The following is a 115,343-nucleotide window of genomic DNA, read 5'->3' as shown; positions in this document are numbered from 1 at the left end:
CGTGACCTTGCGAGCAACTGAACGGGAAGATCTCAAACGCTTGCATGAACTAGAGCGCAATGTTGAACTGGTGCTCCATGCCGCAGCTAGCTGGGAGCCAATGTCTTTTGCCCACTTTGAAAAGCAGTTCGAGCGTTGGCTCGAAAAAGGCAATGGTTGGATGGTGATTGAAGCCGATGGCGTGGTGATTGGTTCGATTGGCTTGCTCAACCCGAACCGCCATCATCAAAGCAGCGAATTTGGTGTTTTTATTTATGACCCTGACTACGTTGGCAAAGGCTATGGCAGCGATGCAATTCAAGTATTTTTGGATTGGACGTTTCGCATCCAAAATTATCGCCGCATCTGGCTCACTGTTGCTTCGAATAATCCACGTGCAATCGCTGCTTATAAAAAATGTGGTTTTCGCTACGAAAGTGCGTTGCGCGAACATCTGTATAGCGATGGTCAGTATGTCGATCTGATTCATATGGGCATGTTGCGCTCGGAATGGGAAGCCAAGGATGAAGGATGAAGGATGAGGAATGAAGGCTCTAGGCTTTTGGCTTTTGGCTTTTGGAAACATAATCCAAATAATCTGTGGCTAAAGGAATGATCATTCGTGCAATTCGTGCAATTCGTGGCTAAAAAACTATAGCCTTCGCGCTCTTCGCGCTCTTCGCGGTTACAACGCAAGCGGCATCCCAAATTGTCCGATAGCCAAAAGCCCATAGCCTAATAGCGCTTCGTATCCTTCGCGCTCTTCGCGGTTGCCTTGCTAGCCACAAAAGTTAACACAACGCTGCTAATTATGATCTTGCAATGCAACAATCGCTCGCGTACCATACGTCATAGCAGTATCAGCAACCAATCAACTCCAGCACAATTGCAATAAAACTCGGAATTGGATTTGCCGAAAGGATCGGGCTATGGAATGTTTTGAGTGTGGTCAACCAGTTAATCTCAGTTTGCGCTATTGTTTACATTGTGGCGTAGACCTTGAGGCAATGTATGCGGCTCCACCAACCATGCCGATGGATCGCCTGCCCCCAATGCCGTTGTTTATGCAAGCAGCGCCTCAGCCAGTGGTTGCGGCTGCGGCCCGGTTTGAGCCAATCAGCCAGCCGCAAATCAACTTCCAATTACCAGTGATTGAGCAACTGCGCGCCAATATCAAAGACCCCAATTTCCTGATGCAAGCAATTTATTTTGTGTTTATTGGCTTCTGGAGCAGCCAAATGTGGTTGGCGGCAACCTGGATTTGTGCCTTGTTTGGATTAAATATTAGCCAACCAATGCTCAACTATTTGCCAACAATTACCTTTTTGAGCATACCCCATACCGACGGGCTGATTACCAGCCTGCGCAAGGAATTGCCACGTGGGCTATGTTTGCTGTATGGCATTTGCGTTGGCTGGTATCTCAGCATGCTGTGGATGCAGCTGATCTGGCTAGCAACCGTGAGTGTGGTTGGCTTGCCATTGGCCCAAAAAATGGGGCGCGTATTGCCCAGTGTGATGTGGCTCAAGCCCTTGCCGAAGCTAGACTAAGCGATTCGAACGCCAGATTGTATTGACGACTTCAAGCACGCTGCGCTCACGCGGAAAACTGATCTGCTCTAGGGCATCGGGCAATAAAAACCACTTGGCATCGTCGATTTCTGAAAGTTGCGGTTTAAGATAGCCGCCTGTACAGCGAAACAGAAAAAACTCAACCCATTTATGCACAAAATGGCTCTCAACCCGAAACCAATATTGAATTGCCGAAAGCGAGCAGACAATTTCGCCTCGTAAGCCAGTTTCTTCGTTGATTTCACGGCGGGCTGCTTGGGCAAAGGTCTCGCGGCCTTCACGATGGCCTTTTGGCAACCCCCAGCGTGTGCTGTTGTGCGTCGCAATCAGTACAACCTCTGGCACATCATCCATCCAGCGATAGCAAACACCACCGGCTGAATAAGCAATACGACTTTTGCGACTCTGGCTCATTCATGCCTCCATCAGGTATCACGATGCGAGCCGCCCAAGGGCCGCCCGCATCATTAATTCAACACTCCTACGAATGCTGAACAAGTATTCGATTATGCTTGCTTCATCATATCACGAGACAGCGTGATCCTCGGCAAGCAGCATCAAATTGCTTGGGATACCCAATCCCTAGCGCGCAGAACGCCGTTTGAAGAAATAGGCCAAACCTGCGAGGGCTAAGGCTGCCAATGCGCTTTTTTTATGTCGTACCATAATCGTTACTCCTTATAATCAAATAAAATCCTACAACCATATAAGCAGGATATATGCCATGTTTTTGTTACAATAGACAGCAGTCTTTGTTACTGGGAGAACAACCATGGCCCGTGATCGTTTGTTAGCTGGGGGCGCAATTTGGACGCTCGACCCAACAGTGGGCGTGGCCGAGGCCATTGCTTTGCGCGATGGCAAGGTCGTGGCGGTTGGCACTAACGCCGAGGTTCGGGCTGCTCTTCACGCCGATTATGAGTATATCGATTTGGCTGGGCGCAGCGTTATTCCTGGCATTTGCGATGCCCATATTCACTTACTTTGGAGCGCCCTGCTGGCCGATCAAATCGATTTGCAAGAAGTAGCCTCGTTTGATCAAGCGCTTGAGATTATTCGCCAGCACGCCGAACGCTTGCCCGCCGACGCATGGGTGCTTGGCTCTGGCTGGGATCATAGCTTGTGGCAGCGCGATTGGCCAACCGCCAGCGAGCTTGATCAGGTGACTGGTGGTCGTCCAGCCTTTATTACGCGTAAGGATTTGCACTCGGCGTGGGTCAATAACGCAGCCCTTAATCGCGCCAACATCAGCAAATTCAGCAGCGACCCCGATGGCGGCAGCATTGGCCGCGATGCTGCTGGCGAGCCAAATGGCATGCTGTTTGAAAATGGGCAATTGGCGGTCAAGGCTTGCATTCCCGAGCCAAGCGCTGCCCAAAAAGAGACCAGCATTCAAGCCTTCATCAAACGTATGCACCAACGCGGCATCACTAGTATCCATGTGCCCGAAGGCCCAGATTGTTTTGCGGCGGTGCAAACCCTGTATGGTCGCGGCACGCTCGAAATGCGAATTTTGCACCATTTGCGCATGGATTTGCTTGAGCATGCGGTTGCGATGGGGCTTAAATCAGGCTTGGGCGATGCTTGGTTGCGTTTTGGCAATTTGAAAATATTTAGTGATGGCTCGCTTGGCTCAGCCACCGCGCATATGCTTGAGCCATTTGATAATTTACCAGCTAATGCCCCACATCCGTATGGCATTCCGATGCACGATCGCGAGGAGCTTTTTGCCACGATCGATCGGGCGATTGCCAATGATATTAGCGTGATTGTGCATGCCATCGGCGATGCTGCCAACCGCACGGTGCTCGATGCCATTGAGGCGGCGCTCAAAGCCAATCCTGAAAGCTTGCAAACCAGCCTTGGCAAGGGTGCATTTGCAGCGCGCATTCCCAATCGGATTGAACATGCCCAATTATTACACCCCACTGATATTCGGCGCTTTGGCCAACTAGGAGTGGTTGCTTCGATGCAGCCAATTCATGCAACCAGCGATATTAGCGTGGCTGATCGTTATTGGGGCCAGCGTTCACAATCGGCCTACGCTTGGCGCAGTTTGCAGGCCAGCGGAGCAATTTTGGCCTTTGGCTCCGATGCGCCGGTCGAATCCTGGGACCCATGGGCTGGAATCCATGCCGCCGTTACCCGCCAACGACCCGATGGCTCGCCGGATGGTGGTTGGTATCCTGAACAACGCCTGAGCCTCGAAGAAGCCTTGTGGGCGTATACGGTTGGCCCAGCAATTACCTCTGGCGAGCAAGCGTTCAAGGGCAGTTTGAGTGTTGGCAAGCTTGCCGATTTGCTGATTCTTGAAGAGGATTTAGCCCAAGTTGCACCCCAGCAATTGGCCAAGGTTCAGGTTGCCCAGACGATTATTGAGGGACAAACTGTATGGGAAGGTTAATCATCGTATTTGGCTTGCTAATAAGTTTGGTTGGATGTGCCGAACAAAACGTTAACCCAACGACGGTGAGTTTTGCCACTATCGCGCCAACTGCGCCAACTAGCCAAGGTACTAATGTTGCGATAGCAACTATAGCGCCAACCAGTGAACCAACGGCGACCGCGCCAGTTTCGTTTACATTTAGCAGCTATCGCGATCCACGCGGCGTTTTTGCGATTGATGTGCCAAGCAATTGGCGTACTGAAGCGCTTAAAAGTGGCATTGGCATTAGCAGTTTTGCCTACAATGCTAGTGTTGTAGTGACGATCTCGTTTAGTTGGCAAGCCACGCAGCTTGATTCAACCAAAGCTGCCGAGATTGTCGAAACGGTTAAAGCGCAGACCTTTGCAACCTATCTCACCCGCGATGTGCAATTGGATAGCACGAGCGAAGGTGCAAATTACCGTTTAGAAGGCACGGCAACCTTAAACACCCAGCCAATGTATGTACGCTTTGAACTGAGCCAAACCGCAGGCGGCAGCATTATGTTGCAATCGTGGCTTGTGCCGCAAGCTTTATGGCCCGAGGTCGAAACAACATTTTACAACCCAATGCAACAAAGTTTGAGCATCGATGATGAAGCTGCCGCCGCGTTGGCGCAAGAATAAGGGATTGCGATGAGCAAAATCTGGACAATTGCCCGCCATGAATATTTGACCCATCTGCGCCGACGCGGTTTTTTGATCTCGACCTTTGGTATGCCAATTATGTTGGTGCTCCTGTTTGTGGTGGTGGTGGTGGTGTTACTGCTCTCTTCGCAAGTCAAAGCAATTGGCTATGTCGACCAAAGCGGCTTGACCGCAGGCTTAAAGCCAGAAATTGCTTGGCGCAGCAATTTGGGCGATGTGCAAATTCGCCAATATGCCAGCTTAGATGAAGCCAAAACCGCGCTCCAAGCAGAATCGATTGATGCTGCCTTCGTGGTGCCAAGCGATTTTCTGGCCAAAGGCACGATTGAGGGTTATGCGCTCGAAGCCTTACCGCAACTCGCCGAAAGCCAGTTTAGCGCTTTTCTCAAGGCTGTGTTGGCAGCCCAATTGCGCGAAGAGCCAGATGTGGTGTTTCAGCCAATTCGCAAGCTCGATAGCATTGTGCTCGATGCACCACCAGCAGAGGCGCGCCGTTCTGGCTTATCGATTGCCGTGCCAATTTTCTTTGGAATTTTGCTGCTTGGCTCGACCTTCGGCAGTGGCTCATACCTGATGATGGCCTTGATCGAAGAAAAAGAGCAGCGGATTATGGAAATTCTGGCTAGTTCACTCTCGACCTACCAAATTATGACTGGCAAGATTTTGGGTTTGGGAGCATTGGCGCTGACTCAATTAAGCATCTGGGCCAGCGGTGGCTTGGTCTTATTGGGCTTTGCCGCCGCCCAATTCGATCTGATTGGCGAGCAGGGCATTAGCATCGGCGTAATCGTGCTGGCGTTTATGCTGTTTTTTCCAAGCTACTTTATTATTGCTGCCACGCTGAGCGCAATCGGTGCCGCAGTTACCAGCGCGCAGCAAGGCCAGCAACTAACCGGAATTGTGACGCTCTTGTGTACAATGCCTTTGTGGTTTATCGCGGTGCTGAGCAATAATCCGAATGGCGGTTTGGCGCTGGGCTTTAATATCTTTCCCTATACCGCGCCGATTACCCTGCTACAACGGGTGATGAGCGGCAGCGTGCCAGTTTGGCAGCAAATTGCGACCGTGCTTTGGTTGTGGCTGATGGCGGCGCTCATCACCCGTTTTGCTGGGCGCGTCGTGCGCATTGGCTTGTTGCGCTATCGCCAAAGTTTGCGCATCCGCGACCTCTTTCAGTTGGGCAAGCTTTAAAGTTTGGCGGCAATTTGCAAAGCGGCATAGGGCGTTGGCGCAGTTCGCACCAGCCCCAAATCGATGCGTTGGCGCACGAGCGTTGTCGCCAAATCAGCACTAATGCCACTGAGAATTACCGAACTGCCCAATAAGCGAATGGCGCTGGCCAAACGCAGCAATTGTTGGGCAGTTTGTTCATTGACCTCGCTTAGGCTGGTAATATCCAAAATAATCGCCTTAGCACGGCCTTGATTGACTGCCGCCAAAATCCGCTCAGTCAATTGGGCCGCCCGTTGCGCGTCAACATAGCCAATGATTGGCGCAAGCAATACATGCTCGGCCACCTCAACAATGGGGGTTTCGAGCGCAGCAACGGTTGCCAACAAGCGTTGTTGCTCAGCCGATTGCGCCTCTAAACGATTGGCTCGTTCCTCTGCTTCGTGGGCATAGCGTTGGGCCGAGCCATGTTCAGTTTGGGCCAAGGCCAAGGCTTCGGTGTTGGCACGCTGGGTTTGCTCCAAAATCAAGCGCCCAAGCCACAAACAGCCAGCGATAAAAGCATAGCAAATTGCATAATCAACTTTAAGATAGGGCGTGTCGCTATCGGCCCGAACCCATGTGACCAGCATTGCCGCCAGCGCCGTCAGAATCGTCGTGCGCGAATCGGTGATCACAAAGGCAATGGCCATCGGCGCAAGCAACACTGGTGAGAAATAAATATCCTTGGCAGGATCAATCAGCAATAAAACCGTTATCGCGGTTGCCACTACGAGGCTGGCATGGGCTACCCAAGGCCAATTGCGCCACGCCCCATAGGCCAAACCCAAGGTTACGATTGGCAAGATCCCTAAGCCAATTAATACTTCAGGCTCACCACCATTAAAGAGTAAATAGGCAAAGCCCAGCATGCTCATGAGCGCTTCAAAGAGCAGCAGGGTTAAGAGTGCAAAACGTTGACTAAGCCGCATGATGGATGGTTCCTTTATTGTGTGTTAGGCCTCGTCTATTTTAGCAGGATTAGGCATATTCTCAGGGTGATTTTTCGACCCCCACAAGGTGAACATTGATTTACATTAGAGCTAGATTAAGCAGGGACAAGCAGCCACAGCAAAATCATCGCGCCAAGATGAACATTATTCTACCTGCTGGCTTGGATAGGCTGTGAGCCACACATCAGCGCCATACTGCTCGCTGGAGCTGAATTGCCACAACTGGGCCTCATTCATGCGCGCAATCCCCACCCCGCCAACTGGGCTTGGCGCAACGCCGCCAATAATTTTGGGCGCAATCACAACTTGCAATTTCTGCACTGCCTGCATCGCTAAAAACGCGGCAATCGTTTCGCCACCGCCCTCAACCAACAACGAACTAATATCGCGCTGACCTAGCTCACGCAACAACGCTGGAATGGAAACCCGTCCTTCAGCATTGCTTGGCAACTCCAGAATTTCGGCGTTGTTGATGCTAGCCCGCCATTCGGCACTCGCAGCGGCGGTTGTAGCGATAATAGTCGTGCTCGGAACTGGATCTGCCAACATCGCAGCGCTCGCAGGCATGCGGCCTCGCGCATCGAGCACAATCCGCAGCGGGTGTTGCACTGGTCGCCAATGCTGGGACAAGCGCGTCGTCAGCAGCGGATCGTCCGCAAGTACCGTGTTGATGCCAACTAAAATCGCATCAGTTTGGTCACGCAAGCGATGCACGTTTTGGCGTGAGGCTGGGCCGCTAATCCAACGCGCATCGCCAGTGCGGGTGGCAATTTTGCCATCAAGGCTCATGGCATATTTAACCGTTACAAACGGCTGTTTGTTCACAATCCAATGCCGAAAGGCTTCGGTTTGGGCAATGGCCGCCGCTTCAGCAGCTTGATCAAAATGCACCAGAATGCCCGCCCCTTGCAACACGCTTGCTGCATCGTGCTCAAAACGCGGGTTGGGATCACGCGCGGCAATCACGACCTCACGAATACCAGCGGCGATAATCGCATCGGTGCAGGGCGGCGTGCGGCCCCAAATCGTACAAGGCTCAAGCGTCACGTACAGCGTTGCGCCATGCGCTTGTTCGCCAGCCTCGCGCAAGGCCATAACTTCAGCATGAGCTTGGCCTGGCGGTTGAGTATGGCCACGCCCAACAATCTGCCCTGCCTGGACAACCACCGCGCCCACCGCCGGATTGGGACTCGTGCGACCCAGCGCCAAATTGGCTTGTTCCAACGCTGCTTGCATAAAATTCTGATCCATCAGCATACTCATTTCAATCAGCAATTCAGCCGTATAATACAGGCGGTTTTGTGATTGCACCAACTTAGCAGCATGAGACCGATTTCAAACATTGCACGAATTCATGGGCAAAGGAGACCAGATGACCACTGTTGAAAAGCAATTTCCTAGCGATTTTCTTTGGGGCACTGCGACCTCAGCATATCAAATTGAAGGGGCCGTACACGAAGATGGCCGTGGCGAATCAATTTGGGATAGATTTAGCCATACGCCAGGCAAAACCAAGTTTGGCCAAACTGGCGATATTGCCTGCGATCACTACCATCGCTACCCAGAAGATTTGGATTTGATGCGCGAACTTGGGCTAGCCAGTTATCGTTTCTCGATTGCATGGCCCCGCATTTTTCCCGAGGGCAAGGGCAAAATCAACCAAGCAGGGCTGGATTTTTACAAACGCATTATCGAAGGCCTGCACCAACGCCAGCTTACGCCCATGGCCACGCTCTACCACTGGGATTTGCCCCAAGCCCTGCAAGATGCTGGCGGCTGGATGAATCGCGATACAGCCTTGCGCTTTGCAGAATATGCTGAAGCCATGTATCGTCAATTAGGTGCGAGCGTGCCGTTCTGGATTACCCACAACGAGCCGTGGGTTGCGGCCTTTGTTGGCCATTTGCAAGGCCGCCATGCGCCTGGAATCAAAGATTTACCCAGCGCTGTCAAAGCCTCGCATCATCTGCTTTATTCGCATGGCTTGGCAACCCAATTATTCCGCGACCACAAAGTAGCAGGCCAAATTGGCATCACGCTTAATTTGACCCCTGCCTACCCAACCCACGACACGCCAGAAGATCATGCCGCTGCATGGCGCAACGATGGCTATGGCAATCGCTGGTTCCTCGACCCCATTTTCCGTGGCAGCTACCCCGCCGATATTGTCGAATGGTTCGCTCAACACCATCGGCTTGAAATGGATTATGTGCAGGCTGGCGATTTGGCCGTCATCCAACAGCCAATTGATTTCTTGGGCATTAACTATTACTTCCCGAATCGGATTTCGGCTGCTGACGAGCGCAAATTTTTGGCGCTTACCAATAGCCCATCAATTGGCGAAACCAGTTTTCGCGGCTGGGAAGTTGTGCCCGCAGCCTTTGCCGATTTGCTCAAGCGAGTGCAGCGCGATTATGGCGATACGCCGATTTATATTACCGAAAATGGCAGCGCCTTCGCCGACCTCAAACGCGCCGAGGATGGCTCGGTTAATGATGGCGATCGGCTCAGTTATTTGCACACCCACTTGGAAGCTGTGGCCGATGCAATCGAGGCAGGCGTGCCCGTCAAAGGCTACTATGCTTGGTCGATGCTCGACAACTACGAGTGGGCCGAGGGCTACGACGAGCGCTTTGGCATTATCGAAGTCGATTTTGCCACCCAAAAACGCACGCCAAAACGCACGGCCCGCTGGTATCAACAAATTGTGGCCAACAATGGCTTGCCTAGCTTGCCAAGTGAATTAGAAGCGCTCGCCAATCGCTATCGCAATTGCCCAATTGGCCCACAGGAATAAGTTTGAGAAGATGCCCTCACCCCAGCCTTACAAGGGTAGGTTTTGCGCGATTGGTCGGCGGTGAAGTGTTCCCTCACCCCCAACCCCCTCTCCCACTGAACGCGGGCGAGGGGGAGCCGATCGTTTTTTACCAAGAAATTGGGAGAGAACCACGCTGTTAAAGCCCCTCGCCTGCGGGCGGGAGATGGGTTGGGGTGAGGGCATCTTAATACCCAAAATCAGCCACTATCAAGCGCAGCAAACCTCAACATTGATTGCTAGAAAGCCAAAAATCAATAGCCTAGCTATATTGCTAGCTAGGCTATTTACTGCTACACTAGACCAATCTTTTGGCTCAAGTACACGCTGGGAATTCTTCAAAAAAACACCACTGGTTGCAAGCCTCAGGCTGGGTCGCCGACGGCAAAGGCAGCGGATGGTGTTTGGTGAATCAGCCATGTGCTGTTGGCCATGGCTTGATGGATAGGAAACACTATGCGAGCACGTGTTCGTCGTCGAGTTACGTGGATCATTACGCTCTCTGCATTGCTGCCATTGCTTAGTGTTTGGGTATTGGTGTTGGTAATTAGCTATCGCGCCGAGCAACAATCGGCTGAGCGCCAACAAATTGCCTTAACTGATTTGGCTGCCGAAGATTTCCGCCGCTTTTTATTCAACACCACGATTGAACTCCAAGATATTGCCGAAAATATCGCCCGCGAATCCGATCCGCAAACAATCAATGCCCAACAACTTGCCACCATTGCCCTGTTTCGCTCAAGTTTTGTTGAAGTCGCAATTTATAGCGCCGATGGGCAACGCCAGATTGCTAGCTCGCGGTTTGGCGACCCAACCTTGCCAAGCTCACTCAATGGCTCGCAGCTCTTGGCCGATCTCAGCACGCGGCGGGTATCGTTCGCCGATCCAACAGCCTTCATTGGCACAATTGATCGGAAATTAGCGCCGCAGGAAGTGCCACGGTTTCGGGTCGCAACCCAATTGCTTAGCTCAAGCAATCAAGTGTTATTTTTGGTTGCCGATGTTAGCATGCAACGCATCTGGACAAGCACAACCCGCATTGAAACTGCTGCCGACATGCGGGTTTTAATTTTGACCGAGCAGGGAAATTTAATCAGTGCTGCCAAAATTGAAGCCTTAGCCGAACATCCGACCATGCGCGACCTGCCGCTCTTAAATCAAGCAACCGCAGTTGCAACCTATCAAAGCGTTTTTGGCGAAGAAGTGCTTGGCGTGCGCACCACAATCGAGCCTGTCGATTGGATTTTGGTGGTTGAACGGCCCTTAGATGTGATTTATGCCAATGTTGGCAGGCTGGCAGTAAGTTTATTAATTGTGATCTTCATTGCAGCGCCGATTGTCATTGCGGTTGGCTGGTATGTTGGCAAACGGATTGCTGGCCCAATTCAGAAACTCTACGCTGGCGTAACTGGATTTAGCCAAGATCCCACCACGTTTGAGCCAGTCGTGCTCGATACTCGTGATGAACTGGCCAGCCTTGCAGGAGCGTTCAATACGATGGCCAGCGGCTTAAACGCCTCGCAAACACGCTTGGCCAACCTCAACGAGGAGCTTGAAGCCCAAGTTGTTAGCCGCACCAGCGAATTGCACACAGCCTTGGCCGAAGTTCAGGCCCAAAATCAAGCCCAAGAACGCTTGCTCGATACGGTGCGCCGTTTGAGCATGCCCAGCATCCCCATTACCAAACATATGGTTGTGATGCCCTTGGTTGGCGAATTTAGCGCCGATCGCGCTGGCGATATTAGCAGCACTCTGCTGATGGCAATTGAACAAGAACGCGCCAAAGTTGTGATTCTCGATATTACTGGCGTTCCCGTCGTCGATAACCTTGTGGCACGCGCAATTCTTGAGGCCGCCCAAGCGGCGCGCTTATTGGGAGCGCAAGTGATTTTGGCTGGCATTCGCCCAGATATGGCCGAAACCTTGGTTAATTTGCAGATCGATCTGCGCACAATCGAAAGCGCGGCAACTTTGGAGCAAGCCTTCAAACGTGGTATGCACTACTTGCAGATCAATCGACTGGCCTAAAACCACAAACGGCTCAATTGAGCCGTCTGTAGAAGAGAAAGAGTGTGTGTGAGGAGGAAGGATTTGAATGTAGTATCCAACCGCCAACTTACGAGCATACTAACGATCACGCTCGTTGCTACTCCTATTCTTTGGTTAGGCCATGGTTAATACGGTGCAGAGCAATGATCAATTCTTCGCCTTTAAAATAATGATGTGCCAAATCTTGCTTGAGCCAAAAGCCTATAGCCTGTAGCCAGCTCCTATGTTCTTTGTTCTATGCTTTATGTTCTTCAAACTGAATAATTGGCTCATTGGTGTTAGTTGCAAAGTGCAGCAAACTTACCGCTTCGTGCTCCAACGCTTGGCGCTCGGCCTTGGCAATTGGCTCGAACAGCTGCAAGTGCAGGCTTGATTCTGGCTGCTTTAGTTTCCACATGCCAACCACAAACCCATCAACCAAAATCGCCCCGGGAATAAGGCCATTGCTGGTAAAAAGGCGTTGGCGATAGGCTTCGCTCAAAATTCTAGTTCGATCAGCGTGTGCTAGCAAAATATTATCAAATTCGGCCAGTAGCCTTGGTGGCGCTGGCGTTGCTGGGTCTGGGCGGGGCGCAGCAGCCAAATCATACAATTCACGGCCTTGCTCATCGCAGAAACAGATTAATTCTGCTTGCAGTTGCTTGAAAACCACGCCCAAACGGGTCAACCCCGACCATGCTTGCATATCGTTGATGCTGGCAGGCCCAAATGCCGCCAAGTAGCGCCGCACCAATTGGGCCAAATCTGGCTCGCTTGCTAAAGGCTGGCCCAACCAATGCTCAGCGGTGGTATGCGCCGCTGGCCCGCTCGTTGCCCATAAACCACGCGGTGGCACTTGCACCAACGCCAACCATGTGCGCAACGCTTGAGCCAATGCCGCCGCTGGATAATCGGGCCAACGCTCGTGCAGCAACCCACCAAGCGCCTGAAAGGTTTGCGGCTGAACTTCAACCAAATGCCGTCCATACTCCATCAGGGCTGCTTGGTCGATGCCAGGCAGTTGCTTGCCAAAATTGGATTGAAAGCCGCGCTCCAAAACTGGTTGCAACAATGGCCGCAAATTAAGGCAATCACTGGCACTCACCAAATGAATTGTCGAACGCAGCAGCGCAATCCGCACAACCTGGCGCTGTTCAAACAGGCTTGATAATTGCTGCTGATCAAAGCCATGCAAGCGTGACCACAAGCCAAAATAGGGTGGATTCGGGGCTTGGGCTTGCATTCCAACAAGCTGATCAATCAAGCCCAACACTGAACCACGCACCCGCTCTAACAAATGTTGGCGCGCCAATAAGGCCCGATTCAAGGCGCGTTGACTCAAAATCTGATGCTGCAATCGCTTGGCCATTACTACTCCTATTCCCCATACACGCTATTTCAGTAGTCTATCAGAAGCCGTTCACAGTTTGATCATTCAAGCGCTGGAATAATTTTACTAGGCTATACAGCGATCCAAATTAATCATCAAGGAAATAATTTTTATGCAACGATCGATGTTAATTATCATTATGGCAATAGTATTAACTGGATGTGCCAATAATCAAGTTCAACTAACCGCAACCGTACTTCCAACCGCAACAATTCCCCAACCTACTCCCACCAGCGTTAGCAGCCCAAATGCTGAAAGCATAAGCAACGTGATCGTCAATATCACGAATGCAGATCGCACAGCGCTAGAGCTGCATGCAATTGACAGTACAGGCCAAGCCAGTTTAAAACTTAGCCTAGCCTGCGCTAAAAATTCGTGCGAACAAACCACCATACATCCTATTCCCAATCAGCCAGCACTTACATTGGTCGTTGGCGATAGTGGCTCGGGCGGCGAACTCTACCAGCTTGATTATACAAACTGGCAAGCAACCAAACTTGCCGCCCAAGTCGATCAGCAGAGCATTGCAATTACACCAGATGGCAGCAAAATAGCCTTTGTCCGCCTACGCACCGATACCACGGCCCCAGTCGCTTTAGGCTCGATTTGGGTGTACGATTTCGCTGCTCAAAGCACAGGCCAAATCAGCGAATGGAGCGCATTTTATACTGATTTGATCTGGCTTGATAACCAACAACTCCTTTTTAGTAAAGCCAATGTTGGCACGCCGCCCACAGATTGGCATACCTGGTTGCTCGATCTCAACGATCGTGAGCAGCCTCAAGAACTGAGTGCAGGCCGCATCCAGGCAATCGTTGGCGAGCAACAACTCTTTATTGAGCATGAACAAACCAGAACCGCCGATCTCAATCCATTAATTCAGCTTGAGCGCTACGATCTTGAGCAGGGCGTTAGCACGCCAATCAGCGCTTGGTACGATCGTTATAGCCAAACGCTCAACATCAAAGCAGCGCCCAATCAACAAAAAGCTGCGCTGGTTGCTGGCGGCGAGCCAGAAATGCTTGGCATGACCACGCCGCCCCAACTAGGCGTTGAACTCCAAATCCTCCAAGCTGATGGCACAACCAGTCAAACCCTGTTTGTGAACTGCACTGAATGTTATCCAACTTGGAGCAGCAAGAGCCAAACAATCCTTTTCTCTGATGCAAATAGCCAGCAATTTGTGCTGGTCGATGCTGCAACTGGAACAATCAGCTATAAAACCTTGACTGCAGCATTCAATCCACACCCCAGCACAATGTTAATCATCGATAAGTGATCGATTTAATGCTGATTAATTGAGCTTGAAACGCCATGCAACTAAAATTAAAATAGATTCAAAACTCCAATATGCGATCCCAAAGTTGAGCAAGGCCTTGTTTGGTTACCGCAGAACAGAGATAGATTTTGGAAACCGAATCTGTGGGAATGTATTCCAAAAGTGGATTATACGAGCCTAAATCAATTTTATTCAGCACAAAAACCCATGGAATCTGGCTCCAGCGTGAGCCAACAGCCAAGGCATGGCGCGTATAGAGATTCCAAAAATGCTGTTGGCGCTCGCACTCAGCTTGCACAGCACCCAAGCCATAGGTGGCCCCAAAATTGGGTTCAATCGCGCCAATCACATAGACAATCGCATGGACATTGCGCATCAGCCATGGCAATAAGTTGTTGGCAGCCAAAACGCTCCCTGAAGCAGCCATCAATGTTCGGACTGAATCAGCATCACGGCTCGTCATCCAAACCAGCCGCTCAGTCACTGAGCTTTTTGCATAAAACTCATCAGTAGCGCTGTGCTCACAGAAAGCGCTCAGCAGCGTTGTTTTCCCAACCATAGGCGCACCACAAACGGCAATTCGGCGGCGAATCATATCTTGCTCCCAATCGATGACCACTGTCATCAAGCTGTCATCTGCAAGGCTCGTCATGGCGAGGACTGGCTGCTAAGCTAGCTAGTAGCAAAAGCAAATCTAATTCTCGCCATTCAAGGAGCAGCCCATGAAATTTATCAATATCAAAAATCATGAAGATGTCAGCGATTTTGCCGATACCGCTGTCGAATGTAAACACTGCAAACATCAAATGCGCATCTCTGGCCCGCTGCCCAAAAATGCCAAATGCAGCGCCTGTGGCTCCACCAACCTCGTGCGCAAAGCCAAATAAACAGCCACTACCGCTTGAATGACACGCTATGATTATTGCAAGTATAGCGTGTTTTGATTTAATTGAATTATGCCACCGTTGAGAAAGGAGTTTCACTTGCAACTATCAATTCCAGAATCAGATGCTGAGGCCTTTTGGGCCTATCTTGGGCTTGGGGTTTTGACCGCAATTCAACGCCAAGCGCTTGACCCAGAGCTTGGAATTTGGACGTTGGCGCTACCCAAGATTCTAGAGCGGCTGCCTCAACAATCGGAACTGGCAACGATCATCAGCGAGGTTTTTGTTCAGGCCGATGAACTACAGTTATTGTCAACCCTCAATCCTACTGCCTATCAAAGCGTGTTGCAGCAAATGATCAATCAACTGAACCATGTGTTGAGCACAAGCAAAGACGCATCGTGGACTACGTGGCAGATCGATAAAGCATAACCACTGTCATCAAGCTGTCATCTATAAGGCTCGTCATGGCGGGGGCTGGCTGCTAAGCTCGTTAGTAGCAAAAGCAATCAAATTCTCGCCAACAAGGGAGCCAGCATATGAAATTCATTACGATCAAAAATCACGAAGATGTCAGCGATTTTGCCGATACCGCTGTCGAATGTAAACACTGCAAACATCAAATGCGCATCTCTGGCCCGCTGCCCAAGAACGCCAAATGCAACGCCTGTGGCTCGACCAACCTCGTGCGCAAAGCCAAATAAACAGCCAATCCCGCTTGCAATCCACGCTATGATCTGTGCAATCATAGCGTGTTTGGTTTTAGGAGGCTTGCTCGATGTCGCTTGCTGCGTATCCGCTGATGGCGATTCATGGCTTTAAATGGCCAAAACGCCCAACCGCCCAAGCAACGGGCTATCTGCTTGGCGCTGATCAATTTGGCCATTGGCTGGGCATTGCCGCAGGCAGCGCTTGGCAACATAGCAATGGTCAACAAGGCATGTTTGAACAAGCGTTTGTTAAATTAATTCCCCCAAATGCCTATTGGTCGGCATGTTTTAATCTCAGTGATAAGCTGATCGATGTTGATATTGTGCTGCCAAATCAGTGGCATGATCAACTGGTTGAGGAAATCGATTTAGAAATTGATCTGCTGAAAATGGCCGATGGCAGCATCGAAATTCGTGATCAGGCAAAATTTGCTGCGGTTTGTCAACGCTGGCCAATACCTGCCGCTATAATTGAACAAGTGCATACAACAACTGCGCAAATCTATCAGCAACTCCAAGCCCAAGTCGAGCCATTTAAGCACGTTGGAGCGCGGCGTTTAGCCCAATTTTTGCAGCACGTTGCAGCTGAAAAATAAACGCTCGTTCAAAAATTCTAACACTTTCATGGCTAGACAAGGGTGATTGAATACCGTATAATGGCTAACACGTTCACGTGAGCAATCGCGTGGGCGTTTCTTTTGACTGAGAGTCCTCTCGGTTTTTTTTCATTCCATAATCGAGGCAAGTACTATGACCGATAAGCCGTTTTATCTGACTAAAGAGGGTCGCGCAAAACTGGAAGCGGAAATTGAGGAACTCGAAACGACTGGCCGTATGGAAGTTGCCGAGCGGATTCGTCAAGCCAAAGAACTCGGCGATATTTCCGAAAGCGGCGAGTACGAAGATGCCAAAAACAAACAGGCTTTCCTCGAAGGGCGCATCCGCGAAATTCGCAACATCTTAAACAACGCCCAGATGATTGAAGAAGATGGTGATAATCGCGAAGTACGGCTCGGATCATCGGTCACTATTCGCTATGAAGACGGCGAAGAAGAAGAATGGATGATTGTTGGTGCCGCTGAAGCCAGCCCCCGCGATGGTAAAATCTCCAATGAATCGCCAATTGGCAGCGCTTTGATGGGTAAACGCGCGCGCCAAAAGGCCACTGCTAACACCCCCAGCGGTGTGATGAAAATGACCGTTGTCAAAATTCGCTAGCACATCCCCCACTCAATTCAGTGTGTGAACAGCCGAAGGCGCACTGGAGAGTGCGCCTTTCGGATTAATCGCCGTGTTCTCGGCTATAATAGCCGACAGGATTCAAGCAGTAGGCCTTGCAGCCCAGCCATTTTTGTGAACATTCCAACGGGCTGAGCTGACGCGCTTTACGCTACTATTGAGATTAGGCATGGAATTAAACGATTTACAACAGACACGGTATGGTAAATTGCAAGCGCTGCAAGCTGCTGGCATCGATCCATATCCCGCTCGCGTGCCCCAACGCACTCATACCTTAACTGCCTTGCGCGAGCAGTTCGACGCACTCGCCGAGGCTGGCACCAGCGTCACCATCATGGGGCGGCTGCGCCAACGGCGGGTAATGGGCAAATCGGCCTTTGCCCACTTAAACGATGATCATGGCGCGTTCCAAGTGTTTCTCAGCAAAGCCGATGTTGGCGATGAGCCATTCAAGCACTTTGTTGATCTGACTGACCTTGGCGATATTATTGCCGTAACTGGCACGCTCTTCACCACCAAAATGGGCGAGCCAAGCGTGCATGTCACCAACTGGACGATGCTGAGCAAAGCAATCACGCCGCCACCAGATAAGCGTGAAGGCCAATTTAGCGACCAAGAAGCCCGTCAACGCCAGCGTTATGTTGACTTAGCAGCCAACCCTGAGGTGCGCGAAACCTTCCGCATTCGGGCACGCTTGATCACGGCCATGCGCCAGTATCTCGATCAACGCGGCTTTTTAGAAGTTGAAACGCCAGTTTTGCAGGCGATTTATGGTGGCGCTGCGGCTCGCCCCTTCACCACCCATCACAATCAGTTGCACCAAGATTTGTATATGCGGATCGCCACTGAATTGTATTTGAAGCGCTTGATTGTGGGCGGCTTCGATGGCGTGTATGAAATTGGCAAAAACTTCCGCAACGAAGGCGTTGATCGCACCCACAACCCAGAATTTACCATGCTTGAGGTCTATCAAGCCTACGGCGATTACGAATCGATCATGGAATTGACCGAGGGCATGGTTCGCTTTGCTGCTGAGCAAATTTTCAACAGCACCAGCATCGAATATCAAGGCCAGCAAATTGAGCTTGGTGGCTCATGGCAACGCATCACCATGCGCGATGCAATTTTCAATAAAACTGGGGTTGATATTCGCGAGTGCCGCGAATTTGATACACTATGGGAAGCGATTCGCGAAGCTGGCCTGAAAATTGAGCGCAAGCCAACGTGGGCCAAGCAAGTTGATGAGTTATTTAGTGAATTTGTTGAGCCAGAATTGATTCAGCCAACTTTTATCACCGAATACCCACAGCCGCTTTCGCCCTTGGCCAAGCGCAAAGCCGATGATCCACAGTTTGTCGAGCGCTTTGAGCTGTTTATGCTTGGCGCTGAAATTGCCAATGCCTTTAGCGAATTAAACGATCCCTTCGATCAAGAGCAACGCTTCTTGGAGCAAGGCCGCGATTATGCTGCTGGCGACGACGAAGCGATGCAAATGGACGAAGATTTCCTTGAGGCGCTGCGAGTTGGCATGCCGCCAACTGGTGGCTTGGGCATTGGGATCGATCGGCTGTGTCTGTTGTTTACCAATCAAACAACCATCCGCGAAGTCATTTTCTTCCCGCACTTGCGCAAGCAGGGCGAAGAGTAACAACGAGGGGTCAGGGGTCAGGGTATAGGGTTCAGCAGCCACGAATAAAAAATTTGTCGCAACAACAAATTAGATAATCGCTAAACTGAATCCTCATCCCTAGCCCCCTCTCCCAACAACCAAATAACAAAGGACTTAACCTATGCCACGTTCATTAGTTATCGAGCGGGAAAATCTGCCGACCGTGGTGCAAGGCTGGCTCGATGCCATCGGCCTTGAACATCACGATACCGTTGAATTGGTTTTTACTGAAGGCGAATTGGTGTTGCGTCGCCCACTCAGCCCCGAATTACGGGCTTGGGCCAAGGGCGTTGTCGATGCCTACGATCGCGAGTTTCAATCGTTAATTGGCTTATAACCTCAGCAAACTACAGCGTTGTGGCTTGCTTACTCAGCAATGAAGTGGCATATGCAGTATTTAAAACGCGAAGATATTTTGGATATTCACGGCTATTTGGTCGAACGCTTTGGTGGTCGGCTGGGCTTAAACAGCCTTGATCGGCTGATTGGCCTCGTGGTAAGCCAAACCCAAACCTGTTTTGGCGAGGAATTGTACCCCGATTTACCAGCCAAAATAGCAGCCTTGAGTTACACATTAATTAAAAATCGCCCATTTCGCTCGGGCAATAGCGCAACCGCCTTATTGGTGAGCTTGCGTTTAGCCCAAATCAACGATCAAACCATTGACGATATTGAAGGCTTGAGCCATGAATTGGCTGCTGCCGCGCGTTCAGAACGCAGCCAAGAGCAGCTGCTACAATGGTTCAACGATCATCTCATTCCTGGTAGGTTGAGCACCCAACCACGCTAGGGGAACGCAGTTTTTTTTGCCGAGGAGCCACGTTTTTTTGCATAGAGCTTCACCCACGTTCGCTGCCACGCTCTATGTGCTCACCACGGTTGTGCTCGCATTTGGCTTTTTTTGGATAAGGAGCTTTTGTGGAACGACGCACAGTGCTGATCACAGGGGCTGCTGGTCGCTGGGGACGGCGATTAGCCCGCCAACTGGCTAAATTTCCAATTGTGCGCGTAATTGGGCTGGATATTGCGCCACCAGAACGCCCAATCGATGGCGTTGAATATATCCAGGCCGATCTACGTAACCCATTGCTGGTCGAATTGCTCCGCACGGAGAAGGTCGAAGGCATTTTACACATGGTCTTTACGTCTGGCTTATCCGGCGGTCACGGCCTGCTTTCGCCAGAAGATGCCTTTCAAACCAATGTGATGGGCGCAATGGAAGTGTTGGCGGCGGCAAACGCTGCTGAAGTCAAACAAGTAGTTATCAAAAGCACAACCATGGTGTATGGCGCGCACGTCGATAACCCCTTGTATTTGCACGAAAACGCGCCATTACGCGGCACCGATGGCAAGCCCTTGTTGCGCCATCGCTACGAAATCGAGCGCTTTATTGCCGATTTCCGTCGCAACCACGCCATGAATATTGCGGTATTGCGTTTCCCTGGCATCGTCGGAGCCAGCGGCGCATCGTCGACCATGCGCTACCTTGGTCAGCCAACGCCGCCAACCTTACTGGGCTTCGATCCTTTGATGCAAATTGTCCACGAAGCAGATGTAATTGGCTCTCTGTTGCATGCCTTGGTTTCTGAGGCCAACGGGGTTTTCAATGTAGCAGCCGATGGCGTGATGCCACTCAGCCAAATGATTCGGCGAGTTGGCCGCCAACCATTGCCAATTTTCCACCCCTTTGCCTATGCAGCCGAGCGTTTTAGCCTCGTGCGCAACAATCGGCTAGCCAACAAAATTATGCCGTTTGAATTAGATTATTTGCGCTTTCCATGGATTGCGGATACGACGGCTATGCGCGGCGAATTAAATTATGAGCCACGCCATACCGCCGAGGAAGCCCTCGAAGCCTTCCGTAGCTCGCTGCGCTTGCAAAGCTATAGCGATTTGCTGCCCAAACGCAAAGCCTATGATGGAATCCAAGCCTTTTTGAATCGTCGCAGTCAGGAGGATGAAGCATGAGCGATCAACCAAAGAAACGTGGCCGTCGCGCTGCTGGCGCTGCTGACGAAACCGAACAGCAAATTCCAATTGTCGAGGCCAAAGCAGCTGAGCCAGCCATCGAAGCAGCAGTTGCCGATGAGCACGACGTTGCAGCAGAAGCGCCAATTGAAGTGATCAATCTTGATGGTGATTTGCGGCGTACCAGCCAAACCCGCATCGATTCGTTGCTCTCGGCCTTGGAATCGGAAATTCGGGCCATGCCACCCTCGGAAGATGAACGCGAGAGTGCAATCGCCGAAGTCATTCACTTAATTCGCGAATCGCTGACCCGTTGGCCCAAAAAAGTCATCGAAATGGCGGTCAACACGCTCAAAGCCAATATCAACAGCGATTATCTTGATGCCGATTTCTGGAAAGGCATTGGCTTGGTGCTGCGCTACCAGCTTGATGCCAACGCCGATATGGTCAAGCGGCGCTGGCGTGGCGATTACGCGGTCGATGAATTTGGGCTAGATTATGAATTGCTTGATTTGGCCAAACCACTTTTGTTGTTTATGTACAAGAAATATTGGCGCGTCGAAGCAGTTGGCCTCGAAAACGTGCCCGATTCTGGCCGCGCCTTGTTGGTCTGCAACCACTCTGGCGTGCTGCCATGGGATGGCGCGATGGTCGGCGCTGCGTTAAATTTCGAGCATGAAGCTGGCCGCGTGTTGCGCAATTTGCACCTCAGCTGGTTCTCGTCGCTGCCATTTATCTCGCCATTGCTCAGCCGTTTGGGCCAAGTGCAAGCCTTGCCAGCCAATGCAGAAGCGCTGCTAGAGCGCGATGAGTTAGTTGGGGTTTTCCCCGAAGGCTTGAAGGGCGTTGGCAAATTGTATAAAGATCGCTATCGCTTGGCGCGATTTGGGCGCGGCGGCTTTGTTAAAGTCGCGGTCAAAACTGGCGCGCCGATCATTCCGGTTTCGATCATCGGCGGCGAGGAAATTCACCCGCACTTGCATAATGCCAAGGGGTTTGCCAAACTCTTGGGCTTTCCCTACTTCCCAATCACGCCAACCTTCCCATGGTTCGGGCCATTGGGCCTGATTCCGCTACCCACAAAATGGACGATCGTCTTTGGAGAGCCAATCGATACCGAGCAATATGGCGCGAAGGGCGCAGAAGATCCATTATTGATCTCGCAATTGACCGAGCAAGTACGCACCACCATTCAAAACACCTTGCTCGATAAACTCAAAGATCGCTCGAATATTTTTGTTTAATTCCGTCACCCCCTCTCCCACGAAAACGCGGGCGAGGGGGAGCACCCGTTTTACCGACGCATTGTGCGAGAACCACAACATGAATGCCCCTCGCACGCGCCACGGGAGAGGGATTGGGGTGAGGGGATCTGAAATTCCTCACGATCAAGTTACTCATTCCAATGATTGAAGCCAAAGCCCTGCTTTAGACCTAAACAATCAACACCCATGTTGCATACAATTGATCATGGCAAACCTTGTTTGGAGCAAATAACCATGGATCAAGCAGATCAACCAGCGCTTGTTTTTGAGCGCCCACTCTTGCGTAAGCTATTTCGCAAAGCAGAAAATTACGAATTACCACTCGATATTACGCTCTCGCAGCATGGTTTTTACCACTGGCTGGCTGAGCGTACCAACCGAATTTATTTCGTGTGGCACGATGGCAGCCAAGCGCGGGGAATCGTGTTCAACATGTCGGCCCACGCCGGCAAGCCATTTCGCCAACGCCAATGCGATTTATGCGCCCAGTTTGTTGAAGTTGGCGATATGATTTCGGTGCGCAGCCTGCGCGGTCGCCAAGATGGCGAATATCAAGCCACCTACAGCTATATTTGCGCCGATCTGGAAGAATGTCGGGGTTTTGCGATTCCAGCGAATCAGCTGAGCCATTTTATCAACAAACATCGGCCCAAAGCCTAGCGCTCGTGCATAAATTTACGCACCATGGCACTAATCAAGGGAATCACTTGATGCCCAAAAGTCGCTGGGGCTTGGGTTCGCGCTCGCGTTTTCCACTCTTGGGCCGCCCCATACAACGCCCAACTCACCAAGGCTGCGCTCAGTTCGAGCGGCTGATAGCGCAGCACTTGGGCGGGAATATGCTTGCCAAACCAGCCTTGAATGTGCTTGCAAACTTGAGCCTTAATCTGAACCTCAATCACTGCCTCGAAGGTCGAAAAGGTATCTTGGCACTCAGAGCCATTAAACATCGTCAACTGATCAGTAATCGCCAAAAATAGGCGCTCCAAATAGACTTCTGGGTCATCAAGTGGCCCGACAACCCAGCGTTGCAGGGTATCGGCAAACGAAATCGCCATCATTGCATCTAAAATCGCATGTTTATCAGGAAAGTGGGCATAAAACGTTGCCCGATTAACGCCAGCCTGACGCGCAAGATCGCGCACAGTAATTTCATCGAACGATTTTTGCTGCATCAGTTGATTAAACGCATCGATTAAGCGTTGGCGCGTGCGAGTTATGCGGGGGTCGATTGAAACATTTACTGGTATCAAAACGCTTCCAATTTTGCAACTAAACAACACTTGTAGCTTTTTGTTGGTTGACGCAGGATTTTTAGCCATCTATCATACACATGTTGTTTAGATAGTTCATGCGTGCAATCAGCGTCAGTGCTCAAAGCCAATTGGGATAGTAGCACGGCCATGGTTCGCAAGCAAGCAACCTCTAAGCATAAATCATTATGTAAATCTCAGAAGGAGTGTTCAATGACCACACCACGGATCGCGATCATCATTAGCAGTACCCGCCAAGCTCGCTTGGGCGAAAAAGTTGCTCAATGGGTGTTGGAGCATTCCAAAGAACACACAGATTTAGCGTTTGAACTGGTTGATTTGCGCGAAGTGAATTTGCCATTTTTCGATGAAGTTGCCTCAAACGCTTGGGCACCTTCAACCAGCGAAGCCGCCCAAGCATGGCAAAAAACCGTCGCGAGCTTTGATGGCTTTATTTTCGTGACCGCCGAATATAACCACAGCATCACCGCTGCCTTGAAAAACGCCCTCGACTATGCCTCGCCTGAATGGAATAAAAAACCTGCTGCTGCCGTCGGCTACGGCGGAGTTGGCGGCGCGCGCGCCGTCGAGCACCTGCGCGGAATCGCAGTTGAGTTGCAAATGGCTCCAACCCGCACCGCAGTCCACATTGGCGGAGCCGATTTCTTTGGAATTTGGCAACAAGGCGTGGAATTAAACGACCTTCCCCACCTCTTGCCAACCCTCAACACCTTGTTTGAAGAATTAGCTTGGTGGACAAAGGCGCTCAAAACCGCCCGCGAACAAGCTTAATTAATTGATTCTTGTGCTGGCAAGCCTTAATATGCTTGCCAGCGCATACTTGAGAAAAGAATTCGCTCATGGCAACAAGCACAATTGGGTTGCTTTGGACTGAACCATACCCACAGGTCATCCACGTTGGCCTTACAACCCTCAATTGGACGCTACACTGGTTTTCGAAGATAGCTGCAATTCAATCATACTGCACACAAACTCCACCACAGATCCTCATTGCAAAACGCACACTTCTCACAGCTCATGATGGATTTCAATGGGCAGTTGAAAGTCGAAAGCATCTACAATTAGGCAAAATTCCCATTCTCGTAGGAGCGATTGATCCCGTCGGGCATCCCTATCAAACGAGTGCGGATCAAGCGTATCAGCTGGGAATTAATGGCTGTTTCGGGATTGTCTTTGCACTCGAAGGAATTGACATTATGCTCAGAAGGCTGCTTACTAATCCAAAGCACGTTGGATTAAGCGATCAATAATTCTGCCGCAGCTACATCAAAAAATGCTTAGCCTCAAGTTAATTCGTAAAATTTCATTAATAATTCTAAAGAAATTAAGTATATTTTAATAAACATGCCATGCTAGGATAACCCCAAGCGCGCGTGTGGAATTGTTTGTTGTTCAACTTCGTTGCACCTTGGGATCGATTCCAAAGCACACAACGCTCATTGTTATTCAATTGCTGGGGTTAGGAGTAATCGATGCTGCGTAGTTCAAGGCGGGCATGGCGCTTATTGATGGTTTTGGTGTTGCTTGGGCTTGGTTGGGTGCAGACCCAAAAGCCGGTTCAAGCACAGGCAATTAACGCATGTTCAGTAAGTTATACAATTGTTGGCCAGTGGCAGGGCGGCTTTCAGGGCGATATTGTCATTCGCAACACGGGCACCAGCCCAATCAACAATTGGTCGATAACTTGGAATTTCAATAATCAAGTTATTTCGCAATTATGGGGTGGCACTCATAGCCAAACTGGCAACGCTGTTAGCGTGAGCAATCAGGCTTGGAATAGCACAATCGCCAGCAATGCCAGCGTTCAGCTTGGCTTTATTGCAAGCTGGGCCAATAGCAATCCAATTCCAAGCAATTTTCAACTCAACGGTATCGCTTGTAATGCTGGCATCAGCCCAACGGCGACCAGCGTTGTGCCGACCGCAACTCGCACGCCTGCACCAACCGCGACCAGCGTTGTGCCGACCGCAACTCGCACGCCTGCACCAACTGCAACTAGCGTTGTGCCAACCGCAACCCGCACACCTGCACCAACTGGCTGGAATCCACCGAGCAACTTGGTCACGCCATTGAACGAAGTTTGGCAGCACGTCGAATCGACCTATGGCAATTTGTATGGCTTTCGCAATTATGGCTGGGATCAAGTGATTGCCGGCAATGGCTCAATTAATTATTGTGTGCGCTGGGATTCGGATGCACCAGTTTCCGCTGCCTTGCGCGACCAAATTCACGCCGCGCTGGCGCGCCAGTTCAAAAAATGGATGGATGCGATGCTTGATAACAGCCAAGGTACGAATGGCTGGCCGTATACCAATGTCAATGTAAAAGTCGTCGGCTGGGCCGTGCGCGATCGCAGCACCCTGCAATGGAGCGACAATTCAGTTGATATTTATGTCAACAATATTGCAGAGAATGCGCCGCAATGTGCACCGCCGTGTGGCCGTTTCTTCAACCAAGATGGCGATTATTCCGACTGTCCTGGCGGCATCGATCATCACTATGATATGTCGCTGTGGCTGACCAAGGGCATGGGCGGCGGCGCTGGTGGCGATTGGGGTCAGCGCGTCGGCAGCGAATATTTTGTCAATGCGCTCAATAGCGAGAACATTCACATCTTTCTCCACGAAGTTGGCCATACCTTTGGGCTTGATGATTTTTACGATTGGAACCCAACCGGAGTTAACGGTTTTTTGATGAAAGCTGGTAGCGCCAGCCAAATCACCGAGTTTGATAAATGGATGTTGCGCGACTTCTGGCGACATCTCAAGAGTCGTTACGGCTACTAAACCACCCCAAAAGCTAACAACAGCGACCAGCACAATGCTGGTCGTTTGTGTTTTAGGGCTTGACAAGCTGTACATACTGTATATACTGTGTATATGAACATACACAGTGATTTAATTATTTCACGGGCTGATGGTCGTCCGATGTATTTGCAAATTATCGAGCAAATCAAACAACGGATTGCGCTTGGCGATTGGCCAGCGGGCAGCGAAATTCCTTCAATTCGGCAACTCGCGATTGATCTACGGATTAGTGTAATTACGGTCAAACGCGCCTATTTTGAGCTAGAGCACGAGGGAATTATCGTAACCCAGCATGGCAAAGGCTCGTTTGTTGCCACCAATACTCAGCTTAGTCGCCAAGTATGGGAGGATGAATTGAATTCGTATCTTGAACAAGTAGCACGTTTAGCAGCATTATTGGGCTTATCGAATGAGCAATTAATTCAACGCTTGCATGCTGCGGCCTCGCACCAACAACAGGAGCTTTTATGAACAATCATGCCGTTGAATTACGCAATGTTGGCAAAGATTATAAATATTTCCGCCTAAACGATATTTCGTTGAACTTGCCAACTGGCAGCATTACCGGATTTATCGGCGTTAACGGAGCTGGCAAATCGACGACGATTCGCATTTTATTGGGCTTGGTGCATCAAGATCGTGGCTCGGTGCAGGTATTGGGCCAGACGATGCCTGATCAACAGGTGCTCGCCAAGCGTGAGATTGGCTATGTTTCCGAGGATATGCGGCTCTATCCCAAGGCAAATTTGGCGTGGCATATGCAGTTTATTCAATCAATTTATCCGAATTGGGATCAAGCCTATGCTGAGCAATTGCTCAAGCGCTTCGACCTACGAGCCGAACAAAAGATCAAGGGTTTATCGCATGGCCAACGGGTAAAAGCCACGTTGCTGTTGGCACTAGCCCATCGCCCAAAGCTGTTGGTGCTCGATGAACCGACGACCGGGCTTGATCCGGTGGCGCGCCAAGAGGTGCTAAGCGCATTAATGGAAGTGCTGGCTGATGAACAACGCACAATCTTATTCTCGTCGCACAATACCTTGGATGTTGAGCAAATTTCTGATCAAGTGGCTTTTATTGACCAAGGCTCAATTATCGAAGCCACATCCAAAGAAGATTTGCTTGATCTATGGCGACGTTTGCGAGTACGGATTGCACCAGGCCAAACCTTGACCGAATTGCCGCATATCATTCAGCAACAAGGCAATGGTCAATTACAAAGCCTAATTACTAATCGTTATAGCCCAGATTTGCACCAAATCTATCAACAAGCAGGCCTAGAAATCCAGGCAGTTGAACACTTGACCTTAGAAGAAATTTTTGTCGCTTCGATTCAAGCTCGGCGTGAAGGAAAAACTTTATGAATTCGATGATTAAACAACTTATTCGCAAAGATTGGCAAATTAATCGCACGATGATGGCTATTTATATTGGAGCAATGCTGATTGCCAACGTGATGCTCCTTGCTGATCCCGATAATATCGTTTTTGGCATGGGCGTAATTCTGATTTTGACTATTTTATTTATCTTATGTATTCATCTGACAACCAGCAATGTAATTAGCGAATATAGCCAAAAAACCTTGACTTTTATTATGAGTTTACCAGTTTCGGCCCGCCATTATGCAATTGCCAAACTTGCGGCCAATCTTTCGATGTTTTGTGTGCCTTGGCTGATGGCATTATTGAGTAGTTGGCTGATTATTCTGACCAGCGACAGCCTACCAAATGGATTGACTGCTTTAGTAACCTTGGGATTAGTTGAAATTTTATTGAGCTATTGCCTGATTATGATGTTGGGGATTGTGACTGAATCGCAGCATGGCGCAATTGGCGCGATGGCGATTTCAAATTTGGGCTTTCAAGGATTTATATGGGGCATACTCAAAATTCCGGCAATTGCTCAGCACCGTGATAGCAACCAACTGGCCTGGAATAGCACCGAATTGAGCATTTTGGCAATTCAATTGGTGGTGATTATTGGTTTATTAGGCACAACGCTCTTGATTCAACAGCGCAAGACCAATTTTATCTAAATTAGCGCGAGCGTTCCAAGGTGGCGTAGGCCACGCCGCTCTGCAAATTGCCGCGCACAATCAAATCGTTGAGATTCACGCCCAAGCCTACCAAGGTTTGGGCAACTTCTGGTCGAATGCCAGTTAAAATCACTTGGCCGCCCAGCAAGCGCACCGATTGCGCCGCTTGAATTAGCACATGCGCAACTTGGGTATCGACAATTGGCACGCCAGTAATATCCAAAATTGCAAAGCGCGTGTTCATCGTGCTAATACCATGGAGCAAAGTTTCCAGCATCTGCTGCGCCCGCCGCGTATCAACCGCCCCGATCAGCGGCATAATCACCACACTATCGGTAATTGGAATTAATGGCGTTGAAATATCGGCCAAAGCTTCCTGTTGGCTATGAATGACTGCCTGCTGCTCAAGCATCTGGCGTTGCGCTTCGAGCACCTGTTTTTGCTCGGTAATATCGGCAACTTTGATGCACAAGAGATCGCTGCTCAGCGGAATCGCCGTTAATTGCGCAATGCGTTGACCAACCTCTGGCAGATTCATCACCAACTCATTCAGATGCATGGTTTCGCCAGAATTTAAGGCTTGGTGATAGCGATTTAAGATTGCCAGCGGAATATCGGGGAAAATATCGTTGAGCAATTTGCCAATGTGCAAGCGCAGATCAATGGTGGCATTTGGCATCAGACCATTCGAAAAGATCAAGCGAAACGAGGTAGGATCATTCACATCTTCACGTTGTAACAAATCGATGCCAATTGGCAAATGCTTAACCACATTTTCAAATAAGGCAGCTTGCTGTTGGGCGTGGGCCAATTGGGCTTGTAATTCGGCAATTTCGGCCTTGAGTGCGGCGATCTCTGCTGCTGAATTGCTCATGTCAACGCTCCCTGATGGCGAATAAGGGTCCAACACTTACGACGATGCAGCGAAGAAAGGTCAGCCAAACGCGAAATCATTCAGATCTGAGGCAAATTGAATGCGAGGCTTGGGCTTAAGCATAGCATAATTTTGGCCAAAATCAGCGATAATGCAGTTAATCTGAAATTGATTATTCCAAGCACCAACCAAAGCGTGCATCACTGGGAGTATTGGCATGAAACGGGGAATTCTCTACGCAGCCGGGGCTTATGCATGTTGGGGATTCTTCCCGCTCTACTGGAAAATGCTGAGCAGTGTTCCAGCCTTGGAGATTTTGGCTCATCGCATGGCATGGTCGTTGATTTTTGTCGGCTTTTTGGTGCTGATTCGCGGCCAAATGGGCCAGTTTTTGCAGGTCTTGCGCAATCGGCGCACGGTGTTGATCTATGCGACCAGCGCGTTTTTGCTGGGCATCAACTGGTATGTTTATATTTGGGCGGTCAATGCCAACCATGTCGTCGAAAGTAGCCTTGGCTATTTTATTAATCCGTTGGTCAATGTTGGCTTAGGCATGCTCTTTTTGGGCGAACGGGTGCGACGCTGGCAGGGGATTGCGATCGGCTTGGCAACGATCGGTGTTATCTATCTGAGCGTGGCCTTGGGTGTGTTGCCATGGATCGCCTTGGCATTAGCTTTTACCTTTGGTTTTTATGGCCTGATTCGCAAAACCGCTGCCTTGGATTCGCTGCAGGGCCTCGCTTTGGAAACAGTGGTCTTTTTTGGGCCGGCAGCGGGCTATTTGCTGTGGCTAGAAACGCAAGGCAAGGCAGCATTTGGCCATCAATCGTGGACGGTAACGCTATTGTTGGCTGGGGCAGGCATTGTTACGGCGATTCCATTGCTGCTTTTTGCAGCGGGCGCACGCCAAATTCCAATGACAACGCTTGGATTATTGCAATATATCAACCCGACGATGCAATTTAGCCTCGGAGTGTTGCTCTATCACGAGCCAATTTCTGGCGCAAAGCTGATTGGATTTGCAATTATCTGGATTGCCTTAGCATTGTATAGCCTTGAAAGTTATCTCCATCGCGGCCAGCCAACCAAGCTTGCTGCTACACAAGGAAGTTAATTAATCTAACAATGGTTTCAGATCCCCTCACCCCCAACCCCTCTCCCACTGAACGCGGGCGAGGGGAGCACCCGTTTTTACCGATGAATTACGCAAGAACCACGACATTAAAACCCCTCATCTATCGGATGGAAGCCGGTTTGGGGTGAGCGGATCAATCTGTGATTAAGGCAATAAACCATTATACTTAACTTCGCGCTCTTCGCGCTCTTCGCGGTTCCGTTGCGTTAATCCTAGCGACTAGCCCTCGCTTCGTGCTCTTCGTGCTCTTCGTGGATCATACATGGTTGTTGAAATCTACTGCTTAACCTATACTGAATTAAGGGATCGAATTAGTGTGAGGTCTACCAGATGAGTGTTGATGCTGCTTTGGCATGGGTTGACGATCGCCACGATCAGCTGTTGGCTCGATTTAACGAATTGCTACGGATTCCCTCGGTGAGTACCGACCCTGCATTTGCTGCCGATGTGCAACGCTGTGCCGATTGGCTGGTTGGCGATTTACAACGGATTGGCTTTGCCAATTGTCAGGCAATTGCAACTGCAGGACATCCAGTGGTGTATGGCGAATGGCTCAAAGCTGGGCCAAATGCGCCAACGATTTTGGTCTATGCCCATTATGATGTTCAACCAGTCGAGCCACTTGAATTATGGGAAACCCCGCCGTTCGAGCCACGATTACAGGATGGCAAGTTGTATGCGCGTGGCTCAATCGACGATAAATGTGGTGCGTTTGCCAATTTAATCGCCTTTGAAGCGCTGCTTGAAACCACTGGCACACTGCCGGTCAATATCAAAGTGGTTTTCGAGGGCGAAGAAGAAACTGGGTCGCCAGCAATGGAGCCATTTGTGCGTGAGCATAAAGAGCTGTTGGCAGCAGATTTGATGCTGATTTGCGATGGCGGCTCGGAGCCAGACCAACCCTTGATGTTCTATACAGCCCGCGGCATTATCGGGGCCGAAGTGAAGGTAACGGGGCCAAGCCATGATTTACATTCTGGCTTAGTTGGCGGGGCAGTGCAAAACCCAATTCATGTAGTGGGCACAATTATCGCTGCCCTCCACGACCAAACTGGGCGGATTCAAATTCCTGGCTTCTATGCTGATGTGCAAACGCCATCGAAGACCGAACAAGGCTTGATGGCGGCGCAAGAGCAAGAATTTTTCGAAATGCTCAAGAGTCAAACAGGCCGCGAGAAGTTTTGGGCCAACGACCTTGGTTCATTAGTTGCACGCACCACGGCCTTGCCAACCTGCGATGTCAACGGCGTTTGGGGCGGCTATCAAGGGGCTGGCAGCAAAACGATCATCCCTGCCGAGGCTGGCTTCAAAGTAACCATGCGCCTCGTCGCCGACCAAGATCCGCATGCAATTCTTGAGGCATTTAGCCAGTTTGCCCAGAGCTTTGCCAGCGAAACCGCCGAAGTGGTTGTGACCAAAGGTCCAACCAGCTATCCAGTCAATTTGCTCTACGATGGGCCAGTGATTGAAGCCTTGCAAGCAGCGTTTGAGGCAACCTGGGGCAAGCCTGCGACCCTCTATCGCCAAGGCGGATCGGTGCCAATTATGGGCATGTTCCAGCGCGAACTTGGCATGAATTTGGCGACGCTAGGCTTTGGCACAGGCGAAAATGGCCATGCGCCCAACGAATACCTGTTGGTTGATGAATTTTTCCGTGGCGTTGCCACCGCGATTCATTTCTACACCAATATGGGCCAGCAATCCGCTTGATGATTAAAAACGAGCGAACGCTCTTTAGCTCAATGCTCTGGGCAAAGAGTGTTCGCTGCTACAACCGACGCATGACGCTTAAATTCGGGCGCTGAGGCAATTCAACCGCCCAATTAGCTGCTCAGTTTTCCGCTTGCGAGCGAGCGCAACGACTGACGGTGGTAGACGAAACATGTGATTGCAAAGGCCAATTCGATCAGCGCGCCTGCGCTCACAGCAATCGTCGCGGCGGCTGATAGAAACACCAAGCCAATCGCGGCGGCGGCAAGGGCAAGCCCTAAAATCCAGTAGAGCCGCATGCCATACAGCGTAGCAAATATAAGATAGCGACCGCCAATGACAATTAACATGACACCAAAGAACCAAGCTGGATTTTCCCGCCCAAGGCCATAGGCAAGCGGCATGCAGAAAATCAGCCAGAATGTGCTCGCCCCTGCCAGCTGGCCAAGCGGATTGCCTTTGGTATGCGTGCCGCGCACGCCAAGGATTTTACAAATTACGATCGAGACGGGGAAGATGAGCATCCCACCCAGCAGCAGCACCACAATTGCGCGGTTTGGCGAGCCAGCCAACGCAACACCTGCCGCAACCGACCATGCCAGCGCCGATGCCAAGATTCCAGTAGCCCCGCTGTAGTAGCCCTCACGCATATCGGCTTGGGCGGCGGAAATTGACCAATCCATAGACCAGACCTCCTTGAACACAGCTACGTCCTACCATTCCAGATCTTCGCCACTTTAGCGTTCTCTCAGACAGAGCAGAATAGCATACATCAGCTTATTCCACTGAAAAACCAAAGATGGATTGAACTTTGAAGCGATTGAAGAGTGAAATACGAGGAATAGGCAACACGATTATCTATCATTGCTTCAGATTCAATGCCACTTGATCAATATTTCAGCTGGATGCTCAAGATTAAGCTGGTTGATTATTGCGCGAGCGCTGCCAACGCCGCCAACCCCAATCGCCAAATAAAACCAACAGCAACGATACACCCATCAATGGCATAAAAATGCTCAAGACCACAATTACGGCAACCATCCATTTTGGCACGACTTGCTCGTTAACGCGGCCAGGCATGCCCAATTTGCTCTTGGGTCTGCGCCACCACCACAAGAGCACACCCGAAATACTCAGGCCAATCAAGATCAAACAGGTCAATACGGCAATAATTTTGGTTGGCCAGCCAATAGCCCAAAGCCTATAGCCATCGGTTCTCTGCGCCTCTGCGTTAAATTCCGCAAAGTCAATTTTAGCCACGAATTGCACGAATTCCACGAAGGGCTAGAGGCTTTAGGCTATTGACTTTTGACATCTGACATCATCCTTCATCCCTCATCCTTCATCCTTGCCTTTTGACTTTTATGTGTCGATTTCTGATAATAGCGCCACAGCTAGCATGTCAAGGAGGACAGGATGCTTCACGGGAAAGTTGCAATTGTCACTGGCGGAGCGATTGGCATCGGGGCGGCCACAGCCAAAATTCTCGCAGCTCAAGGCGCAACCGTTGTGATTGGCGATATTAATCAGCAAGCAGCATTACAAACTACCGAACAGATTCGCAGCGCAGATGGTCACGCTCTTTTTCAGCCTTGCGATGTGCGCAACGAGGCCGATATTCAAGCCTTAGTGCAATTTGCCCTCGAGCAAGGTGGCTTGGATATTATGATCAACAATGCAGGCATTGGCGGCCAACCAGCGCCGTTGCACCTAACCGAAAATCATAATTGGCAACGCGTGCTCGACATCGATTTGACCGGAGTATTTTGGGGCCAAAAATATGCCAGCCAAGCCATGCTTGCAACTGGCAAAGGCGGCGCGATTGTCAATGTGGCCTCGATTGCAGGCGTTGGCGGCTCGCCCAATTTGGGGCCATATGGCGTGGCCAAAGCTGGCGTGATTCAGATGAGCAAAACTGGCGCAATTGAGCTAGCATCCGCAGGCATTCGGATTAACGCTGTTTGCCCAGGCTGGACCGAAACAGCAATTTTAGAGGGCTTCGAGCCAAGCGCCCACGAACGAATGATTCGCTCGATTCCGCTCAAACGTATGGGCACACCCCAAGAAATTGCCGAATTGATCGTCTTTTTGGCCTCGCCTGCGGCTAGTTTTATCACCGGAGCCGAATATATCATCGATGGTGGCATAACCAGCATGTAGCTTGTTTAGAGCGAAAGAGGTCACTGTGACCGAATATACGATTGAGCATCAGCTTGAAGCTGGCATCGAGCGCATCATCTACACTCCCCAGCAACAACGCCAGCAAACGCCAATTTTGCTAGGCCACGGCATGTGGCATGGAGCGTGGTGCTGGCAACCTTGGCAAGAATTATTGGCCGAATGGGGCTGGCAGAGCATCGCATTCAGCCTGCCAGGCCATGGCAAATCACCAGCCCAGCGCCCATATCGGTTGAATACGCTTGGTTATTATTACCGCACGCTCAAAGCCGAAATTGAGCGCTTGCCAACCAAGCCAATCTACATGGGCCACAGTATGGGTGGCGCGCTGGGCCAGTGGCATCTTGCCAAAGGCGACGCTGATTTGCCAGCAATGGTGTTGGTAGCGCCATGGCTGAGCCATAGTATGCGCCCAGTTTTCCGTAATGCCCAAAAACTTGATCCTTGGGGCGTATTGCTGTCGTGGCTTTCGTTCTCTGCAACGCCAACCATTCGCACGCCCAAACGCGCAGCTTTTTGGTTCCTCAGCGAAAACGCAATTATCAAGCCTAAACAACTCCACCGCCAGCTCGTTCCAGAATCGGCCCTAGTGTTGTTGCAATATCGTTGGCCACTCTGGCGACCAGCCAAAAAGGTCAAAACGCCGCTCTTATGGCTAGCTGCCGAAAACGATCGCTGTATTCCCGAGGTCTATTCGCGGCCTGCGGCAGCCCATTACAACGCCGAATATTGGGTTATTCCCAAGGCCAATCACGATTTAATGTTCGAGGAGTCGTATCGTGAAACTGCCGAGTTAATCAATAATTGGTTGCAATCAATCGTCACAGGGAATCAGCATGATCACAATTCAAGCTTACAATTTCAAGCAAGCGCAAGCGAAGCTTAGCGAATTATGTCAATTATTAATTGATAGCGTTGCTCAAGGCGCGTCAATTGGCTTTTTGCCGCCGCTCAACCCTACCGATGCAACCAGCTATTGGCAAGCGATCATCAGCGATCTTCAGGCCGAGCAGCGGGTATTGTTGGTAGCGTTGGATGCAGATCATATTGTCGGCAGCGTCCAGCTTGATCTACCCAACAAAGCCAACGCCAGCCATCGCGCCGAAGTCCAAAAATTATTAGTGCATTCGCAATTTCAACGCCGTGGCATCGCCCAACAATTAATGCACGAACTTGAGGCGGTTGCCCAAACCCATGGCCGTTGGTTGTTGGTGCTCGATACGCGCCAAGGCGATAAGGCTGAGTCGCTGTATCGCAAATTGGGCTATCACGAAGCTGGGGTTATTCCCAATTTTGCCCGGAGCGCCGATGGCGAAACCCATGCAACCGTGTTGTTTTATCGCGAATTAGCCCATTAATTGAAAAAAATGCATACCCAAGCCCCTCACTCACGACGCAGGCGAGGGGCTTTATTCACGCATTAAGTATGATCGATAGCATCAAAAGAAGGCTATTCAGTCGGCATAAAGCTCGCTCCAGCGCCACGCAGATCGACGGTTATAACAGTAAAATGAGCAGCGAGGCGCTCAACCCAGCCCGCGTTGTGCCAAAGCATGCGATCTTGGCCAAAGCCATGCAGCAAAAGCAACGGCGAGCCAGTACCCTGTCGATCAAAAACTAGCGTTCCCCCATCGGAGGTTGCACATGTAAAAATAGGCATTGAAATTCAACACTCCTCATTCAACAAGCCAATTGTTTAGGTTGATAAACCATGTAGGCTTTTATAATCAGGCGCTATCATACAAACGAACGTGCATTGGCAGCAAGTGCGAATTTGATGCAGCAGAATTGGCCAGAATCTTCTATAATGAAATCACGCGCTTGCTTCATTCTCGCCACACTACCACGCAGATTCATTTAATCATCGTTCTTGTAGGTGTGAAGGAGTTTCTATGCGACGAAGCGTTTGCTATCAATTAATAGTGCTGTTGTTAGGATTAAGTGCATGTGGCACAACGCCTGCCCAACACCCCACAACCACCAGTCTTCCCGCTGAAACTCCCGCCATTCTCGCCGCCGCAGTTACCCCCGAAGCCCGCGATTATCCTTTATTGAGCGCCTACCAGCAAGCTATCGATGCTGCATTGAGTGCCAAACCGCCAGTTTTGACCCTCGCTAGCCTTGATTCGCAGCAAGCAATGGCCCAAATTGTGGCGCTCAACGAACCAAAGCTCCAAAGTCAATTTGTTGAGCAGAATGGTATTCCATTTCGCAATGAGGTTTTTGGGGTTGTGCCTGTACGCGAGAGCGACATCATCGAGGCAACTGCTCAATGCTTGCAGGTCAGCTGCTATCGCGTCGAGATCTACAATTTTGCGCTTAACCTGACGTTGGCAATTACCGTCGATATTTCCAATCAAAAAGTAATTGTCGTCGAGCGCCTCGCCAATAGCCAGCCTGATATTCCTGAACACTTGACGGCGGTGGCACGTGAAATTGCCAGTAACGCCACCGAAGTTGAGCAGGTGCTTGGCTACAAACCAAGCTCCGATCAAGCAGTGATGGCCAATACCAAAACGTCGTTGAACGCCACCCGCTGCGAGCGCTCGCTGCATTTATGCGTTGCGCCAACCTTTGTCGAAGGCGAACGCGCATTGTGGGCGATTGTCGATCTGACCGATACCCGCTTGGTGGGCGTGCGCTGGACCAATGTTGGGGCAACTGGCCCGGCAGTGACCGAAAAAGGCATGCAAAACGAGGCCGTACTAAAATATTGCGATCATACAACCAGTTTGGAGCGTGATGGCTGGGCCTTTGATTATATGCTCACCTCATCCGATGGCCTGCGCATTTCCGAGGTAAGTTATCAAGGTAAGCCCTTGTTCAAAAGTGCTAAATTGGTCGATTGGCATGTGAGCTATAGCGAACGCGATGGTTTTGGCTATAGCGATGCAGTTGGCTGCCCCTATTTTTCCCAAGCAGCAGTCATCGCCGTCGAGCCACCAATGATCGGCGAGTTGATCGAGAATGATCAAGTGGTTGGTTTTCAATTGGTGCAGGAATTTTGGTCGGAGCTTTGGCCTGAGCCATGCAATTATTATTACGAGCAAGCGTTTCAATTCTATTTTGATGGGCGCTTTCGGCCAGCAATCGCCAGCGTTGGCCGTGGTTGCGGCGATGATGGCACCTATCGACCAGTCACGCGCATTAGTTTGGCCGATACTGGCACAATCAGCGCCTGGGATGGCACACAATGGCAAACCTGGGAAACAGAACAATGGCAGGACGCAGCTACGCGCCAAATCCACCCCGACGGCGCAGAATATCGGCTCGATTTTGCCAATGGCGGCAGTTACACCATTGCCACCGGACGCGGCCAATTTGCTGATGGCGGGCGTGGCGATCAAGCCTTTCTTTATGCAACGCTCGATCATCCTGAACGCGACGAAGGCGAAAGCGATATGGTGACGATTGGGCCATGCTGCAATAATGACGCAAACCAAGGCCCCGAGCAATTTATCGACAATCCAGCGGAAAGCATTAGCAACCAAAACATCGTGTTATGGTATGTGGCTCAACTTAAAAACGACGATACGCCAGGCAGCCAATATTGTTGGGCCGAATCGGTGTTGCGGCGCGGAGTCTATGTGCCCGAAGAATATCCTTGTTGGTCGGGGCCGCTTTTTCGGCCAGAGCGAGGCAAATAAATGAGTCGTCGTAAAAAACGCCCGCAATCAGCCCAGCCCGCCATAAAAGCAGCAAAGTTACCAGTTAAGCCCAATCAGGCCAACAATCGGCGTTCATTGTTGGCCTTGGGCAGTGTTTTGGCGGTGTTCGCTGTACTTGGATTGGGAGTGTGGTGGCTTAATCGTAGTTCAGCAACTGCCAGCAATTTTGCCCAAGGCGAAGTAACCTCGTGCAAGCAAATTCCGCCGTTTGCCCAAGCCCAAGGCTTTGGGGTCAATGCAGTGCTCGATACCCAAGCCCGCCGCGTGCGTGGCATGGTGATGTACGATTTGACCAGCGAAGGCCAAGAAGCCAGCCAACCAGCGCCCTATCAACACCCTTCTTGGGCGCAGGCTGGCTATCTTAGCTCGCCAATTTTGGATCGCGACGGCGCGATTTATGTTGGTGCAGTGCCCTGGGTCAGCATTTTGTATAATCCACCAGCGGCGGCCAATAAGCTCTATCGGATTGATCCACGCACTGCCGAATTGAGCGAATTGCTCGATTTACCAACCGCTGCACCCGCCAACAATACCAATCCCTATGGCATTTTGGCGCTTAATTACGATTGCAACACTCATAGTTTGTATGTTTCATCGGTGTTTGGCTCAACCAAGCAGCAACAATTTGGTCGCATCTTTCGCGTTGATTTAGCCAGTAAAAAAGCCAGCATCGTGCTCGATGGCGTTGATAGCTTTGGGCTTGGGGTGTATAACGGCAGTAGTGGTAAGCGCTTATATTATGCTTTAGCACGCCAGCCCCAAATCTATTCAATTGCGCTGGATGCCCAAGGCAATCCAACTGGCCAGCCGCGCCAAGAAATTGATTTTAGCGGCCAAGGCTACCATGGCGATGAACGTGGGCGGCGCATTACCTTTGGCGATGCGACCATGCAAGTGCGAATTGTCCAATTCGATTACACCCTGACTGCGGTTACTAACCCCAATGAAAGCACTTTGAGCTATCGTTACAACCCTGAAACCGATAGTTGGCAGGCAGCAGAATAACCATGCAGGCTATACGACCGTAGTTCGCAGGTCGCGTTGAGCAAAACCAAAATCCCATAGCCGAATCAACCTAAAGTACCGTTTAAAGTGATGCACAAAAGCGCAAAATAGAGTGTAGTGTGTGGAGCACTATTCACGTGCAGCTAGCACCTATTCTGCGGCGGAGGCAGCACATGCATACGATCATTTTGACTGGTGATGGCGAAGCGAGCATTCAATGCTTAAAAACCATTAGCAGCAGCTATACATTAAAACCACTCAGCCCAACCACTGGTGCTGTGCATATTGGTGAATATCGATTAACCACCACCACCAGCATTCGTTTGCTGGCGATTCCCAAAAGCACCTACGAGGAATTGGGCAGCGGCTTGATGGAGCGGGCGCTGGCCACAATTACCTTTGTCGATGGCTGCCAACCCTCGGTTGATAGCGGCTATTTTATCAACGAGCTTGAAGAGCAGGCTTTTCGCTTGGGCAAGCCGTTAATTATTGCTGCAACTCGTGGCCAAGCCCCAAATGCGCTGAGCAGCGAAGCCATGCGCGAAGCCTTGGGCACATCGAGCTATGCCAGCGTTGCCAGCTGCGAAATGCAACAAATTAGCACGTTGTATCGCTTGGTCGCCAACGCAATTAAGCTCGCGCCAGCAACCGCCCAACGCCATGCCCATTTGCAACAAATTCTCAATAGCTTAGTTAATGTTTCGCACTATCGCTTGCGCGGCATTGCGCTTGCAAATCACGAAGGGCTAACATCAGCACTTAGTTTTACCAAATCCAGTAGCCATCAACGAATTAGTGGCTTATCAAAAGCCTTGTTAGATGTCTATCGCCAAATGGGCTACGCCTGCGAATTAGGCTGGGCGAGTGCCTTAATTCTCCATGCCGATGAAGGCACGCTAATTGTCGAAACCCTCGGCGATTATTTGGTTACCATGCTGTGCGATGATGATTTAGGTGATATTGAAGCCCTACGCCGTGATCTCAGCGCCGCCTTGCAACCCCAAGCAAGTGAAGCCCAACTCCACGCCGCCTAAAAAACCAACGGGCTACCAAGTTTTTGGTAGCCCGTTGATTAATTAAATTGGTTACTCGGCCATAAATTGGCGCGGACGGTCGGGATAATCAGCGCCAACTGCATCAACCCCCAAGCTCAAAATATGCTTATAATCTTGTTCGGGGCCGCCCCACGGGCTAACGAACAAATCGGCAGCATGGCAAGCATCAACTTCCTCACGGGTCAGCATCGCCCAATATGGCATCACCAAATCGGCATTGACCAATTTTGCCATTGCTGGCGCATCGGGCACGCGCGAGGCGTAAATTACACCGGTAGCCACATCGGGAGCAATGGCTTTGAGCTGGCCCAACACAATATGATCAAACGAAATTGCCATCACTTGATCGCGCACATTCAACTCGTCGAGCAAGCGCACCAAGGCCACTTCAATATCTGGGTAGAAAATTGGGCCATTTTTTAATTCGATTACCACTTTGGTGCGATCTTTGGCCCAGGTCAACACCTCGCGCAAGGTTGGCACGCGGCAATCGCTGAACGACGGATCAAACCACGAGCCAGCATCAAGCGCCTGAATTTCAGCAGCAGTGTGCTGACACACCAAACCAGAGCCGTTGGTCGTGCGGTTGAGCGTTGGATCGTGAATAACCATCAACTCGCCATCTTTGCTCAAATTCACATCTAATTCGATTGCATCAGCACGCAAGGCCAAGCCGCGCTGAAATGCAGCCATGGTATTTTCAGGCGCATAGCCCGCAGCTCCCCGATGCCCAATCACAAATGGCCCTTTGCGTGCGCCAAATGGCTGTAACACAGTGACCTCCTTCACAAAAGCGTTTGGTTTGTGCCATTGTGCAACGCCTCAGCATGACTGTCAATCTAGGGCTTGGGAGCGAGGGGTCAGGGGTCAGCGACAAGGGGCCAGCGATAAGAAAAAAGGGGAAATAGAAATGCAACATTAATCCACAACATACATATTAGGGGGTACAGGGGATTAAAGCCCCCCGTGTCTCACGCCTTGAGGCGGGACGGAAGGGTGGTGATTATTAATAATAGTTAACAATCTATCCTTGTAAGGATTGGCGATAGCCAATTTTATCGTGCGAAGTTCACTAAACAGCAACATTGATAATATTAAATTTTTTAACTTGCAATTAAAATATTTTAATATATACTTATGCTCATTCAAACATCGAATGGCACCCCACTTCCAATCTCGGTTCTCATTAGCCCAACCTACCTAGGAGGATCAGCAATGCGTCTATCTGTTCGGCGGTACACACGGGTCGCGGTAGTCTTGAGCGTTTTAGGCTTAAGCTTGGCCCAGGGTGATGTTAGCTTGGCCAAGAAAGAAGTCGAAGTTGCGGTCGATCCGCATACGATTGTGGCCAGTGATGGGCAGCCGGTAGAAGTCAACACCAAAGGCATTGTCTACGATGAATTTGGTGCCTACATTGCAGGCAGCGATGGAACTGGTGTGCTAGCCGAAAGTGATCGGGCCGAGGATATTGATCCTAATGCCTTGCCAGCAACCCAAAGTGGCAGCCAAGAAGGCACCAACTCAGTTATTGGGGCTGATAATCGGGTGCGAATTACCGCAACCACCTCAGATCCCTATCGCCGAATTGGCCAAATTACCTTCAGCAGTGGTGGTGGCAACTATATTTGTACTGGTTGGTTGATCAGCGCCAATACGGTGGCAACTGCTGGCCACTGTCTCTGGAGCAACAACGCTTGGGTGACCAATGTTAAGTTCTACCCAGGCCGCAATGGCACGTCAAACCCCTATGGTGGCTGTAACGCAACCAAATTGTTCACGGTTTCGCAATGGCAAACCAGTGGTAGCGCCAACTACGATTATGGTGCATTCAAAATCAATTGTAGCGTTGGCAGCCAAACTGGTTGGTTCGGCTTGCGTGCCCCAAGCAGCACTGGCTTAGTTGGCCAAGCGACCAACATTGCTGGCTACCCAGGCGATAAAGCCTCAGGCACGATGTGGTTCCACGCCGATACCGTGCGCAGCTACACCAGCCTACGCCTCTCGTATGCCAACGATACCTATGGCGGCCAAAGTGGCTCACCAATTTGGAACAGCAGCGGTAGCTGCAGCAACTGTTCAATTGGCGTACACACCAACGGCGGCAGTACCACCAACTCAGGTACACGGATTACCTCAACCGTCTTGAGCAACTTCAACACCTGGATCAATACCGCGCCATAAGCTGTTGTTGGAACCACCAAAAACGCCTTTGATCATTTGATCAAGGGCGTTTTATATTTATCTCCCGTACTCTTCTACCAATCCTCCCCCTTACAAGTAACCATGAGGAAGTAGCCCATTTAGCCTAGATAGTATTCAATCATTCGTAAGCATCGATCTAGGGTTATTGGCTTACCAAAAGATCGCCACTGCTATGGTCAAACAAGCGAATTGTCCTTATTCAATGTTTCGTTGCTTGGGTCATGCCGATTTCACGATTCGCGATCAGTGAATAGGTCAGCCCTTTGATGTGGGAGTAGCTTGTATGACGTGGTTCATTCGAAGCCTAATAATTCTGCTGATCGCTCTCGTGACTCTACCAACTCAACCTTCGCATGCTGCGGATGTTGGGCCATTGGCATTAACCCCAACCGAGCCACCGACTCCAACCAATACACCCTTACCGACGAATACTCCTGAACCAATCATCCCAACTAATACACCCTTACCAACGAATACTCCTGAACCAATCATTCCAACCAATACACCCCTACCAACGAATACTCCTGAACCACGGGTCACCGTTGAGCCAACCAGTATTGCTCAACCAACTGGGGTAGCACCAACTCAAGCCCCAAGCATTGAGCCAACCGCCACACCAATTATCTCGGTGCCAGGCATCACGGCAACGGCAACCCCTGAGCAAAGTATTCCTAGCCCAACTCCTAGCCCATCGCCAAGCCCTGAACAACCACGTGCAACGCCTATGCCAAGTGCTACCGTTATGCCGCAGCCCACGGCCAAGCCAGCAGCACCACCAGCAGGCAACCAACCGTCATTGCCACGCACGAGCAGCGCAGATACAGCTGGCTTGTGGTTTATTGGCTTATTGGGTTTACTAGTCGCTCTGATCGGTTTTGGCATTCAACGACGCGCCGTTTAGGGTTAACCAACGAGGTTTAAACGTATGAAGCAAACATCCTCTCGTTATTCATTCAGCACACTGGTTGTGTGTTGCACCTTATTGGTAGCATTCGCAATCACGTTGTTGCCAAGTGCTGGCTCGGTCGCCTATGCTGCTGCCACGATCAGCGGTCGTGCCTATCGCGATTACAACGCCAATGGCGTAATCGATAGCTTAGAGCCAGGCATTAGCGGCGTAACCGTCACGCTCTACAATGCTAGCAATATCATCGTTGGCACAACGACGACCAACGCAACTGGTAATTACTCCCTAACCGACAGCGATCCAATCTATACTGGCCCATATCGGGTTGAGTTTAGCAATGCTCCAGCAACGGTCAAATCTGGCCCAATGGGCAGCAATTCAGGCTCAACCGTGTTGTTTGTTGCAGGCAGCACTGCTTCCGCCAACATGGGCTTTAACAACCCAGCGAACTACTGCCAAGATAACCCCACCTTGGTAACCAACTGTTTTAGCATGGGCCGCCAAGATCAAGCGCCCTCATCAACCTTTCACTCGATTGTAAGTTTCCCCTACACCGCTGGGAACACTGGCAATAGCCCAGCCCCAGGGGTTGATAGCCCAGCCCCAACCGATTTGGCCTTCGGCGCTGAAACTGGTCCAACCTTTGGTTTAGCTTGGCAACGCTCATCACGCAGTTTGTTTGCCAGCGCCGTTATGAAACGCCACGTTGGCTTCGGGCCAAGCGGCACAGGCGCAATTTATCGCATTACCCCAAGTCCACGCACAGTTAGTTTGTTTCTGGATTTGAATACCATGTTTGGGGCTGGTACTGCTGGGGTCGATCCGCACCCTAACGGCACCGATCTGGTCCACGATTCAGCAGCATGGGATCCAGTAGGCAAAATTGCCCTCGGCGATATGGATATTTCCGAGGATCAAACCACGCTTTGGACAATCAACTTAGCTGATCGTCAACTGTATGAAATTCCAATTGGCCTAACTCCAACCGCGCCCAGCGCCGCTGCGATTGGTCGCTTTGCCGTGCCCGATCCAACCGATTGTGCCGCCAATGATCATCGGCCTTATGCCGTGGCCGTCAACGAAGGCCTCGTTTATATTGGGATGGTTTGTTCGGCCCAATCAACGGCTAGCGCCACCAATCTGCGAGCGTATGTCTATCAATTTAATCCAAGCACCGATAGTTTTAGCCAAGTTTTGAACTTCCCATTGAATCACACTCGTGGTTGTGCGGTTGTGCCTGGTTGTGCTAGCGCCAACTGGAACCCATGGCGCACCAACTTTACCGTCACCAATACCAACTTTGGCGGCGAGTATGTGCAACCACAACCAATGTTGACCGACATCGAATTTGATAACGGCAACATGATTTTAGGTTTACGCGACCGATTTAGCGATCAAATGGGCTATAACCAAAATAACACCACTGTTGGCGATTCCACGCTCTACGTTGGCGACTCAGCTGGCGATATTTTGCGAGCCTGTAGCAATGGCAGCGGCTGGACGCTCGAAAGTAATGGGACTTGTGGTAGCATCAGTACCGCTGGCGCTGGCACGAATGAAGGCCCAGGCGGCGGCGAATATTACTTCCGCGATAATTACCCAGAGCACGCCGAAGTCTCGCTCGGTGGCTTGTTGCAAATCCCAGGCAAGCCTGATATTGTCCAAACGATCTATGACCCAATTTTCGATTCAGCCCAATATTTCGATGGCGGGATTTTGTGGCTCAACAACAGCACTGGCGCTCGAACTCGGGCTTATCGGATTTACGATAGCAATGTCCAACCTAACACGCTGGCTAAAGCTGGTGGTTTAGGCGACCTCGAAGCCTTGTGCGATGCCGCACCAATTGAAATTGGTAATCGGATTTGGAACGATACCGATAGCGATGGGATTCAGGATGCAGGTGAGGCTGCGCTAGCGAACGTAGCTGTGCGCTTGTATGCGCCTAATGGCACAACCTTGTTAGGCAGCGCCACAACTGATGCCAATGGCAACTATCGTTTCTCATCGTTGGCTGGCACGAGCACAGCCAGCACCATTTTCAACATCGCTGGCTTACAACCAAACCAAACTGGCTACTCAATTCGGGTTGCTTCAGTTCAAGCAGCACTAACCAACAAGGTTTTGACGGCGGCAAATAGCAATAGTGGCACGAATAGCGATGTTCGCGACTCCGATGCAACGATCACTGGCGCTGATGCAGTTATTACCTTCAACACTGGAGTTGCTGGCGATAACAACCACAGCTATGACATCGGTTTTACCACCTATAGCCTCGGCAACCGCGTTTGGTACGATACCAACAATAACGGCACATTCAATGCTGGTGAGCAAGGCATTAGTGGTGTTAGCATAAGCCTCTTTGCTGATAGCGATGCCAACGGGATTCCCGATAGCGGCACGGCCTTGAGCACTCAAACCACCACCAGCGCTGGCTGCTATCGCTTCGATGGCCTGGCTCCCGAAAGCTACGTTGTTCGAATCAATCCTAGCAACTTTACGCTTGGCAATCCACTCGCTGGCTATCGTAGCAGTACAGTTACGTCCGGTAGTGCCAATAATGATCTCGATAACGATGATAATGGCATCGAAGGCCCAACCCTCGCGACTGATGGGGTTTTGAGCCATGTGATTACGCTTGGCGGCAATGAACCAACCAATGAAACCGATTTGTGTAGCACTGATCCTGCTGAACCAGCCACTGGCACGAATCTTTCGGTTGATTTTGGATTCTTCAAGCTGAGCGTCGGCAATCGCATTTGGGAAGATGCTAATAATAATGGGTTGTTGGATGTTGGCGAATCGGGCATCGATGGGGTAAATGTTGCCCTCTACAATTCATCAAATGCCTTGATTGCGAGCACCAGCACGACTGGCGGTGGTAATTATAGTTTTGCTGGCTTGTTGCCTGGCGATTATTACATCGAGGTCACACCACCAGCCAACTATATTTCCAGCACTGGCACTTCTGGTAGTGCAACTGGCACCTATGAGCCAGCACCCGATCCCGACAACAATATTAATAATGATGATAATGGCTCAACCAGCGGCGCAATCGTCAGCACGGCCCAATTAACATTAACTCCAGGCAATGCTGGTGCGCAAAGCGCGACGATTGTCAATAATGCCAATGGTTCAACCGACGATACCACTTTAGATATTGGTTTATTCCAACCATTGGCGGTCGGTAACTACGTTTGGAACGATGCGAATAACAACGGTGTGTTCAATGCTGGCGAAACTGGCATCAGCGGCGTAGCCGTCACGCTCTATCGCGCTGGCTCAAGCACGGTTCTCAGCACAACCACCACAAATGCAACGGGCTACTATCACTTTGCCATGCTTGGCGCTGGCGATTATGAAGTTGAACTGGATGCCAGCAACTTCTCAGGCGCAGGCGCGTTGGTTGGCTATACCAGCAGCACGGGCACGGCAGGCAGCCCAACCGGAGCCTACGAAGCAGCACCCGATCCCGATAACAACATTGATAGCGACGATAACGGCTCGATTGTTGGTACGCTAGGCACCACTGGCGTGATCAAGAGCGCCGCGATCACGCTTGCCGCAGCCAGCGAACCAACTGGCGAAACCAACGGCAGCGGCGATGCAACCGTTGATGCCAACAGTAACTTGACGGTTGACTTTGGGGTCTATCAACCACTTAGCCTTGGCAACCGCATTTGGAACGATGCCAATAACGATGGCATGCGCAACAACGGCGAAACCGGCATTGCCAATGTGACCGTCGATCTCTACATGGATCGCAACAGCAGCGGCGCGATCGATGCCGCCGATGCCCCAACGGTCGCCAGCGTCCAAACTAATGTGAGCGGCTACTATTTGTTCAACAATGTATTAGCTGGTGACTACTGTGTTGCCATCCCAAGCAGCAACTTCACCGGTGCTGGGGTCTTGGTTGGCTTCAGCAGCAGCACGGGCGCAGCTGCCGCAACGGGAGCCTTCGAGCCAGGCCTCGATCCTGCTAGCGACAACGCCGACGATAACGATAACGGCTCGGTTGTTGGTGCACTTGGCACAACGGGCAGCGTTCAAAGTGCCTGTTTCAGCCTCGCCGCAGGCGCAGAACCAACCAGCGAAGCTGATAGCAATGGCACGGGCGGTTCAACCGATGCTAACAGCAACTTAACGGTTGACTTCGGCTTCTATCAATTACTCAGCCTTGGCGATTTGGTCTGGGATGATGCCAACAACGATGGCTTGTTCAATAACGGCGAAACGGGCATCGCTGGCGTAAATGTCGATCTCTACGCTGATGATGGCGATGGCAGCTTCGATGCTGGCGATAGCTTCATCCGCCAAACCACCACGATCGCTGGCGGCTTATACAACTTCGATCAACTCTTGCCAGGTGAATATTTGGTCGTGCTGCCTGCTGGCAATTTCACCACAGGCAACGTGCTTGAAAATCATGTTAGTTCAACGGGTGGCGGCAGCGAACCTGCGAGCGACCCCGATAACAACATCAACAACGATGATAATGGTACGACTATTGGAACCCTCGGCACAACTGGGGTTATCGCGAGCCAAGCAATCACCCTGAATGCTGGCAGCGAGCCAACCAACGACGGCGACACCGATCCAAATACCAACCTAAGCCTTGATTTAGGGGTCTTCCCATTAGGCAGCATTGGCAATTTGGTCTGGTACGATACCAACAATAACGGCATCTTCGATAACGCTGAGCAAGGGCTGAGCAATATCACCGTAACTTTAGCAACTCCAGGTGCTGATAACCTACCATGTACCGCCGATGATGTCGTGATTGGTAACCAAACCACTCCAGCTTCAGGCGCTTACAATTTTGCAGGCTTGATGCCAGGCAATTATGTCATCTCATTCAGTGGTTTGCCCGCAGGCTATGTCTTCACCCAACCAAACGTTGGTGGCGACGACACGATCGATAGCGATGCAAATGCCACAGGCTGTGCTGGCATCATCGCCTTGGGCGTTGGCGAAAACGACGATTCAGTTGATGCCGGCGCGTATCAACCATTAGCGGTTGGTAACTACGTTTGGAACGATGCCAACAACAATGGGGTTTTCAACGCTGGCGAAACTGGAATTAGCGGCGTAACCGTCAACCTGTACCGCGAGGGTTCAAGCACAGTTCTGGCGACCACCACCACCAACGCCACAGGCTACTATCACTTTGCAGTGCTCAGCGCAGGCAATTATGTGATTGAGCTTGATGCCAGCAACTTCTCAGGTGCAGGCGCGTTGGTCGGCTACACCAGCAGCACGGGCACAGCAGGCAGCCCAACCGGAGCCTACGAAGTTGCTCCCGATCCCGATAACAACATTGATAACGACGACAACGGCACAATCGTTGGCACACTGGGCACAACGGGCGTAATTCAAACCGCCAGCGTAACCTTGGCCGACAATAGCGAACCAACCGGCGAAACCAACGGCAGCAGTGATACCACGCCCGATAGTTTCAGCAACTTGACGGTTGACTTTGGGGTCTTCCAACCGCTCAGCCTTGGCAACCGCATTTGGAACGATGCCAACAACGATGGCTTGCGCAACAACGGCGAAACCGGCATTGCCAATGTGACCGTTGAACTTTACATGGATCGCAACAGCAGCGGCGCGATCGATGCCGCCGATACGCCAACGGTCGCCAGCGTCCAAACCAATGCCAGTGGCTACTATTTGTTCAACAATGTATTAGCTGGTGACTATTGTGTTGCCATTCCAAGCAGCAACTTCACGGGCGCTGGGGTCTTGGTTGGTTTCAGCAGCAGCACGGGCGCAATCGGTGCAACGGGAACCTTCGAGCCAGGCCTCGATCCTGATAGCGACAACGCCGACGATAACGATAACGGCTCGGTTGTTGGTGCACTTGGTACAACGGGTAGCGTTCAAAGCGCATGTTTCAGCCTCGCCGCACGCGCAGAGCCAACCAGCGAAGCTGATAGCAATGGCACGGGCGGCTCGATCGATGCCAACAGCAACTTAACGGTTGACTTCGGCTTCTATCAATTACTCAGCCTTGGCGATTTGGTCTGGGATGATGCCAACAACGATGGCTTGGTCTCAAGTGGCGAAAACGGCATCGCTGGTGTAACTGTGGCCTTGTACGCTGATGATGGCGACGGCAGTTTCGATGCTGGTGATAGCTTCATTCGCCAAACCACCACGATCGCTGGCGGCTTATACAACTTCGATCAACTCTTGCCAGGCAACTATATTGTAGTCTTGCCAGCGGGCAACTTTACAACTGGCAATATTTTGCAAGGTTGGGCTAGCTCAACGGGTGGTAGCAGCGAACCTGCCAGCGCCCCCGATAACAACATCAACAACGATGATAATGGCACAACGATTGGCACCCTTAGCACAACTGGGGTTATCGCGAGCCAAGCAATCAGTTTGAATGCTGGCAGCGAGCCAACCAACGACGGCGACACCGACCCAAATACCAATCGTTCGCTCGACTTTGGGGTCTTTACCTTGGGTGGCTTGGGCAATTATGTCTGGTTCGATACCAACGGCAACGGCATCCAAGATGGCACTGAAAACGGCGTTGGCGGCGTAACCGTAACGCTCTACACGCCTGGCCCCGATAACCAACCATGTACCGCCGATGATGTCATGATCGGCAGTCAAATCACCAGCGGCACTGGCAACTACAGCTTTGGCGATTTGCAACCAGGCAGCTACTTGGTCAAGTTCAGCGACTTGCCAGCAGGCCATGTCTTCACTCAACCAAATCTTGGCGGTAACCCGGCAAACGACAGTGATGCCAACCAAATTACTGGCTGTAGCGGCTTGGTCACAATCAATGTTGGCAGCTACAACGACACGATCGATGCAGGGATCTATCAACTGGCAGGCTTAGGCAACTATGTCTGGCACGATCTCAACGTTAATGGAATTCAAGATGGCGGCGAACAGGGCATTGCTAATGTGACGGTGCGCTTGTACATCGACAACAACACCGATGGCACACCTGATGGCACAGCAATTAGCAGCACCTTCACCGGAGCCGTGGGCGATTACTTCTTTGGTCAATTGCCACCAAACTCCTATTTGGTTGAATTTGTCGCCCCAAGCGGCTACTTCTTCACCCAACAAGGCGCAGGCAGCGATCCAACCATTGATAGCGACGCTGACACCACCACTGGTCAAGCAGCAACCGTCACGCTTGCTAGCGGCGATTCCAACCCGAATATCGATGCAGGTTTGTATCAATTGGCCAGCTTGGGCGATACCATTTGGTACGATACCAATATCAACGGCATCCAAGATAGCGGCGAAACTGGCGTGAACGGCTTGACGGTCAACTTGCTCAATAGCAGCAATGTGGTAATCGACACAACCACCACGGTCAATGGCAGCTATCAATTTACTGGATTGATGCCAGGCGTTGGCTATTATGTCGAGTTCACCAAGCCCGCTAATTACAACTTCAGCCAAGCCAATGTTGGCGCAAACGATGCGATCGATAGCGATGCCAACCCAGCCAACGGCCTGAGCACATTAATTACCTTAACTTCGGCTGAGAACAACCCAACCATCGACGCAGGTATCTATGAATTAGCCAGCGTTGGCAACTTGGTTTGGGAAGATCAAGACGGCGACGGCATTCAAGATGGTACAGAGCCAGGCGTTGGCGGTGTAATTATCCGCATCTACGACAATAGCAACGCCTTGGTTGATACCCAAACGACCGATCCAACTGGGGTTTACAGCTTCACTAGCTTAATTCCAGCGAGCTACACAATCGAATTCCAACAACCAGTTGGCATGGAATTTACCACACCAAACGTTGGCGGCGACGACACCGTTGATAGCGATGTTGATGTTGGAACTGGCTTAACTCCCGCCATCGACTTGGCCGCTGGCGAAAACGACATGAGCTGGGATGCTGGGGTTTACACACCAGTCAGCGTAGGTGACTTGGTTTGGAACGACATCAACAACAATGGCATCGTTGACGGCAGTGAAGCTGGCATGGAAAATGTGGCGGTTACTATCTATCGCGATACCAATGCCAACAATCAACCAGACACTGGTGAAATGGTTGCAAATACCCTCACCGATGCGAACGGCAACTATCTGTTTACTGGTGCGCTACCTGGTGATTACATCGTAGTATTGCCAAGCAGCAACTTTGCTCTAGGCGGAGTACTCGAAAATTATGTCAGCAGCACTGGCAACTTTGGCGCGCAACCAACGCCATTCGAGCCAGCCAGCGACCCCGATAACGACATTAACGACGATGACAACGGAACTACCTTTGCCGGCGGCATCAAGAGCTTAGTCGTCACGGTTTTGGCCAATAGCGAGCCAACCAACGACGGCGATAGCAGCGCCAACAGCAACTTGAGCATCGACTTTGGGGTATTTATGCCAGCCAGCCTTGGGAGCATCGTTTGGTACGATACCGATGCTAACGGCCAATATACCCCAGGCGATAGCGGCGTACCGGGCGTGATCGTCACGCTCTATGACATCAACGGTACGGCAATCATCAGCACGACCACCGATGCCAATGGCGGCTATCAATTCAACAACTTGCCACCAGGCAGCTATATCGTTGGCTTCGACAACTTGCCTCCAGGCTTCGTCTTTACCCACGATGATATGGGTAACGATGCCAGCGACAGCGATGTTGACCCTAACACAGGCACGACTGGCGTGATTGTCTTGGCTCCAGGCGATAACAATGGTTCAGTCTATGCTGGCGTAACCACACCCAACGCCATCGAGTTGGCTGATTTCAGCGCAATCCGTGAAGCTGGCAAGGTGGTCGTTCAATGGACAACCGTCAGCGAATCCAAGACCTTGGGCTTCCATCTGTATCGTAGCAGCGACCGCAATCGGGCCAATGCTACCCGTGTTACCAGCAGCATGATTGCCGCCCAAGGCCGCAGCGGTGGCGCAAGCTATCGCTGGATCGACAGCAATGTTGACGACAGCAGCACCTACTACTATTGGTTGGTTGAAACCGAACTCGATGGCAGCACCAACGAGTATGGCCCAGCCAATACCAATAGCACCCAAGCCAATACATATCAAATCTTCTTACCAATGACCACGCGGTAATCACGTCGGTAAGGGCTGGCTGGAATAATTCCAGTCAGCCCTTTGCGTTTGTTGTGTAGTTGAGGATCGGATTATGTGGCGTTACCTTGCACTTGTTTGTTTGCTCGGAGCATATGTCTTTATCCAACCGCCAGCGAGTGTAGCGCAACAATCGGCGCTCCAGACGCGGGCAACGCTCCAACAAACCCCAAATGGCATTACGGTCGAATGGCAAACCGCCAAGGAATTGCGGCCTTTTGCTATTTTAGTGGCCGATGATTGGCAATTGCAGCCAACCCTGCAAGCACTCAGCCTCGATCAACAACCGATCAACAAGCTTGCAGCAGTGCCAGCACCAATCAATGTGCTGCGCGAAGGCCGTTTTCGCGGCCAACGAATCGTCGTTTTGCAGCCGCAAACCACCATCAACCAGCAACGCATTAGCAAGGCAAAGCTGCATATTGCCAATGCCCAATTGTTTGATCAGCCAAATCGTTTAATCGACCAACCGTTTCAGCTCAATCAAACTTTGCCAAGCCCGCAAACTGGCCAAGGCTGGCGCGTTACCGTCAACCAAGCAGGGATGCAGCAATTAACGGGGGCAAGCTTGGCCCAAGCAGGCATTAACCTTGCCAGCCTCGCACCCTATAGCCTTCAGCTGTGGTATAAAAACCAGCAACTTGCAATCGAAGAACGGGGCACGCTCGACGGCAGCTTTGATCAAAACGATGCAATTTGGTTCTATCTGCCCAGCGTTGGCGATCGCTGGAACACTACCAGCAGTCTCTGGCTTAAGATTGGGGCGGCCAACAGTAGCCCCAAAATCGGGTCGCTCACGCTTGATCCAACTGGCTTGCCAACCAGCACCCAAGCCTATCAAACCAGCCTCTGGTATAACCCGCAAATCTACGATTCATTGCAGGCTGGCACTGATGGCGACCATTGGTTTAGCGCCGATCTCAAGGCTGGGCCAGAATTAAACCCAACAACCCAACAGCTTTGGCTCACCAGCACCTTGCCACTGGCAACAGGCCCAAGCACCGTTACATTAAATGGCATTGTTTACACCAACAATCCAACCAGCATCGCCATCACCAGCAGCCAGCGAATTAACCTTGGCTTGAATAGCGGTGTTTTCACCAAATCGGCCCAGCTTGCGCCAAGCCAACATCTGCAAATCGCAATTGCCAACACCCAACAAATCAGCGGAATTTCGCTTGATCGGCTGGTTTGGCAGCGGCCTGTTGTGCTAAATGCAAACGCTCAAACAATCCAATGGCAAGCAGTCCGTAAAGCTAATTATTCGATTATTAATCGCCCAAACCAAGCAGTGAGTTACAACGTAACCCAGCCTTGGCAGCCGCAGCGCATGCAATTTAACAATAATTTGCTGGCAGCTGAACCAGGCACTTATCTGCTGGTCAATCCGGCCAGCCTGCCCGAGCCAAGCATCGCAGCGAGTGCGCATGTCAATTGGCAAAACCCAGCAAAAACCATTTATCTTGCGACCAAACAATGGCATAGCCTGCTGCAACCATTGATCGCGCGGCGTGAGCAGCAAGGTTTGCAGCCATTGCTCGTTGATGTCCAAGCAATTTATGATCGTTGGAGCAGCGGCAATGTTGATCCGTTGGCGATTCGCAATTTTATGCGTTACCTCGCTAATACTTGGCCGCAAGCACCTCAATCGTTGGTTTTAGTTGGTGATGGCACGATTGATCCACGCAATTATTTAGGTCGCAATAATCCAAATATAATTCCACCATTGCCCGTTAATAGCGACCCTTGGCTTGGCGAAGTTGCCTGCGACACCTGTTTTGTGCAACTTGATGGCGATCAGCCGCTGGCCGATCCGCTGCCTGATCTGCAAATTGGGCGTTTGCCAGCTAAAACTGATGCCGAATTGACCAATCTGATCAATAAAATCGGCAATTATGAAAGCGCTCCAGCAGATGTGCGCTGGCGTTCGCGCCAAATCTACGTTGCTGATAACTACAAAACTGCCAGCGGCCAAGCAGATTATGCAGGCGATTTTGCCGCGCTCAGCGACGCAATGATTGGCTATCAACCAAATAAGCTAGAAATTCAGCGCGTTTATTATGACCCGTGGCGCAAAACCAGCAACGGCTTGCCGCAAACCGATCCATGGCGGATTGCCAGCGCTGATCAAGCACGCCAACAAACCTTTGATCAATTGAATCAAGGGGCGGCAGTCGTAACCTACGTTGGGCATAGCCATCAATATCAATGGGCAATTACCGATTTGAGCAATAGCCAACCCTATCTTTTGAGTTTATACGATAGTGATCGGCTGCAAAATAGCCCAGCCTTGCCGATGATCTTGGAGATGACCTGTTTGACCAGTGCCTTTCAAACCATTGCTTGGAGTGGCACCAGCCTTGATGAACGCTTGGTTTTACAACCTAATGGTGGAGCAATTGCTACCTGGGGGTCGGCGGGCTTAGGCGTAGCCTATGGCCATGATCTATTGAATGAGGGCTGGTGGCAACGCATGTGGAGCAACCCACGCCAAACCCACATTGGTACGGGAGTCCTAGCGGGGCTTGTGCATTTGTTCAGCAATGGTGGCTGTTGCCAAGATAGCCTGCAAAGTTCGATTCTCTTGGGCGATCCCAACATACTATTACAACATCAGCAACGTGAAACGAGCTATCTCCCAGCGGTTATAAAATAATCATATAGGTATAGAACTAGCTTCATCTAGGACTATCGGGCTACGCTGTTGTCGTCACCTATTCCAAGAAATATGGCTACAGCATAGCGCATATATGCACACGAATGATTCAGCGGTTAAATCAGCTAAAACCCCTATTCTAGTATTAGTATGCTCCAACCAAGGATGAGCCAAATACCTAGGTGGGGGATATTTTGCGCGTGGGCGTATCCCTCATTTATCAAAGCCATGACCTAAATCAAGATAGTACCTTTATGCTAGCTTTTTGGTGGAGTAAACAATGATAGCTACTACTATAATGCAAATGCATTTATTCAACACTTGATACTTAATTCTTGACTAACATTCATGTACGTTCTTCGGAAAGGCATCGTTGACGATGTTTTGCGACATAGAACTCTTTGGCTATGTGGCAAACATTTTTACTTCACCCAGCCATGCTGAGGAACTAGGAGCACCAGATGGTCGTTTTGATCACCGAGAGTAATGAACTTCGCCAACGGTTTATCGACCGTTTTGAAGTTTTGGCAATGCCATTAATGGTGACTACACCACGCATGATCAATGCATGCTTTCAACAATTTGTTCCCGAGCGTATTTTTGTCGATGCAAGCATTTGCACGCCAAACTTAATTCGTTGGCTTGATCAATGCGACGATGCAGAAATTATTCTGATCGCCAACTCGCGCGGCTCAATTCGCCATGCACCGCGGGGGGCAATTATGTATATTCATCCTTCGTTAGAGCCAGAAGATATTATGCCGCTCTTGCCATTGCGCCAAGATGCCAATAGTGCCGCCTAACAGGTAGTTTCGCTCACCTCAGCCCTTCGTCTAGCACAGACGAGGGGCTTTTTATTGAATCCTTCAGCCTACACGCTTGCCGATGCGCTTTGTCTAAGCTGATTCAGGTGAAAAGTACAGAGGAACTGGGGTATTGTGCTTGGCAAAAGTATACAGTTTCTGCAATAATACAGCTCATGGTAGATTGTTCTTGGTTGCGAATTGTGAGGAAGCCCTATGTCGGTCTTGCAGGAATCATCTCCGTTGGTGATCGATCATCTCTATCTATGGGTTTCCAAGGGTGGCACAGCCATGGAGGCGCTGCGAACGATTGGATTAATTCCCAAAACGACAATTGGGATTCACGAGGGCGAGGGCACTGCTTCACATGTCATCCACTTCGACAACATGTACCTCGAACTCTTGTGGATTGAGGACTAAGCAGAGCTTGATGCAGCATTGGCAACCCAACCAGATGTAATTCCAATTGGCGACACATGGCGCACAACAGGCCACTGTCCATTTGGAGTCGGGCTGCATTATGGCACTCCTGATACAGCGCCCATGAGCTTTGAGACGCGGCGACATACTGCACAATGGATGCCTGATGATTCGTTTCTTGAACTGTTTCACCAACCATCCTTATATGTGCCACCCTGCTCGATTCTGCATGGGTCGCTGGCTTATTGGGAAAGTCGCTTTGAGCATCCGCATGGGCACCCCTTGGGCGTGCAGCAACTCACAGATTTCCAGATCACCGTGACCTCGTTCGACGCAGTTCCTGCTACGCATCCACTTCTGAGCCTTTTGCCCTTGAAACTTGGAGATTTTCCCTTGTTGTAACTCAGCTTTGATGCTCAGCGCCAAGGAAAAGTTTTTGACATGCGACCATTGCTGCCGCTTCGGCTCTATTGCTAACCAGCGACAGATTAGCCTGCTAATATGGTAGGGCTTATTATTTCAAAGATCTATCAAGCTGAGTCTCAAGGGCCATGATTAAGGATGTGTTCGTGTCGCCATGTGATCCAGCGCTGACAGGTATCTGCCACCTCAGGGAAGCGTTGGGCAATGCCTTCCAGCACTCGAAACATTTCATTGGCATCGCGAAAGGGAAAGGTATCTTGGGCAAGGGCAATCTGAATGCGGCGCAGATTAGTGCCTTCGCGCAACCAGCCCTCAGTTGTGCGCAACAATGCAGAGCCTTCATCACTCGTCCACCAACTCAGAGCCTCAAATAATACCCCAACTATTTCCCATGGCCATGTATCATCAATCGCTGCATCGAGGCGCTCAGCCAACTGCTCCTCCCCAGCATCTTCTAAAAGACGACCAAGCCACATCCCAATCTCACCAATATCACCATTGGGATATTCTTTCTGAATTGCCTGCAACGTTTGCGCAAGAATCTCCTGATTCATCAATCACCTCGGTGGCAGCCAAAGCCGCTGTTCATCATCGCTCAATATGAGCTCATAATACGCCATGGCTGGTTGTTTCAACAAGTGGCAGAACCGAGTGCGCAATGCGAGATAAAGAACCCGATCGCCCGATACCAGCACGCTCAGCAAGGGCGTATAAAGGCGCATCGATTGATATGCTGCTGGCCAAAATTGACATGCCGCATAGATAGTATATACTTAAACTATATTTAGGAAGGACGGCGCTATGCCACCTCGTTTGAGTCAGGAAGTACGCACATGGCTGCATCTCCATCGTGTGATGGCTGCGATCAGCCAGCGCCTAACCGCCCAGCTTGCCAACTATAACCTCACCTCAGCCCAATTTGATGTGTTGGCCCAGCTGTACCGCACGCCTGGTCTTGTTCAGCAAGCGCTCGCTGATCGCTTGTTGGTGAGCAAAGGCAACATTGTTGGCCTGCTTAATCGTATGGAACAGGCTGGCCTCGTTACGCGCCAACCCCACCCCGAGGATGGCCGTGCCCATCTCGTCAGCCTAACACCTCATGGTACGACGCTGGCGACGCAGGTTGTTCCTGAGCATGAGGCGTTGATTGTCGAATGCTTGGCAGTGCTCTCGCCAGAGGATGGCAACAGCTTGCATGATCTGCTGCGCCGATTCAATCATGCTCTCCGACCAGCCTAATTTTTTATGCAACGAATAACCGAGTAACACGCTGATCGCATTTTTGAATGAGCATAAGCATCATGAATAACTCCATTAATCAGCAACCACTATCAGAACCCTCGGCCACGATTAAGACCGAGATTGTTGTGATTGGCGCTGGCCAAGCTGGCCTCTCGTCAGCCTATCAGCTTAAACGGCGCGGCTTGGCACCCCATCGTGGCTTTGTGGTGCTCGATCAAGCACCAGCGCCCGGTGGTGCATGGCAAGATCGCTGGGAATCCTTGACCTTGAGTACTGTCAACCGGATTCACGACTTACCGGGGATGCGCTTTTCCGAGGTGGTTGATCCAAACAGCTCCGAGGTAACAGCGCGCGTAGCCGTGCCCGAGTATTTCGCCGCCTACGAGCAAAGGTTCCAACTCCCAGTCTATCGACCCGTCCATGTCACGCTGGTTTGTGCACGTGGCGAACGCTTCCGCGTTGAAACAGATCGCGGGATCTGGTCGGCACGGGGGCTGATCAACGCCACAGGCACATGGGAACAACCCTTCATCCCAGAGTATCCTGGCGCTGAACGTTTCCAAGGCCGCCAACTCCATACCCGCGATTACCAAAATGCTGAGGAGTTTAGCGGCCAGCATGTGCTTGTCGTTGGCGGCGGCATCTCGGCGATCCAGTTGCTTAACGAGATTTCGCGGGTTACAACAACGACATGGGTCACACGCCGACCACCAGAATTCTTTGCTGGCCCATTTACCGAGGAACGTGGCCGAGCGGCGGTAGCAATGGTTGAAGATCGGGTGCGGCGTGGCTTGCCACCCACATCGGTGGTTTCGGTCACAGGGCTGGCGCTTACTCCAACGATTGAGGCAATGCAAGCTCGTGGCGTGCTCAAGCGCCTACCCATGTTTGCCGAAATCGAAGCAGATGGCGTGCGCTGGGCGGATGGGAGCTATCAGCAGGTCGATATTATCTTGTGGTGCACTGGCTTTCGCAATGCCCTCGACCATCTCGCGCCACTCATGCTGCGTGAGCCGAGCGGCGGCATTACCATGACTGGACGGCTGGCAACCCAGGTCGCAAGCAATCCCAGCGTGCATCTGGTTGGTTACGGCCCTTCCGCCTCGACCATTGGCGCAAATCGCGCTGGTGCGGCTGCTGCAAGCGAGCTGATGGCAGTGCTTGGTTTGCCCTAAAATTGACCGAGCGTTTTTAATGAATACTACATGATTGCGAATTTCAGTTAAATGGTTTATACTTAAACTAAATATACGATATGAAGGCGAGGAAGGAACGATTAGCGGGAAACAACATGCATCCTAAGCGCAATGCAGCACATTTTTTTACGCTAATAGTTTATGTATAAACCAAATTAATGGCGTAGCTGGGTGCTAGCTCAGCCACTAAAAATACACGAATCGACGAATAATGCGGGTAAGTTGGGCGCACCGCAGCGTGCCCAGACCAATTTCAAGAGGCTTTTTTATGACTGATATTATTTTTGGCTTGGACACCTTCGGCGATGTGCCGACCGACGACTCTGGGACTCGCGTTTCTTATGCTCAGGCGATTCGCCAAGTCGTCGACGAGGCCGTGCTTGCAGACCAAATCGGGGTCGATGTGATTGCCCTCGGCGAACACCACCGCGAGGAATATGCAATCTCAACGCCCGAGACAGTGTTGGCAGGAATCGCCACGCGAACCAACCGCATTAAACTCGCCTCAGGCGTAACCGTCCTGAGTTCCGACGACCCAGTGCGGGTCTTTCAGCGCTTTGCAACCGTGGATGCGCTTTCGAACGGGCGGGCTGAAGTTATCCTCGGACGCGGATCGTTCACCGAATCATTCCCTTTGTTTGGCTACGATTTGCGTAACTACAACGTGTTGTTTGAGGAAAAGATTGCACTCTTTGCAGCATTACTTGATGAGCAGCCCGTTACTTGGAGCGGCACGACGCGTGCTTCGCTAGTCAACGCTGATGTGTTCCCCAAAACCGAGTCGGGAAACCTGCGAACGTGGGTCGGTGTTGGTGGCACTCCCGAGTCGATCGTGCGCACGGCCCACTATGGGTTTCCGCTGATGCTGGCGATCATTGGTGGTGCACCTGAGCGGTTTGCGCCCTACATGGAGTTGTATCGACGCTCTGCTGCCGAGTTCGGCACCACAGCCCATCCGATTGGCATCCACTCGCCAGGCTTTATTGCTGATACTGACGAAGAAGCATGGGAAGCCTACTGGCCGCACGCCCGCGTCATGCGCGATCGAATTGGCGCAGATCGGGGCTGGCCACCATCAAGCAGAGCCGAGTATGAGCGCGAACGCGATACTGGCTCGCTCTACATCGGCTCGCCAGAAACCGTGGCCCGCAAGATAGCGCGCACGATTTCATCGCTCGGCGTTGGCCGTTTCGATCTTATCTACACCTCTGGAACTCAAACAATGAGTTCACGCATGCGTGCCGTCGAGTTGTATGGAACTAAGGTGATCCCGATGGTTCGGGAGCTACTCGCTGGCTAAATTGAGAGTTGCTTAAGCCAGCAGTACATCCTGGCGACGCGGAGTGCCGTTTATGCTTAAGCTAAATTGCCTCCGCGTTTGCTCAAGCACATAATCCGCAACCCCAAATCTGTGCGCTGAGCTTCGATAATCAAATGTCTAGGCTGCTAGATGCACGATTAATCGAGATGTGGTTCGATGCGCTGAGCGATCGCAAGCGACCACTCAACAAACTTGACCGCCTGAACGCTATCGATCGCAAGCCACCAACTTGCGTTAAGGCAAGCATAAGCATACGTCCATCTGAGAATGCGCGCTCGATCAAGTTTAAGCAGATCTGCAAGGATGGTGGCGGTACTGAGCAGCCGCTGATCGTTATGGACGAGCTGAGGAATTACCGGATTACACAGGGTATTGGCGCACTCATAGGCTCGGTCTCCCACAAGGCCCTTCGGATCAAAAGCAAGCCAGCCACGGGCTGAATGGCGAATATTGCGGTGATGAATATCGCCGTGGAGAATCCGTTGCTCACGCGATTCAGCAAATAACTGGGTCGCCCGTGCATCTCCACGCACATAAATCGATGCGATTCCAGCTAAATCGTCGCTCTTTGCTTGGCGAAATAATGCCGCAAACCAGCGATCTAGCGCCATTAATCCGCTCGGCGGGCTGGTCTGCGGAACTGAATGTAAGCGCGTAATGACATCGGCAACAATACATGTGGCTTCTGCATCTGCCCCCGCTTCGACCAACGTGACAAGCTCATCTCCCGCCGCATATTCGAGTAATTGGGCATGCGTATCAGCCTGAAGCAGCTGCACAGCGCCGTTTCCTTGAAACAAGTGCAGCGCCAAGGCACCACGCTGTTCCTCAGTTTCTTGCGCATTCAGCAGTTTAAGCACACACGTCTGACCAGCATACATCACGGTATAGAGGGTGCTGGTTACGGTGCGCTCAAGCAGCTGCGGGTTCGAAAGATGCCATGCCTGTAAATACATAGCTAAGCGCTGTGAATCATCCATGCCAGCAAGTATAACAGACACATGAAAAGCCCAACGATTGTGCATTATCCTTGTAATGGCCAACGCCAGTGGTTCAATTGGCCCTACACGCCATGCTACGATTGTAGTGCTCTTGCCAGTTTGCCAAGATCTTAATCTAGAATTTATTGAGGTCACATGCACTGGATTCTATCGCGATTAAAGAAAAATTAATTGTTTTCTCTACGATCTTCATACCTCTATTTTGATGACTGGCGGGCTATTGACGGGCTGGATTAAGCAGTGCATAGTGTTTCCAACATCTGATCAGTCAGATGATCGATCGCTGGCTCAGCCGTTTCGCTGCCTTGAGCCAAAATATCGCGCAAAGCCGCACGCGCTCGATGTAACCGCACTTTCAATGCCGAGGGTGTTATCTGCAATAATTTGGCTGCTTCCTCGGTGCTGTAATGCTCAATATCACGGGCAATCAAGGCCATTCGTAAGCTTTGGGGCAATTGCTCAATCGCGTTGCGTAATTCAGCACTCAGCTCACGATCCAAAACCCACAATTCAGGCCGTGGGCTGGCACTCTCCAAATCAAACTGCTCGTCGATTGATACGGTTTGTGCGCGCTTACGCCGCAACCGCATAAAACAGCTATTGACTACAATCCGTTGGAGCCACGCACCCAACGCACCATCACCACGATATTGCTCGATTTTACGGCACGCTTCAATAAAGCTCTCTTGAATCACATCTTCGGCTTCATCGGCATCACCCACCATACGGAGGGCCACATGATACAAACGTGAAGCATAACGTTTTAGCAGACAAGTACAAGCCATGCGCTCACGCCGCCGCAAGGCCTGAATCAACTCTGATTCCTCTTGATAGTAGGTGGCATCAATTTCCCATGGCTTTTGCATCGCACTTCCTTAACTGCAAACCAATCCATGTAACCATTGTACAAGCAAACGCATCAAGAATATGTAACAGCAAAATGGAGGGCTGTCTATGTTTTTCCAACGCTTATATCACGATGGATTGGCTCAAGCCAGTTATTTGGTTGGTTGCCAAAAAACCGGCGAAGGTTTAGTTATTGATCCGCATCGTGATAGTACCGTCTATTTGAATGCTGCCAAAGCTGCTGGCCTGCGGATTAGCGCAATCACTGAAACCCATATTCACGCCGATTTTGTCTCAGGCAGCCGCGAGTTAGCGCAGATTACAGGCGCAAAACTATACCTTTCGGCGGCAGGCCCAGCAGCTTGGCACTATGCTTTTGCCAACAACGACCCCAATGTGCAATTGATCAACGATGGCACCAGCTGGATGGTTGGCAATTTGAAGATCGAGGTCTTGCACACACCTGGGCATACCCCAGAACATGTGATATTTATGCTCACCGACACGCCTGCTGGCGATCAACCAATGGGTATTTTCACAGGCGACTTATTGTTTGTTGGCGATGTTGGCCGCCCTGATTTGCTCGAAAAAGCCGCTGGCGTGCAAGGCACAAGCCAAGCTGCGGCCCAAGATTTGTTCACGTCATTGCAACGAATTAAACAGTTGCCCGATTTTCTGCAAGTTTGGCCAGGCCATGGTTCGGGCAGCGCTTGTGGCAAAGCACTGGGAGCCGTGCCCCAAAGCACCTTGGGCTACGAAAAGCAGGTTAATTGGGCTTTCAAACAGCAGAACGAGGCTGATTTTGTGGCAACAGTGCTTGATGGCCAGCCAACGCCACCGCCCTATTTCGCCGCGATGAAACGCATCAACCACGATGGCCCTGAGCCACGCCCGCAACATTTGCCAGCCCTCAGCCTTGTCGACATTAAGCTCGCTAATCGCTTGGTTATCGATTTACGCTCGGCCAATGATTTTGCCCAAGCCAGCATTCCAGGTGCGCTCAGCCTCAGCAGCGGCGCGATGCTCAATCGCTGGGCTGGTTGGTTTATCCCAGTTGAGAGTAAGGTTGTGTTAATTGGCACGGAAGCAGAAGCGAAAACTGCCCAAACCGAGCTAAGCATGATCGGCATCGACCAGATTGAGGGCTTTATCACGCCCGATATGCTAGCCGAATGGCTCAAAACTAATCCCAGCCAGAACTATCAACGCCGACCAGCAGCCAGCTTGGTCGATCAGCTTGATCAGGCGTTTGTGCTCGATGTGCGCACGCCAGAGGAATATGCTAACGGTCATGGAGCCAAGGCGGTCAACATTCCATTAAATGAATTGCCCAAGCGCATGGCCGAAATTCCCAATGATCAACCATTGATTGTGCATTGTCAGGCGGGTGGGCGTTCGCCAATCGCGATGAGTTTGCTCAAACCCCATTTCAGCCAGCCAATGCTTGAGCTGAGCGATGGCTGGAATGGTTGGTATGAATTACAACAGGAGCGTCACGTATGATCAACGAATTAAGTGTTCAAGAACTGCAAGTGTGGGCCAATCAACAAACGATCTTCTTGATCGATGTGCGCGAGCCAGCTGAATATGCCACGGGTCATATCAAAGGCAGCAATTTGATGCCGCTGAGCCAACTCAACAATTATCGCAACCAAATCCCGCATGATCTGCCAATCGTCGTCGTTTGTCGCTCAGGCCAACGCAGCAGCATGGCCGCCCAATGGCTGGCAAGCAATGGCTGGAGCACCATCTACAACACCCATGGCGGCATGCTGGCGTGGAGCAAAGCTGGCTTACCAGAAGAACGCTCGTAGAAGGATAGCAACCAGCTCATGAATATAAGTTTGATAGGGCTAGCACTGTTGGTCGGTGCTAGCATTGGCCTCACCTTGGGAATGTTGGGCGGCGGCGGCTCGATTCTGACCGTGCCAGCCTTGGTTTATGTGCTTGGGCTAAGCGCTCACGACGCAACCACCAGTTCATTGGTGATTGTTGGCTTGAACGCCGCCTTTGGGGCATGGCTGAATTGTCGGCGCGGCCCGTGTATGTTGCGCCATGCCTTTGTATTTGGCGGCATCGGCTTGGGCGCAGCCTTTTTGGGCGCACGCGTTTCGCAATACATTCCAGAGGTTTGGCTATTGACAATGTTTGGCAGCCTGATGCTGATCATCGGCAGTATGATGTTGCGCCCCAAAGTTCAAGCCAAAACCGACGAACAAGCGATCGCATGGCCAGCAGTCGTGATGGGCGGGCTAGGGGTTGGCTTTTTGACCGGATTCTTGGGCGTTGGCGGCGGATTTTTGATTGTGCCAGCCTTGGTGTTGTTGCTGCATATGCCAATGCGCACCGCCATTAGCTCATCGCTGATTGTGATTGCATTAAATAGTAGCGCTGGCATTTTGGGCCATTTGCAGGGCAGCCATTTCGATTGGACGCTGATTGGCTTGATTATCAGCGGCGGCGTGATTGGCAACTTGCTCGGCACTCGCTTCGCCCAAAAAGTTCAAGTTCAAACCTTACAACGCAGCTTTGCCTTCTTCGTGATTGCCCTTGGCATCTTCCTCGTGATTAAAAACTTCCCCTTGGCTTAATTGTAGTGGCGCTGTTGTTGCGGCAGGAGCGCCATTTGCCAACCAATTCCACAGTATCGAGAAGCCTATGCTATAATCGGCAGGGTTGATGGTTCGTGATCTGTGTGAGGCATTGAGTTTGAGCTACGTTTTACCGCTTGGCCCGTTTCACCCCGACTGGCAAACCCCGATGCGCATGGTCTTACGGGTTGAGGGCGAACAGATTGCTGATGTTGAATTTCGCGATGGCTACACCAATCGCGGCATTAGCGAGCGTTTGACGCGCACCACCATTCCTCAGGGATTGCACCTTGTGAGCCATATTTGTGCCGCCGATAGCCATGCCCACTCGTTGGGATTTTGCTTGGCACTCGAACAATTACTTAAAATTAACGCTTCTGAACGGGCTGCTGCGTTACGCCTGCTGGCTTGCGAAGTCGAACGCGCCACCGTCCATCTTAGCACCATGAAAGATGTGCTGACGATTTTGGGCTTGCAGCGCGATGCTGAGCATGTGCAAAAACTGCATCATGGCTTATTTGAAGTTATGCAGCATTTATGTGGCAGTAGCACGCCGCCCAACTATATTGTGCCAGGCGGCGTGCGCCAAGATCTCAGCAGCACCGAACAAGAATCGATGGCGCTGCAATTTCGTCGCCTCGAACGCTTAATGTATCGCTTCGTTGATCGCTTTATCGATCATCGCGGGGTTTTGCGTCGCTGCGTGGGGATTGGCGTGCTGAGCCGCGAGGCAGCCGAACAATTTGGTGTGCGCGGCCCAATGGCGCGGGCAGCTGGCATTGGATTTGATGCCCGAATTGATCGCGCTTACGGTGCGTATGCCCAATTTCCACCAAGCCGCGTCACCCAAGAGCGCGGCGATGTCTATGCGCGCTTGGTCATTTTTGCGCTTGAAGCCTTTGAAAGCCTCAAATTGGCAATTCGGGTGCTCGCCAATTTGCCCAGCGGCGATTGGGCTGGCAACGCGCCCGATAGCGTGCCGCAAGGCAGCGTCACGGCGAATGTTGAATCAGCTCGGGGCACGCTACGCTATAGCATTCAAAGCAATGGAGTCAAATTAACCAGCGTCAAGATCGATGCACCACGTCAATTCGATCGTTTGATTGCACGGACAATTTTGGCTGGAATGAATATCGACGACGCACCCTTAATTATCGCCTCGGCTAGTGCTTGCACTGCCTGTAGCGAAGAATAACGCATGAACGGACAAACACTACTCACCCTTGCGCCCTTTGGGCTGTTGATGATCATCGCTTTGGTCAGTTGGTTGACTGGCCAGCGTTTGCGCACGCGCTTGTTGGGCTTAATCGCCAGCGGCTTGGCGCTTGGAGCACTGGCTATCATTTGGTGGCTTGCTCAAGGCGATTTGCCGCGTGATGTTGGCCAACGGGCTTGGCTTACCAGCTATGGAGTTGGCCCCAACCCACTGATGCGCTCGCTGCTGACCTTGCACCTTGATGGCTTGAGTTTGCTCTTTGCAGGCATCACCTTGTTGCTCACCAGCATTGGCTTTGCCCACTTGGCGCTAGCGCTTGGGCGAGGCTTGGTTGGCTATGGGCGGCTCTGGTCGGGCATTGCGATTATGGTCTTTGGCAGTTTGCTGGGCATTTTGGCTGGCGATTTGCTGCTGCTAGCGTTTGGCTGGGGGCTGGCCTTATTGGGCAGCACCCTTGCACGCCAAGTTGTTGGCAGCGACGATCAGCGCACGCCCTCGGCCTTGGGCATGAGCGGCATCAGCGGCTTTGCAATTTTGGTGGCAATTCTCAGTCAATCAGTACGGCCAGAAGATGTGCTTGATGGCTCGTTTGTGATGGCCGATATTGGGGTTGGTCAATATTTACGCACTTGGTTGCCGCTGGCAGTTGGGGTTGGCATTGCGCTTGGCTTCCCGCCATTTGGCCGCGTGCTCAGCGACGACGAAGATACAACGCCAGCCTTGCATGGCTTAATCATCAGTGCTGGCGTGCCTGTGCTAGCGGTCTATACCTTCTTGCGCTTCTTTGGGCTGAATCTTGGCACCTGGCCAGAAACCTGGTTTATGGGCTTAAGCTACGTTGGCGCGTTGGCCAGTATTGTCGGGGCGGCCTATGCGTTGCGCGCAACCCGCTTTGGCCCGTTGGTTGGTTGGCAGGCAGTGGCCCAATGGGGCAATGTGGCTATGGCCTTGGGTCGCTACAAGCCAAATCTGCCACTCGGCGGCGAACACAATACTGCTGTTGTGATGGCAACGCTGACGATTACCGTCACAACCTTGGTTGCAACCATGCTTGGAGCAATGGCCCTCGGCACCTTGGAACGCCGCAGCGGCAGCGACTTGATCGCCAAACAACCGGCGCTAGGCGCACCATTGCGGGCTGCTGGCTTGGCCTATGCCTTGGCTACCGCAGCGGCAGTTGGCTTACCTGCATTGCCTAGCTTTTGGGCGCGCCGTTGGCTCATGGATTACACTGGCGCTGGCGGTTGGAGCATGGGTGTCTTTTTCGTCAGCAGTGGCTTGCTTTTGCTCTCGTTTATTGGCTCGAATGCACTGTTTTGGCGGGTCGATCCCCAGCGCCCAGTTACTCCAGTCGATGCAGGCCGTGCGAACGATGGACTCTTGCTTGGGCTGAGTTTGCCCTTGATTGGCTTGAGTTTGGCTCCTGAAATCTTGGTTTGGGTGTTGCAACCAGCCCTGCGTACTTTGCAAGCAGTTCCCAGCCCAATGGAAGATCTTGGCAGCATGAGTATTGGCTTGCGGGTAAGCTTAGCGCTTGGTTTTATCATTCTGCTCTTCGGTTGTTTTCGCAGCCATCGCCAAGCAATGATGCCGTGGACTGGCGGCGAACAGCCGGATCGTGATGATGGCACGGCGCATTTGCCAGCAGCCAGCAGCCGTATGCTTAGCGGCCTTGCCTTGCTCGGCAATCCACGTCCAGCCTTGCGCCAAAGTCATGGCATCTTGCAAGGCCTCAGCAGCCGCGTCGCCTGGGTTTTGCAACTCTTTAGCGGGCGCTACTATCTGACCGGCATCCTAATCGCAGCGATTACGATTGTTTTGTTATTAATTCAATAGAGGAAGCTCACTCGGCTTGATCCGGCGAGCATAAACAGCCTATGACAATCACCATCTGGATTTTAATGACGTTGCTGGTGGCCAGCGGCGCAGTCATCGCGATTATGCGTGATTGGCGTTTTAGCCTGATTGCGGTTTTGGTTAACTATATTGCCCAAGGGCTGTTTATTGCCCAACAGCAATTTATTGTGCCAGATTTGGTGATTGCTGGACGGCAGTTTAGCTCACTGGTCTTTATTAAGTTGATTACCGGCGTGGGCGTGGCGATTATTCTGGGCATTACGGCGCTGACCTTCTCGCGCGAGTATGGCCTTGAAGATCTCGATGAATTTTCGTTGGCTGAGCTACGCCGCGCCGCCCGGGTTGCCCAACGCGCCAGCACCCAAGAAAATCGCAAATTTGGCGATTATATTGTGCCAATTTGGGCCACACTCTTGGTTGGCTTGGCCAGCTTTTTCTTGCCCCGCGTCTTGCCATTGGCAGTCGAAATGTATCCCGATCAGCTTGGCTTGGCGCGTGCAATCGATTTTATCTGGTATTGGCAGGTGTTTATTGGCTTGATTAGCCTCGTGCTAGCCACCGATATTTTGAAGCTTGGGCTAGGCTTATTGCTCTGTCTAAGCGGCTTAGACTTGCTCTACACCACCTTGGCCAATCGAATTAACATTTTGGCCTTAGGAACCTTGAGTTTGGTTACCTTGCTCTTGGCTTTGGCCATCGCCTACCTCAGCGGTTTGCTCTATGGCCGCTTTAAAACCTTGAATCTGAGTGAAACGGAGCGCCTGAAATGACCTTCTTGCTGATGTTTTGCTTGCCATTGGTCATGGCGGTGGTCTGTTTTGCCCTGCGCCAACAACAAGGCTTGGTGCAAATTTTAGCGATTGGCACGACCATTTTGCTTGGCTGGGTCATTTGGCAAGTGCCTGTTGATCAGCCGATTAGCATCGTTGGCGTAAGCATGACGGTGCGAGCAATTAATCGCTTATTTTTGCTTGCCGTCGCTGGCAGTTTTTGTATAACCTTTATTGTGGCGACGCGAGTGGCGCACGGCGAAAATTTCGTGGTGATTGGCTTGATTATTTTTAGTTTGATCAATGCTGCATTAACGATTGATGTTCAATCGCCATTCTTAATTACGCTTTTGCTGCTGGCCACGGGCTTGGCAATTATTCTGGCTCAAGTCGATTTGCCAATTGGCACAACAACCTTGCTGCGCGGTCGGGCAATTGGCAGTGGTTTGCGCTACTTGGTGATGATGCTGCTGGCTGGCGTGTTGTTGGCTTTGTGTTTTGTGCTGGCCGACCTCGAAAATACCCCCGATCGCCTAAGCACAACCTCATTAGCCCGGCCATTGTTGGCCTTGTTGGTTGTCGGCATCAGCTTGCGCTTGGCAATTATTCCATTTCACAGTTGGCTGCCCGATTTGCTCGAAGATTCGCCACCCTTGGTCGGCATTCTGATTGGCATGATCAATTTGGCGGCGCTGCTGTTTTTGGTTTCGGCGTTCCAATTTTTGCTCGCGCCTGGCTTGTTGACGCTTGATCCTGGGCGCTTGCGCTTAGTGCGTTTTGTGGCGCTTGGTTCGGCAATCGGCGGCAGTTTGCTGGCGATCCACGAACGGCCATCATTACGCCGCTTCTTGGCAATGTTGTTAATTTCCGATAGCGGTATGATGCTGTTTGGCGTGGTTTCTTCGACCACTGGCTTAACTGGCGCGCTCTTCCAAGCCTTCAATCAATTGGTCTTGAGCGTGGTATTGTGGACAGCAGTGGCCTTGCTAGAGCGGCCCGAACCAACGCGGGCAGCTGCTGGCGATGGCTGGTTGCGGCGACGACCTTGGGCCAGTGGCGTTTTTATCTGTGGAGTTTTGGCCTTGCTCGGCATTCCGCCATTCAATGGCTTTGCCAGCAGAACCTTGCTCTACCAAGGTGCTGCTGAAGAGGGCCGCGGCTATCTTGTGGCGTTGCTGATTGCCACGATGTTAGGCGCATATGCCTTTGCCTTGGTTTTGCGCGACCACTTCTTAGGTCGTGCCCCAGCAGCGTTGCCCGAAGAAGATTTAACCGATTTTCGCGGCTTGGGCTTACCGCCACCGCCACCACAGCGCACCGAACCCTTGGGCGCAACCACCGTTGCCGTGGCCTTGCTTGGCATTTGTTTGCTGATTGGCTTGTATCCGCCGCTAGTGCTTGACCCAATTATTGAAGCAGTACGCGGCCTGACTTTTGTGCAATTCCTTTAATCGCAAGGACTGAGCATGAGCGAGCAATGGCGTTGTTTTATTGCCCTCGATCTGCCCGCCGATTGCCATGCTCAATTATTGGCGATCCAAGCAGAGTTACGCCGTCTGAAGCTGCCAATTCGCTGGAGCAAGCCCGAAAACCTGCATCTCACCTTGCAATTTTTGGGCAATGTCGCGGTCGAGCGCTTGCCAAGCTTGCAACAAAGCCTAAGCACAGCGCTCACAACCCAACCTGCCCCAATCCTCAGTTGCAATACGTGGGGCTATTTTCCAAATGCCAGCCAGCCACGCGTCGTTTGGGCTGGCTTTGAACAATGGCCCGCGCAGCTGCTTCAACTGCAACAAGCAATTGTTGCGTGCAGCAGCCAGATTGGGATTGTCGCCGAAGATCGACCATGGCATCCGCATATTACCTTGGGCTACGTCAGCGATCGATTAACCAAGCAGCAGCTTGAAGCGCTGACGCGCCAACTCCAAGCAAGCCAATGGCCAGCCCATCCAGCGCCCTATTCCACATGCCAGCTTATTCGAAGCATTACCCAACCCCAAGGTAGCCGCTATCAAGCCCTTGAGACATGGAGCATCGATCATGCGTGATTATCGTTCAATACTTACCCTAACCAATATTATTATCGGATTATGTTTAATATTAACGGGCTTTGTATGGGGATTCACCCCTGATATATCTGATTATGCAAGTTTTTACACCGCAGGCGAAATTGTTAAAACCGATCAGGCCGATTTACTCTATGATATGAAAACCCAAACCGATGTGCAGCAGCCATATCGCGGGTTTGAACCAGGTGATGTCAGCAATTTACTTATTTATGTCAACCCGCCACATACAGCAATCTTCATGATTCCATTAACGTGGCTGCCCTATACCGTATCGTTTTTCGTGTGGTATGCGATTAATCTCTGCCTTTTAGCCTCTATTCTTTGGCTCGTCTTTCAAGACCTTGGTAACACTGAATCGGCGAATAAATGGCTGGCAATTAGTGCAATTTTTGGCTTCCATACGATTTCAACTGTTCTTTTCTTAGGCACATTTTCGTTCTTAATGCTCTTGGCGACCTATCAAGTTTATCGTTCAACTCAACGCGAACAATGGTTTAAGGCAGCATGTTGGTTGTTTATAGCGACCTTCAAATTTCAATTTGTCCTTTTCATTGGCTTGTGGTTGGTGCTCCAACGCTATTGGCGCGCCTTACTCTGGTTTGCGCTGATTTGTGCCAGCTTTATTGGCCTAAGCAGTCTGATCTGGGGCTGGGATATGTGGCCCAACTATTTAGATATTGGCAGCAAGACCTTAAATTTCTTCGACCAAAATGGGCTTAAACCAAGTAAAACCCTTACCTTGCGCGGCACCTTAACCTTGTGGTTTGGCAACGAAAACAAACAATTGATCAACACGATCTCACAAATTGGGCTTGGTTTAGCCGCAATCAGCTATACATGGTTCGTGTGGCGCTCGCCCAAACATCCCCAACAACAAGCGTGGAATTATAGTTTGGCCGTAACCTGTGGCGCATTGTTTTCCTTGCATATGTATGTTCACGATACAATGCTCTATGTCACACCAGTGCTGTTACTGTTCCAACTCTATCAACAACGCCAACAACCAACGTGGCTGCCAAAATATTGTTTAGCGCTGCCATGGCTTAGCTTTATGGGTACGATATTACTTGAAGGCGAATTGGGCATTCGTTTACCAACCCTCGTTGCTATTAGCTTGTTAATTGTCAGCATCCGTTTGCGCCCACAGTATCAGGCGATCAAGCTTGAACCAGCAAGCATAACCTAGCATTTAACCAAGCTTGCTTGCTGATGGGTAAGCATCACCATCAGCAAGCAACAGCTATTCGACCGTAATCAGGCTTTCGATTTCCGCAAAGGTGCTAGCCCCAATCCCTTTGACCTCTTGAATGGCCTCAATCGTGGCAAACGCGCCATGCTCCTCGCGATAGGCCACAATCCGTTCGGCAATCGCTTGGCCAATTTTGGGCAAGCTTTCTAATTCAGCAGCGCTTGCCGTGTTGATATTGATTAATGTTGGTTGACGAGGGACGCTAGTTGGCACTTGCACGGGCACTGCCGCTTGGGGCACAGGCGTTGGCTCGCTGGTCGGCGCAGGCGTTTCGCCAACAATTGGCACATGCACATGCTGAGCATCCTGCAAATAGGCCGCTAAATTCAGCGCCTGTGAATCAGCATCGGGCTGCAAGCCACCAGCCGCCTGCACCAAATCATCAAGCCGCGCGCCAAGCGGCAACTCATAAACCCCAGGCTTAGCCACCGCGCCACTAATATATGCTCCCAACATGCCAACCGTAGGCGTTGCTTCGGCGACAGCCATAGTTGGAGTTAATGCCAAAGTCGGCGTAATTGGCTCAAGCGTTGGCGCTTCAGTTGGCGCGCTAGTCGGCCATAAACTCAAGGCCTCCTCGCCCTCCGAGCCAGCGCTGGCGGTTGATTGCCAAAGATTCCAGCCCAAAAAGCCAGCCACGCCAATTCCCAGTAGCCATTGCCAACGAATTTTTTGTAACATCGGCGCACCTCCCAAGCACAATTAAAAGTCTGGTATCTTTAGAGCCACAGATTGGCATTTTTTGGCATGAAGGAAGCCCAATTGAAGCAAATTCGTGATCTTTTGCCCCATTTCTGCTCAATTCCGCATGGGATTTTGCAGATGGGCACGCCCAACGAGCAACTCAGCGATTTAGCGCGACGTTTCGGTGGCACGCGCGAATCGTATGCGGAAGAAGCCCCGCAACATCCAGTTGAAATTGCCGCCTTTGCGCTGGCCCAAGTGCCAGTTACCAATGAACTATATGCGCAGTGGATCAAGCATTCAGGCCAGCGTGCGCCGATTGTCTGGCATGGCTCGCAACCGCCAGCAGAGCTTGCCGCCTATCCAGTAGTCGATGTAACATGGGATGAAGCGGTAGCCTTTTGTGGCTGGCTGAGCGGCGAAGTCGGCCTAGCCTTGCGCTTGCCGAGCGAAGCAGAGTGGGAGCGAGCGGCGCGTGGCGATGATACGCGCATCTATCCGTGGGGCGATGATTTTGACCCGACACTGATGAATATTAAAGAAAGCATGCGCGGTGGCTTAGCACCGGTTGGCAGTTATCCACAGGCAGCAAGTCCATTTGGGGTTTACGATTTAGCGGGCAATATTTGGGAATGGACAAACTCGCTGCAAAAATCGTATCCCTATGTTGCTGATGATGGTCGCGAAGCGCTGCAAGCTGCTCCAGAAGCTGATCGGCGGCGGATTATGCGCGGTGGCTGCTGGGGCAATCCTGGCCATTTTGCCCGCAATACCTGCCGTTTTCGCTTGCCACCTGAACGCTCGACCCATTTATTAGGCTTTCGGCTGGCCTACAACTTGCCCAAGAGTGATTAATCGCTGACTGCATAATCAAGCTAATTCAATCGAAAAAAAAGCCAAAAGCGTGGTATAATCGCAGGCTATTCACGGGAAGCTAATTCGACATTTCAGCTACTTTATCCAGCAGGCGTAGCCTTCCTAGCGCATCGGAGGATGGTATGTCACGGGAACATTACGAGCAGCAACTTCGGTCACTGAATGATGATCTCTTACGCATGGGAGCGTTGGTCGAAACCGCCATTGGCCAATCGATTCAGGCCTTAACCAACCATGACGAGGCCATGGCCCAGGATGTTATTCGCAACGATGATTTAATTGACAAAGCCCAATATGCTTTGGAAGAAAAAGCCCTCTTGCTGTTTGCAACCCAACAACCATTAGTCGCGCGTGATTTACGCTTAGTGAGTGCGATTATTACGATTGCGAGTGAGCTTGAGCGCGTTGGCGATTATGCTGAAGGGATTGCCAAAATTGCGATTCGGCAAGGCCAAACACCAGCGCTCAAACCGCAAGCTGAAGTGCCATCGATGACCAGCAAAGCGCAAACGATGCTGCGCACCGCATTGGAATGCTATACGCGGATTGACGTTAAGCTGGCCAAAACCCTCAGCGCTGCTGATGACGAAATCGACAACCAAACCGATCGCGTTCAACGCGAAATTCTCGAAGTTATGATTGCTGATGCCAGCACTGTTGAACAAGCAACCCGTTTATTGTATGTTGTGCATAATCTCGAACGCATCGCCGACCGTGCCACCAATATCGGTGAACGGGTTGTCTTTATGGCAACAGGGCAAATGGCCGACCTGAATGAACAACGGGCGTAATTGAAGAACAGGTTGGCAAATTCTCTGTTGGAGGTTTTCAATGGGCGTGTCTTACCGTCAAGTTTTTGATGAACAACTCACCGAGTTGCACGATGGGGTTTTTCGCGTTGGCACCATGGTTGAAGCAGCTTTATCTGAAGCGCTTCAATCGATCAAACTTTACGATCAAGCGGCGGTGCGCAAGGTTGTGCAAAACGACCAAACAATCAATCACGAGGTTCAGCGGTTGCATGATCAAGCCCTGTTGATCATCGCAACTCAACAGCCATTAGCCCGTGATTTGCGCTTGGTGAGTGTGGTTCTCAGCCTTCTGCCAGAGCTAGAACGCATGGGTGATTATGCGGCGACGATCTGTAAATTGCAGGAACGAATTGCTGCCACCCCCAATTTTGTGAGCGTCGCCGAAATGCCGCAGCCAATTCCGCGCTTAATTAGCGAATTGAGCCAGCGAACCAGCGAAATTTTGCATGCAGGCCTCGAAGCGTTGCGCAAAAACGATCGCAGCTTTGCCGACCGCGTAACGACGCTCGACGATGTGATCGATCAATTGTATCGTGAGATGTTCGAAGCCACGGTTAACATTTCAACTAGCAGCCCTGAGCTAGCTGCCGCAGCAATTCACCTGCTGACCTTGGCGCATAACCTCGAACGGCTCGGCGATCGGGTTACCAACTTGGCTGAACAGATCGAATATCTGATTACGGGCAAGGTTGTGGCGCTTAATCACTAAGCTGGAACCTTGGGGCGCTAACAGCGTAGTATCCTCGGATTGCATTTGCTTGGCATTGGAGGATGTATGATTTGGACGTTATTGGCGTGGCTCGGCTTTTTGGCATTGCTCGGATTCGGCTGGGTTGCAGTGGCAACCTTGCGCGGTGCGATTCAAGGCCGGGCAAGTATGCTCTGGCTGCTTGGCATTTGGACTGGGCTTTCAGCGCTGGGCGCGTTGCTCGTTTGGCGGGCGGCGCTGCTTGAAACTTGGTCGATTAGCTTGTGGCTTGGCTTAGCCTTGGCCGCAATCGCCCCCATTGCCTGGGTTTTGGGCAATGTTGGCAAACGCTTGCAAGCCCACGGAATCAAATTGGGCAATTTGCTCAAATTCCGCTAGCATCACAGCCATGGCTATGGCATAATAAAGCGCCACAGTTGGCGCAGCGAGTCTCCAACAGGAGGCTCGTTTTTTTGTTTAGGCTGAGGTAGGTACTATGATCGATCTTGAATATGTTCCAATGGAGACGCTTGAAGCTGGCTTAGACCATATTCGCCAAGCGCCCAAGAATCAAGGGGTTTTGCAATTAATCGTTCGTCGACCTGCCAGCGAGCAACGCGAAGTGCTCGATCAAGGCCAGCTCGATTTGGTCGAAGGCTTAGTTGGCGACAATTGGAAAACTCGCGGCAGTTCGCGCACCGAAGATGGTAGCTCGCACCCCGATATGCAGCTGAATATTATCAATGTGCGCTCGATTGGCCTGCTCTCGCCAGATCAAGAGCGTTGGCAATTGGCTGGCGATCAATTATTTATTGATCTTGATTTGAGCGACGAGAATTTGCCAGCAGGCACGCGCTTGGCAATTGGCGATGCAATTATCGAGGTAACCGATCAACCGCATAATGGTTGCAAAAAATTTGCTCAACGCTATGGCCAAGATGCAATCAAGTTTGTCAATTCGGCGGTCGGCAAGGAATTACACTTGCGCGGCATCAACGCCCGCGTTGTCCAGCCAGGCACAATTCGCCAAGGGGATATTGTTAGCAAAATCTAACCCCCATGGCAAGCAGGAATATAGGACTATGGGTGTGAGCAATCGTTAGGTTCTCGGTAAGCTAAGAAGGCGATACTATACACAAATCCTTCCTCCTCACACACACTCTTCTCTTCTTCAAGCGGCCCAACTGGGCCGTTTGGAGTTTTAGGGCTTTTAGATCAGCGCATTATTTGGGTATTGTGGTGGTTGAGCATTCACTTGCTTTGGATTCTCCAAGCAAGAGCACATACCATGTGCGATGGACTTGTTTCGATTCGGCTGGAATACCACGACTGTTATTGGGATCAGTAGCAATGATCCTCAGGGTCAGTGCCTCTTTAGACCACATAATTTCATGAGCATACGCGATGTCTTGCGTCCATCCTTGTTGCTGAAGATAGTCGCTGTAGGTCTGGAAGACGCTGCTTGTATTCTGCATACTGCCCATCACGACGCGGACAACCCCATAATATGGGCTTTCTTGATAATTTTCACCACTAGTTGCCTCATAACTCAAGCGAACCGTATCAGCTGGCAAAAAGGCAATTTCCGCACGTTGTTCGATCTCGTTCAGGGGATAACATGCAGCCGAGGGTGCGGCAGTGCCACAGGCAGCAAGCACGAGCATTAAACCTAATACCATGAATACTGTTGCGATGCGTAAATAATTCATCTTCTCTCCCTAGCAATAATTAGCAGCCAAATTATACTTAATTTGCTATACTTGTGCAATCAACTTCAACAAAGGAGAGCAATGATGCGCTATGCAATTGTGATTGAACAAGGCCCAAACAATTGTTCAGGCTATATTCTCGATGTTTTAGGCTGTGTTGCCACTGGTGAAACGCCAGAAGAAGTTAAACAACTCTTGCAAGAAGCGATCGTTATGCATTTGGAAGGCGAAGAGATTCCACCTTCAACCACCTTAGTTGATTATATTGAATTTGAGCCAGAAGCTTCATGATTAAAATAAAGTACTCTTAGTAGGCCTAAGCTACCAAGAGTACTTTAAAGCGGCAACCATAGTCACAAGATTTGGTTAATCTTCATGGTTCGCCACCCTTCCGTCCCTCCGCCGGAGGGAAACACAGGGGGCTTTAATCCCCCTGTACCCCCTAAACTTCAATTTATGGAAACAGAGATGATCGAACAAACCATCATTAAATACAGATTTTAATCTTTGTTGGGCAAAAAGCGGAACATGCCTGCGCCACAGACTTCGCAGGTTCCGCGCAAGGCACGGCGGCCATTTTCGGTCAACTCTTCATGGGCATCGATCATTGGCTGCTTGGCGCGACATGAGACGCAGTAGCTGCGCAACTCATCCTCATCGTCATCATCCTCGGCTGGGGCTTCAGCTTCAGCGACTGGCTCAGTGGTTTCAACACTAGCTGCATCATTGCCGCCAACCTCGCGTTCCAACAATGGCGCTTCATCAGCAACTGGCTCTGGCTCGATGGTAACCGGATCAGCTTCGATTTCAGGAGCGCTGGTCGCAATTTCCGTGGTTAAAATATCAGTTGGCAAGACGATCCGCGGCGGATCGGATGGTGGCGGCGGTGGCGGTGGCAAGATTGGAGCCGAATCGATTGGTTGCAGCTTGCGCCGCACAATCACCACCACAGCGGCCAAACCCAACAACAACGACACCCACAACCGGCGCTTGCTTTTTGGTTGGTTTCCCATTTATACCTCGCTTTGTGGTGCTGAGCTAACAACTGAGCGGCGCAAACCACGCAGCGTTGCTAAATTGCGAATATCTGCGCTTTCATCTGGTTCTTTCGGGGTCTCTAAGGCCATCGGAATCGTTTGAAAGCGAGGATCGTTCATAATTAACTCGAAACCGCTCAAGCCCACAAATCCCTCACCAATATGGGTATGACGGTCAACTCGGCTGCCAAGATCGTTCTTGGAATCGTTGAGATGGAAGGCACGCAAGCGATCGATGCCGATTAAACGATCAAAATGCTCAAACGTGCGTTGGTAGCCTTCGGCAGTGCGAAAATCGTAGCCAGCAGCCAAACCATGACAGGTATCAAAGCAAATTCCAAGCCGTGGATGACCGTCACAAAGCTCGATCAAGCGGGCGAGATGCTCAAAGCTATGGCCTAAAGCCGTGCCTTGGCCAGCGGTAATCTCAAGCAAAATCTCGGTTTCGCCAGTATTTTCGGCTAATAAGCGGCGCAATGCAGCGCCAACTCGCTCCAAGCCTGCGTCCTCGCCTGAGCCAACATGCGCGCCAGGGTGAGTGACCAACGCGCCAACCCCCAACTGCTGACAACGTTCAAGCTCAACCCGAAACGCTGCGATCGATTTTTCCCATAAGCTATCATCGGGACTGCCCAAATTGATCAAGTATGAATCGTGGGCAATCAAGGGTGGCGTGCCAGCATCACGGTGCGCCGCCTGAAAATTAGCACAATCAGCGGTACTTAATGGCTTGGCATTCCATTGGCGTTGGCTTTTGGTAAAAATTTGAATCACATGACAGGTTGTGGCATGCGCGCGCTCAAAGGCTGTGTGCAAACCACCAACGGTTGAAACATGCGCTCCTAAATTGGGCATGGGGTTTCTCGCTCCAAACAAGTGTCGCCTGCAATTATAGCACTTTCAGTCCATTGTTGAGATTAGGAGTTGGCAGCAATTATTTATTCTTCAAAGCAGACTATAATTTAAAATAGACATTTATCAAAACAGAATGAATGATCACCACCCTTCCGTCCCGCCGCCGGAGGGAGACGCAGGGGGTTTTCAGCCCCCTGCACCCCCAAATGTTTCTCCGTGGAATATTCTTCCGCTGCCTGCACGCCAAAATGTGTACTCTCTATGCTTCGTGCTCTTCGTGTCCTTCGTGGATCAATCTTTATAATGCAGAGGCGCAGAGAAACCATGGCTATTGACTGTAGGCTATTGGCTATGGGAAGAATAATCAAAACAATCTGTGCTAATCTGTGGCCAAAAACCTACCCTTCGTGCTCTTCACGTTCTTTGTGGTTACAGTTGCTCAATCTCTAATCCCTGAACCCTAGCCCCTGATCTCTCACCCCTTCGCGCTCTTCGCGGTTACAGTTTCCCGATCCCCAGCCGACCAGTGGTATACTGCCAGACGTTCGAATGAGCCAACGAGGAATGTGTGGTGGGATTTTTGCGTCGTTCAAGCAAATGGCTCTGGCTAAGCTGTGGCCTGTTGCTATTAATTTTTGTGAGTTATGGATTGCGCTCTAGCGGCACCTACAGCGACGATTCGATTCAGCATTTGTTAATTGCCCGCTGGAGCCTCAAACACCCTGAGTTATTGTTCGATGTTTGGGGGCGGCCAGGTTTTACCATCCCCTATGCTTTGATCAGCCAGTTTAGCTTGACCGCAGTGCACATGCAAAGCGCAATTTTGGCGGCGCTAATTTGTGGTTTAGCAGCATATTTGGCGGCAGAATTTGCGGTTGAGTGGTATTGGTTGGCAGCAATCTTCACCGGCATTCAGCCAGAATTTGCTCGCCTCAGCTTTGCAGCATTAACTGAATTGCCCTGCGCAGCTTACTTAGCAGCGGCCTTGCTAGCCCAGCGCCGCCAACGCTGGAATTTAATGGCCTTGTTTGCAGGCTTGATTCCGCTGGCTCGTTATGAAACGCTGCCACTATTAATCTTTTTCGCCTTCAGCCTGGTCAAAGAGCGGCGCTACTGGCAGCTTGGCCTGATGGCATTGCCAATGTTGATTTGGAATGGTTTTTGGGCGCTACGGCTCAACGATTGGACCAACCTGCTGTTTCCGCTTGATCGGGTGTTGTTTGAAAAAGGCGGCAGCGTGGCGTTTTATGGCACTGGCCCATGGTGGCATTACATCACGCGCTTGCCAGTCGCCTTTGGCAGCGTGCCGTTTGCGCTGGCGGTCTATGGTTTTTTGCGCCTGCGCTGGAACACCCTGCACTCGTGGACGGTTGGCTATATCGCAATTTTGGCACTCAGCTATTGGAAAATTCCTGCGACCCAAATTGCTGGCTACGATCGCCACTTAGCTATTTTAGCGCCGATTATTGGCACATTTAGCGCCTATGGACTGCATGCATTACGTCAACCTATAACCATCAATTGGCGACGTTGGGCGATGCGCGGAGCCTTGGGTTTGGTTATCATTGGCCTGCTCGGCATGGCCTGGATTCGCTGGCGAACTCGGGGAATTGTGCTCTACGATGCGTTGCTCAGCATTGGTTTGGTGGCGTTGCTGATGCTGCCAACCCTCAAAACGCTGTGGTATCAGCGCTTGGTTGGCGCAAGCATAATCATCGGGCTATTGGGGCTATTCATTCGGGTGCAGCCCTTTATCATGCAGGATAGCGACCAGCAAGTGCTCAACAGCACTGCTTGGTTTAAGCAAAGCGAGTATCGCCAGCAGCTGGTTTTAGCGGCGATTCCATGGTTTGCCTATGGCACAGGCATCGATCCCTATGATCCAACCAAGTATCAGCAGATTACGCCCAGTGCAGTTGAGCAAGCCCCAGTTGGCAGCATTGTGGTTTGGGATTCGCGCTTTTCGTGGACGCTGCAATGGCAAACGCCCCGCAGTTTGTTGGAAAACCCCACCCAGTTTCGTTTACTCAAGCAGTATCATGGGGTCAACAGCAATGGCAACCCCTTCGAGCTAGCAATTTATCAAAAATTACTTAATTAGGAGCATTTATGGCCCTTAGTGCAACCATTTATACGATTAATGTTGATTTGGCGAATGTTGACCGCAACGTCTACGAGCAATTAGAGCTGCGCGTCGCTCGCCAGCCATCTGAATCAGCAGAATATATGTTGATGCGGATTTTGGCTTATTGTTTGGAATACACTGATGGCATTGCCTTTACCCAAGGCGTGGCTGCTGGCGACGAACCCGCTGTTTGGATTCGCGATTTGACCGGACAAGTGACTGGCTGGTTTGAAGTTGGCGCACCAGATGCCGAGCGTTTACATCGCGGCAGCAAACGCGCTGGGCGCGCGGCGGTCTACACCCATCGCGATGTTGCCCAAGTGCTGGGCAATTTCAGCGGCAAAAGCATCTATCAAGCAGAGCAAATTCCGGTCTATGCCTTTGATCGGCGTTTTATTGAAAACGTTGCCAATTTGATCGAACGCCGCTGCGATTTAGGCATTTCAGTGACTGAACAACAAATTTATGTGGAAATTGCAGGCCAAAGCCTGAATAGCCAAATTGAAGAACATCGGATTAATAACTAGCAACGATAATTATAAGTATAGGGCTTGAAGCAGCCAGAAACCTTTGTTATACTCGGCAGAAGCGTAGCCTTGCTCAATCGCCAGTAGCGGCAAAATCAAGCTTGCATACGCTTATTCGCCTATGGTATATTGAGGGCTAGCATCGTCATTGCGAGCGACGTGAGGTTTCCAAATGTCCAATCCACAATACATGGCCCCTAGTGGCGATGAAGAACGGGTGATTGAACTCCACTTGCCAAGTCGGCTGGGGTACGAGAAAGTCGCCATGGATACCGCCAGTGCAATGGCGAAACGGATGGGCTTCTCTCATGATCGCGTTGATTCGCTGCGCACTGCCGTCAGCGAAGCAGTAACGAATGCAATTGAACATGGCAATCAACACGATTCAGCAATGAAAGTCGTGGTGGTCTTTACTGGCAGCGATGACGGGTTGATTGTTGATGTGGCCGATCAAGGGCGTAAAATCCTCGATCAAACCATCACTGAGCGTACACCCGACATTCACCAGGTATTGCATAGCGACGATAAAGGTGGTTGGGGAATCTGGTTAATTAAAGAACTGATGGATGAAGTCCAGTTTTCGGTCGCACCATCAGGCGGCAATAAATTACGGATGGTTATCCACCTAGATCGTTGAGTTGAAGAACATGGCGCAAACCCAAGCCTCCATCGAACTGATATTTCCCAGCCAGCTTGGCTATGAAAAAATCGCCCGTGAAGCAATTGGTACGCTCGCACGGAATATGGGGTTTGACCCAACGCGCGTTGAGGATTTACGCACGGCGCTCAGCGAGGCCTGTATCAATGCCATCGAACATGGCAATCAGCGCCAAACCCAACGCCGCATCCATATCACCTGCACGATTTCACGCAATCGGCTGGTGTTGGTTATTAGCGATGAAGGTCTTCGTTTTCACCCCTCCCAAGAGATCGAAACAGCAACCATCGAGCAAAAACTTGCTGGGCTGGCATCGGCGCGAGGGATGGGCTTAATGCTCATTGAACAACTTGTTGATGAGTGCGGCTTTCTACCGTCACGGCCTGGACAAGGCAATCGTTTTCGATTAGCGATGTATAATCCACCACGACGGCATGGATCAGCCACAGCCTAGCGCGATCCTTGGTCAAGGAGTTTTGGACCTATGATTGATGATGAATTGAAAGTTACCACCCGTCAACGTGACGGGATTTGGATTATTGATCTCGAAGGCGATGTAACCACATTTGCCGAAGAGGCCATTACGGGTGCATACGAAGGCGTTAGCAAAGATGGCGCTAAGTATATTATTATCAACTCGCGCCAAAGCGATTATATCAACAGCGCGGGGATTGCTATTTTAATTGGGGTGGTCACTGAGGTCAATCGCCAAGCCCAAAAGCTGGCAATTAGCGGCCTTAGCCCACACTTCCAAAAGATTTTCCGTATGGTCGGCCTCGCCCAATATGCCGATATCTTCGCCACCGAAGAAGAGGCTATCGCCGCGATGCAACGCCATCAAAAAGCCGCTAGCGAACCAACCAAGCAATAATTCAGATGCTTAAACAAACAGCGCCGTTGGAGCAATTCCAACGGCGCTGTTTGGGTTTAATGAACCAAAACTTCAACATCTGATGGGATTAAATTTTCCATCACTGCTGATTCTGGCACGCTGACTGGCGCTTCGCTCGGCTCTTTGCGCAAGGCTAGCTCAATCACTTGGCCAACATGCTCAACGCCGTGGAATTCCATTTCGGCCAACACTTCTGCTGGAATTTCATCCAAATCAGCGACATTGCGTTGTGGCAAAATGATGGTGCGAATGCCTGCGCGATGGGCTGCCAACACTTTTTCGCGCACGCCGCCGATTGGCAGCACTTTGCCGCGCAAGGTAATTTCACCAGTCATCGCCACATCGTCGCGCAGGGCGCGGCCTGTCAGCAACGAAACCAAGGCCGTGGCCATGGCAATCCCTGCCGATGGACCATCTTTTGGTTGCGCGCCCGCTGGCACGTGCACATGCAAATCGAAATGCTGAGCAAAATGGGGGTCGATGCCATAGCTTTCGCCTTCAGCCCGCACCCAACTTAATGCTGCTCGCGCCGATTCCTTCATCACATCGCCCAACTGGCCGCTCAGGGCAAAGTTGCCGCGTCCGGTCATTTTGGTGGCCTCGATAAAGATAATATCGCCGCCAACCGGAGTCCAAACCAAGCCTGTCACAATCCCAGGCCGATCGGTGCGCTCGTGAATTTCCGAGAAGTAGCGTTGCTTGCCCAAATATTCACGGGTTTTGGCTGGGTCAACCACAATTGGCGTGGCCGAACCAAGCGCAACTTGACGCGCTGCTTTGCGCATCACCGTGCCAATGTGTTGCTCCAAATTACGCACGCCAGCTTCGCGGGTATATTCTTCAATCGCTACCAACAAGGCATCTGGCTGAATTTCAACTTCGCTTTGTTCAAGGCTATGTTGCTCGCGTTGCTCTGGCACCAAATAGCGCTGGGCAATTTCGTACTTTTCACGAGTGGTATAGCTGCCAAGCTGAATAATTTCCAAGCGATCGCGCAATGGCCCAGGAATGGTTTGCAAGGTATTGGCGGTTGCAATAAACATCACTGGCGACAAATCCCAAGCCACATCCAAATAGTGGTCGCGGAAATTGGCGTTTTGAGCTGGATCAAGCACCTCGAGCATGGCCGAGGTTGGATCGCCACGATGATCTGAGCTGAGCTTATCCATTTCGTCGAGCAGCACAACCGGATTGTTGACTCCGCTGCGGCGAATTGCTTGGATTAAGCTACCGGGCATTGCGCCGATGTAGGTACGGCGATGGCCGCGAATTTCGGCCTCGTCGTGCACGCCGCCCAACGACAAACGCACAAACTCGCGATTCATAGCTTTGGCAATCGAACGGCCAAGGCTGGTTTTGCCAACGCCTGGAGGGCCAACAAAACACAGAATTGCGCCACGGCCTGGATCGCGCTCTGGCGAACGCTTGCGGCGCAGCTCGCGTACCGCCAAATAATCCAAAATCCGCTCTTTGATTTCAGCCAAGCCATAATGGTCGGCATCAAGAATTTCGGCAGCTTGCGCGACATCAATCGTGTCGTCGCTACGTTTTTGCCATGGCAAAGCAATCAAGGTTTCCAAATAACTGCGAATAACGCTATATTCGGCAGCAGCAGCAGGCATTTGGCGCAGCCGATCAAGCTCGCGCATGGCTTGCTCGTGGGCTTCGGCGCTCATGCCAGCAGCTTCGATTTGCTCGGCCAAGCGATCAACTTCCACTTCTTGTTCGTTGGTTTCGCCCAGCTCTTTGCGAATTGCTTTGAGCTGTTCGCGCAACACATATTCGCGCTGCGATTTGCCAAGCTCATCTTGCACCTGCGATTGAATTTGCTGACCAATTTGCAACACATTCAGCTCGCGGGTCAGCACTTCGTTTAATTTGAGCAATTTTTGCTTGATGCTTGGCTCGCTCAAGACCGCTTGGCGATCGGTCACGCTCATGCGGGCATACGAAGCCACCAAGTAGGCTAAACGGCGTGGATCTTCTTCGCTCAGCACCGAATTCAACAACTCGGTGGGAAATTGTGGAATCAAGGGCGCAATTTGGCTGGCAATCGTGCCAATCGAGCGCATCAAGGCAATAACTTCAAGCTCTTCGCTCTCAATAATTTGGTCGGGCACAACCCGAATTTTGGCACGGTAATATGGCTCGGTTTGAATAATTTCAACAATCTCAATCCGCTCAAGCACTTGCATCGCCACGCGCAAGGTGCCGTCGGGCAATTTCATCAATTTATGCACAACCGCAGCGCTGCCAAGTTGATAAAAATCTTCAGGCGTAACTGGGTTGGGTCGTTCTTCTTCGTTTTTCAGCGCCACCAAGCCAACAATTCGCTGCCCAGCCATCAAATCGTCGATCAGACGGATCGACTCTGGCTGACCAACGGCCAATGGCACGATGGTTTGAGGATAAGCAACCGTTCCCAATAATGGCAAAATCGCGATTTCATCTGGAATCGTGGTCGTTCGTTCAAAATCTGACATACAAAAACCCCTTTTTAGCACCAATGCGAGTTAGACGTTGGTTTGTTCAATCGTGATCCGCCGTGGTTCGGCTTGGGCTGGATTGCGCTTGGGCAACGTGATAATCAACATGCCATCGTCGTAGCGAGCGCTAATTGCGGCCTCGTCGATTGGAGCGCGCAGCGCGAACTCTAGCTCAAAATGGCCATAATTTATGCCCAATTCGTGGATGTGAACACCTTGGCTTGGGCAATGCTCCTCGCGTTGGCCGCTGACATACAACACGCCATCGTGAAGCGTTACTTCAATTGCAGCGTCGCGCATACCTGCCAACTCAACCTTAATCACAAATTGCTCGGCGTACTCATGGACATCTGCTTGCGGTCGCCAGATCAGCGCGCGGGCACTGCTGGTTCGCGGCCATGGGGTTTGCCAATCGCGTTCAAAGGCGCTCCGTTGGGTGTGGAGGCGCGGCAATTGGCGAACCACAAGAAACTTAGCCATCGATTTGGACCTCCACTACAAAAAAGAACTGCTAGAAAAAGCATAGCACTGCTCCATTAACACAGTAGTGACGCTGCGTTGGCAAAGTGTTAATCTTGTAATCTCATGCTGAAGGTCTATAATTTAAGCAGCGGCATCCCTTCAGCAAACCCAAAGACAGGACGTTTCCATGACTTGGCAGGTTGATTTCACTCCATCCGACCACACATTGCACGCCTTACTAGGCCAAAATCGACTTGAATCAGCCTATGCATTAGGAGATTTGCAACCACCATTTCGCGAACGCTCGCAATTTAGCCTTGCACAAAACGGCGCACAATGGGCAATTTTGCTGTGGTATCGCACCAGCACCTTTACCGCATTAATTCCCTATGGCGATGCCCAAGGCATTAACGCAATCTTGGCCGCCAAAAACGAGTGGCCAAAAGCCTGTATTGTGGCGAATATGAATGAATACTATCGCCAAGTGTTAGGCCAACGCTACCGGTTCAGTAACGAGCAAGCGATCATTCGGATTGCGATTGAGGCTGGCCAGCTCAGCGATCTGCCGAATGGCACGCAGCTTGAGCAACTCGAAGATCAGCATATTGGCGAATTATCGGCGTTCTACACCATGAACGATGTGCCAACGTTTAGCCCTGATCAGTTGCATAACGGCTTATACTATGGCGTGCGTCGCCATGGAGCCTTGGTTGCAGTCGGTGGAACGCACTTGGTCAATAGCCGCGATCATTTGGCGACAATTGGCAACGTCTACACCGACCCAGCCTTGCGTGGCAATGGCTATGTACGCACGATCATTGCCCATCTGACCCAAAGTTTGTTTGATCAAGGCTGTACCAATATCATTCACGATGTCAAAAGCAACGATTTTGCAACCCGCCAAATCTATGAGCCGCTTGGCTATCAGCAAGTTGGCAGTTTTTGGGAGGCAACCGCACGGTTACGATGAAACGAGAAGAACGCAAACTCATCGCCCAACGCACGCTCGATTGTTTGAGCGCGGGCGGCTATTTCAATCAGGCCGATCAATGGGTCAGTATTGCTGAAGCGCAACATACCGCTGAACAAGCAAGCAGCATTATTTGGCCTGATACGGCCTTGGCGGCAGCCCGCAGCGCCAACCAACAACCAAGCATCAAGGTCTATGCAGCCACAACCTTGGAGGCTGCCCAACGTGCTGCTCAAACAGGCCAACGGGTGGGAATTTTAAATTTTGCCTCGGCCAAAAATCCAGGCGGTGGTTTTTTAGGTGGCAGCCAAGCCCAAGAGGAAAGTATCGCCCGTTCGTCGGGGTTGTATCCTTGTTTAACCAAGTGTAGTGAGTTTTACCGTTACCATAAACAGCAAAACGATTTGCTCTATTCCGATGCCCTGATTTGGTCGCCACAGGTTCCGGTGGTCTGCGACGACGCTGGTAATTGGCTTGATCAACCATATTTGGTCGATGTGATTACCATGGCGGCGGTGAATGCTGGGGCCATTCGCCAAAACCGCACCGGCCAAAGCGCTGCGGTTGAGCCTGTTATGCGCCAACGGATGCAGCGGCTATTGGCGTTTTGCGCCAGCCAACCAATCGAACGCTTGATTTTGGGGGCTTGGGGGTGCGGGGTCTTTGGCAACGATCCAGCGCTAATCGCGCGCCTATTCAACGAAGTTATTGGCCAACAGCCATGGCCGTTTGAGCAGATTGATTTTGCCATCTACGACCCAAGCCCACGCCAAGCCAACGTCGAGCTATTTGCCGAACTATTTCAATCCTAGATGCACTCATCCCAACCCCTCTCCCGTGGCGCGGGCGAGGGGCTTTAACACGCTGGTTCTCCCGCAACTCCTTGGCGAAAAACGGCTACTCCCCCTCGCCCGCGTTCAGTGGGCGAGGGGGTTGGGGGGTGAGGGAACGCTCCACCACCGACCAATCGCGCAAAACCGACCCGTGTAAGGAGGGGGCTGGGGGGTGAGGGAAAATAACAGCCCTTGGTTAAGCTGTTCGATGAGGAGCGAGCAAAGTGGTTATGCCAAGGCATAACAGGCAAGCATCAAACAGATACCCAAGGGCTGTTGATTAATTTTCCGTCCAGCGAATCGTAAAGACACAAGCCGGCGCGCCATTGCGGATGCATGGGTCGTGGGTAATCTGAACATCGCGTGCGCCCAAGCCTTGCAACACGCCTTCCATGGCCGCTTGTTCGAACATACAGTTATAGGGTTGTTTCAATTCGACTTGGGCATGATACGCGGCCAAAATCGTGGTTCGCCATTCGCCGCTAGCGCCACGAGTTGCCGTATGCCACACGTCGGGCATTGCCACCAACATGGCGGTTGGCGTGCTGAGGCCCATTTCGCGAAATTGCGCCGCCAACGAGTAGTAAATCCCACGGCCAATTTCCATCAATAAGCCAGGATCACGATCCTCAAAATAGTTCAACATGGTTTCAAATAGTTGGCCATGATACCATTTATCAGCGCTAATTTGATCGAGCAAATTCAGAATTTCCGCCGGACACTCATCCCCAGCAACCATTCCCAACATTAAAAAGGCACTGCCGATACTCAATGGTGGGCCTTCGCGCTGATCGATGCCTGGGTCAGCAAATTCTTCCACCACCAATGGGGCAGATCGCGCAAAGCGATGCACAGGCCCTCCTTCTTTGCAAAATTCAACGGCCAATCAAGCTCTATCCCCACAAACAATTATAGACTATTGTCAAGCTATTGCTGACGAGGATCAGGCAAAAGTTCATCACGAATTTGCACTTGTTCATCAACTACGGTGACCGGTAGTTGGCCCAAGCGCAAGCGCCGATTCTCGCTAATCAAGAAGCCCTGTTCATCATACACCCGATCGGAGCATTGGTCACGATAAGTTTGGTTGGATTGTTCATAAATTACAATACAACCGCTCAGGCTATCCCAGGCCAGAAACGCGCGCCATTGGTCGGCACTCAGCCGCGTCACCAACACCGGATCATCGCTAACTTCAGGTCGACTAGCGATCGTTTCCGAGGCAACTAATTGTTTAACCGACACCTGAACCGTCTGGCCAAGCGGAAATTGGCTCACCGGCCCAAGCGTGTAGGTGCGGGCTGGCGGGCTGATAATGTAGACAAATAACGCGCCGCAAAATATGGTTGCCAAACCCATCACTAGCGTCAACAAGCGGGTTGCCCGTTTCCGCGAACGTTCGAGCCGTTCAACCTCATAGGGATCAAGCATGCTCATTGGGAAATTCCTCGTGCCACAATCAACATTCGTTCTGATTCACTTGTATAGGGATCAAGCTCATACGAGCCATAGACCGCCTGCAAGGCAAAGCCACAGCGCGCCAGCAAATGCTCGGCTTCGTAGCGATAGAGCCAACGCATGCCAAATGGTAAGACGCAGCGGCGCACTTGGCCATCAGGCTGAATTTCATCGTAACAGAATTGAACGTGCTGGTGCTGGGCCGCTAAATCAACACTGCGATAAACAAATTTTTGCACCAAATTACCATTGCTCGCGCGAAAGCTTTTATCAAGCACCATCAGGCCATCAACCGCGCTCAGTTGGCTTGGCTCGGGATTAAACAAATCGAGCAATAATAGCCCATTCGGTTTTAAGTGGCGCTTGATTGCATGCAAGGCGGCAATTTGGGCTTGGGTTGTTTCCAAATGCATAAACGAATTAATCGCCACAAAGGCCATGCCAAATTGCTGATCAAGCTGAAAATCGGTCACATCAGCCACTGCAAACTTCAGGTGTGGATCAACGCCAGCACTCACAGCGGCAGCCTTCGCCCGTTCAATCATCGCAGGAGCAATATCAATGCCGACCACATTCAGCTTAGCTTGAGCCAGCGGAATTGCCACCCGACCAGTGCCACACATCAGCTCTAAAACGCTGCCGCCAGCCATGCGTGCATGCTCGCGGTAGAACAGCACATCATCCTGAAAATCGCCATAATCTGCATCATAATAGGGTACAAACTGATCAAACATCCAAGTTCCTTACATAGCAACGCCATGGCTGCGCTCTGGGTGAGCAAGCAACCATGGCATGCTTGAAATTGAGTTAGCGTAATGTAATCGTTTTAGAAATACCGCCACTGGTTGGTCGCCAAACCAACTGGACCGATTTAATCTCGCCATTATTGGCTTGAGCTACCAAGGTTCCGGCAATTGTATTGTTGCCAGGTATTGTCAGCGTGCTCAGAATGGTTGATTGGGCCGTAATTGGCAACGCCCCAACATTGGTTTGGATAGTAAAATCGGCAGCCCGAAAGCTCACTGGTCGATTGGTCGGATTTTGAAGCGTCACATTAACCAGTACCTGTTTGCCATCATTTGATACAGTTGTCTCGCCAATCGTTAAGAAATAACTGCGCGATTGGTGAACGCTACCGCTGGCCACTGGCTGGACTGGTTGGACAGGGCTAGGCTGAGCAGGATCAATCACGACCTCGACAACCGGCGTTGGGCGACCAGTATTCCAGCCAAGCAAGGCTTCACTGGTTGCCCGCTCGCTCGCAGTAACATCGTTGCTATTGGGCGAGCCAGAAAGCCGCCCAGCTAAAGCCGAACGCACCAAATTAAAGCCGCCAACCAGCAATACAAGAAGAATAGCAGAAATGATCAATTCACTTCTGGTCGGCAACACTGAGCGTTTTTTGGGGCCTTTGGCAATTGCAGGGCGCAACGAACCAACCAAATCATTCGCATAATTGACGGCATTTTCTGGCTCTGCCATTGGCTTAGCTTCGGCTACTGCTGGATCAAACGCAGTTACTGCTTGTGGCTGCGCAGTAGGCGTTGGCATGCTAGGAGCTGCCGTATTCAGGCTCTGGTTAGTTGTAGGCACAGCTGGGCTGGGTTCGAAACTAGGTCGTGGTTGCAATAAACTGCTGTTGCCTGCGGCGCGGGCTGGTGGCGGCGAAAAACTGGCTTTCGCTGGGGCAGCGCTGCTCGTCTGACCTAAATTTGCAAAATCAATTTGGCTTGGCTTAAGCATCTCAAGGCCACGTTTGGCCGCAGCATTGGCTGGATTAATCGCCAAAACTTGTTGCAAGGCGGCAATTTTCTCGCTATTAGTTGCTTCAACTGCGCTCAGCCAAAGCCATGCTTGCTCGTTGCTTGAATCAGCGCTCAGCGCTTGGCGCAGAATCAGGCGGGCTTCTGCATGGTTGCCATTCCGCGCTGCTTGAATGCCTTGTTGAATTAATTGTTGAACAGGTGCTGACATACAACTCCTACGGTTGGGGCTTCGCACGCACAATCAAGCGATGCGAGTAGACACCGATTGGCACACAGGTGATCAAAGTAACCGTTTCTTCAGCGGTTGGGTCCATCACCCACGTTTGGTCGGGGGTCACGGTACGAATCTCAGTCACTTGGTAGCGCCGCTCTGCGCCATCGACAGTTAATAGCAAGCTATCGCCGACAACTGCGTTGGGTAGCTGACTGAAGATAATACCACGATAGCCGACATGCCCTGCTAGTACTATATTCCCAGCCGTTGTTGGAAAGCCAGCCACTGGCCAATAATGCGCCGCTGCGTCAGTTGGCACATCCCAAGTGCCAAGCGAAAAGCCAGCTTCGATAATTGGGCTATCAAGGTCAATTCGCGGCATCGTGATACGGGTTGGACGCAAGGCTTGCCAAGCAGCTTCTGCATTATTAACTTTGCGCTTGGCCCACTCAGGCGCAGTATTGGTCGCATCCAAATATTGGCGGCCCAAATGGCCCAACGACACTTGATAGGCCGCTGGCAACTCTGGATGATATTCAAAGCGCGTTCGCTCAAAATATTGCACCGTATAAATCTGGCCATCTTGCTGGTTGCGCTCTAAAAATTCTTCCGATAGCGGATAGCCAAAGGTTTGCAAGCCACCGTTGCGCTCCCAATACTGGCGAAATAGCCCGCCCAAGGTGTGTTTTGATTCGGGGAAGAAGATTTGGCCTGGGTAGGCGGCCTCGCTGCGCGGTTTGAAGGCTGGCTGATCAGCAGAATCTTCGGCAGCCCAGCGCCCAAGATGGCCAGCAAGTGTCCAGCCAATCGTTGCATGCCACTCTAAACGTGCTCGCTCAAAGTATTGCACTGGACGGCCAGCCTCAACAAACACTTCGGTAATCGGATAGCCAAAGATCGCCAAGCCGCCGTTACGCTCCCAAAACAGCCGAAAATTGTAGGCTAAAGTGTGGCCAGTTTCTGTGAAGTAGCGCGGCTGGCCCGCAGCAGTTTCAGCTGAGCCTGCGCTGACTGTCAGCGCCAACAAGCCAACGATCAAGAGATAAATTCGTAATCGGCGCAACATAGGCTTATTCCTATCCGACTAAACGCGCTTCAGGGCCAGCACCATTAACGATTGTCCACTGGACAGCATCCAACTCGCAGAGCCGCGCTTCGACTTCAGGCGCATCTTTGGCTTCGCAAATCACATGCACATTCGGGCCAGCATCAATCGTCCAGTAACTTTGCAAATTATCTTGCACCCGCCAACGCTGCACTGCCTGCATCACCGCCAAGGTGCCAGGCAACCAATACATTGTTGCTGGTTGGGCGGTCATGGCAATCACGTGCATCGACATGGCATCTGCTTCCGAGGCTTGGCCCAAACGCTGAATATCGCGCTCAAGAATGCCTTGGCGCACATCGGCCAAGCGTTGCTCAATGCCTTCCAAACGCACAGGGAAATAGGGGCTGGTGGTGGCAACACTATGGCCGCTGGTTGAAGCAACATGTTTGGCTTCAGTGCTAATCACAGCCACAATATCAACTAAATTCCAGTGTTCTGGTGGCGCAATTTGGGCTGCATACGAGCCAGCATGCGTGCCATCATCAAACCATTCGACAAAGCCAGCAGGAATCGAACGGCAGGCCGAGCCAGAGCCAGAAAGCCGCGTTAGGCGTGATAATTCTGCTTCATCAAGCTCTAAGCGAAAAGCCGCAGCCGCAGCCCTAGTCAAGGCAGCAAAAGCAGCAGCCGATGAGGCAATCCCAGCATCAGAAGGGAAATTATTGCGCGAGCGCACTTCGACCCGCTCAGTAATCCCCGCCAATTGGCGCAAACGCTCAATCTGTTGGATGACGCGCTCAAATTGGCGACCTTTGGCCTGAACTTCCTCGCCACCGCTCAAGGCGAGCCAAACGCTATCTTCCACGGCTTCGGGTAAACATTGTACGGTTGTCTCGGTTAGACAGCCATCAAGATTCATGGAGATCGAGCCATTGGTTGGAAGAGTCAGATGCGCGTCGCGCTGGCCCCAATACTTGATAAACGCAATGTTGGCACAAGCCACTGCCGTTGCCGCATGCGAAAGCTGTTTCATACCATTCCTCACGTACAAATAAACAAATTCAGTAGCTCTATTGTAGCAGATCAGCAGGCCAATTTAGGCTGGCGTACACACCACACAGCCTTGCGCATGCAGATGTTGGGCTGGCAGCCAACGCTGGCATTGGGTGCAGCAACCACTCAATTTAATTGGCTTATCACTCGTAGTAGGCAATTGGGCAAGGCCAAGCGCGGCTCGTAATTCGTCATAATCTCGCGCCGCAATCAACACCGCTCGATCAACCCGTTCACCACTAAATTCGAGGGTCAAGACCATTCCCGCCAACAAATTATGCCGCTCTGGAATATTTTCCAAGGCTTTGGCATCGATCACCAATGGTCGCCAATCATTGTGATCAGCAATTGCCATCACGTCGAGGGTCACTGTATCACCGCCAAAAAAACCGCCATAATTGTGAACTTCGCTGACTTCAAAAAGCTCAGACATCGTTGTCCTCTACTAAACTAGGTGTACAGATAAATCACGTTCATTTTGGCCCGCTCCCCTCACCCCCAACCCCTCTCCCTTCGGACGGGCGAGAGGCGTTTGGTTCGATGGATACACCAAGAATCGCGCTAGAACCATAGTCTTTCGGTGTTTGGCTCCCCTCTCCCGCGTTTTAGTGGGAGAGGGGTTGGGGTGAGGGCACTAAACGTTGCTGCTCAGCACCGCTTCGATGCTATAGGCTTGTACCAACTGCGAGATATGACGCAAGCTCAATGGCGCAACTGGCACGGCCCGCACATGCGTTTGGACTGCATCATAGGTTGCTTGGCTGACCAAAATTTGGTTGGGCAAAGCAGCGCTACACAGGCGGGCAGCCAAATTCATATCTGGGCCAATCGCGGTGTAGTTCATCATTTGGGCTGAACCAATGTTGCCCACGACCACCTCGCCCGTGGCAATCCCAATGCCAATTGCCACCGCTGGCAAGCCTTGGCTCTGCCATTCGTCCATCAATTGATTATGCCGCGTTTGCATCAACAAGGCAGTTTGGACGGCCAATAATGGGTGTTGCTCATAGGGCAAGGGTGCGCCAAAAAAGGCCACAATTTCATCGCCGACGAATTTATCGACCGTGCCGCCAGCATTGCGAATAATCGTGGTCATCGCTGAAAGATGTTCGTTGAGCATGCGCGCCACCACATCGGCGGGCAGTTGCTCGGAAACCGTGGTAAAGCCACGCATATCCGAAAAAAGCATCGATAATTGTTGGCGATGCACATTCATATAATCATTGCCAGGCGTGCGCAACATCAAATCGACCACATCGGGGCTAACATAGCGCGCAAACGTTTCGCGAATATGGCGTTGTTGGCGGTCTTCAAACAGCGCCGTATCCATTTGCGAGGCAATTGCGTTCAACATTTTAACTTCGTGAATGCTAAACCCACGCATGCCCGGTGGATTGGCCCCACCAAACACGCCAATAATTTGATTTTTCAAAATCAAGGGCACGCCAATATACGAGCCAATCGTTTGATCGATCTGTTCGCGGCGCACCATTTTGCCTTGATCAACCGTGTTGCGTGCCAAATCGCGCAATACCTGCGAAACTTGCGAGCTTGGGTCGGCCAAATCGTCGTGCGAAGCGGCGCGAAATTCTAGCTCATGTTCCTCGGCAGTATAGAGCATAATAAAGCTCCACGTTGCGCCAATCGTCTCGGAGAGCAGGCCCAAGGCCGCACCTAAGCCTTGGTCAAAATCTGGCGTGGCATCGATCAACCGATCCAAGCGATAGATCGTTTCAAGCTCACGGTTGCGCGATTGCACCTGTTGGAACAAACGCAGCCCAGCCATGGCCGAATCAATTTGTGAACACATCGCATCGATCAAACGCCGATCATCAACCGACCAATGATGATCTTCAGAACCAAGCACCAACACGCCGAGCCGATCGCCCTTGACCGAGAGCGAACGCACAATAATTTCCGCATCGCCCTCCTGCAAACTCGTCGTTTCGCCGCCAGCCAAGGCATTGGTTAAGGCCAACATCAAACCTGCTGCGTTATTTGGTCGCCAGCGTTCAATCGTAATATTTTGGGCTGGGCAATCTTCCAAATCGAGGGTGATTAATTGGAGCAAATCGGGCTGAAGCACGCCACGAATAATCGTTGCGCAGCCATTTAAAAAGGTTTCGGTCGAATCGGTTGTGTCGCGGAGAGCATCGAGATCGTAAATCGCCCGTAGCTCTCGATGGCATAACGAGAGTTCATGCTTTAATTGTTCGGGCATACGCGCAGCACCTCCTTGAGCCGGCAAAACGCTGATTAACAGCGTCAGTATAGCATGAACTCTGCGTGGCCGAATAGCACAAAAAAAGGCCGACAGCGCCACACTGCCAGCCCTTAACCAAGGTTTTGGATTCAGTTTTAGCCAATATCCCACACCAACTCGCCGCTCAGCACGCGGGCAATTTGGTCGGGAAAGGTTTTGACCGAAATTGGCTTGGCGATAAAGCCATCGAAGCCAGAAACGCGTGCCCGTTCGGCCTCGTCGCGTGAGCCATTGGCGGTCATAGCGACAACTTTGGTGCGCTTGAGTTCAGGCAAGGCCCGCAGTTTTTGAAACACAATATGGCCGTTTTCGCGGGGAATCCGAATATCAAGCAAAATTAAATCAAGAAAGCTCAGAATGGGATTTTGGCGCACCTGCGGCGAGTTGAGCCAGCTAAAGAAAGCATCGCCGGAAGGTCGCGCATTGCAGTAGGCAACCCCAATCTGCTCGCGCAGAATCCGTAACGTCAAATTCATACTATCAACGTTATCTTCGATTACCATCACTTTCGCACGGCTGGCAACGACGATAGGCGAAGCGCTCGGTCGAACAACCGGATACATGGACTTGCTCCAAAACGAATACAATAACCGTTTCTACGCAGCAGCCGTCGATGCATGGCTGGTTAGTATTCGTTATACTGCTCGATATAAGTCATCCTAGAGAGTAGTCCTTTTGGGTCATCGAGCTTGTACCCAAGGTACTGTTGTAGTGTACCTGAATTTTGACGCTTAAATATCAACTTTGGGTTAAGAAAATTGGGCTTAAATTTAGTCAATCTTCATCTAAAGCTACGAGCCTTTGTAGCAAACCCAACCGCACTGGATGCTGGCCCTTGCGTGCGATGGCGGCTGCAACTTGGTTGGAATGAATCGCACGCAAAGCCATTGCCTGATTTGTTTTGCTAGTGTACCGTAAGGCTAGCAGCTGGCGCATCGACTGTTAACCCGATTCCAGCGCCAAATAACCTGCCATCGTTCACAAGGAGTCGCTCGCGTCTATGCCAGAACCACGATCATTTGGCCAACAATTGCGTGAATATCGCCACCAACGCCAACTAACCCAAGCTGCTTTGGCCGAGGAAGTTGGCTGCGCGGTCGAGAGTATTCGCAAGATGGAAGCTAATCGCCAGCGGCCATCACGCAGTTTGGCTGCCCGTTTAGCCACAATTTTGCACTTATCCAGCGAACAAACTCAGCTCTTTTGCGCCCAAGCGCGTCTAGTTGGCACGGCTGAAGCCAAACAAACGCCAAGCGGATTGCCCTTAACCGCCAGCAAATTAATCAATCGCCAAAGCGAAGTTGCAACCCTGCACCAATATCTCAACGCTGAGCATATTCGCATGATCACGTTGACTGGGCCTGGCGGCGTGGGTAAAACTCGCTTGGCCTTGCAGATTGCCCAACAAAGCTCGAAGTATTTTCCTGATGGGGTCTATTTTGTCGATTTGGCTCAAGCAACCAGCGTCGCCGAGCTTGGTTTAGCGCTGAGCCAAGCGCTCAATTTGCCAAGTAGCAAATATAGTTGGCAACGCCAAATTCAGCTCCATTTTCAGCATGCGCGCATCTTGTTGATTCTCGATAATCTTGAGCAATTGTTGAGTGCCACCGCAGTCTTGCGCTGGTTGCTCGATCACACTACCGGCCTCAAATTATTGTTGACCAGTCGCGCCTTGTTGCATTGCGCTGGCGAATATGCACTGCCACTTGCACCGTTGCGTTTGCCGACATCCAGTGCCACGCTCAGCGAACTCAAAACCAATCCAGCGGTGCAATTATTTGTACAACGCGCCCAAACCTTGAACCCGCAATTTAGCCTAACTAGCGCCAACGCCGAGGCGATCAAGCACATTTGTTGGCAGGTCGATGGCTTGCCCTTGGCCTTGGAATTGGCGGCAGCCCGCACGCGCTTGCTCACGCCAGAAGCCTTATTGGCCTATTTACAACCGCCCTTGGCCCTGTTGACAACCAACGATCCAACTGCACCAGCCCGCCACCAAAGCATGCACAACGCGATTAATTGGAGCTACCAACAAATTTCGCCGCAACAACAGCAACTGCTGCGCCAATTGGCAATTTTTCAGGCTGGCTGTACGCTTGATGCCATTCAGGCAATCGTGCCCAATTCGCAACAGCTTGATCTGCTCGATCAATTGGCGGGGTTAATTGATCATAGTTTGTTGGCGATGCAAGCTGAACCAGAACAACCACAGCGTTTTCGCATGCTCAGCTTAATTCAGGAATTCGCAGCCCAAGAATTAAGCGACCATGGCGAATTAAGCACACTTGCCCAACGCCATCTTAAATATTATGTCATGTATTACGAATCGCTAAGCGAGCAAGTGTTGGAGCAGCGCCACGCGCTTTTGGCCGAGCGCGAGAATATGCGGGCAGCAATTAATTGGGCTATTCGCACGCAAAACTGGCTAGCAGCCAGCAGCTGTATCGTGCCCTTGGCCGAATTTTGGTATCGTTATGGAACGAGCGAAGAATTGCAAAGCTGGCTCGATTGGCTAAGCACCCAGCCGCTCACGCCAAGCATGCATGCTCGTTGCAGCGAAATGCAGGGCTATATCGCAGCCTTTTTGCAAAGCCAATATCGCGCTGGCCAAGCCTGGTATCAACAAGCGTTGGCCCAACGCCAAGCTTTACAACAACCAGCAGCAATTGCTGAAAATCTGGCAAAATTGGGCGAAATTACGATGGAGCAAGGCCATTATACCCAAGCGCTTGAGCATTATCGCAGTGCTTGTAGCCTCTACGAGCAGCTTGGCGATCAGGAGGCGGTGTTTGCCATGCACGATTGCCAAGCGATGGTGTTGGTGCGCCAAAGTCAATTCAGCCTTGCGCAACAGCTTTTGCAGCAAAGCTTGGCTTATTGGCAGCAACAGCAGATTTTGCCGAGCCTCGCATTTAGCCTGAATTATTTGGGCGTGATCGCGCTCTATCAAAGCAACTTCGCCAAAGCCCAAACAGCCCATGAACAAGCGTTGGCAATTTGGCGCAGCCTTGATGATCAACGTGGCATCGCTTCGGCCTTGAATGCACTCACACCAGTGTTGGTGCAGCAAGGCCAAACCAGCGCCGCACTCGCCGCAATCAAAGCCAGCCTCCAAATTCGCTGGAGCTTGCACGATTATGATGGCTTGGCATGGAATTTGGAACGCTTTGGTGAATTATTAAGCATGCAAGGTCAGGCCGAATTGGCAATTCAATGTTGGAGCAAAGCCCAGCAATTGCGCACTGAATTGGCCTTGCCGTTGTTTGAGGCTGAGCAACAACGCTTACAGCCAACTATCGCCCATTGTCAGCAACAACTAAGCTCGGCTCAATGGCAACAAATCTGGTTCGATAGTCAAAATCTCGGCTTGGCAAGCGTTGTTGAAACCCTTTTAGCTCAGGCTTAATGCTTAAATTTATTTAAAAATACCCCGCTTTTGCCCCGCTTTTTATCCTTCAGTTGGCTCGTGGCGTTTGGTCTAATACAGCTGCTAGTCAACGAAGGAGGCCATACGCAGCGCAAACCGAGGCCAATAGAGAGTGGCACAATCTAGTACGGGGTACACGATGAAAGTTTATAAACCAATGCTCAAACTCATTGTCGCGTTTTTGGTCTTTTTACCGCTCGTCACCAGCGCAGCCAGTAGCACCGAACAGTTCAACCAGCCAATTAGCAATTCGAGCATGTTTAGCTGGTATAGCAACTCAAGCACGGCGACCGGCACAGCCAACCTTAGCGATAGCCAAGCCCAAGATGGCAAAATTTTGCGGCTTTCGATTGGCGCGAACCAAGGTGCGTATCCAGGCCAAGGCTCGAACTTGGTTTCACGCCAAATGTATCATTATGGCACTTACGAAGGCCGCATGAAAACTGCCAACTGCGCCAGCGACGAAGGCGTAATCAACGGCTTTTTTACCTATTTCAATGATGGCAGCGATAGCAATGGCAATGGCTTGCCTGATAATAGCGAAATTGATATTGAATGGCTGTGTGCCGAGCCACAATCAATTTTGATTACGATTTGGACTGATTACAACGACCCAACCGCGATCAGTCGACGGGTCTATCGCAAGATCAATGTGGCAACTGGCACGGTTGAATATACCCGCTATGCCACAACGTTCGGCGGAAGTTACACCGATTTATCAAATAGCCAAGGTGAAAATCAGCCCACCACGGTTCAGGCGATTCCAGGCTACAACTCGGCCACCGCGTTCTACGAATATGGTTTCAATTGGACGGCCAGCAATGTGACCTTGTGGGTTGTTAATCCCAACAATGGTCAAAAAATTGTGCTCTGGGATTATCGCGGGCCAAGCGCACGGATTCCGCAAAATCCAGCGGCCTTTATGGTCAACTTGTGGCATCACCCCAACTGGACTCCAGAATGCTGCACAAACGCCACCAACCCACCACGGGCCACCCGTTCGCTTGATGTCGATTGGTTGCGCTTCACGCCCCAAGGCGACATTCCAAGTGATACGGTTGCACCAAGCGCGCCAAGCAACCTACAATCAACCAGCAAAACCCATAACAGCGTGAATTTGAGTTGGAATGCTGCAACCGATAATGTTGGCGTGGTTGGCTACGATATTTATCAAAATGGCGGCAGCAATCCAGTAGCCAGCAGCAGCAGCACCAATATCACGATCAATGGGTTGAATCCCAGCACCGCCTATAGCTTTGCGGTCAAGGCCCGTGATGCGGCGGGCAATCGCTCGGCCAACAGCAACAACCTCAGCGTCACTACCAACAACCCACCGACGAGCGGCAACGGCTTGCAAGCCACCTTTGTCAAAACCTCGGATTGGGGCAATGGCTACGTTGGGGTGTATCGCATCACCAACAATGGCAGCAGCGCGGTCGATGGTTGGACGCTCAGCTTTGATTTGCCAAGCAATGCCACGATTGCTAGCTGGTGGGATGCGACCCAAGCCAAGAATGGCAACCGCTACACCGCTGGCAACTTAGGCTGGAACCAGCGGATCGAGATTGGCCAAACCCGCGAATTTGGCTTTAGTGGCAGTTATAGCGGGGCATGGGTCAATCCCAGCAATTGTATTGTCAATGGCCAAAGCTGTAGCGGCGGCACAACCAGCCAAAATCTGGCACTTGGACGACCAGTCCAAGTTTCTTCAGCAGAAACCAGCGCGCTAGGCGGAGCAAACGCCACCGACGGCAATAGCAACACGCGCTGGGCCAGCAGCTACAGCGATCCGCAATGGATTCAAGTTGATTTGGGCAGCAGCAAAAGCCTCAGCAAAATCGTATTGAATTGGGAAGCAGCCTATGCTCGCGCCTATCAAGTGCAAGTTTCCGATGATGCCAGCACATGGCGCACGCTGAGCACAGTCAGCAATGGCGATGGCGGCACAGATACGCTGAATGTCAGCGGCAACGGGCGCTACCTGCGGGTGTATGCGACCCAACGCGCCACCGAATGGGGCTACTCGCTGTGGGAAATCGCCGCCTACAACTAAGGATCAATAATTCAGCCAACCCCCTCGTTCTGATTGAATGAGGGGGTTCTGCCTTTTAAAAAGCGCAGTTATCCTTCCTTTTTAAAAGCCAAGCGTGCCATAAATTCGTGGAAGCTTCAGCTTCATATCGACGCTAGAATGGCGAGTTACGAGGCAATACTCGCCACTTGCTGGGGCTTGCAGCAGGGTCATTGGCCTAGGTAGACTAAGCAATAATTCGTGCAAGGAGATTTTAGGCTATGAGCACACAAAAACGACCACTTTCAACCAGCGAACAGCGCATTATGCAGCTTCTGATTCAAGGTCAGACCAATAAAGCGATTGCCATGGCCTTAAATTTAACCACTGGCAGCGTTGAAACCAGCTTACACCGAATTTATGTCAAATTAGGAGTGGAAAATCGGGTGCGGGCCGCCTTAGTCTACCTCCAATTAGCCAATGCCGGCCAGCCATTGCCAGCGCACGAAAATGGTTCGCGTATATGAATCCTGTTAGATTTAGCTAGCAATTACTAGATTAATCACGCAAACTGGGGGTACAATACTGCTAGCATAACGCTGACCAACAACATTTCAGCGTGTTTAGCATGTGATGGAGTACTCATGGAAGCCACCGTTGGTCAAACCAGCCCTGCCCAAACAACCAGAGAAATAGCATTTTCGGTGCTCGATTTAGCCACCGTTTTCGAAGGCAGCACGCCTGCTGATGCGTTTAAAAATAGTTTAGGGCTAGCACAACATGCAGAGCAGCTCAATTTTAAACGCTTTTGGCTGGCCGAGCATCATAATATGGCCAATGTTGCCAGCGCTGCCACTGCCGTGGTGATTGGTCATGTGGCCGCAGGCACCAAGCGCATTCGGGTTGGTTCTGGCGGGGTGATGTTGCCCAATCACTCGCCATTGGTGATTGCTGAACAATTTGGCACGCTTGAATCGATCTATCCAGGCCGCATCGACTTAGGTTTAGGCCGAGCGCCAGGCACCGATGGCCGCACCGCTATGGCGTTGCGCCGCGATATGATGGCTAGCGCCGAGCGTTTTCCCGATGATGTGCGCGAATTGCAAGCGTATTTTGCCGAGCCTAGCCCAGGCCAATATTTGCGGGCAATTCCCGGGGCGGGCTTGCATGTGCCATTGTGGTTGCTTGGTTCAAGCACGTTTAGCGCGCAGTTGGCGGCCAAATTAGGCTTACCCTTTGCCTTCGCAGCCCATTTTGCCCCAACCCATTTGTTTGATGCCTTGCAGTTGTATCACCAGCACTTTCAGCCATCGGCCCAGCTTGCCAAGCCCTATAGCATGGTTGCAATCAACGTGATTGGCGCGGAAACCGATGCAGAAGCCCAATATTTGTTTACCAGCATCCAACAAGCCTTTTTAGATATTCAGCGTGGCACGCCGCGGCCAATTCCGGCTCCAACCAATGATCCAGCCAAACGCCAAGCGCTGGATTTTGCCTTTGCGCAAAGCCCAATGTTGGCCTACACCGCAATTGGCACGGTTGATACCTTGGAGCAACGACTTAGCCAGATTATCAAAGAAACTGCTGCCGACGAAATTATGGTCAGCGCCAATATTTACGACCAAGCAGCGCGCAAGCGTTCATTTGAAATCGTCGCCGCCGCCCGCGATCGGATCAACGCCAAACGCCTAGCCCACTAAACAAGCCTTCAGCAGCACGGTTAATGACTAATAACCGTGCTGTTTTGCGTTTGCAATCTCCATCGAACGAATGATTGTTCAATTGGCTAAGCGCGGTTATAATCGTGGCGTTGATTGGGCTGATGAGAGCAGCCTAACCCCTCAACATAGCGTCATAATGCCTACGCTTACTCTCACGCAAACCAATTCTATTGAATTGCAATCAAGCTGGTTGTAGGCAGCACTATTTTAAGTCTGAGAAAGGGAACTTCGATGAGCAACTGGTGGAAACTGCGCAGTCTTGGTTGTATAGTCAGTTTAGGTTTGGCAATTGGCTTGGCTCCGCAAGCATCGCTGGCCGATGGCGTTGTGTATGTTGTGCCGGGCGGCGCTGGCAACCAAACAGGCAGCGATTGGGCCAATGCCAAGGATCTCCAAGCAGCCATCCAAAGCACAGCCGCTGGCACCGAAATTTGGGTTAAACAAGGCATTTATCGGCCAACCACTGGGGCAGATCGGACAGTTGCCTTTACCCTCACTAATGGGCTAAACCTTTTTGGCGGCTTCGCTGGCACTGAAACCAACCGCCAACAGCGCAACCCACTGCAATATCCCAGCATTTTGAGTGGCGATTTGCTTGGCAACGACGCTGGTGCAGCCAATGATACCAACCCAACCAGGAGCGATAATAGCTACCATGTTATGTATTGTGTATCAAATTCTGAGCCAATTTTAATCGATGGATTTGTGATTCGTGGCGGTCAAGCAACAAACCAAATGTTTCCACGCAATATGGGCGGTGGAATCCTCGCAGATCAGTGTAATTTAACGATTTTAAATACTCGGATCTACAACAATGCTGCATTGTTTGGCGGCGGGATTTTGAATTTCAATAGCACACTCATGCTTGGTCAAAGCATTGTTGCTGGCAACTGGGCACTGAGCACAGGTGGCGGGCTTGAAAACCAACAAAATGGAATTGTTAACTTACGATCAACCACATTTGTTGGCAATATTTCGCAGCAAAATACCGTGAGCGCCATTGCCAATGCTGGTGGCACGCTGAATCTGCATAATAGCATCGTTTGGGGCAATAACGGCATCGCGCCAATCAACGGCTCAAATAATAATCTCAATCTTACGGTGAGTTATTCGATTGTGCAGGGTGGCTTTGTTGGAACTGGCAATAGCAGCAATGATCCCCAGTTTGTTGATGCTGATGGCGCTGATAATCTGATTGGCACGCTTGACGATAATGTGCAATTGCAAGCCAATTCAGCTGCTCGCAATGCTGGCAATAATAGCTTGCTGCCAACCGACCAAACAGACCTTGACGGCGATGGCGATATTGCGGAAACAATCCCATTAACCATCGATTATTTGCCACGGATTAACGAAGGGTTGGTTGATATGGGGCCATACGAATACCAAGGCAACGAACCAACAATCACGCCAACGCCAAGTATTACGCCCAGCCCAACCGCAACGGCGACCGCTACAGCAACCCAAACCCCGACGGCTACGGTTATGCCAAGCGAAACCCCAAGTCCAACAGCTACGGCAACGGTTGTGCCTCAAAACAGCGTTTATCTACCAGCGGTAACTCGCTAAGCTTCAAGGCGGCTGCTTTCTCCAAAGCAGCCGCTTTTTCGCGTAAGCCAGCCCAAACCTGTATAATAGGCCCAAGCCTAGCTTAGCAGGGAGATCGCGATGATCGCATCGGTACGGGGTGTTGTGCAATTTATTGGGCTGGATCAGGTAATCATTGACGTGCATGGCGTGGGTTTGGCGATTGCTGTGCCGCGCACGGTTTTAGCGACGATTGGCGCTGTCGGTGATAGTGCCCAACTCTATACACACTTGCATGTGCGCGAAGATATGCTGGCCTTATTTGGCTTTAACTCGCCAGCCCAACGGGCCTTATTCGAGTTATTGCTTGGCGTAAGTGGCATCGGACCCAAGGTTGCATTGGCGCTGCTTTCCGCCGCCAGCCCCGAAGAATTGCAACAGGCGATTGCCCGCGAAGATACAATCATGCTCTCAAAAGTGCCAGGCATTGGCAAAAAAACCGCTGCTCGTTTAGTGCTTGAACTAAAGGGCAAATTTGGCGTAAGCACAATTAGCCATCAACTCAGCACCAACCCAGGCTTGCTCGCGATCAATACCGAATTGATCGATATTTTGACCAGCCTTGGCTATAGCAGCACTGAGGCCCAAGCAGCGCTCAATGCCCTGCCAGCAGATGCGCCCGCCGACACCGAAGAACGCCTCCGCTTGGCCCTGCAATATTTTGGCGGCGTGTAAAAATTAGCGGTGGAGTGTGCAATAACATCCACCGCCAAACCCAACTATTGAATTTTGCGAATTTCCTGCACCGCATCATCTTCAAGCGAGATAATTCGTACAGCAACTCGTTTACCATTATTGAGATGCTGGGGATTAATTGAATTGCCGATAACTTTTGCAAAGACTATTTTTTTATTGTCTAGTCGCACATCCCAAATTTGTTTATTAACGCGACCAACAATCGTTCCAGAGACAGTCTGATTAACTTGAAGTGGCTTTTCGGGCTTTCTAGGTACAACTAAGCGGCGATTGATCACCCGTAGCGGAGTTGGCAAGACTGGCCGCAAACGATATTCGTTGACCGTTTCGTCATAGGCGCGAACAGGATCACCAACAACCCAGGTTTCACTAACCTTCCGTTCAATCTCTAAATAGCGCACAACCTCAGCCCATGGCCGTGGCTCTGTTTGTTCAAATCGCGCTGTATCCCATTCGAGCATCGCTAGTAATTGCTGAATCCGTGGGATCAGGTTAAATTCGCTAACCCCACGCGCTTGCTCGCCACTCTGTTGCAGAATATACTCACAAAACGCTTGACGTTTAGCTAGCAATTCCTCATCAACAAGGTCTAGTTCAGCGCGCAGCCAATTGCTATTAGGTTGGTTAAACAACCGACTATATCGTACTTGGCGGTCGGTTATAGCAATTTGATAGTTAATCGCTATCGAGCCAAAACCATAGGGCTTGCCCATACCCAGTTTTAGGCGATAGTGAGGGCTTGCTGCCAACTCCAGCACATAAATCAAGGCTCCTAATTCCACATCGCTGAGATTTTCAAAAGTAACGTGAAATTGGAATTCGACCCCGGCTTTAACTGGCCGCAGCTGGGTGCTCTGGGTTGAATCAGCGCTTGCCTCAGGATCATGGCGCTCAGCAGCGTTAAATCGGCCATGATGCCAGTATTGTTTATGCCCGCGAATCGTTGTGTCGGTGCGATCATCGCCATAATGGCGCAACGATTTAAGCTCGGTTGCCTCTTGGGTCAAATAATGCTGGAAGGTTGTCGGTTTTGGCGATGCTAAAATCGGCGGAGTCGTCTCAGTATCCCATAATTGACTCTCAGCGATTTCTTGATCAACCAGTTTGGCATCACTAAAACGCAGACGGCTAGCATAACTCGTAATATGAGGAGTATCGTCGGTGGCTTCACGATGCACAAAACCAAACATAGCTTCTGTCAAATCAACCAGTGGCGCATCAGCACCACCAGTTCGTAAGTGCAGTGGAATCAAATCATACGGGCTATTGGTATAGGGCAAACGAAACATTCCAGCCCGCCCAAAAAAGCTGACTTGCTGCGGTTTATAGGGATCAACAATAAAGAAAATCGGGTCACCGTTAGCAAGTTGGCCCTTGCGTTCGCGAAAGCCATTGCGTTGGGGAAATGCCTGAGTTTGCCATTGGCTCAATTGATCTTCATCATGAAACCGTTGTAATTGTTCATTCTCTATCCGAAATGTCTGTTGTGGTATTTGCTGAATCAAGACATATTCATGCTTTTTCCCAGGCACATCACCAGTAATCACCAAGGTTGCAGGTAGCCAACCATCGCCCTGCCGTTCACTAAGACTCATTTCAGCAATTTTATGGTTATTCCGCGGCTTGACCCAAATTTTTTGGTATTGATGGCGCTCGTTGGGAAGTTTGGTACGGCGATAGTTGGTATAGCGTTGCCGAATATGCTGCTCTAAAATGCTAATTGGAATTTTATAAAACGTTGTTTCTTCGATCACGCCACCATCACGCTGCAAACGCAAAAAACCAGCTCGAATCTGATTGGTCATGCGCTTACGGTAGTGTTCGCCAAGATTGGTCTTATCGACGCTGCGGAAAAATAAGTTCTTGCGCGTCACTAAATCGATTTTGCTATGGCTCACAATTTCCACTAAGCTACGCAATAAGCCGCGTAAACTGCTGCCAGGAATGATCGCCCGTTGGCCTGGTGAAGCAAAAAAATCGGGTTTATTTTTGGTTGGGGTCGTCCGAGCTTCATTTGATTGCTGTTGCAACTCAACTTCTTTGATTGAGGCTTCAAATTCAGCCTCTGTTAACCCACAACGCACATAGAGCGGAGTCTCCGTTTTGAGGGTACAGCTAATTGTGCCCGTATGCCGATCAGCAAAATATTGATCATGGCGCACTAGATATTGAGCTTCGGCTGGCTGTGGCTCAGCTTTTACAATAACCCGCTGGCTTAGCGGAACTTGTTCAGCAGGCACAGCTTTTTCAGGCAGCGGGATAAAATTATAGGGCGCAAACGCCTCCCGTTGTGGCGCAAAATCATTCAAATGCTCAGGCACGCTCGCCATGGTAGACCTCCTCGGCAAATAATTCGACTAAACGACTTGCCCGAACATAGGCGGCTCCGGTTCGCGAATCAAAATCTAAAATATGCCGCACCACTAAACGAGCAGGTCGGTGGTCGGGGTCTTGAGGCGCAACTTTTCCAAAAAAGCGTTGTTTAGGTTCAAATACCAAGGGCAGCGTATGGGGCATGGCTTGAATCCCATCAGTTAATGTAGTAAAGCCCTTAAATATTGTTGATGGCTCACCCTTAGTTCCCCACAGGATTTGCGGCTCATCAATATATTCTTGCGGATCAGATGGATCGGTTATCAGGGCGGCGTGCCAGCTACCGCCATTATTCCAAAGTAATACTTCAGCTTTAGGGCCAAAAATTCGACATTGTTGCAAGGTTTCTAAGCTCAGTTTTTGAGGCTCACAGCCCAAATGGAGCACTCCATCGTCAAATTTGCCCCAAATCACACAATCAAGGCTATGGGCTAGCATCCATTGACATTGATAGGCTTGAGCTTGGGTTTGCAACCATAGTATTAGATTAATAGTTGGCTCAATTGCGATTGTTTGCAACATTTAAACCCCCCTCAATACATCAACATACATTTGTAATCTGTCAGCACTCGGCGAATCAATGGTTAATTGGCCCTCAACTTGGTGAAAATGATAAGCCTCATTGCCAATCCAGAGCTTAAATGAGCGACCCGCCAATACGCCACGGCCAATGCTTTGCTCGCCACCAACCGTCAAATCGCCGAGCCAAAGATCTTTGATGACCAACAAAAGCAAGCCAATATCGTGATCAGTAGCCTTATTGATTGTGAGATCGAGCGTAATTTGGGTTTCTTGCAAGCCCCAGACTGGTTGTTCAGCCAACAAGGCACTAGGGTATGGGCCACCAGTAAAGCGATCGACGGCGATTCGGGTTTGAATATAGTCGGTGCTCGCTTGTTTGATTAAACTATCGTGAATCCGCACCCGACTCATTTGCGCCTTGCTATTACGCGCTTGGTCGTCGGTTGCTACATAGCCAAATAATTCTTTAATCAGATCATCGGGCGCTGTTGGTTGTTGGGCCTGATTTTTGAGGGTTGCTAAAATCTTCGCCGCTCGATGGCGCATAATTCCAGCCCAGCTCGTGCCTGGAATAACTGGGTAGCGCGAGCCATCGGCTAAGCGCGTTTCAAGGTAGGTGTCATCAGGAGCATAGGGGTTGCTCCTTGCCGAGCGAATCAGCAACGATTGTTCAAGCCCAAATTCAACTTGGATTTGGCATTGGCTGGGGGGCAAGCGATCGAGCTTAAGGCCCAAGCCTTCGCCAATATTTGGCCCAGCATAGGAGGGAACTGGCGGCTGCTCACGATCAAACAACAACCATTGCAACATTTGATCAGGCTCAGTTAAGCGATAATGCCAAATCTGCCAATTGGTTACTTGGCAGAGGCCTAAACCGCGTTGTTTGCGCATGCCCAAGGCAATTTGGCCAGCCTCTAAGCCATACAATGCTTGGGCAAGCAATTTAAGTCGCTTTTGATTATACTCGGTTGATTCTTGCCACTTAGGAAATTTGGCCTGCTGATCGAAGGGCACTTCATGCAGCAACTCAAAATACAAATCGAAACATGTGCCAGCAGGCAGCAACTCAAGATCGTATTTGGCTCCATCACTAGCAGTACGCGTAGTGCCATCAATCTGCACCCCATCACGCACCATCGATAAGACAATCGTGGTACTAATTGCATCGCTCACCAACAACGCACTTTGATCGCCCGTGCTATCGTCACTATCTAAGCGATCGCCAAATAAGGCCCGTTCATCGGCAAAGTTCTTTAAATAGGCGCGAAGTGCTCCTGCAATTGAACTCCCTGGAATTAACGCTCGTGCCTCAACTAAATCGCGCAACAAGGCCATATCGGTTGGAAGATCACTAGCGCCATTGCTGATCAGGGTTGGTGCTTGCAACTCAAGCCGCCCATGGATAAGCGTTCGAGCAATGATATAGCGTGTTTCACGCTCTTGATAGAGTAATTGCGCATTGGCAGGCACAGCAAAATCAAAAGCCATCTCAACCTCGCTTTTTCAATAATGGCTGTTTGCGAGCCATCGTTACAATCGCAATAATCAAGCGAGCATGGTATTCCACGGCCAGTTGTGGGGTTAGCTGCAAAAGCTGATCGCCAAACTGTAAGGGTGGAATCTGCCACAGCGTTAACAGCTCTGCTTGCTTGGTTTTGAGCAAGGTCTCCAACGATTGATTATTCGACAAACTGGTTGCCCGCAGATGCTGACGCGCAATTTGGGCGGTTTGGTTTACCTTGGCATGCAGGGCATCAAGCAGAACTTCGACAGAGACCTCAGTTGTTTGGTTAATTGCCAAAGCTTGAATTTCCGCCAGTAATTCACGACACCACAATTCGACGCGCCCAAATAAGCTATTACGTGAGTTTAATTGCTGCTTGATTTGATACGTGCCAATCATGTCAATCAAGGCTTGATCAAGCCGCTGGCGCAACAAGCGATCGCCCATCTGTTGCAACAGCTTGGCCGCCTCAGCAGCAAAAAGCGTAGTTGGTTGCTTAATTGCCGGTTGGAGCAATAATGAAGGCTTTGGCTCGCGTAAAGAATCGGTGGCAGTCAGCTTAATCACATGGTTCTGTAAATTATCAGCAAAGCTAATCCGGCCAAAGCCTTCATTGCGGCGTTCGCCAATACCGTGCTCGATTAGGGTTGGCCAATCAGCCCGCGCCTGCTCCCACACCAAGACACTGCCAGCCGCCAAAGCCGAAGTTTGGGGCAGTGGCAAGCCCCAAGTGCGGTTAAAACCGCCCAGCACGGTATAGCGTAGTTTTGATTTTGCAAGGTTAAGTCGCCCTTGGTGCAGGCCAAAGCTAGCCGCCAAAGCAGCTGGCGCAAATTCAGGGGCAGTTGGCTCAACCCCAATTCGCGCATATTGCCCATACTGATCGCGAATAATTGCATCGCTCAAAAGGGTCATTGTTACAGTTTCGCTAGTCGGCAGTTGGCTTGCTGGCTCATATGGCCATTCTTGCCAATCTGTGGCATGATTTTCACGACCAAAAAGTTCAACTCGCTCAATCAGCACCGCACCATAACCAGCGCTCCGTGCTTTGCCCAACCACAGCTGTGAGTTTTCTAGTAATAATTGTTGGAAGCAATCGAGGCTAGCTTCATCACCAAGAATAATTGCCCGAAAGCGCTGATTTGGCGCAATTGCGACATAACGATACACCGCCCCGCTGCCCCGCAAACTCCGCCCTTTGGCTCGATTGCGGGTGGTATGAATATTCAAATGGCGAACTGTATCGAAAATATGTTGTGACCCAAGCCATTCATATTTAGGTTCTTTGGCCTTTTCCTCATCTGAGCTGGAAACCTGCTTGGTTGCTGGTTTGAGCTTCTGAATCGTTGGGAGCATGCGCGTTTCGTCTACGGGATCAACCGGGTAGGCATGGAGAAAACGCACCTGATTACTAAAGAATAAATGTTGAGCTGGCTGTTCTCGTGGGTCAAGTTGCCGTTCAGAGCCTTGGCGTTGCAGATAACGGCTGATGATCGCACCACGTAACACGCCGCCAGGAATATAGCCAAAACTATTAGCGCTGTTCGGATCGCCATCAAGCGCACTGACTAAAACTGGCTGCTTGGTCACTATATCAATTATCAAAGGATTCATGCAGGTTTCTCCGTAAATTGATGCAACCTTAGCGGATTCAATGGGCTGCCCTGCTGATCAAACAAACGGCACTGAACTTCGCCACGACCACGGTTACGACTTGTGCCAAGATGACGCAACGCATAACAGCCAGCTACCAGCACTGCTTCTTGGGCTGAGGTTAAGGTTGGGCAGGTAATCATGCTAATAAAAGGAGTAGTCCGCAGAATCACGCGCATCGCCCGTAAACTATGTGCATCGGCAATGCCAACATCATCAATCGCTGTTTGGCGGCGAACGCCGGTTAGGCTCGCTAGAATTTCATGGGGCTTGAGCTGAGCCTGTTGGGCTACGACGCGAACGGCATCGGGCAATAAAGCATCGCCTACCTGCAATAAACCTGAGGCTGCGGTTGTACTCCCGCCAACACCAAACAGTGTATCGCATTCAGCTTTTAAAGCAGTGCCATAAGGATGTACAGCAATTAAGTTTTCGCATTCTTCGCGCCATAAACCCTTTAAGCTGCGCCCCCGTAAATAGGGCAAACCAAGGCTGTCTTGTTCAACTTCAACATCAACCAATCCAGCAATGCCATCGCCACGCCCAAAGGTTGCATCACTTTTCAATTCAATTTTAAGATAATACAGGCTCATGCTATACCCCCTGTACTTCAGCCAATGGCGGATAATGCTCCATCAGTTCAATTACATCAAAATAGAGGGCAAGCTGTTTGGGCAATGTTCCTGCTTCAATCACATCATCAGTTGCCCAAGCATCCTGATGTTGCACGCCAGCAAATTGGGTTAACGTGAGCGGTTCACGCAAATTGGCTTGCCAATGCTCAGTCGCTTGTTTGCCTTGACGATTAACATCTTGAAAGGCAATTAATTTATTGCGCCGTTCCAGCCAAGGACGGTTAAAGTTCTGAATTGCTCGCTTAACATTCGCCCATGTTCGCCACGTTTGGGAAGTCTGCTCAAGCATTACTGGCCGCAAAGTTAATGTTTCGCTCGCATTCAAAGCATATTCAACCTGACGTAATTCCGCTAAGGTGTGAATACGCCCACTTGGAGCAATTTGCCAATCCAAAGCACTTTGTTTTTTACCAGTCAATCTGCTGCTCAAATCTTTGGCCGATTTACACAATTCTTCAGCCAGATCATAAGCGCGGGCAAATGGATAATGGGTGCGAAAAATCGTAATTCCGGCACAAGCACTTAGTTCATTAGGAAACGATGTTGTTTCTTCAGGGAATTTTCGTTTCAATTTTTCGATTAATTCCCTGCTCTGCTCAGTAAATTGTGCTAATAACACTTCCGTCACATGAAAAGCTACGCGAGCATCGCACACAAAGGTAATATCATCACCACCATAGACTAATGGGCGCAGCGGAAAAAATGGGTTGCCCGTATCTGGATCACGCTCTAAATGATGGGTTAATTCTTTGAATGCTGGATTTACGATGTTTTGACCAAAAAAATCTACGGTTGCATTCATTGCCGCAGCACCCAACGTATTAATTAGTTCTGAAACTTGACGATAAAATTGAATATAGTGTTTATTTGAGGTACTAATGTATGCTAACATTCGTACCAGATTGCCAATCCCATTACCATCAGCATGAACCACCGCTAGATAACTATATTTACCAGTTGTTCGGCCAAAATCATCAAAATCGCGTGGGATACTGTACTTTTGATTAATTTTCTCAAACGCGTTTATTTGTTGTAATAGATCGTTCATTGCCAGATCGATTTGAGCGCTCGTTTTCGAGGCAACCTTGGTTTTAGCCACAATCTCACGCGAGATCGGATAATCACCTGGATCACGCGGAACACCAACAACCTGATTGCGTTGCAGGGTTGCCACAAGCCCCGTTGATCGGCAGGCAGCTGTTACACCCAAGCCAAGAGTCGCGGGTATCGTGGTATAGCTATTCTGGGCTTGATTAACATCAGAATGAGCCTGATTGATATAGATTTTAATATCATGCTGATCAGGGTCATAGGCAAATTGAGCAGACATCCCAATCGCAAAGCGTAAACCTGCGGCCTCTCGGAGCACCCGCAAACTATATTGGCGTACCCATAGTTTGGCCTGCTTCATGGAATAGAATAGGATGCAGGCATTACCACCACCAGCAAAAATTACCTCAGCCTCAGTTTCAGACGGATCAATCCAGCCTTCGAGGCCATTGTCGGGGCAACTCGTAGCACGTTTCACCAAATAGGAAGCCCCAATATTCTCACGCAGACGGTTACTACTAAAAATATAATCCTGAATTCCACCAATCTTGATATATACAACGACTGCTTCTGGTTGGGTCATACCAATACCCTTTCTACTATCGGCAAGCAATCTTCAACGCTAAATGGGATAATGAAAAGAAACACAGTGCAGCAATTAATCAGCTTTTTTGATTGGCACAATCTTACAGTTATAAAGGAGCATTTGTAAAGAGTAATCTTTCATGTTTAGCCCATGAGTCAGCTACAATGTAGGCCATGCAGGTAGCTGCATAATAGGACTCCTACGCATGATTCTCGTTAGGATGGCCGTAAGCTCGCGCTGGCATACTAAGGTCAAATCCTTCCTCCTCACACACACTCTTCTCTCCTTCAAGCGGCCCAACTGGGCCGTTTGGAGTTTTAGCCCAGTGAACTACCAGGCCCACAAGGGGTGTAGCTTCTGCTTTCAACGACGGTTACCAGCGTTTCGCTGGATTTACACCATCTCCAGCAGCGTTTTGACTTTCCGTCGTCCCAACGGCAAGCAGGCGTATTCCTTCATGCACAATGTTGATCGCGGCGTTGACATCGCGATCATGGGTCGTGCCACAAGTGGGGCATGTCCACATGCGGTCCGCCAGCTTCAAGGCAGTCTTGGAATGACAGACGTGGCACGTTTTCGATGAGGCGTAGAACCGCCCAACCTTAACGACCCGCCGTCCGCACCATTCGGCTTTTTCCTGCAATCGTTGCATGAAGGTACTGAGGGCGGCATCACTGAATGATTTGGCCAGCTTGGTTCTCGCAAGGCCTTTAATATTCAAATCTTCAATGCACACCACGTCGAATCGTTGAACCATCCCCAACGCATGTTTATGTAGCCAATCGGCGCGTTGGTTGCTGATTTTCTGGTGAATTTTGGCAACCCGCTTACGGGCTTTAGCGCGGTTGTGGCTACCCTTTTGCGCGCGTGCGAGCTTGCGCTGAGCGCGGGCAAGTTTCTTGTGGCTTCGGCGGTAGAACTTGGGTGGCGCAGTTTTCTCACCCGTTGACAGCGTGGTGAAGGATTCAAGCCCAACATCAATCCCCACAGGCCGATCAGCCGTTGGTTGAATATCAGGGAGGTTGATATGACAGATGAAAATGACCCACCACGCGCCCGTTGCGTCTTGTTTGATGGTTGCACCCTTCGCTATGCCTTGCAAGGGGCGATGAATAATTGCCTGCATATGCCCGATTTTTGGCACGCTGATCATGCGATCAGCAACCACGGTCACACCTTGTGGAAAGCGGAGGCTATGCGGGGTGATTTTACGCGCTTTGAAACGCGGATACTTGGCCCGTTTGGCGAAAAAGTTGCTGAAGGCCGTTTCTAAATCCATCAGCGCTTGTTGCAACGGTTACGAATGGCACTCACGCAAAAAAGCCGTTTTGGGCTGACGTTTTAGATCGACCAAGGCAGCCGCCAGTTGCGAGTAACGCAGCCGTTGACCCGTTGTTTGGTAGTGGGTTTGCTTGCAGTGCAGCGCCCAATTCCAGATGAAGCATCGGCAACCTGCCCACTGCACCAAGGTTTCGACGTGGCCAGGTGTGGGTTGCAGACGGTATGTGTAACAACGGGTCAGCGTTCGCATCATCAGGCTTCCTTTTGGTTGGCACTATCCATGGCAATGGTTTGGGCGGAAACCGTTCCCGCCGAACCGACAACCATCTGTCCAAAGCCCAAGACCCCAACAATGGCGGCGTTTCAGCGTTAGGAATGTGCGAAACCCATCCACGACAAGGGTACTTTTCAACATCTTCCCAATCACCATGAGCGCGGTTGTGGGCGGTGCTGAAAGAAATCCATGAGTGTGATGGCAATGTATCCTTTGAGCACGCAATGCCGATAGTTGGTGACAAAAGTTGCTACCGCAACTATAGTTCTTTATTTTGTATCTTTATTGTATATCAATGTTACTATTTTATCAATATGTATAGACTATAAAGATATAAATTAGTGTAATTCAATCGATGCTGCTATAGTACAGAAAGGAATGGATTAAATGCAGGTATCGACTATGCCAATCGAATGCAACGTGCGCGTACTTCTTGCAGAACGGAACCTTGAACGTGCTAAAAAAGGATTGTCTTCCATCAGTGTTCGTGAATTAGCCCGTGAAACACATATCACGCATAGCGCCTTAGTGAAACTTGTTAATGGGAAAAGCACGCGAATCGATTTTGAAACCATCGATCGATTAATGGAATTCTTTGACACGGAGGATGTCAATCAGATTTTGATGCGTAAGTTAAAGACTGAGTGAAAAAAAAGCTAGGCGGTGCTGTAACACTCCTAGCGCGGCTCCACCGAACGAAGCAAGGCAGAGCGACCGCTATTATCGCGGATAATAGCCATTTTTTTGACTGCATCGAATAGAGTACGTAGTCAAAAAAACCGAACCACGGTTGATTGCTCTTCACGAGGGAGCCTGCCATTACGCTCTTTAATTGCTCTTCGTCAGAACTGGCACGCATGCATGCCGCGCGGGGAACCCAACATCAGTATGTCACCATTTCGCCGTAGCGGCTGATGCGGGACAATAGCGATCCAACGCGATGGGTGGCGGAGGCCCATACCATTGCCCAATCGCG

109 protein-coding genes and 1 pseudogene (1 of these 110 running past the window's edge) are annotated in these 115,343 nt (G+C 50.9%); 73 read left to right on the top strand and 37 right to left on the bottom strand.

Translation table 11 applies throughout. The annotated features are described in order from the left end of the window. On the top strand, positions 1–514 hold the 3' portion of the coding sequence (locus tag JOD20_RS17215) for a GNAT family N-acetyltransferase (protein ID WP_204756453.1). The gene continues 17 nt to the left of window position 1, outside the view; the window shows 514 of its 531 coding nt (coding positions 18–531); its start codon lies beyond the left edge, outside the window; it ends in the stop codon at positions 512–514. A gap of 394 nt (positions 515–908) precedes the next feature. Beyond that, positions 909–1,529, top strand: a complete 621-nt coding sequence (locus JOD20_RS17210) for a hypothetical protein (protein WP_204756452.1) — start codon at positions 909–911, stop codon at positions 1,527–1,529. On the opposite strand, the gene JOD20_RS17205 is transcribed toward JOD20_RS17210, so the two are convergent. Then, a complete protein-coding gene (locus JOD20_RS17205) occupies positions 1,521–1,964 on the bottom strand; it encodes an NUDIX hydrolase (protein WP_110517788.1) in 444 nt (147 codons plus the stop codon). The two genes, JOD20_RS17210 and JOD20_RS17205, sit on opposite strands and share 9 nt — an antisense overlap. Positions 1,965–2,322: 358 nt before the next feature. Here JOD20_RS17205 and JOD20_RS17200 point away from each other — a divergent pair, with 358 nt between their 5' ends. From JOD20_RS17200 to JOD20_RS17190, 3 genes are read left to right on the top strand one after another with little or no spacing between them, the layout of a single operon-like run. Continuing rightward, a complete protein-coding gene (locus JOD20_RS17200; protein ID WP_204756451.1) occupies positions 2,323–3,954 on the top strand; it encodes an amidohydrolase in 1,632 nt (543 codons plus the stop codon). Beyond that, a complete protein-coding gene (locus tag JOD20_RS17195) occupies positions 3,942–4,601 on the top strand; it encodes a hypothetical protein (RefSeq protein ID WP_204756450.1) in 660 nt (219 codons plus the stop codon). Before JOD20_RS17200 ends, JOD20_RS17195 begins: the two co-directional genes overlap by 13 nt. A 9-nt stretch (positions 4,602–4,610) precedes the next feature. Continuing rightward, a complete protein-coding gene (locus JOD20_RS17190; RefSeq protein ID WP_204756449.1) occupies positions 4,611–5,813 on the top strand; it encodes an ABC transporter permease in 1,203 nt (400 codons plus the stop codon). On the opposite strand, the gene JOD20_RS17185 is transcribed toward JOD20_RS17190, so the two are convergent. Beyond that, the gene (locus tag JOD20_RS17185; RefSeq protein ID WP_204756448.1) at positions 5,810–6,763 is read right to left on the bottom strand and encodes an STAS domain-containing protein; all 954 of its coding nucleotides are present in this window, start codon (positions 6,761–6,763) and stop codon (positions 5,810–5,812) included. The two genes, JOD20_RS17190 and JOD20_RS17185, sit on opposite strands and share 4 nt — an antisense overlap. Positions 6,764–6,928: 165 nt before the next feature. Further along, a complete protein-coding gene (ribD, locus tag JOD20_RS17180) occupies positions 6,929–8,035 on the bottom strand; it encodes a bifunctional diaminohydroxyphosphoribosylaminopyrimidine deaminase/5-amino-6-(5-phosphoribosylamino)uracil reductase RibD (protein ID WP_204756447.1) in 1,107 nt (368 codons plus the stop codon). A gap of 121 nt (positions 8,036–8,156) precedes the next feature. Here ribD and JOD20_RS17175 point away from each other — a divergent pair, with 121 nt between their 5' ends. Then, complete coding sequence (locus JOD20_RS17175) at positions 8,157–9,581, top strand: GH1 family beta-glucosidase (protein WP_204756446.1); 1,425 nt, start codon at positions 8,157–8,159, stop codon at positions 9,579–9,581. Positions 9,582–10,055: 474 nt separating this feature from the next. Further along, on the top strand, positions 10,056–11,627 hold the full coding sequence (locus JOD20_RS17170; RefSeq protein ID WP_204756445.1) for an STAS domain-containing protein: 1,572 nt from the start codon (positions 10,056–10,058) through the stop codon (positions 11,625–11,627). Between the two features lie 256 nt (positions 11,628–11,883). On the opposite strand, the gene JOD20_RS17165 is transcribed toward JOD20_RS17170, so the two are convergent. Continuing rightward, positions 11,884–12,996, bottom strand: coding sequence for a winged helix DNA-binding domain-containing protein (locus tag JOD20_RS17165; RefSeq protein WP_204756444.1), 1,113 nt, complete (start codon positions 12,994–12,996; stop codon positions 11,884–11,886). Between the two features lie 133 nt (positions 12,997–13,129). Between JOD20_RS17165 and JOD20_RS17160 the strand changes: the two genes are divergently transcribed. Then, positions 13,130–14,296, top strand: a complete 1,167-nt coding sequence (locus JOD20_RS17160) for a TolB-like translocation protein (protein ID WP_204756443.1) — start codon at positions 13,130–13,132, stop codon at positions 14,294–14,296. A 58-nt stretch (positions 14,297–14,354) separates the two neighbouring features. On the opposite strand, the gene JOD20_RS17155 is transcribed toward JOD20_RS17160, so the two are convergent. Continuing rightward, positions 14,355–14,948, bottom strand: a complete 594-nt coding sequence (locus JOD20_RS17155) for a Rab family GTPase (protein WP_204756442.1) — start codon at positions 14,946–14,948, stop codon at positions 14,355–14,357. A gap of 70 nt (positions 14,949–15,018) precedes the next feature. Here JOD20_RS17155 and JOD20_RS17150 point away from each other — a divergent pair, with 70 nt between their 5' ends. The 11 genes from JOD20_RS17150 to JOD20_RS17100 all read left to right on the top strand — a co-directional run bounded on the left by JOD20_RS17150 (position 15,019) and on the right by JOD20_RS17100 (position 22,691). After that, positions 15,019–15,183: a zinc ribbon-containing protein gene (locus tag JOD20_RS17150; protein WP_164689665.1), complete on the top strand. Its 165-nt coding sequence runs from the start codon at positions 15,019–15,021 to the stop codon at positions 15,181–15,183. Between the two features lie 96 nt (positions 15,184–15,279). Then, on the top strand, positions 15,280–15,612 hold the full coding sequence (locus tag JOD20_RS17145) for a hypothetical protein (RefSeq protein ID WP_204756441.1): 333 nt from the start codon (positions 15,280–15,282) through the stop codon (positions 15,610–15,612). A gap of 107 nt (positions 15,613–15,719) precedes the next feature. Then, positions 15,720–15,884: a hypothetical protein gene (locus JOD20_RS17140; protein ID WP_204756440.1), complete on the top strand. Its 165-nt coding sequence runs from the start codon at positions 15,720–15,722 to the stop codon at positions 15,882–15,884. Positions 15,885–15,958: 74 nt separating this feature from the next. Next, on the top strand, positions 15,959–16,486 hold the full coding sequence (locus JOD20_RS17135; RefSeq protein ID WP_204756439.1) for a ribonuclease FAU-1 family protein: 528 nt from the start codon (positions 15,959–15,961) through the stop codon (positions 16,484–16,486). Positions 16,487–16,640: 154 nt separating this feature from the next. Beyond that, the gene (gene greA, locus JOD20_RS17130; protein ID WP_204756438.1) at positions 16,641–17,108 is read left to right on the top strand and encodes a transcription elongation factor GreA; all 468 of its coding nucleotides are present in this window, start codon (positions 16,641–16,643) and stop codon (positions 17,106–17,108) included. A 190-nt stretch (positions 17,109–17,298) separates the two neighbouring features. Beyond that, positions 17,299–18,777 carry a lysine--tRNA ligase gene (gene lysS, locus JOD20_RS17125; protein ID WP_204756437.1) on the top strand — a complete coding sequence of 493 codons (1,479 nt, stop codon included), beginning with the start codon at positions 17,299–17,301 and terminating at the stop codon, positions 18,775–18,777. Between the two features lie 142 nt (positions 18,778–18,919). After that, positions 18,920–19,135 (top strand): hypothetical protein, encoded by a 216-nt coding sequence (locus tag JOD20_RS17120; RefSeq protein ID WP_054533102.1) that lies wholly within the window; start codon positions 18,920–18,922, stop codon positions 19,133–19,135. A 51-nt stretch (positions 19,136–19,186) separates the two neighbouring features. Further along, positions 19,187–19,588, top strand: a complete 402-nt coding sequence (locus JOD20_RS17115; RefSeq protein ID WP_204756436.1) for a type II toxin-antitoxin system death-on-curing family toxin — start codon at positions 19,187–19,189, stop codon at positions 19,586–19,588. A gap of 128 nt (positions 19,589–19,716) precedes the next feature. Beyond that, a complete protein-coding gene (locus JOD20_RS17110) occupies positions 19,717–20,766 on the top strand; it encodes an NAD-dependent epimerase/dehydratase family protein (RefSeq protein ID WP_204756435.1) in 1,050 nt (349 codons plus the stop codon). Then, positions 20,763–22,010 (top strand): lysophospholipid acyltransferase family protein, encoded by a 1,248-nt coding sequence (locus tag JOD20_RS17105; protein ID WP_204756434.1) that lies wholly within the window; start codon positions 20,763–20,765, stop codon positions 22,008–22,010. The genes JOD20_RS17110 and JOD20_RS17105 overlap by 4 nt, the downstream gene beginning before the upstream one ends. A gap of 255 nt (positions 22,011–22,265) precedes the next feature. After that, the gene (locus JOD20_RS17100) at positions 22,266–22,691 is read left to right on the top strand and encodes an FBP domain-containing protein (RefSeq protein WP_204756433.1); all 426 of its coding nucleotides are present in this window, start codon (positions 22,266–22,268) and stop codon (positions 22,689–22,691) included. Here JOD20_RS17100 and JOD20_RS17095 read toward each other — a convergent pair. Further along, positions 22,688–23,284 carry a TetR/AcrR family transcriptional regulator gene (locus JOD20_RS17095; protein WP_204756432.1) on the bottom strand — a complete coding sequence of 199 codons (597 nt, stop codon included), beginning with the start codon at positions 23,282–23,284 and terminating at the stop codon, positions 22,688–22,690. The two genes, JOD20_RS17100 and JOD20_RS17095, sit on opposite strands and share 4 nt — an antisense overlap. A 213-nt stretch (positions 23,285–23,497) precedes the next feature. Between JOD20_RS17095 and JOD20_RS17090 the strand changes: the two genes are divergently transcribed. The 7 genes and pseudogenes from JOD20_RS17090 (at position 23,498) to JOD20_RS17065 (ending at position 28,147) form a co-directional block, all read left to right on the top strand. Next, the gene (locus tag JOD20_RS17090) at positions 23,498–24,076 is read left to right on the top strand and encodes an NADPH-dependent FMN reductase (protein ID WP_204756431.1); all 579 of its coding nucleotides are present in this window, start codon (positions 23,498–23,500) and stop codon (positions 24,074–24,076) included. Between the two features lie 68 nt (positions 24,077–24,144). After that, positions 24,145–24,555 (top strand): hypothetical protein, encoded by a 411-nt coding sequence (locus JOD20_RS17085; RefSeq protein ID WP_204756430.1) that lies wholly within the window; start codon positions 24,145–24,147, stop codon positions 24,553–24,555. Between the two features lie 222 nt (positions 24,556–24,777). Further along, positions 24,778–25,173 (top strand): annotated as a pseudogene (locus JOD20_RS27015) (cellulose binding domain-containing protein); the annotation flags it as partial. A 90-nt stretch (positions 25,174–25,263) separates the two neighbouring features. Then, on the top strand, positions 25,264–26,091 hold the full coding sequence (locus JOD20_RS27010) for a hypothetical protein (protein ID WP_420828953.1): 828 nt from the start codon (positions 25,264–25,266) through the stop codon (positions 26,089–26,091). Positions 26,092–26,184: 93 nt separating this feature from the next. Further along, entirely contained in the window at positions 26,185–26,583 is a 399-nt protein-coding gene (locus JOD20_RS17075; RefSeq protein ID WP_204756428.1) for a GntR family transcriptional regulator, read from the top strand. Next, positions 26,580–27,476, top strand: coding sequence for an ABC transporter ATP-binding protein (locus tag JOD20_RS17070; protein WP_204756427.1), 897 nt, complete (start codon positions 26,580–26,582; stop codon positions 27,474–27,476). The genes JOD20_RS17075 and JOD20_RS17070 overlap by 4 nt, the downstream gene beginning before the upstream one ends. Then, positions 27,473–28,147 carry an ABC-2 transporter permease gene (locus JOD20_RS17065; protein WP_204756426.1) on the top strand — a complete coding sequence of 225 codons (675 nt, stop codon included), beginning with the start codon at positions 27,473–27,475 and terminating at the stop codon, positions 28,145–28,147. Before JOD20_RS17070 ends, JOD20_RS17065 begins: the two co-directional genes overlap by 4 nt. 1 nt (position 28,148) lies before the next feature. On the opposite strand, the gene JOD20_RS17060 is transcribed toward JOD20_RS17065, so the two are convergent. Continuing rightward, positions 28,149–29,021 carry an STAS domain-containing protein gene (locus JOD20_RS17060; protein ID WP_204756425.1) on the bottom strand — a complete coding sequence of 291 codons (873 nt, stop codon included), beginning with the start codon at positions 29,019–29,021 and terminating at the stop codon, positions 28,149–28,151. Between the two features lie 217 nt (positions 29,022–29,238). On the opposite strand from JOD20_RS17060, the gene rarD reads away from it, so the two are divergent. Further along, positions 29,239–30,135: an EamA family transporter RarD gene (rarD, locus tag JOD20_RS17055; protein WP_204756424.1), complete on the top strand. Its 897-nt coding sequence runs from the start codon at positions 29,239–29,241 to the stop codon at positions 30,133–30,135. 351 nt (positions 30,136–30,486) lie between these two features. Beyond that, positions 30,487–31,866 (top strand): dipeptidase, encoded by a 1,380-nt coding sequence (locus tag JOD20_RS17050; protein WP_204756423.1) that lies wholly within the window; start codon positions 30,487–30,489, stop codon positions 31,864–31,866. 113 nt (positions 31,867–31,979) lie between these two features. Here the strand turns inward: JOD20_RS17050 and JOD20_RS17045 are convergent, their stop codons facing one another. Both JOD20_RS17045 and JOD20_RS17040 read right to left on the bottom strand, forming a co-directional pair. Beyond that, a complete protein-coding gene (locus JOD20_RS17045) occupies positions 31,980–32,549 on the bottom strand; it encodes a DUF7010 family protein (RefSeq protein WP_204756422.1) in 570 nt (189 codons plus the stop codon). A 232-nt stretch (positions 32,550–32,781) separates the two neighbouring features. Beyond that, positions 32,782–33,126, bottom strand: coding sequence for a hypothetical protein (locus JOD20_RS17040; protein ID WP_204756421.1), 345 nt, complete (start codon positions 33,124–33,126; stop codon positions 32,782–32,784). Between the two features lie 156 nt (positions 33,127–33,282). Here JOD20_RS17040 and JOD20_RS17035 point away from each other — a divergent pair, with 156 nt between their 5' ends. The 3 genes from JOD20_RS17035 to JOD20_RS17025 are packed head-to-tail and all read left to right on the top strand — an operon-like array spanning position 33,283 to position 35,402. Beyond that, positions 33,283–34,026, top strand: coding sequence for an SDR family NAD(P)-dependent oxidoreductase (locus JOD20_RS17035; RefSeq protein ID WP_204756420.1), 744 nt, complete (start codon positions 33,283–33,285; stop codon positions 34,024–34,026). A 25-nt stretch (positions 34,027–34,051) separates the two neighbouring features. Next, positions 34,052–34,930: an alpha/beta fold hydrolase gene (locus tag JOD20_RS17030; RefSeq protein WP_204756419.1), complete on the top strand. Its 879-nt coding sequence runs from the start codon at positions 34,052–34,054 to the stop codon at positions 34,928–34,930. Beyond that, entirely contained in the window at positions 34,881–35,402 is a 522-nt protein-coding gene (locus JOD20_RS17025; RefSeq protein WP_204756418.1) for a GNAT family N-acetyltransferase, read from the top strand. Before JOD20_RS17030 ends, JOD20_RS17025 begins: the two co-directional genes overlap by 50 nt. A gap of 92 nt (positions 35,403–35,494) precedes the next feature. Here JOD20_RS17025 and JOD20_RS17020 read toward each other — a convergent pair whose 3' ends face one another. Then, complete coding sequence (locus JOD20_RS17020; protein WP_204756417.1) at positions 35,495–35,704, bottom strand: alpha/beta fold hydrolase; 210 nt, start codon at positions 35,702–35,704, stop codon at positions 35,495–35,497. Positions 35,705–35,936: 232 nt separating this feature from the next. Here JOD20_RS17020 and JOD20_RS17015 point away from each other — a divergent pair, with 232 nt between their 5' ends. The 3 genes from JOD20_RS17015 (at position 35,937) to JOD20_RS17005 (ending at position 39,751) form a co-directional block, all read left to right on the top strand. Further along, positions 35,937–37,691 (top strand): hypothetical protein, encoded by a 1,755-nt coding sequence (locus tag JOD20_RS17015; RefSeq protein ID WP_204756416.1) that lies wholly within the window; start codon positions 35,937–35,939, stop codon positions 37,689–37,691. After that, positions 37,692–38,717 carry an SMP-30/gluconolactonase/LRE family protein gene (locus JOD20_RS17010; RefSeq protein ID WP_204756415.1) on the top strand — a complete coding sequence of 342 codons (1,026 nt, stop codon included), beginning with the start codon at positions 37,692–37,694 and terminating at the stop codon, positions 38,715–38,717. It begins immediately after the preceding gene. A 173-nt stretch (positions 38,718–38,890) separates the two neighbouring features. Next, entirely contained in the window at positions 38,891–39,751 is an 861-nt protein-coding gene (locus JOD20_RS17005) for a hypothetical protein (protein WP_204756414.1), read from the top strand. A 51-nt stretch (positions 39,752–39,802) separates the two neighbouring features. On the opposite strand, the gene JOD20_RS17000 is transcribed toward JOD20_RS17005, so the two are convergent. Beyond that, the gene (locus JOD20_RS17000; protein WP_204756413.1) at positions 39,803–40,546 is read right to left on the bottom strand and encodes a glycerophosphodiester phosphodiesterase family protein; all 744 of its coding nucleotides are present in this window, start codon (positions 40,544–40,546) and stop codon (positions 39,803–39,805) included. 441 nt (positions 40,547–40,987) lie between these two features. On the opposite strand from JOD20_RS17000, the gene JOD20_RS16995 reads away from it, so the two are divergent. The 7 genes from JOD20_RS16995 to JOD20_RS16965 all read left to right on the top strand — a co-directional run bounded on the left by JOD20_RS16995 (position 40,988) and on the right by JOD20_RS16965 (position 56,252). Then, entirely contained in the window at positions 40,988–41,953 is a 966-nt protein-coding gene (locus JOD20_RS16995; RefSeq protein ID WP_204756412.1) for a trypsin-like serine peptidase, read from the top strand. Between the two features lie 349 nt (positions 41,954–42,302). Further along, the gene (locus JOD20_RS16990; protein ID WP_204756411.1) at positions 42,303–42,875 is read left to right on the top strand and encodes a hypothetical protein; all 573 of its coding nucleotides are present in this window, start codon (positions 42,303–42,305) and stop codon (positions 42,873–42,875) included. A 24-nt stretch (positions 42,876–42,899) separates the two neighbouring features. Beyond that, positions 42,900–51,953 carry an SdrD B-like domain-containing protein gene (locus tag JOD20_RS16985; protein ID WP_204756410.1) on the top strand — a complete coding sequence of 3,018 codons (9,054 nt, stop codon included), beginning with the start codon at positions 42,900–42,902 and terminating at the stop codon, positions 51,951–51,953. A gap of 73 nt (positions 51,954–52,026) precedes the next feature. Beyond that, positions 52,027–54,627: a C25 family cysteine peptidase gene (locus JOD20_RS16980; RefSeq protein WP_204756409.1), complete on the top strand. Its 2,601-nt coding sequence runs from the start codon at positions 52,027–52,029 to the stop codon at positions 54,625–54,627. A gap of 461 nt (positions 54,628–55,088) precedes the next feature. Further along, complete coding sequence (locus tag JOD20_RS16975; protein WP_204756408.1) at positions 55,089–55,430, top strand: hypothetical protein; 342 nt, start codon at positions 55,089–55,091, stop codon at positions 55,428–55,430. Positions 55,431–55,646: 216 nt separating this feature from the next. Then, entirely contained in the window at positions 55,647–55,850 is a 204-nt protein-coding gene (locus JOD20_RS16970; RefSeq protein ID WP_204756407.1) for a VOC family protein, read from the top strand. Between the two features lie 18 nt (positions 55,851–55,868). Beyond that, positions 55,869–56,252: a hypothetical protein gene (locus tag JOD20_RS16965; RefSeq protein WP_204756406.1), complete on the top strand. Its 384-nt coding sequence runs from the start codon at positions 55,869–55,871 to the stop codon at positions 56,250–56,252. Between the two features lie 140 nt (positions 56,253–56,392). On the opposite strand, the gene JOD20_RS16960 is transcribed toward JOD20_RS16965, so the two are convergent. Continuing rightward, the gene (locus tag JOD20_RS16960) at positions 56,393–56,827 is read right to left on the bottom strand and encodes a hypothetical protein (RefSeq protein WP_204756405.1); all 435 of its coding nucleotides are present in this window, start codon (positions 56,825–56,827) and stop codon (positions 56,393–56,395) included. Between the two features lie 247 nt (positions 56,828–57,074). Here JOD20_RS16960 and JOD20_RS16955 point away from each other — a divergent pair, with 247 nt between their 5' ends. The 3 genes from JOD20_RS16955 to JOD20_RS16945 all read left to right on the top strand — a co-directional run bounded on the left by JOD20_RS16955 (position 57,075) and on the right by JOD20_RS16945 (position 60,011). After that, on the top strand, positions 57,075–57,512 hold the full coding sequence (locus tag JOD20_RS16955; protein WP_204756404.1) for a MarR family winged helix-turn-helix transcriptional regulator: 438 nt from the start codon (positions 57,075–57,077) through the stop codon (positions 57,510–57,512). 62 nt (positions 57,513–57,574) lie between these two features. Continuing rightward, a complete protein-coding gene (locus tag JOD20_RS16950) occupies positions 57,575–58,690 on the top strand; it encodes an NAD(P)-binding domain-containing protein (protein ID WP_204756403.1) in 1,116 nt (371 codons plus the stop codon). Positions 58,691–58,979: 289 nt separating this feature from the next. Then, complete coding sequence (locus tag JOD20_RS16945; RefSeq protein WP_204756402.1) at positions 58,980–60,011, top strand: LLM class flavin-dependent oxidoreductase; 1,032 nt, start codon at positions 58,980–58,982, stop codon at positions 60,009–60,011. Between the two features lie 158 nt (positions 60,012–60,169). Here JOD20_RS16945 and JOD20_RS16940 read toward each other — a convergent pair whose 3' ends face one another. Continuing rightward, entirely contained in the window at positions 60,170–61,033 is an 864-nt protein-coding gene (locus JOD20_RS16940) for an aminoglycoside phosphotransferase family protein (protein ID WP_204756401.1), read from the bottom strand. A 233-nt stretch (positions 61,034–61,266) separates the two neighbouring features. Further along, positions 61,267–61,899 (bottom strand): RNA polymerase sigma factor, encoded by a 633-nt coding sequence (locus JOD20_RS16935; RefSeq protein ID WP_204756400.1) that lies wholly within the window; start codon positions 61,897–61,899, stop codon positions 61,267–61,269. A gap of 88 nt (positions 61,900–61,987) precedes the next feature. Between JOD20_RS16935 and JOD20_RS16930 the strand changes: the two genes are divergently transcribed. From JOD20_RS16930 to JOD20_RS16890, 9 genes are all read left to right on the top strand, one after another. After that, positions 61,988–63,382 carry an MBL fold metallo-hydrolase gene (locus tag JOD20_RS16930; RefSeq protein WP_204756399.1) on the top strand — a complete coding sequence of 465 codons (1,395 nt, stop codon included), beginning with the start codon at positions 61,988–61,990 and terminating at the stop codon, positions 63,380–63,382. Continuing rightward, entirely contained in the window at positions 63,379–63,693 is a 315-nt protein-coding gene (locus JOD20_RS16925) for a rhodanese-like domain-containing protein (protein ID WP_204756398.1), read from the top strand. Before JOD20_RS16930 ends, JOD20_RS16925 begins: the two co-directional genes overlap by 4 nt. 18 nt (positions 63,694–63,711) lie before the next feature. Further along, entirely contained in the window at positions 63,712–64,470 is a 759-nt protein-coding gene (locus JOD20_RS16920) for a sulfite exporter TauE/SafE family protein (RefSeq protein WP_204756397.1), read from the top strand. A 118-nt stretch (positions 64,471–64,588) separates the two neighbouring features. Further along, the gene (locus JOD20_RS16915; protein ID WP_204756396.1) at positions 64,589–65,665 is read left to right on the top strand and encodes a hydrogenase large subunit; all 1,077 of its coding nucleotides are present in this window, start codon (positions 64,589–64,591) and stop codon (positions 65,663–65,665) included. A gap of 3 nt (positions 65,666–65,668) precedes the next feature. After that, positions 65,669–67,522, top strand: a complete 1,854-nt coding sequence (locus JOD20_RS16910; protein WP_204756395.1) for a hypothetical protein — start codon at positions 65,669–65,671, stop codon at positions 67,520–67,522. A 41-nt stretch (positions 67,523–67,563) separates the two neighbouring features. Then, complete coding sequence (locus JOD20_RS16905) at positions 67,564–68,313, top strand: hypothetical protein (RefSeq protein ID WP_054533064.1); 750 nt, start codon at positions 67,564–67,566, stop codon at positions 68,311–68,313. After that, entirely contained in the window at positions 68,310–69,764 is a 1,455-nt protein-coding gene (locus JOD20_RS16900) for a proton-conducting transporter transmembrane domain-containing protein (RefSeq protein ID WP_204756394.1), read from the top strand. The genes JOD20_RS16905 and JOD20_RS16900 overlap by 4 nt, the downstream gene beginning before the upstream one ends. Positions 69,765–69,779: 15 nt before the next feature. After that, positions 69,780–70,361 carry an RNA 2',3'-cyclic phosphodiesterase gene (gene thpR / locus JOD20_RS16895; RefSeq protein WP_204756393.1) on the top strand — a complete coding sequence of 194 codons (582 nt, stop codon included), beginning with the start codon at positions 69,780–69,782 and terminating at the stop codon, positions 70,359–70,361. Beyond that, the gene (locus JOD20_RS16890; RefSeq protein ID WP_204756392.1) at positions 70,354–71,568 is read left to right on the top strand and encodes a glycosyltransferase family 87 protein; all 1,215 of its coding nucleotides are present in this window, start codon (positions 70,354–70,356) and stop codon (positions 71,566–71,568) included. The genes thpR and JOD20_RS16890 overlap by 8 nt, the downstream gene beginning before the upstream one ends. Before the next feature lie 54 nt (positions 71,569–71,622). Here the strand turns inward: JOD20_RS16890 and JOD20_RS16885 are convergent, their stop codons facing one another. After that, positions 71,623–72,312, bottom strand: coding sequence for a ComEA family DNA-binding protein (locus JOD20_RS16885; protein WP_204756391.1), 690 nt, complete (start codon positions 72,310–72,312; stop codon positions 71,623–71,625). An 81-nt stretch (positions 72,313–72,393) separates the two neighbouring features. On the opposite strand from JOD20_RS16885, the gene JOD20_RS16880 reads away from it, so the two are divergent. From JOD20_RS16880 to JOD20_RS16860, 5 genes are all read left to right on the top strand, one after another. Next, positions 72,394–73,170 (top strand): formylglycine-generating enzyme family protein, encoded by a 777-nt coding sequence (locus JOD20_RS16880; RefSeq protein ID WP_239583904.1) that lies wholly within the window; start codon positions 72,394–72,396, stop codon positions 73,168–73,170. A 143-nt stretch (positions 73,171–73,313) separates the two neighbouring features. Continuing rightward, complete coding sequence (gene phoU / locus JOD20_RS16875) at positions 73,314–73,982, top strand: phosphate signaling complex protein PhoU (protein WP_204756389.1); 669 nt, start codon at positions 73,314–73,316, stop codon at positions 73,980–73,982. A gap of 40 nt (positions 73,983–74,022) precedes the next feature. Then, positions 74,023–74,712: a phosphate signaling complex protein PhoU gene (gene phoU / locus JOD20_RS16870; protein ID WP_204756388.1), complete on the top strand. Its 690-nt coding sequence runs from the start codon at positions 74,023–74,025 to the stop codon at positions 74,710–74,712. Between the two features lie 66 nt (positions 74,713–74,778). Next, the gene (locus JOD20_RS16865) at positions 74,779–75,090 is read left to right on the top strand and encodes a hypothetical protein (RefSeq protein WP_110520126.1); all 312 of its coding nucleotides are present in this window, start codon (positions 74,779–74,781) and stop codon (positions 75,088–75,090) included. Between the two features lie 97 nt (positions 75,091–75,187). Beyond that, positions 75,188–75,745, top strand: coding sequence for an MOSC domain-containing protein (locus JOD20_RS16860; RefSeq protein WP_204756387.1), 558 nt, complete (start codon positions 75,188–75,190; stop codon positions 75,743–75,745). Positions 75,746–75,914: 169 nt separating this feature from the next. On the opposite strand, the gene JOD20_RS16855 is transcribed toward JOD20_RS16860, so the two are convergent. Then, positions 75,915–76,400: a hypothetical protein gene (locus JOD20_RS16855; protein ID WP_204756386.1), complete on the bottom strand. Its 486-nt coding sequence runs from the start codon at positions 76,398–76,400 to the stop codon at positions 75,915–75,917. Between the two features lie 81 nt (positions 76,401–76,481). Between JOD20_RS16855 and JOD20_RS16850 the strand changes: the two genes are divergently transcribed. Then, on the top strand, positions 76,482–76,691 hold the full coding sequence (locus tag JOD20_RS16850; protein WP_204756385.1) for a type II toxin-antitoxin system HicB family antitoxin: 210 nt from the start codon (positions 76,482–76,484) through the stop codon (positions 76,689–76,691). Positions 76,692–76,900: 209 nt separating this feature from the next. Here the strand turns inward: JOD20_RS16850 and JOD20_RS16845 are convergent, their stop codons facing one another. Next, positions 76,901–77,413 carry a DUF5679 domain-containing protein gene (locus tag JOD20_RS16845; protein ID WP_204756384.1) on the bottom strand — a complete coding sequence of 171 codons (513 nt, stop codon included), beginning with the start codon at positions 77,411–77,413 and terminating at the stop codon, positions 76,901–76,903. Next, the gene (locus JOD20_RS16840) at positions 77,414–78,292 is read right to left on the bottom strand and encodes a deoxyribonuclease IV (RefSeq protein WP_204756383.1); all 879 of its coding nucleotides are present in this window, start codon (positions 78,290–78,292) and stop codon (positions 77,414–77,416) included. Positions 78,293–78,863: 571 nt separating this feature from the next. On the opposite strand from JOD20_RS16840, the gene JOD20_RS16835 reads away from it, so the two are divergent. From JOD20_RS16835 to JOD20_RS16815, 5 genes are all read left to right on the top strand, one after another. Further along, the gene (locus tag JOD20_RS16835) at positions 78,864–80,393 is read left to right on the top strand and encodes a hypothetical protein (protein ID WP_204756382.1); all 1,530 of its coding nucleotides are present in this window, start codon (positions 78,864–78,866) and stop codon (positions 80,391–80,393) included. Between the two features lie 8 nt (positions 80,394–80,401). Then, entirely contained in the window at positions 80,402–80,944 is a 543-nt protein-coding gene (locus tag JOD20_RS16830; RefSeq protein ID WP_204756381.1) for a YaeQ family protein, read from the top strand. 172 nt (positions 80,945–81,116) lie between these two features. After that, positions 81,117–81,581, top strand: coding sequence for an ATP-binding protein (locus JOD20_RS16825; protein WP_083469822.1), 465 nt, complete (start codon positions 81,117–81,119; stop codon positions 81,579–81,581). A 10-nt stretch (positions 81,582–81,591) separates the two neighbouring features. Further along, on the top strand, positions 81,592–82,056 hold the full coding sequence (locus tag JOD20_RS16820; protein WP_204756380.1) for an ATP-binding protein: 465 nt from the start codon (positions 81,592–81,594) through the stop codon (positions 82,054–82,056). A gap of 30 nt (positions 82,057–82,086) precedes the next feature. Then, on the top strand, positions 82,087–82,473 hold the full coding sequence (locus JOD20_RS16815; protein WP_054534364.1) for an STAS domain-containing protein: 387 nt from the start codon (positions 82,087–82,089) through the stop codon (positions 82,471–82,473). A 56-nt stretch (positions 82,474–82,529) separates the two neighbouring features. On the opposite strand, the gene lon is transcribed toward JOD20_RS16815, so the two are convergent. Continuing rightward, on the bottom strand, positions 82,530–84,977 hold the full coding sequence (gene lon, locus JOD20_RS16810) for an endopeptidase La (RefSeq protein WP_204756379.1): 2,448 nt from the start codon (positions 84,975–84,977) through the stop codon (positions 82,530–82,532). 30 nt (positions 84,978–85,007) lie between these two features. Beyond that, entirely contained in the window at positions 85,008–85,460 is a 453-nt protein-coding gene (locus tag JOD20_RS16805) for an Hsp20/alpha crystallin family protein (protein WP_204756378.1), read from the bottom strand. Between the two features lie 169 nt (positions 85,461–85,629). Between JOD20_RS16805 and JOD20_RS16800 the strand changes: the two genes are divergently transcribed. Continuing rightward, positions 85,630–86,412, top strand: coding sequence for a GNAT family N-acetyltransferase (locus JOD20_RS16800; RefSeq protein ID WP_204756377.1), 783 nt, complete (start codon positions 85,630–85,632; stop codon positions 86,410–86,412). Next, entirely contained in the window at positions 86,409–87,224 is an 816-nt protein-coding gene (locus JOD20_RS16795) for a TIGR02452 family protein (RefSeq protein WP_204756376.1), read from the top strand. The genes JOD20_RS16800 and JOD20_RS16795 overlap by 4 nt, the downstream gene beginning before the upstream one ends. A gap of 301 nt (positions 87,225–87,525) precedes the next feature. Here the strand turns inward: JOD20_RS16795 and JOD20_RS16790 are convergent, their stop codons facing one another. From JOD20_RS16790 to JOD20_RS16750, 9 genes are all read right to left on the bottom strand, one after another. Beyond that, positions 87,526–88,098 carry a hypothetical protein gene (locus JOD20_RS16790; protein ID WP_204756375.1) on the bottom strand — a complete coding sequence of 191 codons (573 nt, stop codon included), beginning with the start codon at positions 88,096–88,098 and terminating at the stop codon, positions 87,526–87,528. Between the two features lie 74 nt (positions 88,099–88,172). After that, positions 88,173–88,682, bottom strand: a complete 510-nt coding sequence (locus JOD20_RS16785) for a hypothetical protein (protein ID WP_204756374.1) — start codon at positions 88,680–88,682, stop codon at positions 88,173–88,175. Next, positions 88,679–89,437: a class I SAM-dependent methyltransferase gene (locus JOD20_RS16780; protein WP_204756373.1), complete on the bottom strand. Its 759-nt coding sequence runs from the start codon at positions 89,435–89,437 to the stop codon at positions 88,679–88,681. Before JOD20_RS16780 ends, JOD20_RS16785 begins: the two co-directional genes overlap by 4 nt. 73 nt (positions 89,438–89,510) lie before the next feature. After that, the gene (locus tag JOD20_RS16775) at positions 89,511–90,677 is read right to left on the bottom strand and encodes a hypothetical protein (protein WP_204756372.1); all 1,167 of its coding nucleotides are present in this window, start codon (positions 90,675–90,677) and stop codon (positions 89,511–89,513) included. A 7-nt stretch (positions 90,678–90,684) separates the two neighbouring features. After that, positions 90,685–91,749: a sortase gene (locus tag JOD20_RS16770; protein ID WP_204756371.1), complete on the bottom strand. Its 1,065-nt coding sequence runs from the start codon at positions 91,747–91,749 to the stop codon at positions 90,685–90,687. A 10-nt stretch (positions 91,750–91,759) separates the two neighbouring features. Continuing rightward, complete coding sequence (gene mvaD / locus JOD20_RS16765) at positions 91,760–92,764, bottom strand: diphosphomevalonate decarboxylase (protein ID WP_204756370.1); 1,005 nt, start codon at positions 92,762–92,764, stop codon at positions 91,760–91,762. A gap of 63 nt (positions 92,765–92,827) precedes the next feature. Further along, positions 92,828–93,217 carry a hypothetical protein gene (locus JOD20_RS16760; RefSeq protein ID WP_204756369.1) on the bottom strand — a complete coding sequence of 130 codons (390 nt, stop codon included), beginning with the start codon at positions 93,215–93,217 and terminating at the stop codon, positions 92,828–92,830. A 201-nt stretch (positions 93,218–93,418) separates the two neighbouring features. Beyond that, a complete protein-coding gene (locus tag JOD20_RS16755) occupies positions 93,419–95,005 on the bottom strand; it encodes an adenylate/guanylate cyclase domain-containing protein (protein ID WP_204756368.1) in 1,587 nt (528 codons plus the stop codon). 137 nt (positions 95,006–95,142) lie between these two features. Then, entirely contained in the window at positions 95,143–95,610 is a 468-nt protein-coding gene (locus JOD20_RS16750; protein ID WP_204756367.1) for a response regulator, read from the bottom strand. A gap of 437 nt (positions 95,611–96,047) precedes the next feature. On the opposite strand from JOD20_RS16750, the gene JOD20_RS16745 reads away from it, so the two are divergent. From JOD20_RS16745 to ruvA, 6 genes are all read left to right on the top strand, one after another. Beyond that, positions 96,048–98,453, top strand: coding sequence for an ATP-binding protein (locus JOD20_RS16745; RefSeq protein WP_204756366.1), 2,406 nt, complete (start codon positions 96,048–96,050; stop codon positions 98,451–98,453). A 160-nt stretch (positions 98,454–98,613) separates the two neighbouring features. Then, the gene (locus tag JOD20_RS16740) at positions 98,614–100,527 is read left to right on the top strand and encodes a cellulose binding domain-containing protein (protein WP_204756365.1); all 1,914 of its coding nucleotides are present in this window, start codon (positions 98,614–98,616) and stop codon (positions 100,525–100,527) included. A 239-nt stretch (positions 100,528–100,766) separates the two neighbouring features. Beyond that, a complete protein-coding gene (locus JOD20_RS16735) occupies positions 100,767–101,012 on the top strand; it encodes a response regulator transcription factor (protein ID WP_204756364.1) in 246 nt (81 codons plus the stop codon). Positions 101,013–101,129: 117 nt separating this feature from the next. Continuing rightward, on the top strand, positions 101,130–102,185 hold the full coding sequence (locus tag JOD20_RS16730; RefSeq protein WP_204756363.1) for an LLM class flavin-dependent oxidoreductase: 1,056 nt from the start codon (positions 101,130–101,132) through the stop codon (positions 102,183–102,185). Between the two features lie 252 nt (positions 102,186–102,437). Then, positions 102,438–103,775, top strand: a complete 1,338-nt coding sequence (locus JOD20_RS16725) for a hypothetical protein (RefSeq protein ID WP_204756362.1) — start codon at positions 102,438–102,440, stop codon at positions 103,773–103,775. A 99-nt stretch (positions 103,776–103,874) separates the two neighbouring features. Next, positions 103,875–104,468: a Holliday junction branch migration protein RuvA gene (gene ruvA / locus JOD20_RS16720; RefSeq protein WP_110520070.1), complete on the top strand. Its 594-nt coding sequence runs from the start codon at positions 103,875–103,877 to the stop codon at positions 104,466–104,468. A gap of 44 nt (positions 104,469–104,512) precedes the next feature. Here ruvA and JOD20_RS16715 read toward each other — a convergent pair whose 3' ends face one another. The 8 genes from JOD20_RS16715 to JOD20_RS26465 all read right to left on the bottom strand — a co-directional run bounded on the left by JOD20_RS16715 (position 104,513) and on the right by JOD20_RS26465 (position 114,343). Beyond that, the gene (locus JOD20_RS16715; protein WP_204756361.1) at positions 104,513–106,819 is read right to left on the bottom strand and encodes a TIGR03986 family type III CRISPR-associated RAMP protein; all 2,307 of its coding nucleotides are present in this window, start codon (positions 106,817–106,819) and stop codon (positions 104,513–104,515) included. Further along, a complete protein-coding gene (gene csx19 / locus JOD20_RS16710) occupies positions 106,803–107,384 on the bottom strand; it encodes a type III-D CRISPR-associated protein Csx19 (RefSeq protein WP_204756360.1) in 582 nt (193 codons plus the stop codon). The genes JOD20_RS16715 and csx19 overlap by 17 nt, the downstream gene beginning before the upstream one ends. Beyond that, complete coding sequence (locus JOD20_RS16705) at positions 107,385–108,872, bottom strand: RAMP superfamily CRISPR-associated protein (protein WP_204756359.1); 1,488 nt, start codon at positions 108,870–108,872, stop codon at positions 107,385–107,387. Between the two features lies 1 nt (position 108,873). Further along, positions 108,874–110,502, bottom strand: coding sequence for a hypothetical protein (locus tag JOD20_RS16700; RefSeq protein WP_204756358.1), 1,629 nt, complete (start codon positions 110,500–110,502; stop codon positions 108,874–108,876). Beyond that, entirely contained in the window at positions 110,499–111,134 is a 636-nt protein-coding gene (locus JOD20_RS16695) for an RAMP superfamily CRISPR-associated protein (protein WP_204756357.1), read from the bottom strand. The genes JOD20_RS16700 and JOD20_RS16695 overlap by 4 nt, the downstream gene beginning before the upstream one ends. A gap of 1 nt (position 111,135) precedes the next feature. Further along, on the bottom strand, positions 111,136–112,809 hold the full coding sequence (locus JOD20_RS16690; protein WP_204756356.1) for a Cas10/Cmr2 second palm domain-containing protein: 1,674 nt from the start codon (positions 112,807–112,809) through the stop codon (positions 111,136–111,138). Positions 112,810–113,185: 376 nt separating this feature from the next. Beyond that, positions 113,186–114,106 carry an RNA-guided endonuclease InsQ/TnpB family protein gene (locus JOD20_RS16685; protein WP_239583903.1) on the bottom strand — a complete coding sequence of 307 codons (921 nt, stop codon included), beginning with the start codon at positions 114,104–114,106 and terminating at the stop codon, positions 113,186–113,188. 3 nt (positions 114,107–114,109) lie between these two features. Beyond that, complete coding sequence (locus JOD20_RS26465) at positions 114,110–114,343, bottom strand: helix-turn-helix domain-containing protein (protein WP_239583906.1); 234 nt, start codon at positions 114,341–114,343, stop codon at positions 114,110–114,112. 411 nt (positions 114,344–114,754) lie between these two features. Here JOD20_RS26465 and JOD20_RS16680 point away from each other — a divergent pair, with 411 nt between their 5' ends. After that, positions 114,755–115,015, top strand: coding sequence for a helix-turn-helix domain-containing protein (locus JOD20_RS16680; RefSeq protein ID WP_204756355.1), 261 nt, complete (start codon positions 114,755–114,757; stop codon positions 115,013–115,015). The last annotated feature ends 328 nt before the right edge of the window (positions 115,016–115,343 follow it).

The sequence above is a fragment of the Herpetosiphon giganteus genome, from assembly GCF_016907925.1.
Taxonomy (GTDB): domain Bacteria; phylum Chloroflexota; class Chloroflexia; order Chloroflexales; family Herpetosiphonaceae; genus Herpetosiphon; species Herpetosiphon giganteus.
The sequence above is the reverse complement of the archived record's forward strand: the minus strand, read 5'-3'. Positions and strand labels throughout refer to the sequence as shown.

Coding starts and splice junctions, on each gene's coding strand:
- JOD20_RS17210 (WP_204756452.1), top strand. CDS start 909: ATGGAATGTTTTGAGTGTGGTCAACCAGTTAATCTCAGTTTGCGCTAT.
- JOD20_RS17205 (WP_110517788.1), bottom strand. CDS start 1,964: ATGAGCCAGAGTCGCAAAAGTCGTATTGCTTATTCAGCCGGTGGTGTT.
- JOD20_RS17200 (WP_204756451.1), top strand. CDS start 2,323: ATGGCCCGTGATCGTTTGTTAGCTGGGGGCGCAATTTGGACGCTCGAC.
- JOD20_RS17195 (WP_204756450.1), top strand. CDS start 3,942: ATGGGAAGGTTAATCATCGTATTTGGCTTGCTAATAAGTTTGGTTGGA.
- JOD20_RS17190 (WP_204756449.1), top strand. CDS start 4,611: ATGAGCAAAATCTGGACAATTGCCCGCCATGAATATTTGACCCATCTG.
- JOD20_RS17185 (WP_204756448.1), bottom strand. CDS start 6,763: ATGCGGCTTAGTCAACGTTTTGCACTCTTAACCCTGCTGCTCTTTGAA.
- ribD (WP_204756447.1), bottom strand. CDS start 8,035: ATGGATCAGAATTTTATGCAAGCAGCGTTGGAACAAGCCAATTTGGCG.
- JOD20_RS17175 (WP_204756446.1), top strand. CDS start 8,157: ATGACCACTGTTGAAAAGCAATTTCCTAGCGATTTTCTTTGGGGCACT.
- JOD20_RS17170 (WP_204756445.1), top strand. CDS start 10,056: ATGCGAGCACGTGTTCGTCGTCGAGTTACGTGGATCATTACGCTCTCT.
- JOD20_RS17165 (WP_204756444.1), bottom strand. CDS start 12,996: ATGGCCAAGCGATTGCAGCATCAGATTTTGAGTCAACGCGCCTTGAAT.
- JOD20_RS17160 (WP_204756443.1), top strand. CDS start 13,130: ATGCAACGATCGATGTTAATTATCATTATGGCAATAGTATTAACTGGA.
- JOD20_RS17155 (WP_204756442.1), bottom strand. CDS start 14,948: ATGACGAGCCTTGCAGATGACAGCTTGATGACAGTGGTCATCGATTGG.
- JOD20_RS17150 (WP_164689665.1), top strand. CDS start 15,019: ATGAAATTTATCAATATCAAAAATCATGAAGATGTCAGCGATTTTGCC.
- JOD20_RS17140 (WP_204756440.1), top strand. CDS start 15,720: ATGAAATTCATTACGATCAAAAATCACGAAGATGTCAGCGATTTTGCC.
- JOD20_RS17135 (WP_204756439.1), top strand. CDS start 15,959: ATGTCGCTTGCTGCGTATCCGCTGATGGCGATTCATGGCTTTAAATGG.
- greA (WP_204756438.1), top strand. CDS start 16,641: ATGACCGATAAGCCGTTTTATCTGACTAAAGAGGGTCGCGCAAAACTG.
- lysS (WP_204756437.1), top strand. CDS start 17,299: ATGGAATTAAACGATTTACAACAGACACGGTATGGTAAATTGCAAGCG.
- JOD20_RS17120 (WP_054533102.1), top strand. CDS start 18,920: ATGCCACGTTCATTAGTTATCGAGCGGGAAAATCTGCCGACCGTGGTG.
- JOD20_RS17115 (WP_204756436.1), top strand. CDS start 19,187: ATGCAGTATTTAAAACGCGAAGATATTTTGGATATTCACGGCTATTTG.
- JOD20_RS17105 (WP_204756434.1), top strand. CDS start 20,763: ATGAGCGATCAACCAAAGAAACGTGGCCGTCGCGCTGCTGGCGCTGCT.
- JOD20_RS17100 (WP_204756433.1), top strand. CDS start 22,266: ATGGATCAAGCAGATCAACCAGCGCTTGTTTTTGAGCGCCCACTCTTG.
- JOD20_RS17090 (WP_204756431.1), top strand. CDS start 23,498: ATGACCACACCACGGATCGCGATCATCATTAGCAGTACCCGCCAAGCT.
- JOD20_RS17085 (WP_204756430.1), top strand. CDS start 24,145: ATGGCAACAAGCACAATTGGGTTGCTTTGGACTGAACCATACCCACAG.
- JOD20_RS17075 (WP_204756428.1), top strand. CDS start 26,185: ATGAACATACACAGTGATTTAATTATTTCACGGGCTGATGGTCGTCCG.
- JOD20_RS17070 (WP_204756427.1), top strand. CDS start 26,580: ATGAACAATCATGCCGTTGAATTACGCAATGTTGGCAAAGATTATAAA.
- JOD20_RS17065 (WP_204756426.1), top strand. CDS start 27,473: ATGAATTCGATGATTAAACAACTTATTCGCAAAGATTGGCAAATTAAT.
- JOD20_RS17060 (WP_204756425.1), bottom strand. CDS start 29,021: ATGAGCAATTCAGCAGCAGAGATCGCCGCACTCAAGGCCGAAATTGCC.
- rarD (WP_204756424.1), top strand. CDS start 29,239: ATGAAACGGGGAATTCTCTACGCAGCCGGGGCTTATGCATGTTGGGGA.
- JOD20_RS17050 (WP_204756423.1), top strand. CDS start 30,487: ATGAGTGTTGATGCTGCTTTGGCATGGGTTGACGATCGCCACGATCAG.
- JOD20_RS17045 (WP_204756422.1), bottom strand. CDS start 32,549: ATGGATTGGTCAATTTCCGCCGCCCAAGCCGATATGCGTGAGGGCTAC.
- JOD20_RS17035 (WP_204756420.1), top strand. CDS start 33,283: ATGCTTCACGGGAAAGTTGCAATTGTCACTGGCGGAGCGATTGGCATC.
- JOD20_RS17025 (WP_204756418.1), top strand. CDS start 34,881: ATGATCACAATTCAAGCTTACAATTTCAAGCAAGCGCAAGCGAAGCTT.
- JOD20_RS17020 (WP_204756417.1), bottom strand. CDS start 35,704: ATGCCTATTTTTACATGTGCAACCTCCGATGGGGGAACGCTAGTTTTT.
- JOD20_RS17015 (WP_204756416.1), top strand. CDS start 35,937: ATGCGACGAAGCGTTTGCTATCAATTAATAGTGCTGTTGTTAGGATTA.
- JOD20_RS17010 (WP_204756415.1), top strand. CDS start 37,692: ATGAGTCGTCGTAAAAAACGCCCGCAATCAGCCCAGCCCGCCATAAAA.
- JOD20_RS17005 (WP_204756414.1), top strand. CDS start 38,891: ATGCATACGATCATTTTGACTGGTGATGGCGAAGCGAGCATTCAATGC.
- JOD20_RS16995 (WP_204756412.1), top strand. CDS start 40,988: ATGCGTCTATCTGTTCGGCGGTACACACGGGTCGCGGTAGTCTTGAGC.
- JOD20_RS16985 (WP_204756410.1), top strand. CDS start 42,900: ATGAAGCAAACATCCTCTCGTTATTCATTCAGCACACTGGTTGTGTGT.
- JOD20_RS16980 (WP_204756409.1), top strand. CDS start 52,027: ATGTGGCGTTACCTTGCACTTGTTTGTTTGCTCGGAGCATATGTCTTT.
- JOD20_RS16975 (WP_204756408.1), top strand. CDS start 55,089: ATGGTCGTTTTGATCACCGAGAGTAATGAACTTCGCCAACGGTTTATC.
- JOD20_RS16970 (WP_204756407.1), top strand. CDS start 55,647: ATGTCGGTCTTGCAGGAATCATCTCCGTTGGTGATCGATCATCTCTAT.
- JOD20_RS16960 (WP_204756405.1), bottom strand. CDS start 56,827: ATGAATCAGGAGATTCTTGCGCAAACGTTGCAGGCAATTCAGAAAGAA.
- JOD20_RS16955 (WP_204756404.1), top strand. CDS start 57,075: ATGCCACCTCGTTTGAGTCAGGAAGTACGCACATGGCTGCATCTCCAT.
- JOD20_RS16950 (WP_204756403.1), top strand. CDS start 57,575: ATGAATAACTCCATTAATCAGCAACCACTATCAGAACCCTCGGCCACG.
- JOD20_RS16945 (WP_204756402.1), top strand. CDS start 58,980: ATGACTGATATTATTTTTGGCTTGGACACCTTCGGCGATGTGCCGACC.
- JOD20_RS16935 (WP_204756400.1), bottom strand. CDS start 61,899: ATGCAAAAGCCATGGGAAATTGATGCCACCTACTATCAAGAGGAATCA.
- JOD20_RS16930 (WP_204756399.1), top strand. CDS start 61,988: ATGTTTTTCCAACGCTTATATCACGATGGATTGGCTCAAGCCAGTTAT.
- JOD20_RS16925 (WP_204756398.1), top strand. CDS start 63,379: ATGATCAACGAATTAAGTGTTCAAGAACTGCAAGTGTGGGCCAATCAA.
- JOD20_RS16920 (WP_204756397.1), top strand. CDS start 63,712: ATGAATATAAGTTTGATAGGGCTAGCACTGTTGGTCGGTGCTAGCATT.
- JOD20_RS16910 (WP_204756395.1), top strand. CDS start 65,669: ATGAACGGACAAACACTACTCACCCTTGCGCCCTTTGGGCTGTTGATG.
- JOD20_RS16905 (WP_054533064.1), top strand. CDS start 67,564: ATGACAATCACCATCTGGATTTTAATGACGTTGCTGGTGGCCAGCGGC.
- JOD20_RS16900 (WP_204756394.1), top strand. CDS start 68,310: ATGACCTTCTTGCTGATGTTTTGCTTGCCATTGGTCATGGCGGTGGTC.
- thpR (WP_204756393.1), top strand. CDS start 69,780: ATGAGCGAGCAATGGCGTTGTTTTATTGCCCTCGATCTGCCCGCCGAT.
- JOD20_RS16890 (WP_204756392.1), top strand. CDS start 70,354: ATGCGTGATTATCGTTCAATACTTACCCTAACCAATATTATTATCGGA.
- JOD20_RS16885 (WP_204756391.1), bottom strand. CDS start 72,312: ATGTTACAAAAAATTCGTTGGCAATGGCTACTGGGAATTGGCGTGGCT.
- phoU (WP_204756389.1), top strand. CDS start 73,314: ATGTCACGGGAACATTACGAGCAGCAACTTCGGTCACTGAATGATGAT.
- phoU (WP_204756388.1), top strand. CDS start 74,023: ATGGGCGTGTCTTACCGTCAAGTTTTTGATGAACAACTCACCGAGTTG.
- JOD20_RS16865 (WP_110520126.1), top strand. CDS start 74,779: ATGATTTGGACGTTATTGGCGTGGCTCGGCTTTTTGGCATTGCTCGGA.
- JOD20_RS16860 (WP_204756387.1), top strand. CDS start 75,188: ATGATCGATCTTGAATATGTTCCAATGGAGACGCTTGAAGCTGGCTTA.
- JOD20_RS16855 (WP_204756386.1), bottom strand. CDS start 76,400: ATGAATTATTTACGCATCGCAACAGTATTCATGGTATTAGGTTTAATG.
- JOD20_RS16850 (WP_204756385.1), top strand. CDS start 76,482: ATGATGCGCTATGCAATTGTGATTGAACAAGGCCCAAACAATTGTTCA.
- JOD20_RS16845 (WP_204756384.1), bottom strand. CDS start 77,413: ATGGGAAACCAACCAAAAAGCAAGCGCCGGTTGTGGGTGTCGTTGTTG.
- JOD20_RS16840 (WP_204756383.1), bottom strand. CDS start 78,292: ATGCCCAATTTAGGAGCGCATGTTTCAACCGTTGGTGGTTTGCACACA.
- JOD20_RS16830 (WP_204756381.1), top strand. CDS start 80,402: ATGGCCCTTAGTGCAACCATTTATACGATTAATGTTGATTTGGCGAAT.
- JOD20_RS16825 (WP_083469822.1), top strand. CDS start 81,117: ATGTCCAATCCACAATACATGGCCCCTAGTGGCGATGAAGAACGGGTG.
- JOD20_RS16820 (WP_204756380.1), top strand. CDS start 81,592: ATGGCGCAAACCCAAGCCTCCATCGAACTGATATTTCCCAGCCAGCTT.
- JOD20_RS16815 (WP_054534364.1), top strand. CDS start 82,087: ATGATTGATGATGAATTGAAAGTTACCACCCGTCAACGTGACGGGATT.
- lon (WP_204756379.1), bottom strand. CDS start 84,977: ATGTCAGATTTTGAACGAACGACCACGATTCCAGATGAAATCGCGATT.
- JOD20_RS16805 (WP_204756378.1), bottom strand. CDS start 85,460: ATGGCTAAGTTTCTTGTGGTTCGCCAATTGCCGCGCCTCCACACCCAA.
- JOD20_RS16800 (WP_204756377.1), top strand. CDS start 85,630: ATGACTTGGCAGGTTGATTTCACTCCATCCGACCACACATTGCACGCC.
- JOD20_RS16795 (WP_204756376.1), top strand. CDS start 86,409: ATGAAACGAGAAGAACGCAAACTCATCGCCCAACGCACGCTCGATTGT.
- JOD20_RS16785 (WP_204756374.1), bottom strand. CDS start 88,682: ATGAGCATGCTTGATCCCTATGAGGTTGAACGGCTCGAACGTTCGCGG.
- JOD20_RS16780 (WP_204756373.1), bottom strand. CDS start 89,437: ATGTTTGATCAGTTTGTACCCTATTATGATGCAGATTATGGCGATTTT.
- JOD20_RS16775 (WP_204756372.1), bottom strand. CDS start 90,677: ATGTCAGCACCTGTTCAACAATTAATTCAACAAGGCATTCAAGCAGCG.
- JOD20_RS16770 (WP_204756371.1), bottom strand. CDS start 91,749: ATGTTGCGCCGATTACGAATTTATCTCTTGATCGTTGGCTTGTTGGCG.
- mvaD (WP_204756370.1), bottom strand. CDS start 92,764: ATGAAACAGCTTTCGCATGCGGCAACGGCAGTGGCTTGTGCCAACATT.
- JOD20_RS16760 (WP_204756369.1), bottom strand. CDS start 93,217: ATGTCTGAGCTTTTTGAAGTCAGCGAAGTTCACAATTATGGCGGTTTT.
- JOD20_RS16755 (WP_204756368.1), bottom strand. CDS start 95,005: ATGCCCGAACAATTAAAGCATGAACTCTCGTTATGCCATCGAGAGCTA.
- JOD20_RS16750 (WP_204756367.1), bottom strand. CDS start 95,610: ATGTATCCGGTTGTTCGACCGAGCGCTTCGCCTATCGTCGTTGCCAGC.
- JOD20_RS16745 (WP_204756366.1), top strand. CDS start 96,048: ATGCCAGAACCACGATCATTTGGCCAACAATTGCGTGAATATCGCCAC.
- JOD20_RS16740 (WP_204756365.1), top strand. CDS start 98,614: ATGAAAGTTTATAAACCAATGCTCAAACTCATTGTCGCGTTTTTGGTC.
- JOD20_RS16735 (WP_204756364.1), top strand. CDS start 100,767: ATGAGCACACAAAAACGACCACTTTCAACCAGCGAACAGCGCATTATG.
- JOD20_RS16730 (WP_204756363.1), top strand. CDS start 101,130: ATGGAAGCCACCGTTGGTCAAACCAGCCCTGCCCAAACAACCAGAGAA.
- JOD20_RS16725 (WP_204756362.1), top strand. CDS start 102,438: ATGAGCAACTGGTGGAAACTGCGCAGTCTTGGTTGTATAGTCAGTTTA.
- ruvA (WP_110520070.1), top strand. CDS start 103,875: ATGATCGCATCGGTACGGGGTGTTGTGCAATTTATTGGGCTGGATCAG.
- JOD20_RS16715 (WP_204756361.1), bottom strand. CDS start 106,819: ATGGCGAGCGTGCCTGAGCATTTGAATGATTTTGCGCCACAACGGGAG.
- csx19 (WP_204756360.1), bottom strand. CDS start 107,384: ATGTTGCAAACAATCGCAATTGAGCCAACTATTAATCTAATACTATGG.
- JOD20_RS16705 (WP_204756359.1), bottom strand. CDS start 108,872: ATGGCTTTTGATTTTGCTGTGCCTGCCAATGCGCAATTACTCTATCAA.
- JOD20_RS16700 (WP_204756358.1), bottom strand. CDS start 110,502: ATGAATCCTTTGATAATTGATATAGTGACCAAGCAGCCAGTTTTAGTC.
- JOD20_RS16695 (WP_204756357.1), bottom strand. CDS start 111,134: ATGAGCCTGTATTATCTTAAAATTGAATTGAAAAGTGATGCAACCTTT.
- JOD20_RS16690 (WP_204756356.1), bottom strand. CDS start 112,809: ATGACCCAACCAGAAGCAGTCGTTGTATATATCAAGATTGGTGGAATT.
- JOD20_RS26465 (WP_239583906.1), bottom strand. CDS start 114,343: ATGCGAACGCTGACCCGTTGTTACACATACCGTCTGCAACCCACACCT.
- JOD20_RS16680 (WP_204756355.1), top strand. CDS start 114,755: ATGCAGGTATCGACTATGCCAATCGAATGCAACGTGCGCGTACTTCTT.